This is a genomic window from Cellvibrio sp. 25HG11W-0 (genome assembly GCF_057815475.1).
In genome coordinates this window covers 4,729,062-4,844,404 of record NZ_CM174230.1, presented here as the reverse complement: position 1 = coordinate 4,844,404, position 115,343 = coordinate 4,729,062, and the positions used below count along the sequence as shown (strand labels likewise).

Here is a 115,343-nt window from a genome sequence, read left to right as displayed (position 1 = left end):
CTTAGATGTCATCAGCGAACTGCTAACCCGCAATCCTAACTTGTTGCTCTATGTTGTGGGTCACACCGACGACACGGGAGATGGCGCCGCCAATGTCAGCCTCTCCAAGCAGCGCGCCGATGCCGTAGTCGCCGCCTTAATAAATACGTACAACATAGCGCCCAATCGCTTGGCCGCTCAAGGTGTTGGCCCCTATGCTCCCGCTGCCAATAACACCAGCGATGCAGGCAAACAAAAAAATCGTCGAGTGGAATTGGTGAGTCGTTTACGTTAAAGCTTAGATTAAATGCGGCCTATTCCATGGTGGTATAGGCCGCATGTAGTTTGGTTGCTGCGGAATTCGTTTTAGTATTAAGGGGGAAATTTTTAACGGTGTCTATCCCAATCGTTATTAGGTCTATTTGCGTTTTCGTTAAGCTGCTCATTGCGTCTATCGAGTGCGCGATTTTGCTCATCGTAAAAACGATTCATACGGTCGCGCTCGCGGTTAACATCGTCGCGCTTACGGTTTAAGGCAGCGCGGGCATCATTAGCGCGTCGCGCCAGTTCTTGTTGCTCTCGTGCGCGGCCATTGTGATCATATTGCTGCTGGCGTTGTTGCTCCTGCTGTTGCCAGCGATCAATACCGCGCCCCTCCTCATCTAAATCCCGCATCATCTGATCAAAAGCGCGGTGGCTATCTTCGCGTTCGCGGTTAAGCCTATCGCGCTCTTGCGCTATGTGGTTGCGGCCATAGTCATGCCCGCCAACACTAGCGCCTACAGAGTGTGGGTAATAAAAGTGGGTTTCTTGTTCATTCGCATTCGCAGGCAATGCAATCACCGACAATATCAATAACAAACCCAAGATCACGATAAAACCACTGATTAAAGCCAAGGTATTTTTCATTGCACCGCTCTCTTAATTTTTAAGCAGGCTAGGCGGCGGGGGCTGAATAGCGCCTGAAAAATTAATCGAGAGTAAAAGGGAAGGTTTAAAGTGTGAACTACTGTTGCTCAGTAGCTACCTGAAGGATGAATAACGCAGCTGGATAGTGGTTGCAATACTATTGTGTTATTGATGGGCCGCGATAAATTATCACGACCGAAAGCGATTAAAGCCGTGCACGCGCTGGCTGAACAGTTAAATGTATAAAATGGCAGAATTAAAACTTCGCAAATGGGACTCTGCAGAGCATCTTAAATCAGAAGAAGATATAGCACTCTACCTAGAAGCTTGTTTTGAAGAAGCGGGTGACGATGCAGCGTTTATTGCTAAGGCGATAGGCAATGTCGCCAAGGCGCGCGGTATGACACAGCTAGCTAAAGATTGTGGCATGGGGCGCGAGAGTCGATAAAGGGCACTATCTGGCGAGGGCAGCCCAAGTTTTGCCATAATCTTTGAGGCCATAGCTTCGCTGGTGAACTTAAAGAAATCGGTGCCGTAACCTAATTGAATGCTGAGCAATCAAATGTAATGCTCTGTATTTCCAAAATTAGGCTCAATAGTGCAGAATCCAGCCAAAGGATAAAAGGACGCTCAGCGCATGAAAAACTGGCAAGAGGATGAGCTACTGCTCACGCTGCATCTATATTGCCGCACAGCCTTTGGCAAATTACATAAAACCAACCCCGAAGTAGTAAAGCTCGCGGCGGTCATTGGCCGCACACCTTCAGCGGTAGCCATGAAAGCCTGCAACTTTGCCAGCCTAGACCCAGCACTTGCACAAAAAGGCCTGCAGGGCGCAAGCAAAGCCGACCGCGCTTTATGGAGCGCTTTCATGCTCAACTCCAGTGCAATAGCCGATAGCGCCGAAGCACTTTATGACGCGCGCCTAGCGCCAGACTCCCCAAACAGCGCGGATGTTGAAATACCCCTGCTATTCCCCATCGGCCCCACCGAAACGACAGCTCTAGTGAAAATTCGCCGTGTACAGCGCTTCTTTCGTCGAACCGTTTTAGAAAGCTACAACAACCGCTGCGCCATATCTGGCTTGGCAATTCCTGAGTTGTTAGTTGCCAGCCATATAATTCCTTGGGCCGAAGACGAAACCCGCCGCGCCGACCCCACTAATGGCATCGCACTAAATGCGCTTTATGATAAAGCCTTTGATCGTCACTTGATTTCGTTTGATGAAGATTTTCGGTTGGTGTTGTCGGAAAAAATTAAAGCCAACGCGCAGGACGAAATGGTGGATAAGTATTTTTTACGGTATGAAGGTAAGGAGTTAGAGATGCCTTATAGATTTTGTCCGAGTGTTGAGGCTATGAGTTGTCATAGGGGGTTTATGGGTGGGGGGAGTGGTTGAATTATATGTGGATTTATTGGCGGGGGCTTTGCCCAGGGCGGACTTTGAAGCAATGCTTTACCTATTCTTGGCCGTTATGCGATGTAATTGACTTGTTCCGATTTTCGATGTATCCAGACCGAATTAGTTGTGGCCAAAGAAAAAATTTACTCTGATACTGATTCCTATATCCCTAAGCGGGTCGCAGGAATGAAAAATGTTAGTTTACAAAAGTTACAAGGCACCTGGATCTTAATACCACAGATTTAATTAGAATTTATTTTCTGTAAATTTGTGGAATTTCATTTACTTATAGTGGTAAATATTTATGTCGATTAATAGTGCCGTAATCCACAGGGAAACAATCCAATGTCTTCTCGATAAGGCTTTTCCACATCAACGCCGCGCTGCAACCATCACCTTTGCTGCGTTAAACCAAGATTGTCGAACGGTCATTATGGCTGCCGAAATGCAGTCTGGAAAATCAGGTGTCGCTTTAGCCTTGGCTTGCCTGCAACGAAATAGCTTAGCCGATGACGAAATAATTAATCAGTCAATGTTAAGAGATACCATATATTTGTTAACTATGCCCAATACTGATTTGTTGGCGCAAGCGAAAGAAGATTTGCGCCCTTGCATGAATGCAGTAGTTTCAAACCTTACCCACTTTGAACGTGATTTGGATAAATACTTTCAGCGTCAAAAGCCGAAGTTGATCATTATCGATGAGTGCCATTACGGTTCAAACGAAGAGGCTGTTCGTTATGAGCGTTTGTTTAAATATATTGAAAACAAAAATCAAGAATGTACTGTTGTCTTTATCTCGGCAACACCACTAAGTGCTTTGTTAGCCGCTGAAACCGAAGCGGTCTTGCGCAGAAGCCTCAAAACAAAATTGGTATTTCATAAGGCTAGTGATGATTATCGTGGCATCACGAAAATGTGGTCAGAAGGTCAAGTAATAAGCCTAAATGGTCGCTCGCGTAATATCATGAATAAAACTAAAGAGCGTGAGCAATTTATCGCACATGTACTTGATAGTAAAAATCCTGGCTGGGCCTTAGTTCGCGTTCCTGGCGGCACGCCTATGGATGCAAAGAAGATGTTTATTAAGGAAGGTTTTGAGGCGGAAAATATATTCATTCTTGGTACAAGTTTAAGTGGTGTTCCGGCTAATGAACTGATTGATGTGGACCAATTTAAAATTGAGTATGAACAAGGTTTACTGTTTGGTAAGAAAATGATTGCTATTACAGTTGCAGGAGTAAGAGCAGGAATTAATTTTGGGCAAGGAATGAAAGAGAATTTGCTGGCTTCATGGGATAGTACAGTGTCAAGCGTAGCCGCGATTGTTCAAGCCAATATAGGGCGTGCATGTGGTTATCATGCAAATGCAAGCGCACTTCATTTTACCAATACTTCTGGCGTTAAAGCGTATGCGGATATTGTTGCTTACCTTGAGAAAAATTGCGCAACAAATGCTACTGACGATATGACCGGGTTGCGTGAAGAATTTGAGCGTATCTGTGGCACCTATGATATTAAAGGATTGGATGCCGGGGCTCGCGTTAACAAAGGTCCAAAAGCAAAAGCCAATGCAACCGTTTACGAATATAAAGCATTTCATACTGATAGCTATTTAGTAGTTCCTGCAAATTTGAAAAATGAATTCGATTTCTCTGAGTATACCGATGACCCTGAATATCTAAAATCCATTGATTTGGTCAGAGAAACCTTGCTTAAGGATGGCTTGAGCGTAAAAAGCTCAAGAGCCTTACCACCACATTCGAATAGTATTGCAAACTGGGTAAATGGAGATACATTTAGCAACCCTGAAAAAGCCAATGCGGGTGGCCCCATTTCTGAGCGAGTTGCACGATTTACAAATCTACTAGATCTTGACGGTGATATTCTATTTAACGAAGTAATCCCTGCGGGTGGTGGGATCGAGATAGCAGAAAAATCTATTGGCGTATATGTGTTCAGTATTTTTAACGAGTCACGTCGCGATGTTGAAAAAAAGGTAATGACGCAGGTCGAAGTTAATGAAGTGGCTCAAATGTACGGCGTCCCCCAAGATAACACTATTTTGTTGTTGTTTAAAAAGGGGGAGTTTAGTCAGGAGCATACGGATAGGTTTATTGATAAGAAGATTAAAGATGCTTCACGTAGTCGTATTGTGGAGGTTAGTAAATTTCAACGGGACTATTCGTAAATACTCATGGAAGATTTAGAAATATATTCGAGGGCTATTGCTATTCATGTTCAAGATCATGGTGTTTGCTATTACTGTGGCTGTGAAGCTGAACATGAATTTGATGACTACGCTCCACCAAAGGATGATGCATCTTTCTATATTAGGACTGGTGAACGGTGTTCGCTGGCCATTCTTCCTTGCTGTAAGGAATGCCACAGTTTTTTACTCCGGTGTCGTGATGCCCTTATTGAAGAGCGTAAGCTTTTTGTAAATAAAGCGATAGATCGAAAGTATGTAAAAGCTTTGAGGATATACGAGCGTTGGAACGAACAGGAACTGGATGAACTTTCACATTCACTTGCTATGAGTGTTAGGGCAGGCATTAAATTAGGTCAAGAAGCCAGTCAGCGACAACGCTACCCTGGGTTTGAATATGAAATTGAAGGGACTGTTTTTCACTCCCGTCGTAAGAACATAAGGATTTATACTGTTTTTAGTGAGGAGTTTGATAATTTTAGGAATGCACTTCAGTATGCATCAAGGGCTTACAAAATTAATATCAATAAACTAAAAGAATTGTTGATGGATCACGATGCAAACTTTGACGAAACTATTCATGCATATTTTGCACAAATCGAATTTGAAAAAATAGAGAAAATCAAAAAAACACTTTGCGAAATTTTTTCAAAGAAATATAAGCAGAATGTTAATTTTGTAAAGGGAGCGCTTAATGCCTATATGGAGGTAAATCCATTGCTTACTATGGAGGAGTGCTTGATTTTGATTTATAACGATCGTGTTAAAAAGCCAGAGGTAAAATTTCTTCATGAGGCGATTCAGCAATCAGGCGAAAAGAAGGATTAGCAGGCTAATATATGGTCCGCCCCGTATTGTAAGTTGAAATGCTCGTATCTCGCGTTTAACTGGTAGTGTGGATATTATTGGGTGTATTAGTGGTTTTGTGGCCCTTCGTAATCCACCAGGCGGGTGTTGCCAACAAGTTGGGCTTCGTGCCTCAGCGCTAACCTACACATCAATAAAGCGCGCACTGTGATTTACAGTTTTGATTCTTAGGAGTTTGAGTTATCGCCAAATTCAGTTTTTGGGCGTCAGAAAACAACTTGTAGACACCCGCCTCTTTTGCCCTCGCTCCTGCTGTTGAATGCCACCGAGCTAAGTTTTAATCACCCTGCCAGCGGCGCGCGCATTGACGCAGTTTGCTCCTGCCCGTTTTAGCACGTAGGTTGGGCAGTTATGCCCAACGATTCCATTCAATCACAAAAATGTTGGGCATGACTGCCCAACCTACATAGCAATAAAACGACTGTGATTTTTGAATGAATCGAAATGTAAGTAAAAGGCAGCTATGGCACATCCATGTGCTTGTAGATACTGCGGCTTAAGGTGCGGGGTTTAAATCAAGGTTGTCGATAATGTAGAGCATATTGCCATCAACTTTGGCGTTGTAGGTGTCGAGATATTTTTGTTCTAGTTTGTTGTTTACTCCCCAGGTGGCGAAGTCGTCGTCGTTTATTACACCTAGGCGTTTGTTGTTAATTACCCAGAGGCCTTCCATTTTGTCGTGCGGATAATTGACTTGCGCGACCATATCTACCACAAGGCTTTTTGTTGCGGGCACTATGCCTTGGCTTGCAAGTGCCTGCCAGCTGTTGGCGAGCACGTATTGCTCTAGTGTTTGGCCGCCAATGGTTAAACCTAAGTTTACATCTTGGGCAATATCGCCTACAGCGTTCACTGTTTCCACGTTAGTTGCATTACGCAAATCAATTTTATACACATGTTTCATTACGCCGGGGGCTTTTTCTTGAAAGCCACCATCGCGCTCCAACACTAAAAAGCTGGTGTTGCTGAGTGCAACTATTGCAGAGTTGGAGTTTTGTTTTATTTCTTGTTGGTAAAGATATTGGCCGATTGCTCCCGTTGCTAAATTCACGGTGACAATGCGCGTTAGGTCGCTGTTATTGACTGCCGATGTTGGGTTAGAAATAGTGGATTGCATAATGCCGACCAGTGTTTTTTGATCTGGCGTAACAGTTAAACCTTCCATGCCGCGATTGGCGCGACGTTTACCGAATTCTGCTGGCAGCACCCAGGTAGTGCGCGTGTCGGCGGTAAACGGATTAATTCGGCCTAGTTCAACACCCTCAGCACTGTAGTGCACTATGTGCGGGCCGTATTCATCGCTGACCCAAAAAGTGCCGTCTTTTAATGCGACTAAACCTTCCGAATCTAAACCATAATCATCGAGCTTGATGGGGTTGGTAGTAGCGTCATAGGGTTTCGTCATATCCATGCGAATAATCTCGCCGGCACTGTTGTAGGGAATCTCTTTGGTGCCGCCGAGCCCAGTGGCATTAGGTAAACCGGTAATGAGTGTGCCATCGGGGCGTTTTAGCGGAATGGTTTTTACCAGCGCGATGTTGCCCGCAGCTTGAATTTCAAAAAGCCCAATTTTAGGTGTGTAGTTTTCTACTGGGAACATTTTACCTGCGCCTTGTGCGCCGGTGAAATCTGCATTGGGGCCGCGATCTGTTACGGCATAAAATTGCATGGGGTTAGTCGGGTGGCCAGTCATATCCGAACCGTAACCGCCGTTGCGAATTTCAAAGGTTGAGCCTGGGTAGGCGGTATTTTCTAGATCGTTGCGCAGCACTGTATAGGGCAGCGCCACGCCCCGACCAGAAAAATTATCGGGCGTGCAGGTGTAACTTGTTTGAGTGATTTCGCTGTTATCAAGCTGGCTGTTGTTATTGGTATCTACGCCGCTGTCGATTCTAGTCCCGCCCAACCAACATTGGCTGCTACCCATGGTTTCGGGGGTTTGTTTAACCAAACTTACAAGGCCATTGGTTCCGTTAGTGCCGTTGGCTCCATTTGTTCCGTTAGCGCCATTTTTCCCGTCATCGCCGGAGCCGCAGGCCGTGAGTAGTAATAGGGTTGCGCCGCACAAGCTCGCATGTGTCAGTAGATTTTTCATTGTCATTATCCATGAAGGGTGGGTAGGCACGAAAAACTAGAAGCTTTAGGTGACAGTTGCCTGACGGGATAATGACAATTGGATGAAATTTTTAGGTAATTGCTAGACGGGAGCTGATGGCAGTCGATGTGTTGGAGATATAGCACAGGCTAATTATTGGTCATGAAACGGTAGTATTTCCTTTCGAGAGTTGTAATGGCTGACCCCTAAACTGGAGCGTCCATCCATATGTAATAAGGAATTGTTTATGCAGATAAAATATCCTAAGGCCGCAATGTTTGCGGCTGTTTCAGTGAGTTTTTTGGTGTCTCCCAGTGTATTTGCCAATCCTGATGTGACTAGCCGTGAATATAAGCTATTGCTAAATCCAACCTTGTTTACCTACACAACAGAGTCTGCGCAAGTAAATAGTTATTTTTCAGCTTTCGTGAGTGCAGTTGAAGCAAAAATTGGGCGCGATGTTTCTGGTAGCCTATCACTCGATAAAGTCCGTACGGTAAAATTTTACGATACCGCTGGTACTTGCCAGCTTAGTAAGCTTGGTTATATTTTTCGTGATCGTATTGAGAACGGACAATCAGAAGTCACGTTGAAATTTCGCAGTGCAGATCCTTATATCGCCGACTTTGAAGATCTATCCGCATCAAGCAATCAAGCTGAAACAAAATTAGAATCCGATATAGGCGCAAAAGTGGATAACAATTTTGTGATCACCTATGGTCATTCGACTACGTCGCCTAACACTCGTACCCTCAATAACTTTCAAGATATTAATACGCATTTTCCTGGCTTTGATAATGACTATGGAATAGCCGACTCAACTGCTTTATCACTGGTGAGTAATCTCTCAATTCATGAGCGTGTATATGATGGTGGCCTTATTGATTTAGGTTCAATCGATGCGGATGTCAGTATTACTTTTTGGTATTCCAGTGTTCCTACTTCAGCGCAAAAACCGGTAGTTGTTGAAGTTTCATTCAAATATAAGGATTCTAGTGCAGATTACACCAAGGCTGTCGTTAATAGAGCGAAGCTTTCTTTTGATGCTATGCAAACGTTGAGTAGTTGGAATTCGACAAGTTCGATCAGCAAAACGCAGTATGCTTACACGTACAATCCAACTTTTTGCAATTAAATTTTACAATGAAAAGTGGGGGGTAACTTTATTTGTGTTGAAGTTGTTGCGGCATGTTGCTGTTTTCCCCTGCTCTTTTTAGTTAGTTATATATACGTTAATACATACTCCGCATAATAGAGCGGCATAACTACATGGGTATGTTCAAGCGGCCCAGAGCCTTGGGTGCCGGTGAGCTTTATGGTTTTGTGGGGCGCGCATTTAGCCATGTAAGACTGCAGAGATTTTGCGCGGGTGCGCTTGCCGCTTTTAACTTCTACCGGTACTACCTGACCTTGGTTATTGGTGATAATAAATTCAATTTCGGCGCGCGCATCGGCCCAGGAATAGCTAGGTTCAATACCCATTACGGCAAATTCTTGCTGGACAAAATTTTCGGCTATATAGCCTTTATATTGGTAGTTTTGCTGTTTTATGGTGGCGTAGCTGGTATTTAGCATTTGATTCAGTAGCCCCACATCAAACAGAAACAACTTTACTAAATTATCCTTTTGGTAAGCGGGTAGTGGCGCTTTGGGTTGCCCCTCAATGGGATAATTTTTTAGCGCCAAGTGGCACTGGTGCAACCAAGTGATTGGGCTTTCGAACTCTGCGTAGCGCGACTTGCGTTCGGCGATGCCTTTAAATTTAAAGCGTTTTACCGATTCGTCCTGCACCAGTGCGAGCTGTGCGGGAATATTATTAAACACGGCTTCAATGAGCTGGGCATCTACCTTGCCCGCGTATTTGCCAAAGTCGCGCTTATAGCCGCTAATTAAATCTTCCTGTATTTTTTTAACGCTATTTACGCGCTCGATAATGCTTTTATCTTTTTGATCAAACCAACTGGCTACGGCTTCGGGCATGCCGCCGGTGAAGTAGTAATCTGTTAATTGATCGAATAGTTTGCTGTGGGCGCTAGCGGAGTTGGTTTTTGTTTCAAAGGCCTTGAGCAGTGCTGGTTCATCGGCAGCCCATAAAAATTCGCGAAAATTAAGGGGGCGCAATTTATGCTGTTCAACCTTTCCTACAGGAAACGAATTGAGCAATCCGATGTTAGAGCCACTGGCGGCTACAAACCAAGTGGGCGCTTTTTCGGCAAAATACTTGAGGGCAGTGATGGCTCTGGGGCACTCACCTATTTCATCTAAAATCAGTAGGTCGGTAGTTGCGTCAAAGATTTGCCCCGTAAGTAGCTCTAGGCTGGACACTATGTCTTCGGGTGCGAGTGAACCCGCAAAGGCATCCGCAATTTGTGGGTTTTCAAGAAAATCCACACGTAAAATCTTGGCAAATTTGCTGCCTAAAAGCTCCATTAGCAGGTAAGTTTTACCGGTTTGGCGCGCGCCATCAATTAGTAACGGCTTACGTTCGGGCCGCTCCTTCCATGCGATGAGTGTTTTGAGCAGTAATCTTTTCACGTATATAAGTCCTAATTACCAAGGATTTCGGCCGTTAATTGTAAAGTGTTGCGTGATATTACACTTTTATGCGCATAAAAATGTAAATAATCACACTTTTATGCGCATAAAAGTGTGATTCACTCCTAAGGTGATGGCTCTAGAGCTTTGATGCCCTTAGTATTGGACCGAGTTAATTGGAATTATAAAGCGCTGTTGAGCGCAACCCACACACCCAAAGGATGACTATGAATAAACTCACCAAAACTCAAGCTCAGGCGCGCGCCGATCAGGTGCAGGCGTTTCGGGCAGAGCAGCAGTTGTTAACGGAGCGGGGTTTGTTACGCCTGCCAGATTTTGTAGCGGCGAATATCCGTCAGTATCACGAGGAGCTGCTGCGCAATTTACAGCAGACACAGGATGTAGATTTGAGCGAGGGCGCGCGGCATTTATCTCTCGGTATGCAGATAGTATCTTTTTTAGGCGCGGCGGCGCTGGCGGCAAGTTTGTTCTTTTTGTTTTACCAATATTGGGGTTATTTTGCGACTACTGCGCAGGTCGCCATTTTGGTTGCGGCACCGCTGTTAAGTTTGGGCATGGCGATGTGGGTGCATCGTTTTGATGCGGCGGGCTACTACGCTAAGTTGGCTGCTTTGTTATCTTTTGTATGTTTGTTATTAAATATTGTGATGCTGGGCAGTATTTTTAATATGACGCCCTCGCCTAATGCTTTTGCGGTGTTTGCAGCCTACGGATTTTTATTGGCCTATATGCTGCAAGTGCGTTTGTTATTGGTGGCGGGTATGTTGTGCAGCTTTATCTTTATAGGCGCACAATTTGGCACTTGGATGGGCGGCTACTGGATTTATTTAGGCGAATACCCTGAACATTTTTTACTGACGGCAGTGTTTTTCTTTTTCCTACCCAAATTCGTGTCACAAGATGACTACCACGGTTTTACCAGCCTCTATCAAATTTGGGCTTCCATTGTATTTTTTGTGGCGGTGTTGATCTTGGCCAATTGGGGCTCAATCAGCTATTTACCTTGGTCATCAACTGTTATTGAGGGCTGTTACCAAGTTGTTGGTTTTGTGGCGAGTGGCTTACTGGTGGTCTATGGGTTGCGCACTGGCACTGCTAAGTTGATGCTGACGGGTAACGTGTTTTTTGCACTTTTTTTATATACCAAGTTCTTTGATTGGTGGTGGGACTGGTTGCCGAAATATTTATTCTTTTTAGTGGTTGGGCTTACGGCGATTTTAGCCATGGTGGTGTTTAATCGCCTGCGCAAACAGCAGCAGTTAGCTTTAGCTGATCCCCGATTTGTTGAGATGCCTAAACCCCAGGGAGTGGTTGATCATGAGTAAATTAACAGCTATGGCGTGGGTATTTATTTTGTTGGTAAACGGCTTTATTTTGGGTAAGGTCTATTACAACCGCACGGAAGTGGTTACACAGGTTGCGCTAAGTGAGCGTGAATTACAATTGCCCTACAACTACGGTTTTGCAAAGGAAGATAGTAGTCTTCGTTTTAGTTTGCGTTGGTCTACACCACCACAAAAAAACGAATTAATTTGGAGTTGGCGTTTTAATAACTACAGAGATTTAGATTTGAGTAAAGCGCACTTTGCGAGTTTTAAGTTTCCTGCTTGCACTGAAGGAGATCAAAGGAACAACAAACAACTGGGGTGGGTACTGTTAGAGCTTAATGGGTCTGCATATAAACTTGCACTCAGCAGTGCACAACAAAGCCTCGATGAATTATTAGCTAAAGCAGATACCCCAGCCTCCAAAGAACAAAAGGATGAGCTCGACAAGGCTCGAGAAAACCTTGCTGAGGTATCACAGAAGGTGACACGACTTTTTATAGTAGATGCAGCAGCAGAGCGTGAGTTAGTAGAGTCTGCGCTACAAAAGCGTGCAGTCGCCGATAAGGTAGATTCGTCAAGAGTTTTATTTATATTGCCTGCTGAAATCAACAGCAGTTATGCTCGCTGTAATGCATCAGCTAAGTCAACGAGGGGAATAATCGTCAACAAATTATTGGTGGATTCGCTCCACGCACCTAAAGCTATGGCTGCGGGTTTCCCTACGCGCACAACCTCCGATAATCAGGTGCCCTTTAGTGTAACACTGAGTTACGGTCGCTTATATGAACCTTGGTTGAGCGATAAAAAATATTGAAGGCTGAGGTATAAAAATTGTGAGCCTGAATAGCAACCTCTCCTGCATATGTCGTAAGTCTGGTTAAGAATTCTCGCTACCGGATGATTGTTAGTGCGTAATCTGCTAGAAGCTGCTTATAGAGAAGTGGAATGGCTATTTCACTTCTCTACTTCCCACCTATTGTCCCTAGATTGTTTTACCCCCTAGAGCACCTAAGATATTTTTAGATGCGGCTTAAGTTCGCTAACGCACAGAGATATGCGAATACAGATTGTTAAACTTAACAAAGGAGATAGCTCACACATACATACGAGATAACCCAATGGAGTTTATTGATTATTATGCTGTGCTCGGTGTAGCACCAGCAGACGATGATAAGGCGATTAAAACAGCTTATCGCAAGCTGGCGCGCAAGTATCACCCTGATCTCAGCAAATTGCCGCACACGGAAGAAAAATTTAAAGAAGTCGCCCAGGCCTACGAGGTATTACACAGCACTGAAAAGCGTGCCGAATATGATGCTTTATGTGCAGCGCGTAAGCGCGGGTTTGATCCCTATGCCGCGCAATCAAACTCAGGTTATTCTGCACAACCTGATAATGCGACCAATCAAAATTTCGCTGACTTTTTCAATTCCATTTTTGGCTCAGATACTGCTAATCATCAACAATATCGCCCCGAAGCTCGCCAGCAAGATGTTAATCAAGGAAGAGGTGATGATGTCGAAATAGAATGGCCGATTATGCTAGAAGACACCTTGCTAGACACCACAAAACAAATCGAATTTGTTATCCCCATTTATGACCAGCAGGGTCAGCTACAAAGACTAAAAAAATCGCTTAAGGTAAAAATTCCTGCAGGCATTAGCGATGGCGAGCGCATTCGCCTTAAGGGCCAAGGAGCACCGGGCATTGGCAAGCTCTCCAATGGCGACGTGTATTTAGCCATTCGTTTAATTCCCCATCCTCTTTTTGATATTGATGCGAACAACCTATTACTTACCTTACCGCTAGCGCCTTGGGAGGCCGCCTTGGGCACAAAAATAATATTGCCCACGCTCAATGGTAAAGTTCAATTGGTTATCCCCGCTAACAGTCAGGCTGGCCAGCGACTGCGTGTGAAGGGAAAAGGCTTGCAGGGTAAACAAGGGGTCGGGGATTTGATAGCCGTATTAAAAATCGTTATGCCGCCTACAGCCGATGAAACTAGTAAGGCGCTTTGGGTGCAACTTGCGGAAAACGCTAGTTTTGATCCGCGCCGTGAATGGAGTAATTAAGATGCATTTAGTAGAAGTTCACTCGCCTAGTTTTCATTTGAATTTTGAAGAGCTGAGTTTATCGACCAATCTTAGTCAGCAATCTTTGTTGGAGCTAATTGAACACAATATTGTAGTGCCATTGACTGGCTCTGAGCCGCAGCATTGGCAGTTCAATGTGGCTTGTGTGATACAAGCAAAAAAAGCTGTACGTCTTTATCGAGATTTGGAAATAGATTTTTCTGATATTGCGCTGGTTTTGCGTCTGCTAGATGAGATTGAAAGCTTAAAAAGTGAAAACATCCAATTGAAGAATCAGTTGGATAGATTCCTTTTTAGGGTTTAAGTCTTGATGTGAACTTGAGCTGGAAGGCTAGGCGGCATTACTTTATAGCGTTTCTAAAATCTGTTTATTTCGCAAAATGAGAAGCAGAAAAAATAGAGTGGGATAAGCATTACTGTTTATTTTAATGCAAGGCACATTATCGACGTTGTGCGTTTTGATTTTTCTAGGAGAGATATAGATATGCTACATAATTTGAAAGAGCTAGAAGGTTTTGCAATTCATGCTTCTGATGGCAATGTTGGTGAAACAACAGAATTTTATTTCGATGATGAACAGTGGGCAGTGCGTTATTTGGTGGTTGAAACGGGGGCTTGGCTGTCGAGTAAAAAAGTGTTGCTCTCGCCTATGGCTATAGAAAATATTGATTGGACAAAGCGTGAGCTGAGGGTTGCGATTTCCAAGTCTCAGGTTAAAGACAGCCCAAATATAGATACCCATAAACCTGTTTCGCGCCAACATGAGCTGGATTATTTAGGCTACTACGGTTATCCGCTTTACTGGGGTAATACCGGCCTATGGGGTGGTTATCCCAGCCCTTATTTGATGTCGCCAGAACATCAGTCTATCGTGGAATCCACAATTGTTGCCGATGCAGAAGTGCCCTATGTTGCGCCGCACAATAGTTCCAGTGATCATCATCTGCGTAGTAATATCGCTGTGATGAATTACCATATCGAAGCAACCGATGGTGAGATAGGACATTTGCAGGGAATGTTAATAGACCCAGAAACTTGGGCGATTCGCTATTTAATTATTAATACCAGTAATTGGTGGTTAGGCCACTCAGTGTTGGTGGCACCTGAGTGGATTAAAGAGGTTAGTTGGCCCTCATCAAAAGTTCATGTCGATATGACGCAGGCACAAATCCAAAATGCACCTCATTACGATGCATCTAAGGTGCTTGAACGAGAAGAGGAAAAAGCCTTGCACCTCCATTATGGTCGCCATGGTTATTGGGAAAACGCATTGTTAAAATCTGCTAAATGATCATCATTAAAACTGATTAAAGATTCTTTCGAAAAATGGCAGCTTCGGTATTACACCGCTTGCTGCTTAGTCTTACCTTTAATTTTTTGGCTACTCCCTCTCGACTCGTTTCAAAAAGCGTTCAATAAAGAATCAATAATTCCACATAAAATACTGCGCAAATCGCTATAAGTCGCGTTTTCTTGCGTGTAGACTGCTTTCGCCAGTAGTTTTACTGCGCTCTATGTTATTGGAATTAATTATTGAAGGAAGTTTGGAATGAAAACAATGAATAAGATAAGGCTACTGGGTTTATGCTGTGCTTTTGGCGTTAGCTCGGCGGCCTTTGCGGCGGATACCCATATTCAAATTTTGAGCGCCACCGTAAAAGACCAAAAAATAGCTGATGCTACGCTTATTTTGCAAAAAAATGGCGAGCAGTCGGTAACCACCAAGACCAATGCGCAAGGCCAAGCTACATTGAGTGCGAGCTTTGCCGATTCAGCCGATGCGCTGCTTATCGTTAAAAAAGAAGGCTATTCAAATTTGGTTGTTAAGTGCCCCTGTGCGGGCATGACCTATGCTGTCAGTTCAGTGATGACGAATCTTGATGGTATGCGCATCGTTCTTAACTGGGGCGAAAAACCCGCTGATTTGGATTCGCATCTGAGCTTTCCCAGCAATCATATCTATTTTTCAAACATGAAAGGTACTGACGCTTTATTGGATGTGGATGACACAACCAGTTATGGGCCAGAAACTATTACGGTGCAGCGCAAACACGATGGCGAGCGCTATGTGTATGCGGTACACGATTATTCGAATCGCAGCAGCATGAATTCAACCAAGTTGTCTAACAGTGGTGCAAAAGTGTTTGTCTATGTCGGCCAAACATTGATTAAGACTTATTATGTACCTGCGAATAAAGTGGGCAATTTGTGGACAATATTTGCCGTGACGGAGGCGGGCGAGTTTGAAGATTTTAATACCCTTAAAAATGTCACCTCCCACGATAGATTAGAAATGGCAGAGTTCCAAGGTGTTATAGATACAAGTTCTGCACTCACGGTTACCTCGGGTGCAGAGAGTCAAGTGCGTGCCAAAGCGTTAAACACCCAAGGTGAAACTGCATTTCGTAATAAAAATTACGATGAGGCGATTCGTTTGTTTCAAGCGGCTATTGAGTTGAATGGTAATTATGGACAGGCTTATAGCAATTTAGGTTTGACCTTTCAGCGTGCGGGCCGTGTGGCTGAGGCGCTGTGGGCAAATCGTAAGGCAATTGCGTTAGCAAGCGGCACAAGTGCACCGACAGTTCGCGCGAGTTCGCACTATAACAATGGTCGCATTTATGAAGCGGGTAGTCAGTGGAGTGATGCGCTGCGCGAATATAAATACGCAAAGCAAGAAAAGCAAAATACTGTTTACGACAATGCGATTCAGCGCATGCTCGATAAGGGCGCGCAATAAGGTGTATGTTTTAAAATTGTAGTTTTTTGACCGATAATCTGTAGTGGCCGCTGCTCTTGGCCGCTACAGATGCTACTTAAATAATGTTACTTAATAAATGTTACTTAATAAATGTTACTTAAATAAATGCTACGCTAATAGATGCAATATTTAGCCACGCACAAAAATTTCCGCCTCTGCATTGCGCAAGCGCAAGCCACGCTTTTTACCCGCTGTTAAGCCCGCGCTCACCAACAAATACGAATTGTCGATCATGCGCGTTAACTCTTTATTCGGCAGGGTGCCATCGAGTAAAACGGTATTCCAATGTTTTTTGTTCATATGGTAGCCGGGGATAATGGCGGGAAATAAGTCGCGCAGCATAAGAGCTTCGTTGGGATCGCATTTGAGGTTGAGTGAGCCGCAGCCCGCGCGGTTGGTACCAAAAAGAGCAAACATCTTTTCGCATACTTTATAGGCTTCTACTTCTGGACCGAAAGGAAAGTCGAGTACAACCTCTGGCAGGCTTGCGCAGTAGCTGCGGGCAAAGGTATTTTGAGCTGGTTGATCATTCATCGTAAGCGTTCCTTGTTAAAAATGTTGAATCGATTTTATATTGCAGCATAGCGACTAAACAAGCTAACGAGCAGACAACAGCTTAGTGTTGCAGAGAAGTATGAATTACACTTGGCCACTCTTGTTGTACTCTGAGCCTTGAACGCCTATGTCTGGCATTATAGATACTTTTATCGCCCCACCGTGTCATGCTGAGATAGAAATTCTATTTCAAGACGAGCATCTGCTGTTAATCAATAAACCCAGTGGGCTGCTCAGCCTTTCGGGTAAAAACCCATTGAATAAAGATTCCGTACATTTTCGCTTGGTGCAGAATTTCCCTACGGCGACCCTAGTGCATAGGCTTGATTTTGGCACGTCGGGAATTATGCTGGTGGCGTTAAATAAGGCCGTAAACGGCCATTTAACCAAACAATTTCAAGCGGCTACTATTCGTAAAACCTATCATGCGCTTTTGCATGGTTTGGTGCATCAGGATAGCGGCACGATTGATTTACCTATCGCCAAAGACCCAGAAAACTTTCCACGGCAAAAAATTTGTTTTACCACGGGCAAGTCATCCCAGAGCCATTATCAGGTTATTGAACGCACTCGCGCGCTGGAAATAACGCGAGTCATTTTTACGCCCTTGACGGGGCGCACCCATCAATTGCGCATTCACAGCCGCGAATTGGGCCACGCTATTTTGGGGTGTGATATCTATGCCACTGACGAAATTTGCGCTCTAGCGCCGCGCTTAATGTTGCATGCAGCGACCCTTGAATTTGTGCATCCTCATTCGAGCGAAAGTGTTATGGCGACTTGCCCTTGCCCGTTTTGAGTTATGTAAATAGAGTGCGCTATTTAAAATGAGACCTTAGCTAAGGCTGATGGTTGTTTGCGGCTGTGTGTATCTGACGGGGCATAAATTTTTGTTAATGTCTAAGGGGCCTTATTCTTATGCGTTATTAGCCCTTAAAACAGGATAAAAATACGGTTAAATTGGGTAAAAGTACCGATTAAACAGGCTCTGAACGGGTGTACTGGTCGCTGAGTGCTATAGTCATTCTATTACCTTGAGCGTTAAACCTAAGTACTTGGAATTTTAAGTACGCGCGTTTTTTTATTCACCTGCTGACTGCGGAAACCCTGAAATGCCGAAAGACTTTCTTCTGCTCCTGCGGCGGCCGCCTCTTATGGCGTTTGGCGTGTTTGCGGCAGCAGCTTTGGTGGCATTTGCAATCATTTGGAAAATGGATAGAGCGGAGCAGCAGGCTTTGCGTGCAGATGCAGAGAATCTTGCACAAAATCATGTGTTTTTAGTGCGCGATAGCTTGGATCAAGCCTTGGCACTCAATTTTGGCATGGCCTCCATGTTGCGAATTGAAAAGGGTAATACCGACCACTTTGAGTCCTATGCCCGTGAAATCCTGCCGTTTTATACCAGTGTGTCCCATTTAAGCCTGTCCCCGGGCGGCATTATTACCCATGTATATCCGCTTGAAGGTAACGAGCGCTCGCTCGGTTTTAATCAACTGCAGAATAGTGCGCAAACGTTGGAGGCGACGCGCGCGCTTGAATCAGGCAAGTTGAGCCTTGCTGGGCCTTTAGAACTTATTCAGGGGGGCTTGGGAGTTGTGGGTCGCCTGCCTGTATTTCTTGACGATGATATGGATGCTCCGCGCTTTTGGGGTTTTACCAATGTCACTATTCGCATTTCTCAACTGCTTAAAACCGCGAACTTAACGCAGCTGGATAGCCAAGGTTTCGCCTATAAATTATGGCGCATTGATCCGAGTACGCAGACCGAACAAATTATTGCCAGCCATGCGTTAGAGTTTTTGCAGAATCCCGTCGAAAAAAGTATGAAGGTGCCCAATGGTGTTTGGACACTCAGCCTGGCACCCGTGAATGGTTGGCAGAGCATTACGGGCTTAGCGTGGAAAGTTGCCCTCGGCGCTTTGATATGTTTTTTATTGGCCTATCAAAGTGCACTGATGATCTATTTACTGCGCCGCAAAATTCGCCTTGAAGCAGCCGTGACGCTGCAAACTCATGAGGTGAATAGCGCAAAAGCGGAGTTGCAGGCCACCTTGGATGCTATGCCTGATTTGTTGTTTGATGTGGATGGTGAGGGATGTATTCACAGTTATCACACCAACCAACCCGACTTATTGAGTGTTTTACCTGAGGCTTTTTTAGGGCGTAAGTTCTACGAGTTTTTACCGGCTGCTGCAACTGACTCGGTGTTTGCCGCTCTGCGTGAGGCAGAAAAAAAAGGCACCGCTCACGGTTTTACTTATGAGGTAAGCGTAAAAGGCAAACGCAAAGTGTTTGAGTTGTCGGTATCGCGCAAGCGTACTGAGGATGTCGGAGTGAGCCGCTTCGTGGTGTTGAGCCGCGATATAACCGAGCGCCGCCAAGCTGAAGAGGATTTGCGTATAGCCGCCACTGCCTTTGAAGCGAGCGAGGGCATGTTAATTACCGATCCGGCGGGTATTATTTTGCGGGTCAACAAAGCATTTGTGGAGATTACCGGTTTTACGGCAGAAGACGTGGTTGGAAAAAGCCCCAGCATTTTAAAGTCGGGCCGTCACGATGCGAAATTTTATCGCGATATGTGGGATTTGATTACGAAAACGGGCAGTTGGCAGGGTGAGGTTTGGAATCGTCGCCGCTGCGGAGAAGTTTTCCCAGAGTGGTTGACTATTACCGCGGTGAAAAACGACAGCAAAAAAATTACCCACTATGTTTCTACCTTGACGGATATCACCGATCGCAAGGCTGATGAGGAACGCATAAATCGCTTGGCATTTTTTGACCCACTGACGCAATTACCCAACCGCAGTTTACTGCGCGATAGGCTGACGCAATCCATTACCAGTTGCCAGCGGCAGAATACTAAGGGCGCTCTGCTGTTTATTGATCTCGATGACTTTAAAACCCTCAACGATAGTCGCGGTCATCATATTGGTGACTTGTTACTGATTGCTGTTGCGGGTCGTTTGCGTGAATCGGTGCGCAGTGAAGACACAGTGGCCCGCCTTGGCGGCGATGAGTTTTTGGTGGTGTTGGATGGTTTGAGTGAAAGCAGCGAGGAGGCGGCCAATCAAGCGCAGCAGGTGGGCGAAAAAATTCTGCAGGAATTAAATGTCGCCTATCACTTAGAGGGACAGGATTATTTTAATACCCCCAGTATCGGTATTTGTTTATTCAGTGACGAGCAGCGCAATATCGATGAGCTGTTAAAGCAGGCAGACCAAGCCATGTATCATGCTAAAGCCTCGGGGCGTAATACGCTGCGCTTTTTTGACCCTGCCATGCAGGCGCTTACGGCCCAGCGTTTTGCGCTGCAAAGTGAAATGCGCGATGCACTGCACGGCCAACAATTCCAACTTTTTTACCAGCCGCAGGTGAATCATAAGGGTAAGGTGTTGGGGGCCGAGGCGCTTATTCGCTGGCATCACCCCGAGCGCGGTGTTGTCTCGCCCATAGAATTTATTCCTCTAGCAGAAGAGTCGGGGCTTATTTTGCTCTTAGGCGAGTGGATTCTGATGACTGCATGTGAGCAATTGTTAGCCTGGGCTAAGAATCCTATCTCGGCGAGTTGGTTGTTGTCGGTGAATGTGAGTGCGCGTCAATTTAAGCATCCAGATTTTGTTGCACAGGTCTTGCAGGTGATAGAGCGCACAGGTATTAATCCCCAGCGATTAATATTGGAGCTAACTGAATCCATGTTGGTGGATGATCAACAAGAAATTATTACCAAGATGAGCGCGCTTAAAATGCACGGTATTCAATTTTCGCTCGATGATTTTGGGACTGGTTACTCGTCGCTCTCCTATCTTAAACGCTTGCCTATCAACGAACTTAAAATTGATAAGTCGTTTGTGGATGAGGTGCTCACCGATGCCAATGACGCGGCTATTGCGGTGATGATTATTCGCCTCGCACAAAGTATGGATCTGACCGTCGTTGCAGAAGGGGTAGAAACTCTAGAGCAGCGCGACTGGCTCGCTGAGCAGGGCTGCTACCATTATCAGGGCTATTATTTTAGTCGTCCCATACCCATTGACAGTTTTAACGCGCAATTCTTAGCGGAGCCTATAGCCTAGCTTTTTTACCGAGCGGCTATTAAGCCAGCGCGTTAAAAGAAGCGGATTCTCCTCGCCATTACACCTTCGCAAATCTATAGAATAGCCCGCCTGATTGGCATAGTTTCGTTGCGAAGGTTTATGGATACATATTGGTTAGCGCTGTTTTTAATCCTCGGTGTGGGCATTGGTTTTTTTGCTGGGCTGTTGGGCATAGGGGGTGGTGGCCTTATGGTGCCAGCGCTACTCGCACTCTTCTCCGCTATGGGTTTCCCCGATACACACTTGATGCATTTAGCTCTTGGCACCTCTATGGCGGCCATAGTCCCTACGGCCTATGCGAGTTTGCGCGGCCATCATAAGCGCGCTGCGGTACTCTGGCCGGTGGTGCGACAATTTAGCCCGGGTGTACTTGTTGGGACGCTCGCGGGAACATTTTTGGCGGCCTATCTAAATGCGTTGCCACTGGCGATCTTCTTTTTGTGCTTTATGACCTTTGTTGCGCTGCAAATGTTATTTGCGGTTAAGCCGAAAGCCGCGCGCCCTTTGCCCCAGCCTTTAGTGCTGGCGGGCGTGGGTGCGGCTATTGGCGGTGTTTCTGCGCTGGTTGCCATAGGTGGTGGAACCCTAACGGTGCCGTTTTTACTTTGGTGTAATAGGCCCATGGCAAAGGCGATTGGCACCTCGGCTGCAGTGGGCCTGCCCATCGCCTTTGCAGGTGCTTTAGGCTACGCATTGAATGGTTGGCAGCTAGAGGGTTTACCCGCACATTGCGTAGGTTTTATTTATTGGCCTGCAGTTGTAGCTATTGCCGCGGGTAGTTTAATCAGCGTGCCTTGGGGTGTGGCCTGTGCTCACCGGTTGCCGGTGAAGTTACTGCAGCGTTGTTTTGCATTCCTGTTGTTAGTCTTAGCGGCGCAGATGTTGGTTAAAGTGCTCTCCATTTAAGCCTAGGCTATTTAACCTTTTCAGCTTTCATACTCATCATGTCTTCCTAGAAATTAAGCCCTAGTAACCGAAGTATCACCTATATCGGTTTGTGCTGTGATTAATGTTGGTGCGTCATTGACGCTTGAATTTGAGTGTAATTTTCCTGTTACAAAACCGCGCTGAAAGCCGCATAAGTACGGCTTTGTGATATAGTGCGCGCCTCTTTTTTAGCCCGTCGCTGCGCGCATAATGCCGCTTATTGGCGACCTCCGGTCTTCCTGCCTACGCCAGATCCCAGACCGCGCTGCACCCGTTTCCCCACTTTAGGAGTTGTTCCCATGAGCAAGACCTCGTTAGACAAAAGCAAAATCAAGTTTCTGTTGTTGGAAGGCGTGCACCAATCGGCGGTAGATAGCCTTCATGAGCAGGGCTATAGCAATATTGAATATCTTAAAACGGCACTGGATGAAGACGCGCTGATTGAGAAGATTCAAGATGCCCATTTTGTTGGCTTGCGCTCGCGCACCCAGCTGACTCGCCGCGTATTTGAAAACGCGCCTAAGTTGATTGCCGCGGGTTGTTTTTGTATAGGCACCAATCAGGTTGATTTGAAAGCTGCGCAAGAATTCGGTGTGGCGGTGTTTAATGCACCCTACTCCAATACTCGCTCAGTTGCTGAACTGGTCATCGCTGAGGCGATTCTGCTGTTGCGCAATATTCCGCAAAAGAACTTTGTTTGCCATCGCGGCGGTTGGGACAAGTCAGCCAACGGTTCGTTTGAAATTCGCGGCAAAACACTTGGTTTGATCGGTTACGGTTCGATTGGTAGCCAAACCAGTGTATTGGCTGAATCTCTCGGTATGAAAGTGCAGTTTTTTGATGTGATCACCAAATTGCCGTTGGGCAACGCCAACCAAGTGCGCGCACTGGACGATCTATTGGCTAGCTCGGACATCATCAGCTTGCATGTGCCGGAAAACCAATCTACCCAAATGATGATTGGCGCCCGTGAAATTGGCCTGATGAAACCCGGTGCTATTTTAATTAATGCCTCGCGCGGTACCGTGGTGGAGATTGATGCCTTGGCCGATGCGATTAAATCGGGCGCCTTGGCTGGTGCAGCGATTGACGTATTCCCCGAAGAGCCAAAAGCCAACGGCGAAGAGTTTATCAGCCCGCTGCGCGGCTTGGATAACGTCATACTCACACCGCATATCGGTGGTTCTACGATGGAAGCGCAAGCCAACATAGGTTTGGAAGTAGCCGAGAAGTTAATTAAGTATTCTGACAACGGCACTACCACCAGCTCGGTTAACTTCCCTGAGGTGGCTTTACCTGGTCACCCAGATGCACACCGTTTACTGCACGTTCACGCTAATGTTCCCGGTGTATTGTCGAAGATCAACAAAATCTTCTCCGACAACCATATAAACATCGCCTCGCAATACCTGCAAACCAATGAGAAAGTGGGTTATGTGGTAGTGGATATCAACTCCCCTTACGACGAAGTCGCTTTAGAGCAACTGAAGAATATTGAAGGGACAATTCGTTGTAGGGTTTTGTTTTAGTCGCTGTAGGGCTTTGTTTTAGTCGCAGTAGAGTTTTGTTTTAGTATTTATAAAACAGCTGTCCTTCGAGCCCCCAAAAAAAATCCCCCAGAGCCTAGGCACTGGGGGATTTTTTTATGCCCCACATTACCTTGGGGTAATGTGGGGTGCAGATCAGAGTAGTTAGTTACAAGTTGCGCCTGCACCTGCGCCCTTCACAATACGAACATCTGCAAAGGTCAGGTTGAGGGTGCCATCGGTGATGATGGAGAAAGGCTGCAATACTTGCGTGAAGAACTCAGAAGCGGGTTGTTGCACACCAAAGTTAGCGCCCGACGTGGGGAAGCACGATAGGGGGATGGTGAGAGTTTGCCAGCCTTGATCTGCCAAGCTAGTGAGTTTTGCGGTTAGGTCAATATCAGAGGCACAGTAGGAGCCACAGCCTAAGCGTAAAAAGCTTGTCTTGCTGGGTGCGGCATTGACCTTAATATCAAAGACCAAGGCTGAATCAGCTTTCAGGTAGTTGATAAAGTCTTGGCGCTCACCGGTTGCCAGCGCCACTTGGCCGCTGCCTGCACCATTCCAGGTAACCTGACGCGCATCTTCTTGCACGGCGCGATCCACGGCTTGCATGGTGATGGATGATGCTTTAACAGTGTTGCCGGTCATAGGCAGGCGGTCATTTTCGTAGCCAATAACTTCCAGCTCCCAAGGGGACATAGGGCGACGGTTGAAGAGTTCGAGTAAATCCTGTGCTTCTGCCAGCTTCACGCCCTCTTCTGACAAGTCATCACCGAGGGTGTCTTTATCGCTGTAGCTTAAGCCAAAGCCATAGGCGAAGAGCGGATCATAGTTTTTGTCGCCACGGTTGAGCGGCGTTTGGTCGGGTGTTTTCGGCCATGAAAAGCTCAGGCGGCCTTTCATGTCGTAGTTGATACCACCTTCTGCCTTTTGGAAAATAACGTCGGCCACGCCGCCGCCCTCAGTACCTGGCTGCCAAATGGTGACGAAAGCGTCAGAGGCGTTTAGCTCTTTATTGATCCATAAGGGGCGACCGGTAATGAACAGGGATACCACGGGGATGCCTTGCGCGCGGAGTTTTTTGAGCAGTTCGAGATCGCTGTTATCCCGTGGCTTATAAGCGAGATTGCCCACATCGCCCTGCATTTCTGCATAGGGATCTTCACCGAAGACCACAATGGCGACATCGGGTTTGCCCGCGACGTTGCCATCAACACTTAAAATGGTCTTGCCACCCGCGCGATTTACCACTTGGTTTATGCCGTCATACACAGAGGTGGCGCCGGGGAAGTCGGAATTGACATTGCCAGTACCCTGCCAAGTCACAGACCATCCGCCTGCTTGTTTGCCGATATTGTCAGCGCCATCGCCTGTGACCAAGACAGTTTGGTTGGGGTTAAGGGGTAGTAGGCCATTTTTGTTTTTCAGCATTACCAGTGATTCACGCACGGCTTGACGGGCTACCGCGCGATGCTCTGGCGCGCCCAATACACCGGCTTTAGCGGCGAGCAGGCGGGTAGAGGGAGCGCCTTTTTCAAATAGGCCGGCGCGAATTTTCACGCGCAATATACGGCTCACCGCATCGTCTAAACGGCTCATAGGGATCACGCCGGACTTGGTTTGCTCTAACAGGTTTTGCCAGAGTTCTTTCCAGTCGGGTTCGGGCACCATATAGATATCCAAGCCTGCGAGTAGTGCATCGGGGCAATTGAGTGCGGTGCAACCGGGGATAAAGCCGTGGCCGCTCCAGTCGCCAACAACGAGGCCATCAAAACCCATTTGGCCTTTGAGCACATCGGTAAGCAAGTGTTTGTGGCCGTGCATACGGGTGCCGTCAAAACTGGTGAAAGACGCCATCACTGCCTGTACGCCCGCGCCAATACCACTGAAGTAGCCAGCGCCATGAATGTCGCGTAGAAAGGCTTCATCGCCTTGCGTCGGCCCGCGATCAACACCGTTTAAGGTTCCGCCATCGCCGATAAAGTGTTTAGTGGTGGCGATAACATGTTCTTGGGAAAACACATCATCGCTGCCACCTACACCCTGCAGGCCTTCAATCATCTTGCCTGCATAGGCACCAACAATTTCGGGGTCTTCCGACCAAGCTTCATAGGCGCGACCCCAGCGGTCATCGCGCGCGACAGCAACGGTCGGCGAGAAGTCCCAATCTAAACCGGTGGCGGCAATTTCACGCGCGGTAACCCAGCCAATTTGCTTAAGTAATTCGGGGTTGTTGGCGGCGCCCAAGGCGATGTTATGAGGGAACAGCGTTGCACCTACGACATTGCCTAAACCGTGTACCGCATCCGTACCCCACATAATAGGAATGCCGATACGGCCATTGGAGGTGTCGACTGATGCCTTATAAAAGCTATCCGCCAGCTTTACCCAGTCTTCTAGGCTTGCATACTTGTTGTTGTCAGGCGTGCTGCCACCGCCGTTTAACACCGAGCCTATGTGGTATTCCTTAATGTCTGCAGGTGTAACACTTTTGATTTCCGGCTGAATTAGCTGACCGATTTTTTCTTCTAGGGTCATGCGCCCGAGCAAATCTGCAATACGTGCTTCTACTGCAGGGTCTTTGGCTATGGCGCTTTTAATCGCCGGCCATTGTACCTTTGTCGCCTCAACAGTGGGGGTTTGGGGGGTGGCTGCCACAGGTGCTTCCTTTTTTGCAGAGTCGCACGCGGAGAGACTAGCCAGTGCCACAAGGGCACTGCCTAAGATCAGCTTGGAGGTCATGTAATTCATATTGTTAACCTGTAAAAAGTGTTCGCGTTACTGCGGCGCTCGCTCAGCGGCTTGCTAAGTGCGAGCGCAACAAGAAAAGTGTCGATCATAAAGAATATAAGAAGTTGATAACAGCAAAGGGCCCTGTATTTGCACTTATTAATAGGGTTCGATGCAGTGATAGCCGTCGGTATCATAAATTTGCTGATTTTTTGCATTAGCTGCAGCGACTCATATTTTCTTCACAGCTGTGGCTTTAACCATAGCAGCCAAGTGGGATTTTTGTAGATTTTGCAGCGCAATTGGCAGGTATTTAAGCGTTTTACCGTAAAGTTTGGCTTAGGTGGTGGCAGCGCGAATATTGTTGAGTCGTAGTGCGGGCGCCGTAATGGGGATTGGCGCTCCATAAAAAAACCGAGCAATGCTCGGTTTTTTTAGCGCAACTAGTTCAACTTAGCGACGACGTAGGCGGCCTAAACTCAGCAGACCTAAACCGGTCAGCAACAAAATTAACAGCGAAGGCTCAGGTACTTTTGTTGGTGGCGTTGGTGGTGTAGGCGGCGTGTAAGTCCAGTGATAGCTGGGGTTACCCAAGTGGAATTCACCACTGCCAACATAGCGCTGAGCTGCAACGGAACCGTTGAAGTTGTTGCGCGTATCTATCTCTGCATCCACCGCTAATACCGAACCATTCCATTGATTGAGGAAGTTGATATTGGTAGCTTGATTGAAGTTCCACAAAATATTGTCAAACAGTGACTGATTAATATTCATATTCATACTTTTGCCAGCCTGATTAACGAGGCTACCGGTAACGTTGATTACCGCATTTTGGGCATTACCCAACGCAATATTCCAGCCGCCAACCGCAAACAAATCGGCAGCACTGATGCTGAATACCGCTAAATCAGTTGCTGCACCGGTGTAAACAAACGATTTGTTGTTATTGTCGCCCGACAGGCCGCTGCCCAAAGAATCGACCAAGCCTGCATAGTAATCAGACTCGCTTTTCAGTTGAGTGTAAAGATCAGCTGCCTTGGCATCTAAACCTGTTGCGGTGCGCACACAGGCGCCGCCGCTTAGGCCCGCACCGTTGCAATTTACATTGCCGGTAATGGTGCCGCCGTGTGCAAGGTAGCCCTTGCTAACACTTAGGTTGGTAATATTAATGTTGCCGCCCACTTCTAAGGTGTCTTGGGTGTTGTAAGAGGCGTCAAGGTGATTGGCAAAATCAGTACCATTGGTGAAGTTGCCGCCAATGAAAGCGCGACCATCAACGTGTACATTACCTACAGCAGCCAAATCGCCGAAGAGTATTAGATTGTAGTCACTCAGCGGCGTGGCGCTGGCAACAGCAGACACCATGCTCAGGGTGAGAGCAGCGAGGGTCTTGGACGTGAAGTTCATAAAAATGCCTTTTATAGGATGATAGAAATATTAGTAGCTGGGTTTAAGCACGAATCAGGCCATCGATAAGTTAATCAATGGAATCAAGGACAAGCAAAACCTAATGAGACTTGCGTCACAAGAAAGTGTCAATTTAGCCGACACTTATTCGTAATGAAGCTAACAGCATTCGGTTTAGCTTCAAAAATTACTATGATCATTCTGGGGTCTAGCCTTCAGTTATTTTGTGCGATACCCCCAAAAGGTAGATTGAGCGAGAAAAAAAAGCCTCAGGCTGCTAGCCTTGCGCCTTCGTAATTAATGAGCCATTCCCATGGATTTTCGCTTCCCTGCCATAGGCATAGTGCACTCCTGTTTTAAAGAAAAATTTGGCATTCCGCGCCAGCCGGGTTTGGCCCCCTTGGCTTGTGCCGAAATAGAAATGCTGCCGCCCTACGATGATCCCGCTGCTTTTGATGGCTTAGAGGGTTGTAGCCATCTGTGGGTGCAGTTCGTATTTCATGCCAATCGCCGAGTTGAATGGAAACCCAAAGTAAAGCCGCCGCGTTTGGGTGGCAACAAAAGCCTTGGCGTATTCGCTACCCGATCGCCTACCCGTCCCGCGCCTATAGGCTTATCAGTGGTGCAATTCACTGGTATCCAGCAGCGTGAAGGAAAGCTCTGGGTGGGTTTGAGTGGAGTAGATTTATTGGATGGCACGCCGATCTTAGATATCAAACCCTATGTACCCTACGTGGATGCGCTGCCTCACGCGCGCAATGACTTTGCGCCCCAAGCGCCCGTGCTCATGGGGGTGCAGCTCGTACCTGAGTGGCAGGCGTTTTGCGCCGACTATAAGCTGCGTACAGGCACCCCGTTGGCGCAGTTAATCGTGCAAGTGTTACAGCAGGACCCGCGCCCGCAATACCAGCAGCCCGACCCCGAGCGTGTCTATGGCATGAAGCTTTTAGACCTAGAATTGCGCTGGCGTTATGGTCGACTTGATGGTGAATGGCAAATTTTCGTCTGTGAAATCGTCTTGGATGAGATGTAAACGATGCCATAGAAAACATAGGTAAAGCTGCTGGTAGAAACTGGTTTTTGACTTATAGTCAACAGAACCTTTTGGCGCAATCTACCATCACTTTAGCTAGGTACCTAAGCCCTATGAAAACCTCTTTTGTAAGCCGATCGCTGGTCCCCGTTTTGTTTCTGTTATTTTTGTGCACGGCTTTTGGTTGTACCTCAACCAAAACAGAGCCGCCTTTATTGGGCATGTTTAATCCCGCACGCGATATGCTCCTCGCTAATTTTGACAGTAAACCCGACCCAGACGATGTATTGGCTGTGGCGGCATTGGGCACCATGCTCGCCGACCCGCGTTTTGCTCAGGTTAATTACCTCGCCATCGCCGGCGCCTATGGCAATCAGGAAGGTGTGTTTATAGATGCACCTAAGTTGTTTGAGCTGGCATTTAACACCCGCTGGAAAAATGCTCATGCCGATTGGGATGGCAGCTTAGCAGCGGCGCGCATCCAGGCAATTAAGACCCTCAATGCAGGTGGCGACCTGTGGATTCAGGAGGCTGGGCAATCTGATTTCAGCGCTGATCTGCTCGCGCAAATTCGTACGCAGCTGCCTTCAATCGACACCAAAAGTCGCGTTCATTTGGTTCAGCACAGTCAATGGAATGAACAGTACGCGACGCCTGCCAAATTGCTTTATGTGCGCGAGTACGCTGACTACAGCAAAATACCCGATGGCAATGCTCAAGGTAATGGCACCCCTGGCTTCAAAACAGATGACAATGCTGAATGGCACGCGCTGCTTGCGCACCCACAACTAGGTGACCTCTGGTTAGAGGCGCAGCGCCTAGCCTTAGCAACCAATGGCAAAGGTGGTTACGACAATCGCAGCATTGCGGTGGGTGGCTTTGATTTTTCCGATACTGTTGAGGCAACGTGGATTTTTGGTTTTAATCAGCTAGATACTGTTGCGCAATTCTTTGCCGAATTTATTCTGCCGCAAAAACAGTAACCAGCTGTAAGTAAAAGCGCATTCAAATACAAAAAGGGAAGTGCACAATGTTGCGCTTCTTCTTTTTGGGATTGGAATCTTGCAATTCGCGATATCTCTGTAGCGATAAAATTAAAGTTGCTGATGCAACATCTATCGAAAAACGCTGAACCAAGGCGGCATAGCATGCTCATAGTGTTGTGAGCACCCTACCTATTTACTCAATCGTCTCGGCCTAATACCAAGGCTATTGGAAGAAATTGAGTTTTCTCGGGCAGTTTCCTCTAAAATCCCACTACATTATTCGCAATGGATATTTCTCCCTATGAAAACCTTGAAGATTTGCCTTTTAGCCTTGCCCTTGAGCCTCGCAGCTTGTAATGCAACCATTCCTGAAATTATGCAAACCAGTGCCGATGTGGCCGGTGCTGCAGGTTATAACAATCAGGCGACACTGGTACGCGCATTAAAAGAGGCATTGGAGTTGAGCAGTGGGCGCGCGGCCACCTCGCTATCGGCTGCGGGTGGTTACAGTAATAATCCACTCTATCGCATCGCATTACCCGAAAATTTTCAACCTATCGCCAGTAAGTTACGTCAGGTCGGTATGGGTAGTCAGATAGATAAAGTTGAAGCCTTGATGAACCAAGGCGCAGAGAAGGCAGCGGTAGAAGCAAAAGATGTATTCATCACCGCCGTACGCAATATGAGTGTGACCGATGCGCTTGGCATAGTGCGCGGTGGCAACACCGCCGCAACTGATTATTTCCGCGCACAAACGGAAGCGAATCTACGTCAACGCTATTTGCCGATAATTCAAGATAATCTGCAAAAAATTGGTTTTTACACCCAATACAAATCGCTGCTCAATACCTACAACCAATTACCGCTTGCCAATAAACCTAATTTAGATTTAGAGCAACAAGTGCTCGATCAAAGTTTGAATGGTTTGTTTAAAGAAGTGGGTTTGCAGGAACAACTGATTCGCAAAGACCCTATAGGTCGCGGCAGTCAGTTAATTGGCAGTGTGTTTAATCATAAATAAAAATGTCTAGAAACATTTTTGCACTCAGTAGTTAATAGTTTTTTACCGATTCCTCTTTTGCTAAGGGATTAGCGCCGACCTTTTACGTACGAGAATGTTTAACATGACTAATACCCAGAGTATAGGCGCCCACATACTCGCCGCATTGCGCCAAAACCTCTGGCCCGGATTAATTTTGCAGGTGTTTGCCTGCGCAATTTTGTTAATCTATTTTTTTGTCCCCAGCGTTCAACCATTTTACGGATGGTTTAGCGCGCAAAAAAATCATTATGGCTTTGGCTATTCGTTTCTCGCTACGGCCTTATTTGGTGGCTGCATTCCTTTTATTTATTTATGGCGCAGCAAACGCTTAGCGCACGCACGCAATCCCCTCGGACTATTAATTTTTTACAGTGTGTTTTGGGGATTAAAAGGTATGGAAGTCGATTATTTTTATCGTTGGCAATCCGTTTGGTTTGGCACCGGGCATGATGTGTCGACCTTAGCGGCAAAGGTGGCCGTGGATCAATTTATTTACAGCGCACTTTGGGCTGCTCCCAGCATCACCCTTAGTTACTTATGGATGGAGCATGGCTATAGTTTTTCTGCGACCTGGCGTGCGCTCAATCGTCATTTTTTATTCACTACCCTGCCTACAGTTGTGCTATCCAATTGGTTGGTATGGATACCCGCAGTATCTATTGTTTATTCCATGCCGGAGGATTTGCAAATACCCTTGTTTAATTTGGTGTTGTGTTTTTGGGTATTAATTTTGGCGGTACTAAATAAGTCGGAGCGAGGGGCTTAGAAAGCGCTAGCACCTAGATTCAGTGATAATGAAGGCGTGTGTTAATCAAGTTGGGCTGTTTGATATATATCAGGCAGCCAATGTTCCATATAACCCTCAGGGCTGGCGAGCGCGCTAAAACCAAAGCGTGTATACAATTCATGCGCGTCTTTCGTCACTAAGCTAAAACGACGAAAGCCCTGTAGCTGCGGGTGCGAAAACAATTCCCTCATCAACCATTTGCTTAGTCCTTGGCCGCGATGTTCCTCAAGAATAAACACATCTGACAGATAGCCGAAAGTCGCAAAATCAGAAATAACACGGGCAAAGCCAACCTGCGCACCCGCTTGGGTGAAAACACCAAAGCACAGCGAGTTTTCAATAGCGTTTGTGAGAGTAGCGAGTGGAATGTCTTTAGCCCAATAGGACGATGCAAGGTAACGGTGAATAACGGTTATATCCATATCCGTTTTTTGCGAACTTATTTTATAGCCTTCAATCACCCTACTGCTCCCTCCTTAACCTCGGCCGTTAATTCAAACCAATTGCGCGCGTCGACGAATCAACTCACTCAACGCATGTATGTGATCGGGGCGATCATTCAGCGCAGCAATATAGTCGTAGCGCTCTCCGCCCGCTTCCATAAAGGTATGGCGATTTTCTACCGCCAATTCTTCCAAGGTTTCTAAACAGTCGGCACTAAAGGCGGGGGAAAGAATGGCGATATTTTTTACGCCCTGTGTTGGCAATTCGGTCAAGATCGCATCGGTGTAAGGTTTTAACCACTCTGCATAACCAAAGCGTGATTGAAAGCTGGTGAGATAGTCGTCTTTATCGAGCCCGAGCTTTTCTGCAACCAGACGCGTGGTTTTGATACAGAGGCAGTAATAGGGATCGCCTAACTCTAGATTGCGCTTAGGTGTTCCGTGATAAGAAAAAACAATTTTCTGTGGTTTGCCGTTGCTTGCAATATGCTCGCGCACTGAATTTGCAAGCGCGTCAATATAGAGCGCATCATCGCAATAATTATTGATGAAATGTAATTCTGGCACCCAGCGCCATTGGCTGAGCTCTTTGGCAACTGCATCAAAACTCGAACCGGTAGTAGGCGCGGCGTACTGTGGATAGAGTGGCAGTACAATAATTTTGCGCACCCCGGCAGCTTGAAATTCGCGCAGGGCGTTAGCGATGCTGGGATTGCCATAGCGCATGCCTAACTTTACGCTGAAGGCATCGCCCAGTTGTGTTTGTATTGCCGCTTCTTGCTGGCGACCAATCGCCAGTAGCGGCGAACCTTCGCTGGTCCACACACTTTGATAGAGTTTGGCGGATTTTGCTGGGCGGCGGCGCAAAATAATACCGTGCAAAATACATTTCCATACCAGCATGGGAATTTCGATTACGCGGGTATCGGATAAAAACTCGCCGAGGTAGCGCCGCAATGCTTTAGGGGTGGGTGCATCAGGTGTGCCTAAGTTAATCAGCAGCACACCAATTTTCGGCTGGGGCTTATTGGCGGCGTGAAATACCGGATCTATATCGTAATTGAGTGCGCGAAACTGAGACATGGCTAAATACCCTTACAAGAATCGCCACAACATACCTGCTCATGCAGTATAAATCCAGTCGCCGCGTGCGAGTCTGTAAATTCAAGTGATCGGGAGCTACAACGTCAGCGTAATTAAGGTAGGCACCTTTTTAATATATTCTCGCCCACCCAGATGAACAGCACTTATGGCGCCAAAAAATCCTACGCAAGCCATGCCCGCAAAGCTGTTTTACGATGGCAGTTGCCCGTTGTGTCGTCGGGAAATGCGGCTCCTCGCAAAGCTCAAATCTGCAGCCTTGCACTTGGTCGATATTCATAGCCTAGATTCACTGAACTCACTTGAGCGCGCTCAGCGTTTGCGACGCCTACATCTGCAACTTGCTGATGGGTCCTGGTGTTACGGCATAGAGGCCAATGTGCTCGCGTGGTCTTACACTCCGATTGGCTTTTTATGGCGCCCTTTGCGCTGGCGACTCTGGTCTGGATTGGTCGATTATCTCTATGAGCGTTGGGCAGAAAAACGCTACGCTAATCGCTACAGCTGTGGCCCTTGTAGTCTAAGCCGATAATATATTTGCATCCGAGCTATAGCCAATTTTAAATATTTTTAATCTGGATTTCTGAGGAGTTTGTAATGGCTGAACGCGCACTTATTTTCAGTTATAGCGATTGTGCTAATTATTTTGCGGGTACTACGGAAGAGCCCTTAGGGCAGAGTTCAGCAGCGCAATTACTTAAAAACAGCCTTGGAAAACCGCAAAAATTTCCTAGCCTCTACGCTGCCCAAAAAGCATTAGCGGCTTTGGGCTATGAACAAGGCTGGCTTGTGATGCACTCGCCCTACGATGAAATGCTGGGGAATGAAACGGCATCTCTGACGGAAATGCCGCTCAATTTAACACATACAGCCTGACTTATTTCCAGCGGAAAAATAGGATTTGAAAGCGGTACCGATTAGCTTGCTATATCCGCTAAAAAATCGCCGCTCGCAATCAAAGGTAAAGCGGCTGTACTTCGTTGATAAACATAAGTCCAAACCCATTCTCGCTCGCCATCGGTATGTTCCACTTGGACACGCTCGCGCTTGTATTCATCATCCGGTGAAGTTGGCGCGCTGCACTCCTCATAGTCATCCAGAATTGCTAAGGCTTCTGCAGAAGGTAATTCATAGACTTCGCCCTGTACCCAGCTATGGGTACAGGTGAGGCTCACCGCGGGGTAATAGCCCACGCGATATAGCTCAGCTTGAAGTCGCGCTGGTGCGATGAATTGTGCGGCGCTTAAAAAACGTTGATGGGCCCCTGTACTACAGGCGCGACGCAGCGTGCCGTAAACAAAAATACGCAGAGCTGAATTAGACATGGGCGTTACTCCTTTGTGAACTTTATTTCCTCGGTGACAATTGATAAATTTTCCCGTCTTGTTCGTCACTTAACAAATACACTAAACCATCTGGCCCCTGCACAACTGAACGAAAACGCTGTTTTAGCTCGCTCGCTAAGAGGCGTTCTTCGTGGGTAATTTTTTCACCGTCGACAACGAGACGCACTAAAGTTTTTGCTTTCAAGCTAGCGAGTAAAATATTATTTTTCCATTGGGGGAATTTGTCGCCCGTGTAAAAAATAAAACCAGCTGTCGCGAGCGAGGGCACCCATTTGTAGAGCGGTTGTTCCATACCTTTTTTATGGGTGCCTTCGCCAATTTTTCCTCCACCATAGTTTTCACCATAGGTAATCACCGGCCAGCCATAGTTTTTACCCGCGCGGTCGAGATTAATTTCATCGCCACCCTGCGGGCCATGCTCACCTGTCCACAGCTCTTGCGTGAGCGGGTTTAACGCGGCGCCTTGCATATTGCGGTGGCCGTAAGACCAAATTTCGGGCAGGGCGCCAGGGGTTTTTACGAAAGGGTTATCGGCGGGTACAGTGCCATCGGCATTAATGCGCACCACTTTACCGTGGTGATTGTTGAGTGTTTGAGCATCATCTTTTTCACTGTAGCGCTCGCCAAGTGTAATAAACAGGGTGCCATCAGCGGCCCATACCAAGCGCGAGCCAAAGTGGCCGCTGCTATCAATTTTTGGTTGTTGACTAAAAATACGTTTCACGTCGGTTAATGAGTTTTTACCTAAAACTGCACTGCTCACCGCTGTGCTATTGCCTTTACCCGTGGCTGCGGGCTCTGCATAGCTAAAATAAATTTTATGGCTGGTGGCAAAATCTTGCGCTAAGAGCACATCCAATAAGCCGCCTTGGCCTACGTGATCAATCACAGGTAGCCCGCTAATGGGCTCGCCCAGTTTGCCGTCCATATCAATAATACGGAGGCGTCCGGCGCGCTCCGTGACTAACATCTTGCCATTCGGAAGGAACACCATGCTCCAGGGATTATTCAGGCCCTGAGCGATAGTTTTCACCTGCAGTTTGCCGGTTTCTGTGGACACTTGCAGTGCATCTGATGTTTTTGCTGCGCTGTTTGGGCTGATGTCAGCGGCTACCTGTGTAGCTACTAACAGGGGCACTACAAGGGCGACGTAAAGGCTGAATGGACGCAGTGTCATGCTGAATTCCTTGGTGGTGAATGAGTAGTAAAAAATTTAACCCCTATGGAGCCTAGTGTATATTGGGTCTTTTAGGCGAAACTCTGCTGCAGAATTTCCATCAATACATTAAAAGGATCGCTCACGGCTATGGTTAAGCCCTGTATTTTAATCATTGAAGACAACCGCGAAATCCGCCTCACTGCGCGCTTTGTGCTAGAAGATTTTGGCTTTGTCATAGCGGAGGCCGAATCGCCCCAAGCCGCCATGGCGTGGCTAAAACACCAGAGTGCCGATGTGCTGTTGCTGGATATGAATTTTGGACTGGATACCACCTCGGGCGAAGAAGGATTACAGTTTTTAACTTGGCTCCAGCAACAGAGCCTCGATTTACCCGTTATCGCCATGACCGCTTGGTCCAATACGGCACTGGTGGTTAAGGCGATGCAATTAGGCGCGGGCGATTTTGTCGAGAAGCCTTGGCACAACCAGCGGTTACTTCAGGTTATTCAACAGCAATTAGAGCTACAGCGTTTAAGCCGCAATAATCGTGCCTTAAACCAGCGTTTGGCAGAAGTTCAGCCAGAATTGATTTGGCGCAGCGACCTTATGCAGCAGTTAATGGAGCAGCTGCGCGCGGTGGCCGCGACCGATGCCAATATTCTGTTAACCGGCGAAAATGGTACGGGTAAAAGTCAGCTAGCCCAATGGTTGCACCATCACTCAGCACGCGCGCAGCAACCTTTTATTGCGGTCAACATGGGCGCTATCCCGGAAACATTATTCGAAAGCGAAATGTTTGGTCATAAAAAAGGTGCCTTCACCGATGCGAAAGAGCAGCGCATAGGGCGATTTGAATTGGCTCAAAGCGGGAGTTTATTTTTAGATGAAATTGCCGCTATACCTATAACGCAGCAAGCCAAACTGCTGCGGGTATTGGAATCGGACGAATATGAAATGCTCGGTTCTAGCCACACCCAGCGCACAGATCTGCGCATTATCAGCGCCAGCAATGGCGATTTTGCGCAGCTCATGGCAGCAGGTGAATTTCGCCAAGATTTGTATTATCGCCTTAACACTTTAGAGTTTCGCTTACCTGCGCTGCGCGAGCGGCCCGCAGACATAGTGCCCTTGGCGCAATTTTTTATGCGCAAACACGGCCAGCGCTATCGCAAACCAGAATTAAGCCTCAGCCATTGCGCCTGCAAAGCACTGGAGGGCTACGCCTGGCCCGGCAATATTCGCGAGTTGAGTCACATGATGGAGCGCGCTGTGTTGTTAAGCACCCACACTATTCACTGTGGGGATCTGCAGAGCTCGGAGTTAAAAGCTGTGGAATTAAAAGGCATTGAATTAAACGCTAGGCAGCTCAACTTACCGCGTCAAATCGATATCGCAACAGTGGAAAAAAATACCGAGCAATTACCGGTGATGACTCTTGAGGCTGCGGAGCTTCAGCTTATCCAACGCGCGCTTGTTGAATGCGAAGGCAATAAACAAAAAACAGCAGATCGTTTAGGTATCACCAAGTCATCTCTCTATCGTCGTTTGGAAAAATATGATCTGGCGCAGTAAGTCCTTTGAAACCCAATTAACCCTTAGCTTTGGTCTTTGTTGGCTGCTGCAATTGTGTTGTTGTGGTTTTTTATTTTTAGTGCTGCCGTTTTGGCAAGCACTAGCAATTACTCTTTTTCTATCGAGTTTATTGTTGCTGTTGTTTAACGGCCTTTATCAACAATTTTTTACTGCCTTGCGCCGCGCTAGCGTGCAATTAGATGCCCTGCAGCAGCGGGACTACAGTCTTTTCGCCAAGGCGGATTATAGCGCGGGAAAGCTGGCAGAATTTCATCAACAGCTCAATGCGCTGGGCGCGGAGTTACAGCAACACAAAAGCAATTACGATCAACAGCAGTTTGTCCTCTATCGCTTAATTGATCAGTTAAATTCGCCTATTTTGGTGTTCGATGCACGCATGCAGCTGAGTTATGCCAATGGCGCCTTTGCGGATTTATTTGGCCGCCCTTGGCAAGCGTTGCGCCATGCGTCACCGCAGTTGCTGGGCTTAGTCTCGGCACCCGAGTGGCATTTTGTGGAGCCGCACAAAGCCCAGCAGTGGCAAATTCGCACTAGTCGTTTTCTTGATCAAGGGGTGAATCATCAGCTTCTGGTTTTTATTAATATTCAAGCGGCCTTGCGCGAAAGTCAGCTCGCGGCTTGGCAGCAACTCATTCGCGTATTGAGCCATGAAATTCGCAATTCGCTCACGCCCGTTGCTGCACTCACGGAGAATTTACTCAATAAAATAAGCGGTGAACGCGAGCAGCAAGCATTGCATTTAATTGGCGAGCGCTGCCAACATTTACAAGATTTTGTCAGCCGTTATGCTCAGCTGCACAAACCTTTGCAGGTGCAATTACAATGGGTAGAAAGCGCAATACTCTTACCGCGCTTGCAAGGCTTGTTTCCAAACCTCAGCCTAAGTACTAAGGCTATGCCGGAAAAACTTTGGTGTGACCCGATACTTTTGCAGCAGGTATTTATTAACCTTATTAAAAATGCAGCGGAAGCAGGTAGCGCAACTATTGAAATAAATTTTACTCAGCGCGAGCAGCAGCAAGAAATTCGCCTAGTGGACCGTGGCCAAGGTATAGCCAATCAAGAGAATTTATTTGTGCCCTTCTACAGCACCAAACAACAGGGACAGGGTATAGGGTTAAGTTTGAGTCGCCATATTATCGAGCAAATGGGCGGGCAACTAAGCCTCAACAATAACGCCAAGGGTGGTGGAGCTTGCGCGCTACTCTGTCTAGCGCGACCTATCTAATTAAGGGAGAAAGCGCTGTGGGGTTTTCAGGTGTTTAAAAAATACGCACGACTGTGGCTTACCTTGGCTTTTTTAATCAGCCTCTATTTGCTCGCCAATATTTTCGGTTTGCGCGAGCACTTATCGCTGGCCTATATTCAAACGAGTTTTAACAATCACTTTTGGTTAGGGGTTGTGATTTTTAGTGCGCTTTTTGCGCTCGGCAATCTTATTCAAATTCCCGGTTGGATATTTTTAGCCGCAGCAGTGCTGGCTCTTGGTAAGCTTTGGGGTGGTCTGGTCACTTATATAGCGGCGGTTTTCGCTTGCTGCGTTACCTATGGCGTTATTCGAGTGATGGGCGGTGCTGCACTGCGCGAATTAAAAACTCCCTTGGCGCAGCGCTTACTCGCGCGTTTAGATGCGCACCCACTGCAAACCTTGGTGCTCTTGCGCTGTATTTTTCAAACTGCCCCGCCGCTCAATTACACCCTCGCTTTAGCAGGGGTTGCGTTTAGACCCTATCTCCTCGGCACCTTGCTGGGCTTGCCCCTGCCCATCGCCGCTTACTGTGTTTTGTTTGATTTTTTAAAGACCTCTCTGCTGTAGCTTGTCCGATCTAGTTGAACGTCCGATTTCGAAATCGCGCGTCCGTTAGCGGACGGTTTTGCCTACACATTCATCTTAGAAAATAATAAGGCCATATAAATCAATGAGTTAATAGTTGGCATAAGGCTTGTAATGAGCTTTTATAAATGAAGTGTGTAAATGATGTTTGTCGCCGGTAATGCTAAGCAGAGACTGGGATAGCCTCGCTATAAACTTCAATTCATTGTTGAAAGCAACTCACGATCAAACCGAGGCGTAAACGCATTCCACTCTATGGATATTCTTAAACCCAAAGCGGCCTTCAGCCTCAAACGCAGATTCTTAATAGTTATGGCGTTATTGCTCTGTGTGGCGCTGTTCGGCAGCTGGTTATTGGTACCCCAGGGAGAGTACAAAATTGCACGCAGCCAGGTGCTCATAGGAACTGTTATGCGCGGTGATCTCGATTTGGTGGTGGACGGCTATGGTTTGTTACGCTCCTACAAACAACGTCTATTAACCGCGCTCACAGCCGCTACTGTGGCAGAAGTGTTATTGCGACCCGGTGCGCGGGTGGAGGCAGACACACTCATACTGCGCCTGAGCAATCCTGAACTCTTACAAGATGTTGAGCGCGCAGCTATGGCGCTCTCGCAGGAGCAAGCAAATTTGCGCCGCTTAAAATTGGATAACCAGCGTGCGCTCCTAGCTGAACAATCTAGCCTCGCGCAACTTAATGGCGATTTGCAAACCATTAAGCTGCGCGTTAATGCAGAGGAAAAATTAGCCGGTGGTGCGGTGTCGCAGCTCACCTACCAAACGTCGCGCTTGCAAGAACAGCAAACTCAAGCGCGGATGAAATTACAATTGCAGCGCATAGAACAATTGAAGGCGGTGATGGCGGAAGCGATCATTATTCAGCAGGAGCAAATTAATCAAGTCAATGCGCAACTGCACAGTATGCAAGAGCGAGCCGACCGCCTGCTGGTTAAGGCGGGCATGAGCGGTGTGCTGCAGCGTATGCCGGTAGCACTGGGCCAGAGTGTTATTGCAGGGCAAGAGCTAGCGCTTATCGGCAGCGATACAGATTTGATTGCACTGATTCGCGTGTCGCAATCCAAAGCCGAACAATTACACCTTGGGCAGCGCGCACAAGTTAATACGCGGCGCGAAACGGTCGCCGCTGAAGTAAAACGTATAGCGCCAGAGGTGAGCGATGGCACCATTGAGGTAGAGTTAGCATTTACGGCAGGCGTACCCACATCAGCGCGCCCAGAACTCAATGTAGATGCAAAAATCTTTACCGCGCAATTAAAAGATACGCTCTATCTAGAGCGGCCCATGAATGTACAACGCAACAGCCGCGCAACACTGTTTCGATTAAGTGCTGATGGTAAGCACGCCCACGCACAAGCTGTGTATTTTGGTGAAGATGCAGAGCGCTATATTCAAATTACCCGCGGCGCGCAAGCTGGCGAGCAGTTTCTCTTGTCCGACATGATGCGCTTTAAGGATGCGGAAGCGTTGCGCTTAATCGATTAATAAAAAAACCATATTCATTAAAAAGAGTAAAGGATTTAACATGAGTCAACTCACTTTAAAAATGTCCCAGATTACCAAAGTCTATAGCACCGAGGATATGGATACCCATGCGTTACGCGGAATCGACCTCGAAATTTATCAAGGCGATTTTGTCTCTATTTGCGGGCCCTCGGGTTGCGGAAAATCCACACTCCTATCACTGTTGGGGTTGCTCGATATGCCCACCAGTGGCAGCTATGCCATGGAAAGCATGGATGTAAGCCAGCTAAACCTGAGCGAGGCGGCCTATATTCGCAATGAAAAAGTGGGTTTTATTTTTCAATCGTTCAATTTAATCGATGAATTGTCGGTATTTGAAAATGTTGCGCTGCCTTTGCGTTACAGACGTAAAAAAATCAGTGAAAAAGCTATAGCTACCCGCGTCACTGACTGCTTAAAAATTGTCGACATGACCCATCGTGCTCAACACAAACCCAACCAGTTATCCGGTGGGCAGCAACAGCGTATCGCTATAGCCCGCGCCTTGGTTGGCCAGCCCTCACTCCTACTCGTCGACGAACCCACGGGTAACCTAGATTCACGCAACGGCGATGCGGTAATGGACATGCTGCAACAACTCAACGCCAGCGGCACCACCATTTGTATGGTAACCCACGACCCGCGCTACGCGGATATGGCAACGCGCAAGTTGCACTTGCTCGATGGAAAAATTATCGACACGCAAGAAAAAGTGGATGCAGCCTGATGATTAACAGGAGAGATTTTGCAGCTGCACTTTATTCGCTAGGTAAAGCAAAAGGCTACAGCCTCAGTATTGTACTTAGCCTTGGCATTACGCTAGGTGCTTTGGTCGCTATGTTTAATTTGAATTATCAAATTATTGCAGCGCCGCTGCCTTATCCGGATGCGGATCGCTTATTTATCGCCAAGCCCAATATTTATGTGGATGATCACTTGATGTATTCAGGCATTGTGTCCTATGCCGGTTTGGTGGAGGCCTATAAAACGGCAGAGGATTTTACCGAGCAGAAGGCGTTAATAAAATTTGATCGCAATATTATCCGCAGTTTGGCAGCGCGGCCAATGGTAGAGCTTGGCTATATGACGCCGGAATACCTCAGTATTTTGCAAGCACCTATGGCGTTAGGGCGCTATTTTACTGCAGCAGAAGGGCTTTACACAGATCAAGCGGTTGCGATTATAAGTTACCAAACCTGGCAGGATGAATTTAATCAAAACCCTAAAATTCTTACCGAGACGCTGCAGATAGGTGCGGTGAGTTTTAAGGTTGTCGGTGTGTTGGCGCCAGAGTTTATCGAACCTCAGCTAAATGGCATAGTTGCACCCACCGCTGTGTGGCTGCCGTGGGAATTTGGCAAGCCTAAAGGTGATGCGGGGTTACTGTGGCAGCAGTTTAAAAGTAACCAGCACATTATTGGCAAGCTGAAGCCACAGCAGTCAACTACTGCCGTTGAGCAAGCCATATCCCAATTAATAACCCAGCGTTATGTCGATGCATCACCAGCAGAATACGCTAGGGGTTTGCGTATTGAATTTAACCTGCAGAATTTTAAGCAAGCTATAGTAGGCGACGTGAAAGGGAGCCTACTCTTGCTGTTTGTTGGCGCCTTAGCGCTGCTGCTATTAGCACTGGTAAATATTACCAATTTGATTCTGGCGAGAATTGCCAATCAACAAAAAAACCTCGCAATACAAGCCGCTCTTGGCGCACAAAAATTTCATCTATTTAACGGCTTGTTGGCAGAAATACTCATCTTAGTTGCTATGTCTATGGCGGTAGCATTAATCGTCGCACACACTGGCTTGGCGCTACTGAAACAGTTTTTTGCCTACCAATTTCCACGTCTTGCTGAATTGCATCTGAGTGTTCCAAGTCTGGTTTTTAGTCTTTGTTGCAGTTTATTGCTTGCCTTTATTTTTGCACTGGCGGTGAGTAGGCATATTAACTACCGTGCCCTAAGTCAGTTATTGCAATCTGGTGGCAAGGGCACAGGTGTGCAAATCGCCGCCAAGGTGCGTGGTTTTTTAATACTGAGCCAGGTGATGTTTTCACTGCTGTTATTAATATTTAGCTTATATATATTTTCGCAGTCGCTCGCACACATATATCAACCGCTTGGATTTTCCACGGATGATGTTTACCAACTAAGTCTTAACAATGGCGAACAGGCGACCTATCCCATAAGCGCAAGAGAAAAGGCGGTAACGAAAGAGTTTAGCGAAAAATTGGCGCAAAGCCCTAAGGTAATCAGTACCAGTATTACCAATCAGGGGCCTATAGGTTCTAGTCAGGTGATTGATTTTCTATCTAACTCACCCGAATACCGGCTGACCGAGCAGGCAATATCGGTATTTACCGATAGAAATTATTTTGACTTGCTTGGCGTTGAATTGTTAAAGGGGCGGGCTTTCACCGCCAATGAATTCAATGATGGTGCTGCGGTAATGGTAATCAGTGAGGCCTATGCTCATAAATTACTGCACCTTATTCCTCAGCTGCACACTGAGTCTTCAACAGATGAAAGCGCCCCTATTGATATTGAAAAAGATAAAAAGCTATCCATAGATGCTGTATTGAACCAGCGCTTTTATTACCGCAATGGCGGTGAGGGGCGAGAGCTGCAAGAGGTAATCGGCATAGTTAAGGACTTCAATATTCCCAATTATCCTTATGCAGCGCAAATGTTTTTACCTGCGATAGCAAACTTCAACGAATCAGAGATTTTGGTGAAAGTAAAACCAGGTCAAACCCTCACTAAAGCCGAACTGAATAGTCTTTTGGAAACGATAGATGGCCAATATAGTCTTGCAGCGTTTAGTAGCATGGCGGACTTGCAGCGCGAGTTGCTTACACGGGATAGGCTTGCCGCTTACCTAACCTTGGTGTTAACGCTTTTAACTTTGGGGCTCGCTGCTATAGGCATTTATGGTGTGTTGAGTTATAGCGTTCGACTACGCCAATTTGAGTTGGGTATTCGCATGGCCATAGGCGCACAGCCCTATGGTATTTTTTCACAAGTAATGAAAGATAACCTTATACCTTTAGCTTCGGGAATAGGTTTGGGGCTGCTCAGTCTTATGGGTATGTGGTTGTGGTTGCAACAAACCACTTACACTTTTGAACCTAAGATAGCGCAGGTTCTAGTACCAATTGGATTAATAGCGCTGTTAATGACGCTTACCGCGTTGGTATCTGTGTGGTCGATTATTCGCAAGCCTGCCAGCTATGCGCTTAAAGGGAATTAACATGATTAACCGCAAGGATTTTTCGACTGCACTCTATTCCCTTTGCAAAGCAAAAGGCTACAGCTTCACTATCATTTTTACGTTCGGCATTACGCTGGGCGCATTAGTCGCCATGTTTAATTTGAATTATCAAATTCTAGCCGCGCCCTTGCCCTACCCCCATGAGGGTCGGTTGGTAAAAATTTATAGCGAGCGCTTACATAATAATCAAGTCGAAGAAAACAAAACGGCTCCCTTTCCTTTTTGGTATGAATTATATAATCGGCAGGATGCGTTCTTTGAACAAAAGGCCCTAATAAATTTCACCGTATCGGTAGAACGGCGCCTACCCGACAGCCCCACGCTCACTACCGCCAATAGCACACCCGAATTTTTAAATATGCTTAATGCGCCCATGGCGATGGGGCGTAGATTTAATGCTGACGAGGGTCTGTATAGCATGAGCCCTGTAGCCATTATTAGCTATCACACATGGCAGACAACGTTTGCAGCGGACCCAGACATACTCAATAAAACCATCAATATCATGGAGGTAGATTTTAAAATTATCGGGGTGCTGGCGCAGAATTTTATAGAGCCCAATATCTATCGGGCCGGCTGGAAAACTGATCTATGGCTCCCGTTTGATTACGACGACTATCCGCCGCCCTATCGCAAGCGCTGGGATACCAATTTCACCAGTACTATAGTGGTTGGCTTGCGAAACGAGAATTACCTTAATACCAAGGTGGAGCATCTACTCTCGACTTGGGCTGCCACTCGCTATAAAGAAGAAATCTATAGCTTTCCCGATTTTAAAAATAATGATATTCGTGTAGTTGTAAAACCCCTTAAGCAAGCCATAGTCGGCGAAGCGAGTAAACAAAGTATTTTAATGTTGGCTGCAGCCTGGGTCTTAGTGTTGATAGCGGCTGCAACTATCACCAATTTAATTCTCGCGCGCGCTGCAACACAGCAGCGCACGCAGAGTATTCAGGTGGCCTTAGGTGCGCAGCCCCGGCATATTTTTAGCGGGGTTTTTCATGAACTACTAAGTTTGATGTTGGCGGCCGCGCTTATGGCGCTTGCAGTGGCGGTTGGTATTTTGGCGCTCGTACAGCAGCTTGCAGTTGGGTTGCTGCCGCGTTTGCAAGAACTGCAGCTCAACACAATCACTGTGATCTTCACCTTGCTATTTTCACTGAGTATGGCTGTCATTTTCGCGGCTATTGTTAGCCATCAAATAAATTATCGAAAGTTAAATAGCCTATTGCAAAGCAGCGGCAAAGGGGTTGGCTTACAAATATCTGCCCGAGTGCGCAAATTGCTTATAGTGTCTCAGGTGACCTTAACCGGTATTTTATTGGCGGGGAGTTTAGGCGTTCTACAACAAGCGCTACAGCAATTGCGTCAACCTACGGGCTTTAATAGTGCTGATCAATATCAGGTGCGTATCAGTGTGGCTACGCTTTGGGCCAGCACTAGCCGTGAAGAACGCAGTAATTATTTTCACCAAATCGCACAAGAGCTTACTAAGAGCCCAAGGGTAATAGCCGTGGGTATTACATCTAACTCCCCCGTGGATTTTTTTACACCAGGTTATGAGTTTATTAGAACTGAATTTGGCCCCGCTGAAAAAATAAGCGCATTGCGTAGCTTGAGCAACGAATCATTTTTTAAGATTGTACAAATTCCGCTAAAGGCAGGCCGCTATTTTACCGATGAGGAAGCGCGTGCAAATATGCCATTCATGTTAATAAATGAAACCCTCGCCCAGCAGTTGCTCTCTTCAGCAGAGGCTGAGGAAAAAAGTTATGCCAGCCTGCTGGGTAAGGTTCTCTATAGAAGCCAAGATGATGCTACAGGCTATACAATTGTGGGTGTATTGCAGGATTTACGGCTTCCGGGTGTCGTGGAAATGCCTCGTTTTTATAAAGCGGAAATTGGCGATGGTGTGGAACTTGTGGTGCAGGTAAAACCCGGACAAATATTGGCGCCGCGCGATATCAATAAAATTTCTACTGCGATTAATCCGCAATTGAAAGTATTTGATATGCGCACCGCGGAATATTCCCTGAGCTTGTTAACCGCGCCCTATGAAACCGCCGCATGGCTAACGGCGGCCTTAGCGCTGCTCGCGTTATTACTTGCAGCCATAGGTATTTATGGTTTGTTAAGTTACAGCGTACAGCTGCGAAAATTTGAATTGGGTATTCGCATGGCGCTAGGCGCGCGTCCGGTCAATGTATTGACCCAAATTTTAAAAGATAACTTAGTGCCTGTGTGCGTTGGTCTATTACTCGCACTGATGACGGTCAGTATCCTCAGCCTGTGGTTGGAAAAAAGTGCTTATAGTTTCAGCGCTACCTTAAATTTAAGCCCCAGTTTAATGGGCTATATGCTGCCAGCTCTATTTATTCTCATGCTGACTAGCGCCACGTCTCTGCTTGCAGTCTGTAATATCATTCGCAAACCTGCCCAGTTTATGTTGAGTGGAAAGTGAGATTAAACGTGAAATGTAAAGTGGGAGACTTAGCCTCAGCGCTGGTGTTTAAGGTAAGCCAATGTTGTATAAGAGCGCTGAGCTATCGCAGCGAGTGAAAGGGATGTAAAGACATGCTAACAGGTGAGGGTGGAACCTTTTAGTTGAAAGCTAAGTATAGCTGCTAGTACAATCCGCCTGTTTTTGTGGATCTCATATCTTAATTAAAGGATGCAATATGAAAAATCTGGCAGTGGCAGCAGTATTATCTTTAGTCGCAGCTTCAGCAGTTGCGGATAATCGTGCTAATAGCGGTTATTACGTGGGTGGTGGTGTATCTGATGTAAGAATGCGTTTTGATGAGGGCTCTTCGCTCGATTGGACCGCATTTGAAGCTATAGGCGGCTATAAGCACAGCCCTTATGTGGGCGGTGAAGTGCGCCTCGGTTATGGTTCTGATGATATGGACCTGCTGTATAGTTCTTTCTACTATCGCACTGAAAGTACTAACGAAACAGCCAAAACCTATCTTTTGTTTGGCTATAGTTTTGGCGTACTCAATATAGATGCAGATCCCGGTGAAGATGACACCGTAAGTTTAAGTGGTTTTTCTTTTGGTGCGGGTGTGGGCTTTCCTGTTTCATCACGTTTAAATGTAAATTTAGAATATCGCATGATTATGAATGGCAAAGCTAAATATGAAGGCGATAGTATCAATATGGAATTAGGTGGTCTTGCACTTAATGTGGATTATCGCTTTTAATCCCATCCAATATTGAAACCGGTAATTCCCCTAGTAGGAGAATTACCGGTTTAATTTCCCCGCAGTGGCTTACTTAATACAGCCCGTAGTTTTTCAACCTAATCCGTTTCTGTTAATTTCCTCTCCCAACACCTTGCAATGTTGATAGCTTACACAATCGACTAGGTGGTCATTAACCATTCCCGCTGCTTGCATGAACGCATAGCAGATTGTGGAGCCGACAAAGTTGAAACCTTTTTTCTTGAGGGCTTTGCTCATGGCGTCGGAAATCTCAGTGCTGGATTTGGCATCGGCGAGTGAGCGGAGTTTGTTTTGAATGGGTTTGCCATCGACAAAGCTCCATAAGAATTCACTGAAAATTTCACCGTCTTTGTGCATGGCTAAATATGCCTTGGCATTTTTGATGGTGCTTTCTATTTTTAAACGATTGCGAATAATGCCTTCGTTGAGCATCAGTTTTTCAATTTTTGCGGGGGTATAGCGCGCAATTTTTTCGGGATTGAAGTTGTCGAAGGCAGCGCGGTAGTTTTCGCGTTTGCGCAGTACAGTAATCCAAGATAGACCTGCTTGAGCGCCTTCTAAAATTAATAGCTCGAATAATTTTTGCGAATCATAGAGGGGTATACCCCATTCATGGTCGTGATAGTCGCAGTAGAGTGGGTCTGTGCCGCACCAGTTGCAGCGTTTTGGTTCTTGCGTGTTCATAGCAGCTCCTTGTCAATTTATGTGAACCCGAGTGTTTTAAATTTGCTATCTGTACATCTATTGGTTATTCGCTGAAGTTGCTGCAATCGCAGCGGTTTCTTGCGCGCATCTTTCCTTCACTAATTGCAGATAGTGTTTAAGGCTTTTTGCATCCTGAGTAGAAAAGTTATCGGTGCTGATAATAATGCTTTGAATACGGTCGAGGCGAAAGGTGCGGTAGTCGTTGCGTAACTGACACCAAGCGACAAGCGTCCATACTTTGCCCCAAAAAATCATGCCGAGGGGCTCTATGTTGCGCGCGGAGGCTTGGCCATCGGCACGTATATAGTTGATTTCCACACACTGATGTAGGCGAATAGCTTCGCGTAGGGGTTGGCTGTGGGCAGTGTAGTATTTTTGCACTTCTTCCATGTTGGGCACGAGCAGCGGCAGGTTTTCATCACTGTGGCGCAGGTGGTCGGGTAAGACTGCGAGAATTTTTTGAATAGCTTGGTTGGCGTGAATGGCCATATCGCTGTCGCCCCAGCTGCTTACCATGCGCGCACCCAGCAACAGCGCTTCTACCTCTTCGCGATCAAACATCAGCGGTGGCAATTGATAGCGGTGCGAGAGCCGATAGCCCACCCCTGCTTCACCTTCAACAGGAACACCGGACAGACTTAAGGACTGGATATCGCGGTAAATGGTGCGCTCAGATACACGCAGATGCTCGCTCAGCTGTTTGGCGGTGAGCACCGTGCGGCGATTGCGCAGTAGCGTTGTGAGTTGAAACAGGCGTTCGGCGCGGTGCATGGGCGACTCGCTGCAGTTGAGTAGAATAATGAGTGCCCAGTTTAGCGGGAATTGTTGACAGTTTATGTCAGTAGGGGGATTAAATCCTCTTTGCTTGGCGCCTAATAGCGACAAATTCCAACACTAAAAGCCGCCGGAATCGGGTCGCCTGTGCTACCTTATTGGTGTTCCCTGCGTGTTTGACAATAACAAGGCGAGTTTATGCAGACTTTTTATCCCGAAATAAAACCCTATCAACGTCACCAAATTGCCGTGGAAGCCCCTCACGAACTCTATGTAGATGAATCAGGCAACCCTGACGGCATTCCCGTGCTCTTTGTTCACGGTGGCCCTGGTGCTGGCTGTGGTAAATACGATCGTCGCTTTTTTGATCCAGAGCTCTATCGCATCATTCTGTTTGATCAACGCGGTGCGGGTCGCTCGCGCCCCCACGCGGAACTGAGCAACAACACCACGCCAAAGCTCGTTGAAGACATGGAAGCCATTCGCACCAGCCTCGGCATTGATAAGTGGGTATTGTTTGGCGGGTCCTGGGGTTCGACGCTCAGCTTGGTCTATGCCGAAACCCACCCTGAGCACGTTTTGGGTATGGTGTTGCGCGGCATCTTCTTATGTCGCGATGAGGATCTAAATTGGTTCTATCAAGAGGGTGGCGCTAGCCGTCTTTTCCCCGATTACTGGGAAGACTTTGTGCAGCAAATTCCCCCGCCGGAACGTCGCGATGTGATGGGTGCCTATTACCGCCACCTCACCAGCGAAAATCAGATTATGCAAATGTCTGCCGCTAAGGCTTGGGCATTGTGGGAAGGCCGCACAGCCACCCTCAAGCCTTGCCAAGATGTGGTGGATTCTTTTACCGAGCCACATCGCGCCCTGTCGCTGGCGCGTATCGAAGCCCACTACTTTATCAATCACACCTTTATGGAAGAGGATCAGATTCTACGCAACGCCGACAAACTTGCCGGTATACCGGGGGTGATAGTTCACGGTCGCTACGATGTCATCTGCCCACTCGATAACGCCTATGCCCTACACAATGCTTGGCCGGGTTCTGAACTTATTATTATCCGCGAAGCTGGGCACGCTTCGCGCGAGCCGGGCATAGTCGATGCGTTAGTGCGCGCGACTGACGAAATGGCGCGCGACATTTTAAAAACAGAAGATCGCTCGGCTTAAAAAAGCACTGCAATCTCATCGACAATAGGCGCTTAGGCGCCTATTTTTTTGCATAAAAAAACCAGCCCGAAGGCTGGTAAATAGTGAGTTAAACCTAGGGCATCCCTGTCCTTGTATTGATTTTCAAACTTCTGCTTTTTACGCAAACTTCTGTATTAAGCGCAAAGTGGTAGGTCGTTAAAAAGAAGGTAAGCGACCAAAGCTACAGCTCAATTCAGGTTCTTTGTTTCCGGGAAGATAGAAGTTCCCGGTGCCGCTTATATTGAAGCTATAAGACGCTGCCGTTGCATTGGGTGCACGTCCGGCAATTTCACCTACACGGTCGGGTGCGGCAAAAAAGTAGGTGTACCAATCGTTGTTGTTGCCATCTTTAGAAAGGCTTTCATTTACTAGCGCTTTGCCATCGGTGCTCGCAAGGTTGCGCGGTATGGCTCGCGCCCCAGTACCTGGATAAGCTTCGGTCCAAGTAATTAATGCGCTCCAATTTTTTCCTTTATACACAGTGTCTGCAGCCCACGCCTTTTCAGCGTTATAAGCGCCAATAGTCCCAGGGTGATAGCCCGTGTTAGTCACTTTAATGGTGGCTTTCCAGGTGTTTGCTGCTTGCTCTATGCCGATAAATTCACATTTAGCGAGTGCATTAGTGAACAGAATGTCAATGGTGTCGGTCTCTTGCGGGTCGCTTGAGCCGGTGGTTAGGGTCATGGTGTTCGGCCCAAATTTGATATTGTGAATATTATTATCTCGGGTGCTAAGTTGCTCCAAAAACAGGCTACCGCGACAGCAGTTTTGGTTGCCAATATATCCGGGCACGACAACATCGTTTATCTTAAATAACAGCGCATCATCCGGCGTGGTGGTGTTATTAAAGTAATTAATAGTAGTGGCACCCATGCTTCCCATGGCATCAGTGCCGTAGAAGAAGGCATTGCGCAGATCGCTGTGAAAGCGCACTAGCTTAGGTTTAGGGTCGCCACAGGTTGCACCTGAAATGAGTGGGATAGCCGCAGGTGTATTAGTGGTCCCATTAGGTGCGGCACCGGCATTACCGTGCAACCCAATTACCAGCGTGACGCCAGCGGCTATATTTTTATTCCAGTCTTTACCCGTGAGGCGATACTTGCCATTACCGAGGTTGGCGACTTCGGCATCCCAAGAGCCAGTGGTGCTCCAAGAGCCTGTGCTGTCCGAAAAGCCAAGCTTCGTACCTGTGGCGTAGTCCAGATCAACACTCCAGCCATTTAAGGCTGAATTTTTGGTGTTTTGAATAGCGATTTGGCCCTGCCAAGTATTGTTCCAAATATTGGTTTCCAAGGTCTTTTTGTAGGCGCAAGACGCTGTGCTTACAACGGTTTTGGTGACAGTAATAGTGGCGGGTGCCGAGCTTACGCCTGCGCGAGTCATGGTGTAGGTGAAACTGTCACTGGTGGTAAAGGTGCCGCCGCCGGTGTAAACCGCTACGCCATTGGTAATGGTGACGCTGCCTTTAGTGGGGGCGCTGAGAATGGTGAAACTATCACCCGTTACTGCACTATTAAGTGCTTTTAGATCGAGGCTGCCGCCGTTGCCACTGGTGATATTAATACTTCCAGCTTGAGCATTGATGCCGCCACAGGACTGAGGCTTACGACCCGAACCCATTTCATCCATATAGGCACTTGCCCATGCCAAGGGTGAGTTCCAATTAATGGTGACCTCGTTGGTAGAAAAGGCTTTGGCATTATCCATATAGCAGCGCAGTGAAATGCAGCCCGCTAAATTGGCCTTGGCTTCATCGTCTTCCTTCCCTGCATTGGGGCCGCCAACTACAACACCGGCTGGAACCTTGTTAATGGCGCTCCAAAAGCGATGATGCGGGCGCGATACTGGGTCGGCGCCGTAGCCGGTCACATAGGAATAATCCATCGGGTTGCGCCCCAACAGATAGCCCATGGCATTGTGAATACCATTGCTTAAGTCTGCGTCGGGTGTGCCGCCAGTACAGCTAAAGTCACGCGCTAAGCCCATCACAATAATATTGTTAAGCACATTGGCATTAGAGCCCCAGTAGGCAGCGGCAGCGCTGCTGGAGTTAAACGGCACCCCAAAGCTGCTTTGAGTGATGCTGGCGTAGGTCGTTGCTTGGATCTTGATCGCGGTACGAGCACTGCTAATCCAGGTTGGGTCTGCGCCTACACTCGCGCCGACTGTTGCCAGTGACATCACACCTAACGCACTGGTTTTTTGCCAGCTCATGCTGGTTTGGCCGTTAAAGGGAATTTGTAGGTGATAGCTGCCGGCCGTGCTCATCTCAGTCGCGTAACTACTATGGTTGTAGGCAGTTTCGCTCGGGTCGATGGTCGCAAGGTAAAGCTCGCTCGCCGCCCAGTAGCGTTCATCACTAGTATCAGCGTCAGGATACTCACCGCCGCCCTGATTATTGCTGCTTGGTGAGGCAATAAAACCATTGTTTTTAGCCGCGTTAAAGGCTGTTACCGCCGCGTTCAAACATTTTTGCGCAAAAACCGCATCATAGGCTTTAAAGGTGCGGTAGCACTGGGCACCCACGGCCGCTAAGTTGTAAGTCGCCGCGGTAGAAACAGCCTTAATGTGACGAGGGTTGGCTGCAGCTGTTGCATTGACGGGGTTGAAGGCGCCATCGGTCCAGGCGTCATCGTGCATTTTGTCGTAGACCATGCCTGCATTAGCAAAGCCGGTAGGAACTTGCATTTTCAACATCCACTCAATTTCCCAGCGCGCTTCATCGAGCAAATCTGGCAGGTTATTGGTTTTTTCGCTGGTGGGTAACTTCATGCTTCCTAGGCCGAAGTCGCTGCTATTCGCCCCTAAGTGACGCGCGCGCTCAAATTGGTTGAGCAGCGTCCATACCGAAATACCGGCATTGACCACATACTTGCCGTGATCGCCCGCATCGTACCAACCGCCAGACACGTCTACATTTGCGCGGAGACCGTCGGCTGTACTCAGTTTATTGTCATAGACATGTGCGGCTGCACGCGCAAAGTCTGCACCCACAATACTCGCCTCTATCGGGGTCCCCACGCGGTTGTGATAGAAGTAGCTCAGTGCATCATATTTTAGGTTGGCGTAGAGATTAGCCCCAATACTGAACTTATGGCTGCTCAGCACTTGGGTGCCTTCAGTAACGTCTAATACATAATCAGTGCCGCTGGCTGTTACGCTAGAGAAGTTAATGCGATGCACATAGAGACCAGAGGCTGCATCCACTGCACCGCCCGCAATGGTCTGCCCGCTAGCCACTTGCACGCCGCCTTTCTTCAATACCCAAGCGCGTGCGCTATTGGTATTGGTTGCAGCGGTGGGCAATATATAGGTGGCAGATTTATCCAAGTTGGGTAAATAACCCACTTGATTGACCACCACTTTATGCGGAACACGTGCTGCCGGTTTGTTGTAGGCGGGGTCGTTTACTTCTAAATCGTCGAAGCACACCTGAGCATTTAGCGGTAAATCACCTAGTTGAAAGCCAAAATGTATTCCGCTTTGTGCCGCAGAATTGGCCGGATGAATGTAAGTAAAGCTTAAATTATTGTTGGTAATCGCATTGGCTGAAACACTAGGGAGAATATTGGTGGTGTTGCCGCTGGTAGTAAAAACATAGGGTGGCGCAGTTAAATCTAGGCCTACATAAATAGCGGGTACAGCTGTTGGCGACCAAACTTTGCCCTTAAGTGTGTAGGTATGGCCCGGCTGCAAGGTTAAGCCTTCCTGCCGCACCGCAAATTCATATTTTTCTTTATTATTTTTTTTGGCAATTGTTATGCAATAGGCGCCATCGGTTGTTGAAATGTCCATTACATTGTTCAGATTCCAGCCATTACTGGTAACCCAGTTAGCCGTGCCACTGGCAAAGTCGCCATTGTAAATAAGGCTGTGCTGTTCATCGGCTGGGGTTATAGCTGCTTGGGTTGTCATGCTACTCAGCAAAAGTCCGCTAAGCAGCGTTCGCCACGAATTTCGATTAAAAGGATTCATACAAGGCTCCTTGGTTTGTGCCATTGAGGTAAGGTGATTGTTATTAGGATTCCGTGCTCAGTTGGATTTTCGAATTGAAATTTATGTTTTTGAAAACACCTTGAGCACAGCGCAGCGATAGTGGCGATTAATCCATTTGGCGTCGTCAAAGTTTCTGCGCGTGCTGAATGTGAACGTTCAACTATCCGTCTGTAGAAAGTTGAATCATGGCTAAGTGATTGATTTGTGGTGTGGAGGGATGATCTATGTGCCGTATTATGCTGAATCGATTCTTTTAAAAAAAATGTAAATAAGCGTAAGCGTCCCTGAAAGTAATTTTTTAGGAAGTTTACCTTTAGCCACAATGAAGTCTGAACTATAGTAGAGCGTATAAAATTTCAGTTGTGCTTAATAACGCCTCCCTCATATAGGGCGGCGAACAAAAACAATAATAACGATTTTTACTGCAGCCGTTAGTTCAATAGCCTAGTTAGTTCACTAGCCGCGTTCAAACCTCACTGCAGTCATACACTCCAGGTAAATTATGTATCAAGTAATTTTTAATACGCACGACGTTGTTCTATTGATGACGGCCTACCAATGTATCTTATTCGCACTTTTACTCTTAACCGTAAAGCGCGAAAAACACTTAAGTAATTGGTTTTTAGCCTTCTTCCTCTTGCAGCAAGCCGCAATACCCTTGGATATTCTCATCAGTTTTGGTGCTGAATTTCGTCATATCGCCTTGGAGTGGTCGCCCAACCTGTTTTATATTTTTGGATTCGGGTATTGGCTGGAAGGCCCTTTTCTACTTTGGTATACCCGTTCATTAATTTATAAAAATTATCAATTAAAGCGACAAGACCTACTCTATCTGGCGCCTTTTTTTGCTTATCTTCTTTATCAAATATTGTTCTATTACAGTTTGGATGTGGGTGACAAGAAAAACCTGCAAGAGGGTTATGACCTCTTCGTTGCACCGCAGTATATGAACTACGTCACACTTTTCCGCGAGCTATTTCGCGTCGCATTAGGTGTTATCTGTCTATTGGAAATAAAACGCTACAGCCTCCATATCCACACGAACTTTTCCGATATCGAAAAACTGGATCTCACCTGGCTCAATATCCTAGTGATAGGTTTTACCGCAATTCGCGCTTGGTCGGTATTGGTAATGCTCCTGATCATGCTCTCGGTCATCTTCGGCATTCAAACCAATTTTGAAATCATGGGCTTGCTGGGCAACTACATCACCTTTTTTATGGTGAGTGTATTGATATTTTTTGGTTTGGGTCACTCCAGCGTTTTTGAAGGGCTTGATTCCAATGCAGACAATAATGAAGAAAGCTGTAACGACGCGGCCAAAGAAAAAATAAAAGCAGATGCACTCGAACAACTCAACAACTATATGCGCCAACACAAACCCTACTTAACGCCCGCACTCACACTCGACAAGTTAGCAGCTCAATTGCATATGCCGCCGCGCCAACTGTCGCACATTATTAATCGCTATTTAGAATGTAACTTTTTTGAATTCATCAACTGCTACCGTGTGGAAGAAGCAAAGCTCTTGCTCAGTGATCCTAGCGCGCAAAAAAATATGCTGGATGTCATGTATGACGTTGGCTTTAACAGCAAAGCAACGTTTAATACCCTCTTCAAAAAGAAAGTGGGTATGACGCCCAGTGAATATCGTAAACAGCTACTGCAAAAAACAGTGGTCAGTCTTTAAGGGTTGCTAGGATAGTTATGAAAGGTTTAATTCAGCGCGTAAAAAATGCAGCGGTCAGTGTGGATGGTCAAACTACGGGTGCAATAGATCAAGGTATCTTGCTGTTACTGGGCATAGAAAAAAACGACACCGAGTTGCAAGCCGATAAGCTGCTCGACAAGTTGCTGGCCTATCGGATATTTGCCGATGCCGACAATAAAATGAACTGCAACCTGCAACACATAAACGGCGGCCTTTTAATCGTATCGCAATTCACCCTCGCCGCCGACACCAACAAAGGCCTGCGCCCTAGTTTCTCCAGCGCCGCCACTCCCGCCCGTGCGCTGGAACTCTACAACTACTTTGTCGCCCAAGCGCAGCTAAAACACCCAACAGTCGCCACCGGAATTTTCGCCGCCGACATGCAGGTGAGTTTGTTGAACGACGGCCCAGTGACTTTTATGTTGGAAGTTAACTAGGTGTTACTTGAAGAAATATTGCGCGCTGACCTAGCATCGGGCTGGGAAAACCAGCGCAATTTCGCCATAACTTAACTGGGTTATGGTCCAAGCGTATCTCCCAAATGGATCGCTTAATGTATAAATTTGACGCGCACTATATTTATATTCTCACCATAGGCGAGCACGACTAGCAGTTTTGAATTTTCCAATCTCCAACAATAATTTGCTGTATAAGGCAATACTATTTTTATTGAGAATCTCCCCATGCAAATACTCTTGAGCGCTACTAACGCTCTTATCAAATGGCTAAAACCTGAAATTGAATGGCCTAGGATACCGAGTGCAGATGGCAAACGCATTGGTACGCAACCGCTTATTACCCATGAGTCGCAAATAAGTTGGCAATGTCATGTAATTCAAAATGGATATAGGCGCGGGCAATATACCGTTATAGCGACAGAAGCCCATAGTCGTTACACCCTGTTAATGCCCTTTGTTGCTGCGCCAACGCTGGCCGAATTTGAAAATGAACTATTGCGCTGCTGGATCAATGATCTGATGTGTTTGACGGTAGAGGCAGGCGCATTAACACCAGAAACAGTGGCTTCATTGGCAGAACACTTTGTAATAGAGGAGAAAACACTGGTCTGGTATCGTAATACCGATTTGAGTGTGAATGGTCATGTGGGTGATGCAGAGCAGTGGACCTTACAATTCTTGCGCGACCAAGGCGTAAAGCGCCTTTCAGAACAGCAAGCATTGGATTTGGCAGACCATATTAATAAACAGCGTAAAAAAGCGAAGAACGATCAGGCTGGTGCAAACGGATTTGTTCCCGTCGCGCGCTTAGTGGACGATGGTTTATTTCGTTTTGCGCAGGGCTTGTCCCCTTGGGCTTACCCGGATACTAAACCCGGAGATTTTCCGAATCCCTATGGGAGTGTGATTAAATCGCTGCTTGGGAAGACTTCAGTGCCGGCGCAATTACCTGATAACGTAGTCTGTTTAAATCAATTCAGAAATAAAAAAGCGCTAATCGATTAAGGCTACTAAACGTTTTTTAGTGCGCGGTTATAGAGTAAGTACATCATATTATTAATGCTCGTTAAGCGATCTATTAGCGCGTAAGCGTTCAACTATTAAATCTACAAAGCTGCGTATTTTTACTGATGCGTAGCGCCCTTCCCTATGTAAAATATGAATAGGTAAGGGCGGTAATTCATCATTCTCTAATAGTATTTGAAGTTGTCCCGTCGCTAACTGCGCGGCTATTTGATAGGACAGTTGGCGCGCAATGCCAAAGCCAGATACCGCAGCCTCAATAGCTGCGTCATTGTTGGTGAGACTTAGTCGCGGTTTAATACGAACGCTTTTGTCTTTATTAAACTTCCATTCAATGGTGGGATTTACGCTACTGGCAGACACAATAGTGTGCTCCAGTAAATCATTAGGGTGGTGCGGTAAACCCATGCGCGCGATATAGTCCGGTGACGCGCAAACTATGGGCCGCACGCTACCTACACGTGCGGCGCGCATACTGGAGTCGGGCAGTTCACCAATTCGCACACCCACATCTAAACCTTCCTCTACTAAATTCACCAAGCGGTCTAAGTAAAGTGCGCTTACATCCATTTTGGGGTGGCGGTTTAGGTACTCGATAACGCAGGGCTGAACAAATAGGCGCCCAAAAATTACCGGCGCGGTTATGGCAAGGTGTCCGCTGGGTTCACCATTAATACCGGCCACGGCATCATCGGCCTCGATCAGCTCCGCTAAAATACGTTTGCTGTCATCCAAATAGCGTTTGCCGGCTTCAGTTGCGCGCACATAGCGGGTGGTTCGAGTGAGTAATTTAACCCCTAATCTCGCCTCTAAATCTGCAATGGCCCGGGTTGCTACGGGTGGTGACACGCCAAGTTTACGCGCCCCAGCGGCAAAACCTTCGGTTTCTGCGACGGCGACAAACATCTTCATTTCTACAAATCTATCCATAGTGCCTCGATAATTTCTATTTCAGTAATAATAAATTGCTTTTGGTGAGTATTCTTCATTTTAGTGGTAGTTGGCAATATGTCATCAGTCGCAGAGCAAGCACAGCTTTTGATGAAGACCTGAAGGCAATGCGACAACCCCTAATCAACGATTGTAATGAGGAAATATCATGAGCCGTTTACATATACCTAGCATCGAAACTTCACCTGTTGCATCTATACCCTTGTTGGATGCGGTAAAAAAACAATTGGGTGTAGTCCCAAATTTAATGCGTTTAGTCGGCAACAGTCCTGCCGCTTTAGAGGGTTACCTGAGTTTGAATGGCGCCTTAGCAAAAGGCAGCGTAGGAGCAAAAACCGGTGAACGTATTGCATTGGCGATTGCAGAATTCAATCGCTGCAACTATTGTTTGTCTGCGCACACGTACCTTGCCACACATGTCGCGAAATTAGATGAGACAGAAATTAATGCTAACCGTAACGGTGGTTCAAATGACGCTAAAGCAAGTGCAGCTGTGAATTTTGCCGTGAGTGTTGCTGAGCAACGTGGTCATGTGAGTTCAGGCGATGTGCAAAAAATTCAAGCGGCAGGTTACAGCGATGCAGAGGTGCTTGAAATAGTGCTTCATGTTGCATTAAATACATTAACTAACTACGTAAACTCTGTTGCCCAAACTGATATTGATTTTCCGGTAGTTAAGGCTTTTACAGAATAAAACCTAGTTATTATTCTGTGAAAAATACAACAATAGTTACGCAGCTTAATGATGCGACTAGAGCGTACACTCTTGCGTGCGCGCTAGTCACTTATGTAGTAAGTTGGCTAGCTGAATATCATGGCACGCAAGGTTACATCAAGCCCCGTTTTTAATTACGTACTCAATAATTGTGGAGAAGACTATGACCGCACAAGAATCACGTCCACCCTTTCCTCCATTTACCCGCGAAACAGCTATTCAAAAAGTTCGCGCAGCAGAAGATGGTTGGAATAATCGCAATCCACAAAAAGTTGCACTTGCTTACACGCTCGACAGTCAGTGGCGCAATCGCAATGTGTTTATCAACGGCCGTGATGAGATAGAGCAATTTCTTACGCAAAAATGGGCCCGCGAACATGAGTATCGTTTAATTAAAGAGTTGTGGGCGTTTGAAGGCAACCGTATTGCGGTGCGCTTTGCCTATGAGTGGCATAACGACGAGGGCCAGTGGTATCGCTCCTATGGCAATGAAAATTGGGAATTCAATCAGCAGGGGTTAATGCAAAAACGCTATGCGAGCATTAATGATTTGGCGATCACCGAAGGTGATCGAAAGTTTCGCTGGCCGCAAGGGCGGCGGCCAGATGATTATGCCGGCTTGAGTGAATTACATTTATAAAAAGCGTTGGGTATTACTTTCGCCACCACAACACCGTTAAACCAACTGCACCGAGTAGTAGCGGGCCGGAGGAGATGTCGGTGGCGATGAGTTGGCGCAGTAGGTTGGAGGCTTGTAGGTCGCGGTAGAGTAAGTAGCCAGCGGCACCGAGTGCGAGTAGAGCGATGAGTTTGCGGCGCGCTTGTTGTTGCTTGGCGACTTTACGGGTTTGCAAACTTTGGGCGAGGCTGTCTAGTTGTTGGGTGATTTGCGGCAGTTGTTGCAGGCCGTTGAAAATTAAATCTGGCACCTTGGGGAATTTTTCCATCCACTCGGGCGCATGGCGTTTGAGCTCGCCCCACAGTGATTTGGGGTGGAAGCGATTTTTCAGCCACTTTTCTAAAAAAGGATGGGCGGTGGCCCATAGATCCAAATCTGGGTACAGCTGACGCCCGAGGCCTTCAATATTCAACAGGGTTTTTTGCAGCAATACCAACTGCGGTTGCACTTCCATGTCAAAGCGGCGCGCGGTGCGGAACAAACTCAGCAGTACATTAGCGAAAGAAATGTCTTTTAGGGGTTTGGCAAAAATAGGTTCGCACACGGTGCGTACCGCCGCTTCTAATTCTTCTACCCGCACGCTGCTGGGCACCCAGCCACTCTGTACATGCAGCTCGGCCACTTGGCGATAGTCGCGGCGAAACATGGCGAGCAGATTGCGCGCTAAATAGTACTGATCGGCGCGGGTTAGTGAACCCACTATCGCCATGTCCACGGCGATATATTGCGGCAGAGCGGGATTCTTCTCAGAGACAAAAATATTGCCTGGGTGCATGTCCGCGTGAAAAAAATTGTGGTCGAACACTTGCGTAAAAAATATCTCCACACCGCGTTCTGCCAGTTTTTTCATATTGGTTTGCTGTGCCGCGAGCGCGGCAACATCGGTTACCGGAATGCCGTAAATTCGCTCCATCACCAAAAGGTTGTGGCGGCAATAATCCCAATAGATTTCAGGCACATAGAGCAAGCTGGAATTTAAAAAATTGCGGCGCAGTTGCGATGCGTTGGCCGCTTCGCGCTGCAAATCCAGTTCATCGAAAATGGTGGTGCGATAATCTTCTACTATCTCGATAGGGTGCAAGCGCTTGCCATCTAAGGTGTATTTTTCTACGAGGCGTGCGACCAATAACAACAACTGTACATCCTGTGCGATTACACGCTCTATACCTGGGCGAATAACCTTAATCACCACTTCACGCCCGTCTTTTAATTGCGCCGTATGCACCTGCGCAACAGAGGCTGACGCGAGCGGTGCGTGGTCATAGCTGGCAAATATATCTTCAACCTTAGCGCCGAGCGCGGTTTCAACAATGCGCAAAAATTCTTCATTGGCGAAGGGCGCAACATTGTCTTGCAGGTGATTTAATTCCAGCACTATGTCTTGCGGCACCAAGTCTGGGCGCGTGGATAATAGCTGGCCAAATTTTACAAAGATGGGGCCAAGGTCTTCGCAGGCGCGGCGCAGGCATTCACCGCGGCTCATGCTCGGTTTGGGATAGAGTTTGAAAAACAGCAACCCGCAGCGCAGCGCTAAGGGCAGTCGTGTGGGGAGCAGTAGATCTAAACGGTAGCGGGCAAATACACGCAATATTTTTAGCAGACGGAAAAAAACAATCACAGACTCAATTCTCTTTTATTGTGTGGGTCGGGGTGAGGACGAACTCCAACATGACTGATTTGCGCACCGAGTAAACTGTTTTCGTGCGGGCGAATTGGGTAGGTTTTAAGCGATAAATCGAGGTGAGACGTTGGGGTTCGTTCCTCACCGCCAACCTACATTTTTTGTTTCGCAATAATTCTTTCCACTCGCGCTGCTGCACGCTCTACTGCCATACCTATGTCATCGACCTGGCGGTAAAAATCTTCTAGTTCAGGTTTGCTCGGCAGGCTGCGTAATTCTTCAGTCAGAAATTCACCGGTTAAGCGCTGCGCGGTTTGGGCGCGGCTTTTGGCCCAGCCAAATTTTGCACGAATAATCTGCGCCGCTTGATGGCCGATAATATCGCCGGTGAATTGGCTGAGCAGGTCTTCCCAATCGATGTCGAGATTTTTTAACAATCGTTGCAGGTCCGCGAGCAAACTGAGTTGCCCCATAACCTCTACACCGCTGTCTTTCAAATTGTGGGTGTTGCCGCGACTGAGCTGTAAAAGCGCGAGGAGCGAGCCGCTGAGTTGCGTATCAACCTCGCCTTCCCAGTGGTTCATTAAGCGCAGGCCGTCGGCAGTGGGCATTACAAACAATTTGAGAGACGGCGCGCTTATTTGCACCGCGAGCACTTGCCCGCTTAATTTGGCTAAGCCTAAACGCGTTGCGGGATCGTAGTTGAGCGCGCCATTGATAGCAGCTTCGGCGCTGGCGAGCGCGGCGGTAATTAGCATTAGGGTTTGATTCCCTTGTGCAGCGCTACTATGCCGCCGGTCATGTTGTGGAATTCGGTATTCACAAATCCCGCCGCGTTCATCATCTCTTTTAAGGTTTGTTGATCGGGGTGCATGCGAATTGATTCGGCGAGGTAGCGATAGCTCTCGGCGTCATTGGTAATTAATTTGCCCATCAACGGCAGCAACTTAAACGAATAGGTGTCGTACACCTTGCCGAGCAGATTGCTCTGGGGTTTGGAAAACTCCAACACTAACAGGCGGCCACCGGGCTTAAGCACGCGTAGCATGGCGCGCAGTGCGAGGTCTTTATCGGTGACATTGCGCAAACCAAAGGCGATGGTGATGCAATCGAAGGTGTTGTCGGGAAAGGGCAAATACTGTGCATCGCACTGCGCGAAACCTATATTGCCCGCAATACCGCGGTCGATTAAACGGTCGCGGCCAACGCCGAGCATAGAGGCATTAATGTCGGCGAGAATCACCTGTCCATCGGTGCCGACTAATTTGGCAAACTGATAGCTTAAGTCGCCGGTGCCGCCCGCGATGTCCAGCACCTTGTGGCCAGCGCGCACACCGGAAGCTTCAATGGTAAAACGCTTCCACAGGCGGTGAATACCGCCCGACATCAGATCGTTCATCAGGTCGTATTTGGCGGCGACCGAGTGAAATACCTCGGCAACGCGCTCCGCTTTTTGCTCGACAGGAACTTCTTGAAAGCCAAAGTGAGTGGTTTTTTTATCGTTCATAGCTGCTATCCGGCTGTGCGCTCAGGTTGGCGCGGGTTTTTGCACTCAAAGTTGGGTGTCATTGTACAATGCCCGCATGATTGACACACCCTCTGCAACAGGGGCAATGCGTTAATCGCAGCAAAGTCTATAACTCTGGGGAATTACACGGATGCCATTCAATAGATCTATTGGCTTTATTGGCAAGGTTCGGGGCAGTTTGCTCTGCTCTTTGGTTATATTTTGTTTCAGCCTAGGGGTGCTCGCTGAAGATGCCGATACGCAAGCCGAGGGTACTGAAGCCCCACAAAATCCGCCGCCGGAATCAAGCCCGTTAAAGCCCTTCAGCACTGATGGCTGTTCCATGTGGATTGACGGAACCCCAGAGCAGCCCGACCTGTGGCGCCACTGTTGCGTCGCCCACGACCTCGCCTATTGGATGGGCGGCAGTGAGGTTCAGCGCCAAGAGGCGGATGAGGCGATTAAAATCTGTGTCGCAGCGGCACAGGGTAAAGGCATGGCGAACTACATGTATACCAATGTGCGCTGGGGCGGCAGCCCCTATTGGATGGCGCCCTATCGCTGGGGATTTGGTTGGAATTATTTAGATGGTTATTTACCGCGCGGCTACAAAACGCCTTCGCCCCAAGAGCAGCGCCAAATCGATGCGCTTATGCCTGCTGCCTTGGCAACGCTAGCGACGGATGCTCTTGCTCATATCGCGCTGTCATTAGATTCTGGCGTTTCACCCTCTAGCTCAGCTAGCTCCTTGGCTTCTGTATTGTCCTCATACGCATCCTCTGCTGCTGCGTCCGAGGCCTCTTCGCTTACACCTTAGGAGCATCGCTACTTGCGCATCAATCCGCCCTCTACTGAGGCTTTCACCCGCGCCTTAATTGGCAATGGTGACGGTAAAATCCTCGTACTAATATAAGCAGTGATCTTTGGTATTGATTCATCTTGGGCCATGATGCAAAACAATTGCACCAAAATATGTTTCAATGGGGCCAACTAGACTACAATCGCACCCGCTCTGAGCGCAGCCTTCTGCATCTTGACTCTGCATATTGTCATAGATGCGCGCTATGCTCAGCGAGCTATTCAGTGCGGTTTAGGTTAGCACTGCTCACAACATTCACCACCCAGAGGCGGTCACGTCGGCAAGTGTAACTCCAGTCATTTTACCCTATGGAGCTTCCATGAAATTTCGCTTCCCCATTGTCATCATCGATGAAGATTTCCGTTCTGAAAACACCTCGGGCCTTGGTATTCGCGCACTCGCCGCTGCCATGGAAGAAGAGGGAATGGAGGTACTCGGCGTCACTAGCTACGGCGACCTATCGCAATTTGCGCAACAGCAATCGCGCGCCTCAGCGTTTATTTTGTCCATTGATGATGAAGAGTTTGGCGCAGGCTCGCTCGAAGAAACCGATCACGCGCTTAAGTCTCTGCGCGCCTTTGTGGAAGAAATTCGCCACAAGAACGCCGACATTCCGATTTATTTGTACGGTGAAACCCGCACCTCGCGCCATATCCCCAACGATATTCTGCGCGAGCTGCACGGCTTTATTCACATGTTTGAAGACACGCCTGAATTCGTGGCGCGCCATATTATTCGCGAAGCCAAATCCTATTTGGACGGCCTGTCGCCACCGTTTTTCCGCGCGCTGGTGCACTACGCGCAGGACGGCTCCTACTCGTGGCACTGCCCCGGTCACTCCGGCGGCGTGGCTTTTTTAAAATCGCCGATCGGCCAAATGTTTCACCAATTCTTTGGCGAAAACATGTTGCGCGCCGACGTGTGTAATGCCGTAGAAGAACTCGGCCAATTGCTCGATCACACCGGCCCAATTGCTGCATCTGAGCGCAATGCCGCGCGCATTTTCAACGCCGATCACTGCTACTTCGTGACTAACGGCACCTCTACCTCCAACAAAATGGTGTGGCACTCCACCGTAGCGCCGGGCGATATTGTGGTCGTTGACCGCAACTGCCATAAATCGATTTTGCACTCCATTATTATGACTGGTGCAATTCCCGTGTTCCTCATGCCGACGCGCAACAACCTCGGCATCATCGGCCCGATTCCGCTGGAAGAGTTCACCCCAGAAAGCATCGCGCGCAAAATTGAAGCGAACCCTTTCGCGCGCGAAGCCAAAAATAAAAAGCCGCGTATTTTGACCATCACTCAGTCCACTTATGACGGTGTGATATACAACGTAGAAACCTTAAAAGAAATGCTCGATGGCAAAATCGACACGCTCCATTTCGATGAAGCTTGGCTGCCTCACGCTACCTTCCACGATTTCTACAAAGACATGCACGCCATTGGCAAAGATCGCCCGCGCGCCAAACAGTCGATGATTTTCTCCACCCAATCAACGCACAAACTGCTGGCGGGTCTATCTCAAGCCTCGCAAGTCCTGGTGCGCGAATCAGAAACGGTGAAGTTGGATCAAGATGCGTTTAATGAAGCCTACTTGATGCACACCTCCACCTCGCCGCAATACTCCATTATTGCCTCCTGCGATATTGCCGCGGCCATGATGGAAGCGCCCGGTGGCCACGCCTTGGTAGAGGAATCGATTTTCGAAGCCCTCGACTTCCGTCGCGCCATGAAAAAAGTCGATGCCGAATGGGGCCAAGATTGGTGGTTCCAAGTGTGGGGTCCCGATGAATTTTGCGATGACGGCATAGGCGAGCGCGACGACTGGGTGTTGCGCAGCGATGACAACTGGCACGGCTTTGGTAAGCTCGCGCCTAACTTCAATATGCTCGATCCGATCAAAGCCACTATTATCAACCCCGGCTTGTCGGTGAACGGCGAGTTCAGTGACACAGGTATTCCCGCGTCGATTGTGACCAAATACCTCGCGGAAAACGGCGTCATTATCGAGAAGTGCGGTCTCTACTCCTTCTTTATTATGTTCACCATCGGTATCACCAAAGGCCGTTGGAATACGCTGCTTACCGCGCTGCAGCAGTTCAAAGACGACTACGATAAAAACCAACCTATGTGGCGCATCATGCCGGAGTTCGCGCAGGCAAACCCGCGCTATGAACGTATGGGTTTGAAGGATTTGTGTCAGCAAATTCACGACTTCTATCGTCTTTACGATGTAGCGCGTTTGACCACAGAAATGTATCTGTCCGACATGCAACCGGCCATGAAACCTTCCGACGCTTTCGCCAAAATGGCGCACCGTGAAATTGAGCGCGTGCCCATTAACGAACTCGAAGGACGCATCACTTCCATTTTGTTAACGCCCTATCCTCCCGGTATTCCGCTGTTAATTCCCGGTGAACGCTTCAACAAAATCATCGTGGATTACCTGAAGTTCGCACGTGATTTCAACGAGAAGTTCCCCGGCTTCGAAACCGACGTACACGGTTTAGTAAAACGCGAAGTGGATGGCAAGAAAGACTATTTTGTGGACTGCGTACAGCAATAACCCGCAAGAGGTTACACACCCAAAAGCCACCCCATGCAAATGCGGTGGCTTTTTTGTCGGTGTTTAAGTGCTTCCATATCTTTTAGGTTAAAAACAATAAAATCCAATACTCTTAAATAGATGGCATTTGTCACCAAGTTTTCCTTAAGGGTTGTTTTTAGCTCTTTGTTCCCCCAGTTTGAGTAGGTTCGCTGTAATGCACACCCTTGTGTAACCTTTATCAATCTAGGAATTGTCATGCCCTCCTCCCATCACACTGCTCCGCAGAGTTTATCGCGTAAAACCATCTTAATTGATCTGCTTTACCCCTATCGCCTGCGCATGTTTTTCGCATTGGTGGCATTGGTGGTCGCGGCGGGTTCAGTGCTGTTGATTGGGCAGGGTTTGCGACAGGTAATTGATCGCGGCTTTAGCGGGGCCAATGCTCAGTTGCTCGATTACGCACTTTTAGGATTATTAGGTGTAATTTTGGTGATGTCGGTTGCTACCTATTGTCGCTTTTATTTGGTGTCCTGGCTGGGCGAGCGCATCACCGCCGATTTGCGCCGTAAAGTGTTCAGTCATCTATTAGGTTTATCGCCAGAATTTTTTGAGCAGAATCGTACTGGCGACGTGTTGTCGCGCCTGACCAATGACACCACGCAATTGGAAACCGTTATAGGCTCGAGCGTGTCCATGGCGCTGCGCAATATTCTGTTATTAATTGGCGGCATGGTGATGCTGGCGATTACCAGTTTGAAACTTACTGCGCTGGTCATGGCAGCGATTCCCTTGGTGCTGGTGCCCATTATTGTTTTTGGTCGCCGGCTTAAAAAATTAGCGCGCGCGAGCCAGGACTCAATTGCAGAAGTGGGCGCGTTTACCGATGAGGTAATTCATGAAATTCGCACGGTGCAGGCCTATGGGCATGAGCAGGACAGCAGCAGCGACTTTGGCGATCGCGTAGAGTCAACCTTTGCCAAGGGCGTTGCGCGGGTGAAGCAGCGCGCGCTCTTAATCGCGGCAGTTATTACGCTGGTATTCAGCGCCATCGCCTTAGTGCTATGGGTCGGCGGCCATGATGTGTTGGCGGGTACTTTAAGTGGCGGCGAGTTATCCGCGTTTATTTTTTACGCGGTAGTGGTCGCGGGTGCCATGGGCACCATTTCAGAAGTGATTGGCGAACTGCAGCGAGCAGCGGGTGCAACAGGGCGCTTAGTCGAGCTTTTAGCCACACCTTCAGCCATTGTATTGGCAGCACAACCGCAGCCCTTGCCGGTGCCCGCACGCGGCGCTCTGGTGCTGGAAGATGTGCGCTTTGCTTATCCCACGCGCTTAGATGCACCGATTTTTACAGGCTTTAATTTACAGGTCGCGCCGGGTGAAAAGGTAGCCTTGGTCGGCCCTTCGGGCGCGGGTAAAACAACACTCTTTCAATTGTTGCAGCGTTTTTATGATCCCCTTGCGGGACGCATTTTACTCGATGGTGTAGCCCTAACTCAGGCAGATTTAGCTGAAGTGCGCGCGCGCATCGCCTTAGTCCCGCAAGACCCTGTGATCTTCGCGGCGAGCCTGCGCGACAATGTGCGCTATGGTCGCCCCGACGCCAGCGATACCGAGGTGCTCGCCGCGTGCGAAGCCGCCTATGCCAGTGAATTTATAGAACAGTTGCCCGGCGGTTTGGACGCCTACCTCGGTGAACGCGGCGTGCGGTTATCCGGCGGGCAAAAACAACGTATCGCCATAGCGCGCGCAATCTTAGCGGATCGCCCAATCCTTTTATTAGACGAAGCCACCAGCGCCCTCGACTCCAACAGCGAACAAGTCGTGCAACGCGCGCTCGAACGACTCATGCAAAACCGCACCACCATCATGATCGCCCACCGCCTCTCAACGGTAATCAACGCCGATCGTATTTTGGTGCTGCAGCAAGGAAAAATCGTAGACCAAGGCACCCACAGCGAATTGCTGAACAACAGCGAACTTTACCAACAGCTAGCGCGCGTGCAATTTAATGTGCATGAGGGGTAAGACGGAATGCAACTTACAGGGTGTTTAGCGTGGGTTGTTAAGCATCTTGTAGAAACCAACCATATGGAAAACCGTAGCGCCAAACATTTAACAGCTCATTTGAATCTTGTATGTTCAAAATTTCCAGCTGTTTTTCCAGATAATACAATGCTCTGTCTTTTTCTTCGGAATCAAAACTGTCTAAGCAAGGCAGCGTGTTTTTAATAGCAATGAGAACGGCGGATTTTTTTGGGTTTGTTTTCACTGTTCTGACTATCATAGATAGTAATAAATTCGTTTTTTCTTGAGCTTCAATTCTTATTTGTTCGCTAGGAGCGCCAAAATATAACTCAAATGGTGCGGGTGTGAATTTCTTCTCATGCAGCAGTTTAGTCAATTCAAATGTCGTTGCATCTGAGATTGATAATGTTTGGTCATTTAAAGATGTTGGCCAAATGTAAAAGTATACGCCCGTCACGCCAAGTCCAATCAAGGTTGCTAGCAGCAAGATAGTGCTTAGAAAAATTTTAATAATAAGCTTTAACAATATATTTCCCTCATTAGCAAAAAATTTCTTGAGTTATTCTTCTCTTATTGAAATGTGAATGTTAATTGCCAATTTTTTCAGGTATATATTCTACGAATGTTGCCTTCACTCTTTCAGATAGCAACATATATGGCACCCAAATAGCGGCGCCAACTATTGCGCGAACTAAGTTTTTAATCGTATCAGAATCAAACATGTCTTCATCTGGCAATACAAAGGAACCAAGCCATGCATCTAGCGGTATAAAGACGAGCGAGATAGTTAAAATAAAAATATATAACTTAGGAAAAAGATAGTGCTTTATGAAATACAAAAATATTAAATAAACAGATGTCAGTACTATAAGTGAGTTATAGAGTAATTCACCTATTAAAAGCGGGCCCCACAGTGGGTGGTATGCCTCTCCGCCCGCTGTGGTTAATATTTCGAATGTTCCATCGGTGAAGATAGAGTAGTACATAGGTAAAAAATCATATGTTAACCGGAATGGAGAGACAACAACTCCAATGCCTACAAGTATTAGCCAGCCCTTTAAGCCTTTCAAATCATTTGTATCGCTCATTTTATTTCCTTTTTTATATGTGTTATGTTCCAAATATACGCGTTAGCGATGTAAGTATATGATCTAATCTAACCTTTAAATATTGAAAAAGTTATTGAGTATATGCGCGAGCTGATATTCATAACTATCTTCGTGAGAATACTGACAAAGGTATTACCAAAAAATTAGGAATTTTTAGTTTGCCCAGTTTTTTACATATTTAGGCGTTGGGATGCTGCCATTTTCGAATGGCAATGGCTCTCCGTGTTTAAGTGTTAATGGTAAAACGCCGGCCCAAACAGGCAAATTAAGATCTTCTTCTTTGTCGGCTGGAGTTGTGTTGCTAATTTTTGTTGCCGCCTCATCTAGTAAAATACGCAGTACACTCGTAGCCGCCAGTTCTTTTTTGTTGCCTGACCTGGCTTCGTCTTTACGACCTACAGCAATTTTCTCCATAAATTCATCAAGGGCATGCATCTTTTTTGAGTTTTCCTTTATTTCTTCAAATATGCCATATATTACAGCTGACCGATAGTTCATTGTATGGCTGAATGCTGACCGAGCAAGTACAAGACCATCAACATGTGTTATTGCAATTGATGTTTGAATTCCACTTAAAAGTTTCTTGGTTAAACGCCCACCATTTGAGCCATGAATATATAGATAGTTCTCAATACGCCAGCAAGCGGTTGGTATACAGTGAGTGCTCTCTCCATCATTAAAGGCAATATGACAAACATATGCCTCATCAATAATATCGTATAGCGATTTTTTCTCGTAATTTGCTAGTTCAGCAATGCGGCGAATTTTTGTACGAGAGGAAGATGCTGATGAATCCTTTGCGCTCATTTGGTTTCCTTAAATATGAAAGTTATGATGTTTTTTTATGTTGTGTCCCAGTGACCATTTTGCCCAGAATCAATGTGGCATCGTGAATTTTCAGCACCATAGGCCTAAACCCTATTTCAGTCAATAATTTGGCATTTCAAACACAAAAGACCGTCAGCAGGAAACTGGCCTTGATTCGTATTATTTTTTCCGCTATGTGAGTAAAGCGTTGACATATGTCAGGTCAAAACCATGCGTTTTGTGATGCTGCTGGGTTTGTGGCTTGGCTTATGATGGTATCTCGTTAATCTACTGAAGGAGTATTAATAGAATGAAACTTAATCTTATAGGGTCTGTTGCGGTGTTGAGTGCGCTTATGGTGAGTCAATTGACTATGGCTCACGATTTGCGCTTGCACATCGATAAAATAAAATCTAATAAGGGCGTGATGCTGGTTGCTTTGCATAATCAGCAAGAAAGTTATGATGCTAATACCCCCACCGTGGCGGCGAAAAAATTGGCGTTGAGTGGCGGGGAGTTGATCGTAGAGTTTGGCGACCTACCCGCAGGTACCTACGCGATTAAGCTGTATCAGGATGAAAACGAGAACGGCGTGATCGATAAGAGTTTTATGGGGATTCCCACAGAGGGTTACGGTTTTTCGAATAACGGCGGCGAGTATGGGCAGCCTAGTTTTAAAGAGGCGAGTTTTACCCTTGATAAAGATTTGCAGGTGGATATTCACCTGCGCTAAGCATCTTAGCGCTGGGGTTGTTGCAGTGGGAATACGCACATAAATACACTGCCGCGCCCCAGTTCACTGGTAATTTTTAATTCTGCTTCATGGCGCATGAGTACATGCTTCACAATTGCTAAGCCTAAGCCGGTGCCGCCGGTGCTGCTGTTACGGCTGGCATCCACGCGATAAAAACGCTCGGTTAAGCGCGGAATATGTTTGCTGTCTATACCTGGGCCGTTGTCACTGACTGAAATATAAAAGTGTTTTTGATCCTGCCAGAGCAGGATGTTGATCTTGCCTTCGTTCGGCGTGTATTTAATAGCGTTGATGACTAAATTAGAAAAAGCACTGTGCAATTCTTTTTCATTGCCGGGGTATAGCAGTGGCCGCGTGGTGTTGTTGCATACGAGGTTGAGAGTTTGATTTTTTTCTGCGCTGAGCACTTCTGCTTCACTTTTTACAACGGTGAGCAGTTGTTCGATGGTAATGGGTTTTTGGTTGTGCCCTGCTTCCGTTGTCTCTAGTTTTGAGAGCACTAATAAATCATTGATGAGCAGTGACATACGCTTGGCTTGCTGCAACATTTGTTGCAGCGGTTTGTTCCAGCTGGGCGTGGTGTTGTTGTCGGAGAGTGTTTCGACATAGCCATTGATGACGGTAAGCGGCGTGCGCAATTCGTGGGATACATTGGCCACGAAGTCTTGGCGCATCATTTCTAGGTTGTGCAATTGGGTGACATCGCGCACGACGATGAGCCGTTCATTTTTACCGAAGGTGGTAATTTGTAATTGCAAATAGCGCGAGGGAAAGCGCGGTGATGGCATTTCTAGCGGGTCTTCATATTTGCCGTCTTCAAAATAGCTGACAAATTTGGGGTGGCGAATAAAGTTAATAATCGATTGCCCCTGATCTTTTACATTGAGGGCGAACATACGGTGCGCAGCGGGGTTCCAAAAATCCAAATGGCCGCGCCAGTCGAGAATAATGATGCCGTCTTTTAAGGCGGAGCTGATTTCCTGCACGCGGTTGATCACGGCTTGCAGGTTTTCTTTCTCAAGCTGTTGATGGCGTTGCAGTTGGTAGATATTGTCAAAAATCGTACCCCAAATGCCGCTGGCCTCTGGGGGGTTTTCTTTGTTTTGAGTGAGCAGCCACTGATTAAGGCGGCGCATCTGCCAGAGCATGCCGCCAATGTAAATGGCGCAACCGAGCAAGAGTGTGAGCGCCAATTGGCCTATGACGAGGCCGAGCAGAGTGCAGGTGCCTATAACAATGAGAATGCGCTTGAGCTCAGCGCTGAAACCTTTTAACAGCAAAATTGCACGCCTCTGAAAATCTTACGACAGCAATCAGGCTTCGATGCGAGTGGAAAATCTATAGCCTGTGCCGCGTACGGTTTGCACCAAGTCTTCGTGGCCGTCAATGGTAAGCGCTTTGCGCAAGCGGCGGATATGAACATCCACGGTGCGCTCTTCGACATATACATTGCCGCCCCAGACATGGTCCAACAGTTGGCTGCGAGTATAAGCTCTTTCCTGATGGGTGAGAAAGAATTCAAGTAGGCGATATTCGGTGGGGCCCATATCGACAGACTGGTCATGGATGGTGACGCGGTGGCTTGAAGGATCGAGACACAGGCCTTGTACTATGATTGGCGCGGAGTTGATTTGCGGATCAGCGCGACGCAGCACGGCTTTAAGGCGTGCGACGAGTTCGCGCGGAGAGAAGGGCTTGGTGATGTAGTCGTCGGCACCTACTTCTAAACCTTGGATTTTGTTGTCTTCTTCGCCTTTGGCGGTGAGCATGATGATCGGGATATCAGCAGTCACTTCATCGCGCTTTAAGCGGCGCGCTAGTTCTATACCGCTGGTGCCGGGCATCATCCAGTCGAGCAAGATCAAATCGGGTTTGTTGTCGACGATGATGCTATGGGCATCCTGTGCATTGCTGGCTTCGGTGACCTGATATTCGGCCATCTCCAAGGCGACACGCAACATATCGCGAATTGCGGATTCATCATCAACTATCAGAATTTTACGGCCTGTCATATCGTTTCTGCCTGAAATAACCACGGGCGCGTACACGGTATGTGACGCTATTGTTGCAGCTTATTAAATAAGCTAAGTGTTACACATTTATGACAGAAAGATAATTTGTCTTGGTCGCGTGTTTAGCAATAAGCCCTATCGCAGCGCATAGTCAGTGACAATTCCTACAAAAACAATAAAGCCTACCCAGTTATTGTGCAGAAATGCCTTAAAACAGGCGGCTCGTACTCGAAAGCGAATTAGCCATTGTTGGTAGCCAAAAAGGCCTGCGACAGCAACCAAACTCCAGTAGTAATAAGCGCCTAGCTCAAAGCGATCACCTACTAACACTAAGGTGTAAAGGGTCATGAGTTGGAGTACGCCAGTGATGAAACGATCCTGTTCGCCAAAGAGAATCGCGGTGGATTTAACGCCAATTTTGAGGTCGTCGTCGCGGTCTACCATGGCGTAAAAGGTGTCGTATACCACTGTCCAGAGCACTACGGCTAAGTACACCAGCCAAACCCGTTGATCGAGCATGCCTGCTTCCGCAGCGTAGGCCATGGGGATGCCCCAGGCAAACGCGGCGCCGAGCACCATTTGCGGCAGGTGCGTGTGGCGTTTCATAAAGGGATAGCAGAAGGCGAGTATTAGGCCGCCGACGGAGAGCTTGATCGTAAAGGGGTCGGTAAAGAGCACTAAGCCAAATGCTAAGAGGCACAGGCCCGCAAATAAACCGAGGGCTTCGCGGCTGCTTACCGCGCCTGTCGCCAGTGGGCGATGTTGGGTGCGCTGCACGTGACCGTCGATCTTGCGATCGGCAAAGTCGTTGATGACACAGCCCGCGGAGCGCATCACCACTACCCCAAGGGTGAAGATGATCAAGTTTTTTAGGCTAGGCATGCCCTTGGCGGCGAGCCACAGGCTCCAGAGTGTTGGCCATAGCAGGAGCAAAATGCCTATAGGGCGGTCTAAGCGCATCAGCTGTGCGTAAATAGCTAACTTTTGTTGTAATACGGCCATTTTTGTAGAGGATGTCGGCGTTTTACGGATTTTTAAACGCTTAGTTTTTGAGGTGCTGAGTTGCGCTTTAGTTTGAGTGGGACTGGTTGTGGACAGTGTAGATAGCGAGTCTTCAGCACTCGTCGCGGCTGCTATTTTGGCGGCTTCGATAGTGGCTGGTACACTTGGTGTCGTTAGTTGCACAGCAGGTTTGGTCGCAACAGCTTGGTGCGCGACTGACGTGGCGGCAGCGGATTTAGTGGTGGCTGTAGATGCAGCTGTTTTAGACTTAGCTGCAGCAGGTGTGGAGGTTTTAGGCGCTGAGGCAACTGGCTTAGCATCGGCTGCTTTCGTCGTTTTTGCGGGCGCAGGCTTCTTGGGATTTGCCGCAGCAGGCTTTTTAGCGGTGCTTGCGGGCTGTTTTACTGGAGCCGCAGTTGTAGGTGCTGCTTTTTTGCGTACCACAGGTTTTTTGGCATTGGGTTTATCTCCAGCAGATGCGTCGACACTCGCGCCTTGAGGTGTTGGTTGGTCGTCGGCAGTTGTCATGATCCCTCTCAGGCCATTGGTCGTTGTTATTATGAATGGGCGATACGCGCGCAGAGCGCAGGCAAAAACACTTCACTCACCAGCAATGGTTTGGCAGCGAGATAGAAAATGGAGCGGCGCCCCCACAGTGGCTTAGTTAGCGCCAGCTCACTGGGAAAGTACTGATCCTGTGCGTTTATAGGTGCAACTGCAATAGGGCTGCGCGCTAATTGTGGCTGACTAAACAGAAATGCTCCCAGCGGGCTTTGATCTTGTTTGCGCAAATGGCGCAACTTGCCGGTAAGGCTGCGCAAGGGAAGCAGGCTGCGCGCAAAAATCCAAGCTTCGCCTTTGCCCCATAGAATGACTTCGCGGATTAAGCAGAGTTCTTGGCGCCCGATCCCCAGTGCGCCTTGTTCGTTGCGGCTGGCTTTACCCAAATACTGGCGTAATATTTCAACCTTGAATTGGCCCTGGCTTAAATCGACTAAGCGCGCTGTGAGTGAGCCCTTATCGGCCAACCAAGGGTAGAGCGCAGTGGGTGGACGCTGGCTGCGCGGCAGGCGCAGCAAGGGTTTCCAGCGAATAGCGGCGCGTGTGAGCGAGGAGTGCAACTGCGGCAAAAAACGATTCTCCAGAGAATTTTACTGGCTTTATAGGGCGGGCAGTTTACCAGCTTGGTTGTGGGTTGCTGTTAAAAATAGCGCCAAAGCTGCCCTTAGTGCTGCGACTAGAGGTAAACTCTGCGTTCAAACCGCTTATATAAGGTAATTATCATGCATAAAACTGACATTGTTGTCGCACTGGCCAACAGTACTGGGCTTGCTCCCGCTAAGGCTGATTTAGTTGTATCTGAATTTATTGAGCAAATTACCAGCGCCTTAGGTCGCGGTGAATCTGTCGCGCTCTTAGGTTTTGGATCATTCAACGTCAGCGAACGTGCCGCGCGCACGGGTCGTAATCCACAGACGGGTGCAGAAATCCAAATTGCTGCCTCTAAAAATGTAAGCTTTAAGGCCGGTAAAGCCTTGAAAGATGCGGTTAAGGGCAGCTAATACCCCTACGCTAGTGCTAGTACTCTAGAAAGTGCCCGCTTTGCGGCACTTTCTAGACCCTCTCAAAACGCATAATAATCAAAACACTGAGCGCTTACCTATGTCCTTAACCAGCAAAATTTTACTTGGCATGATTCTAGGCGTCTTCGTCGGTGTCGGTTTTAATATGGTTTTAGGGGGCGAGTCGCCAAGTCAGATTGGGCAATGGCTCAATATATTTGTCATTAACGGCTTGTTAGATGCGCTGGGCCAGATTTTCGTAGCTTCGCTTAAATTGCTGGTGGTGCCCCTCGTATTTGTGTCGCTGGTCTGTGGCGCAGCCTCTTTAGGTTCTAATAGCCGCATGGGTGCGCTCGCCTCTAAAACCCTCATTCTATATCTCATCACTACTGCTTTGGCGATTGCCTTGGCGATGTTTATGGCGGTGTTAATTCAACCCGGCGCTGGCGTTCACATGACGGCCGATGCGAGCTTTACGAGCCCTGCAGCCCCCTCGATTAAAGATACCTTTGTAAATATTTTCCCCAGCAATCCACTCAAGGCGATGGTGGAAGGCAATATGCTGCAGGTGATTGTTTTCGCCATTCTTTTTGGTGTTGCCATTTCTCATACAGGCGGCGAAACCGGGCGAAATATGCTGAACCTGTTTGAACACTTGAATTCCGTAGTGCTTAAAATGGTCATGCTGCTAATGCATTTTGCTCCCTATGGTGTGTTTTGTTTGTTAGCAAAACTGTTTGCCAGTTTGGGGGTGGGCGCTATTCTCGATTTGGCTAAGTATTTCTTTACGGTGTTGTTCGTGCTGCTTCTGCATGGTTTGGGTACCTACAGCCTGTTACTCAAACTTTTGAGCGGGTTAAGTCCGGTGATTTTCCTACGCAAAATGTGGAAGGTTATGGTGTTTGGGTTTAGTACCGCCTCCAGCAGTGCGACTTTGCCCATCAATATGCGCACCGTAGAGCAGGATTTGGGGGTGGATAAAAAGGTCGCCTCGTTCTCGATCCCCTTAGGCGCCACTATTAATATGGATGGCACTGCCATTATGCAGGGTGTGGCGACGGTATTTATCTCCCAAGCGTTTGGTATTGAGATTGGTTTAAGCGGCTATTTGCTGGTTATTCTCACCGCGACGCTCGCCTCTATAGGCACCGCTGGTGTACCCGGTGTGGGCTTGATTACCTTGGCCATGGTGTTGCAGCAGGTAGGCCTGCCGGTTGAGGGTATCGCCTTGATTATAGGCGTGGACCGACTGCTCGATATGGTGCGCACGGCGGTCAATTTAACCGGTGATGCCATGGTATCGGTAGTGGTGGCCAAGAGTGAGAAGCTGATCGATTTAGTGCGCTTTGCCGACACTACCCGCAATGCTGAAGTAGACCCTATAGCCCCTTAAGTGGGCGGGTCGAAAGCGCTACTTTTGAGGGGGGTGCTTGAGGGAGTTTAAAGCGGTGATTTGTGTGGGCCAAGGTGAAAGACAAAAGGCGTTGCTGATGGCGCCTGTTGTTGTGATGTTAATGTCGAGTGGGTTTTTCCCCTTTAAACTCGACCGGAATAGCTAAATTTTCCATTAGGCAGGGCCAGCGTTTAAGCTCCTTCTCCCAACCCCGACATTTGTGCAGGTTGATGTACTGCTGCACATTTTCTCCTTGGAAGCGGTGCTCATTGAGCAGTAACTCCGCCGAAAACAAGACTGCTTGATCCAGTTCGTTCGCAAAAGGCTCGCCGATTAATTCATGGGCGACTATGTTGGCCATGGTCATATCCATGGGGGCAAGGGGAATACCGCACTGGGCCATAAAGCGATCATTAACCTCTTCTAGCAGGCGATGGGCGAGATAGGCTTCGTCCAGCAGTGCTTCTAGTTGGCTGTGACCTTCAATAATACTGGGCGGGCTCATAAAATAATCGCTCGCTATTTTTAATAGCGGCTCCACATCAGCATAAATCCCCGCTTCTTTTGCCATGGCCCTAATCGCTTCAATAAAATCAGGCACATGCTTGATATAGCGCACCACAAAATCGGCCAAAAGCTTGGCCGCTTCAGCGTCGGGCAGTTTAATCGCTTGATGCAGGTACTTTTTCCGCAGCTCTAAAAACTGCAATAAATTACCTGAGGCGCCATCTTGCGCCTGCGCTTGCTCAATTAAGCTGCGAATCGGGTGGTCTTGGTCGCTCATTCGCGCTCTCATTAGGTCGAAATACATAGGCACCTTATTTGAGTCCTTGGTTAGGGGTAATCTTTCGGGTGCTTTAAAAGTAAACCATGAGGCTACAAATGCAAGTGAGTCTTAATACCAACTTTTTATAAGAAAAATGTAAAGTGCAGTTTCAGGCCTGAGGGATAATCAAATCTCAGGCCTGATATCCTTCAATGGGAGGGGTTTTAAAAGGCGCCAGATATTTTCAAGCGAATCGCATTGTCGAGATCGCCACTGAAATACTGTTGGAATTGCAGGCCCCAGTCGAGGCTGCCGAACGTCTGGCCTATACCCAACAGCCCATACACGCCGCCGTCAATATCAATCTTCTCGCTGTAGCAGTTGCTGCAGTTACTGATGCTGCGCTCTGATCCCAGTATGGCGCTGGCACCGCCGCGCACAGTGAAGAAGCTTAGGTTATCAGCGCCAAAGCGGTATTTGGGGCCGTATTCTGCAAAAAGCATCAAGCCACTGGCATCAGATTCTGAGTAACTTTCATTGCCCCAATAGCTTCTCACGTACTGAGCAAATTCGTCATTGTCGTTATAAAGCAAAATGCTGGCACCCAGTGAGAGGGTCATTTCGCTCTCGTTGGTATAACGTTCAGCGGCAAAGCCTATAGCGGTGGCGCCCTCGTCTATGCCTTGCAGCCATGCGGCTTCAGCGTCGATATTCACATGATCTATATGGCCGGACCAGCTCCATGCGCTCGTTGGAGCATTGGCGGCAGGGCGATTGGTGGGAGTGGCCGCCTGTGTTAGGGCGCTGCAGAGTGAAAGCGCCAAAAGGCTACTGGTGATGAGTTTATGCATGATGACATTTCCTTTTTAAGTAAGAGCTGAGTGTGTAGACATGTGTAAGTTAGATGCTCAAGCGTGCTGCGCGGCTTCAAACTGGATGCGTGGAGCTGATAAATACCGCTGTCGCTGTTCGACAAGGCGCGCAGTGTAACTGCTCCTCGGAAGAACTCGTTAATGAAGCATCGCGCCCTGAGTGAAATTCTGCGGGCTTGTCTCTGTACCAAAACTTAACAATTGCGCCTATAGCGCTCTGCTCAGTGAATTAGTCGCGCTATATCTATATAATTCCCGCTCATTTGTCGCCGCGCCGCGCGCTTGGCTTGTTGGAGCCCCTTGTATGTCTGAGCAAATTTCCGGGTCTGATCGTATCGCTCAGGTCACCCGCAACACTCTCGAAACCAAAATCAGTGTCAGCCTCAATTTGGATGGTACCGGCAAAGGTGTGTTTAACACGGGTGTTCCTTTCTTGGAGCACATGATGGATCAGATCGCCCGCCACGGGATGATCGATCTAGATGTGACCTGTGATGGCGATACCTATATCGATGATCACCACTCGGTGGAAGACATCGGTATCACCATCGGCCAAGCCATCGCGAAAGCTATTGGCGACAAAAAAGGTATTCGCCGCTACGGCCACGCTTATGTGCCATTGGATGAAGCTTTGTCGCGAGTAGTGATTGATTTTTCCGGTCGCCCTGGCTTGGTTATGCATATTCCCTTTACCCAAAAGCGCGTTGGCCAGTTCGATGTAGAGCTTTTTTGGGAGTTTTTCCAGGGCTTCGTTAACCACGCCGGTGTGACCCTGCATGTGGATAATTTGCGTGGCCACAATGCCCATCACCAGATTGAAACTGTGTTCAAAGCCTTCGGCCGCGCTTTGCGCATGGCGCTGGAAAAAGATCCGCGTATGGAAGGCATAATGCCCTCCACTAAGGGAAGCTTGTAATTCATGAGTGAAGCAGTAAACAAGCAGCAAACAGTCGCCGTAATAGACTACGGCATGGGCAATTTGCACTCGGTGGCGAGTGCCCTAAGTCATGTCGCCCCTGAACAACATGTGGTGGTAACTGCCGACCCCGCGGTAGTTGCGGCGGCGGATAGAGTGATATTCCCCGGTGTAGGCGCGATTCGAGACTGCATGGCTGAGATCAAACGATTGGGTTTTGATAAGTTGCTGCGGGAGCAAATCGCCACTGGCAAGCCAATATTGGGCATTTGCGTAGGCATGCAAGCGCTAATGACTCATAGCGAAGAAAACGGCGGCGTCGATTGCATTAATATCTTGCGCGGAAACGTACGCTTCTTCGGCGAAAACCACCGCGATGCTACAGGTGCGCACCTAAAAGTACCGCACATGGGCTGGAATCAGGTGCATCACAACGATCACCCACTCTGGGCGAATATCGAACAGGATGAGCGCTTTTATTTCGTGCACAGTTACTGCGTAATCGCCGAAGATACCAGCTTAGTCGCTGCGACTTGTGACTATGGTGTTGAGTTTCACGCAGCCTTGGCGCGCGATAATTTGTTCGCAGCGCAATTCCACCCCGAAAAGAGCCACACCGCAGGCTTGCAGTTGTTGAAGAATTTTTTGCACTGGGATGGCAAGGCCTGATCCCAGTTATTTGATATTAAAGAGATGATGTAATGCTAATTATTCCCGCGATTGATTTAAAAGACGGCCAATGTGTACGCCTTCGTCAAGGTTTGATGGATGATTCCACCGTTTTCTCCGACGATCCCGTCGCTATGGCGGCACAGTGGGTTGAGCAAGGCTGTCGTCGCTTGCACTTGGTGGATTTGAACGGTGCCTTTGAGGGCAAACCTATGAATGGCGGCGTAGTGACTGCTATCGCCAAGGCCTACCCTAATTTACCGATTCAAATTGGCGGCGGTATTCGCAGCGCGGAAACGATTGAGTACTACCTCAACGCCGGTGTGCAATATTTAATTATTGGTACCAAAGCGGTAAAAGAGCCGCAATTTGTCACCGATATGTGCAAGCAATTCCCTGGTCACATCATCGTTGGTCTCGACGCCAAAGATGGCTGGGTGGCGACCGATGGTTGGGCGGAAGTCTCGAATATTCAAGCGAGCGAACTGGCTAAGCGTTTCGAGCAAGACGGTGTAAGCAGTATTGTTTACACCGACATCGCCCGCGACGGCATGATGCAGGGCGTGAATGTACAGGCCACTGTCGCTATGGCGCAGGCGTCTAGTATCCCCATTATTGCCTCCGGTGGTGTCACCAATATGGACGATATCATCGCCCTAAAAGCGGAGGCCCATAAAGGTATTTGCGGTGCTATTACGGGCCGTGCTATTTACGAAGGCACACTCACCATGGCAGAGGCGCAAGCTTACTGTGATGCTAACTAAGCCATCACAATTTATGTGTTGATAGTCGGCAATATGGCCAACATGGTTGTGTTGGGGTTCGTACCTCACCGCCAACCTACGAAACCACCTGATTTAAGTTTGGATACGAGACTTTAAGCTTATGGCTCTCGCAAAACGTATTATTCCCTGCCTCGATGTCGACAATGGTCGCGTGGTTAAAGGCGTACAGTTTTTGGATATCCGCGATGCGGGTGATCCGGTGGAGATCGCCAAGCGCTATAACATGGAAGGGGCGGATGAGATTACCTTTCTCGATATCACTGCTACCCATGAAGGCCGCGATACCACCGTGCATACGGTCGAAAAGATTGCGAGCGAGGTATTTATACCGCTTACCGTCGGTGGCGGCATTCGTACTGTGGAAGATATTCGCACCATGTTGAATGCTGGCGCCGATAAAGTAGGTATCAACTCGGCGGCTATCTTTAATCCGGATTTCGTAAAAGCCGCCTCTGATCGCTTCGGCGCTCAGTGCATAGTCGTGGCGATTGACGCTAAAAAAGTAAGCCAGCCGGGTGAAGTGCCGCGCTGGGAGATATTCACCCACGGCGGACGTAAACCTACCGGCATCAATGCCGTTGAATGGGCGATTCGCATGGCGGAATACGGGGCAGGGGAAATTTTGCTCACCAGTATGGATGGCGATGGCACTAAAAAGGGCTATGACTTAGAGGTAACCCGTGCAATCAGCGATGCCGTACCTATCCCGGTAATAGCCTCAGGTGGCGTGGGCAACCTTCAGCATTTGTGTGACGGTGTAACCCAGGGGCGCGCTGATGCGGTATTGGCGGCGAGTATTTTTCACTTTCGCGAATACACAGTACCGCAGGCTAAAGCCTTTATGCGTGAGCAAGGTATTGAAGTGCGCTTGTAGCAGCACTGTATCGAGTTAAAAAAAGGGCGCTCTTAGAGCGCCCTTTTTCGTTTTACTGACATCAACGTTTTTAATTAAAGTGTTAGCTATTACTGAGTGTTTTACAGGCCCCATTTTGTTTACATTCGCACTATGCCGAGTAAAGTAAAAACCGGCAAGCTTACTTTATGAGAGCTGCGCGAAAGATCCTGCACGGTCTAATGTCTTAATTCAGGCCGCGCGATACTGCTTTAGCAGGTCGGATACTCTTGGCTCTGAGGCGGAAATAAATTCAACAAAATCACAGACACCCACCTCGGCTTCTGCAAGGCTATCAAATGGGCCTATGTCTACACCTTCGCGAGTCGTGTAGTACCAGTAGCCTTCCTTTTGTAGATAACGGCCGTGACGTTGAGGGACAGAACCTTGTTCGCCGTTTCTGTTTGCTGAAATCATAATGAGCTCCTCTATTACTGCTTAAATAAGCTTTCCTTAAAAAGTATTGGGTAGATTAAAAATCGTCCACAGCAATTATAGGCACTTAAAGACAAGTATCGCTAGATTTAGTTGGACTAGTTTGGCTCATTTTTTATAACCGATTGTTTAAATATGGGTGTTTTGGCTATAAATTGAAAGGATGTGTAATAGCCTGTAATGAAAAAGGATCAATCGGCAGCTTGATGCTAAGCCACAGCCAAGGTGGCGGGGCGGGACAGCTGGCTGTTTTTTCCGCCGCAGCCAAGTGGGGGAAGGTGTTATGCATCAGCGCTGATGCGCTCACAAGTTCAACCTTGTACATCAGTAATAGCTCAGGTAAGTCTTGGAGTACCGCTAAGGTTTCTGGGTAAGGGTGGCCAATGGCTATGGTGGCACCATTTTTACGGGCTAGCTGCATGGCTTTAATCAGTTGGGCGCGAATGACTTGTTGATTGCGTTCATCGTCGAGAAAAATATCGCGTTTACGGCTTGGTAGTTGGATGCGCTCTGCCATGTGCAGCGCTTGGGTTCCTGCGCTGGTGCGACTGTCGACAAAATAGAGCCGCTGCGCTTTCAGTTCTTCCATCAACCAGCTCATGGGCTCAGCCTGCTCTGTTAGTTGGCTGCCCATATGATTATTAAGCCCGCGCACATAGGGAATATTGGCGAGATCACGGCGTAAGATCGCGAGAAATTCAGTTTTTTGCATGCCGTCTAGCAGTGCGCCAGGGCCGAGCGCGAGCTTGCGCTTGTTGCTCATGGGGGCGTGGAGCATGATTTCTTTACCGTGCTGGTGGGCGTATTCCGCAAGGCTTTGGGCGTGAGGGGTGAAGGGTAAAATGGCGACAGTGATGGCGCCAGGCAGCTGGAGGCTGCGGCGCCCTAATTCAAGGTTGTAACCTAAGTCATCGATAATAATGGCTAGCTTAGCCTGGGCGAAACTGCTGCTGGCGAGCGACCAGAGGACAACAATAAGCAGCAGGCGCAGCAACTGAAGGTTGCCTATTGATCACTTGGAAGATTGGGTCGCAGCTGAATATCGGGTGCGACTTGAGGTGGGCTCAGGGTAGCTGAGGCCGCATCTGTTTTGATGGGCGAGCTGGCGATAAATATCGCCAAGCCTTTGAGCAAATTCAATGCTTCGTGCAGTTGGTTGTCTTCTTTTAACAGTTCGGCACTGGTGATGCGATTTTGCTTACGGGTGTTGCTATTGCTCTCTTTGCCACCTTTTTTATTGTTCAGATGCCCCGCTAAATCAGCTTCAGTCGTGCGAATACTGCTCGGTAACTCAGTGACCTGTGCATGCTCGACCTCTACATCTGGCTCAATACCTTGGGCCTGAATCGAGCGGCCATTAGGCGTGTAGTAGAGCGCGGTGGTGAGCTTAATGGCGCGATCATTGGTAATAGGAATGACTGATTGCACGGAACCCTTGCCGAAACTACGTGTGCCCATGATGACGCCGCGCTTATGATCTTGCAGTGCGCCAGCGACGATTTCAGACGCAGAAGCAGAGCCGTCATTAATCAAAACCACGAGAGGTAGCCCCTGTGTTAAGTCGCCTGCCTCGGCGTTGTAGTTAACATTGCTATTGTCGAGACGTCCTTGGGTGTAAACCACGAGGCCGCCATCGAGAAAGACATCGGCCACTTCGACTGAAGCTTGCAATACACCGCCAGGGTTATTGCGCAAATCGAGAATCACACCTTTGGTATCGGGGTTTTTACTGAGTTGATCACGTAATTTTTTACGCAGGTCAGTGCCGCTATCTATTTGAAATTGTGCGATGCGAATGTAGAAATAATCGCTGTCGAGTACGCGTGTGCGCACGCTCTGCAATTTGATAATGTCGCGCTCCAATTCAAACTCTATGGGCTGATCTACATTGGGGCGCATGACCGTAATTTTAATTTTGCTGCCTTTAGGACCGCGCATCATATTGACGGCTTTGGTTAGGTCCATGCCTTTTAGGGCGAGGTCATCAATACGAATAATGATGTCGCCTGATTTAATGCCGGCACGTGCAGATGGGGTGTCATCTATGGGGGTGACAATCTTAACGTAGCCTTCATCGAGGCTTACTTCCAAACCAACACCGCCAAACTCGCCTGAGGTATTAGCTTGTAAGTCTGCAAAGTCGTCTTTATCTAAATAAGCGGAGTGCGGGTCCAATTCCGAAATCATGCCTTTAATCGCATACTCCAACAACTGTGCATCGCTCACTTCTTCCACATAGCCATTGCGCACATGATCATAGACGCGGGTAAAGGTGCGCAGATCTTCCAGTGGCAGTAAGCCTGGGTCTTTCGCGGCTTTCTTCTCAAGTGCGAAACTGGTGTGTGCGCCGCTCGCAAGTGCCAGCGTTAGCACAGTGGCTAGGGCGAAAAAAGGTTTTGGCGAAGCGAAAAGCATGTTGTCTCCGATAGACAAAAAAGCAAAATTAAAACTGCAGTGCAGTGCGCACAGAGTGCACGATTATTTTTAGGCTTACCAGTGAGATGTGCAGATTTCTTGCGATCTGATTCACTCTGGGCATTTTTTGGTAGTGTGGTGCTGGGCCAATCGGTTTTTAGGCTGTTTTTTCAATGGTCAACTGCGTGCGAGCCAGAGGCTTGGATCAATCGGTTTACCTTGGTAGCGAATTTCAAAATAGAGCCCCGCATCAGTTTGGCCGCCCGAATTGCCAACGCGCGCTATGGCTTCACCTGCTTGTACTGGGTCACCGGCTTTTTTCAGTAAATTTTGATTGTGGGCGTAAAGGCTTAAATAGCCTTCACCGTGATCGACAATGACCAAGAGGCCGTGACCGCCAAAATAATCGGCAAATACAACGCGCCCGTGATGCACCGCGACAACTTCATTGCCCATGGCGGCGGCTATAACGACACCGCTCCAATTCATTTGGCCCGCGATCCGTGCGCTGCCGTAGCGATGAATCAAGCTGCCCCGTGTTGGCCAAGGCAAGCGCCCTTTGCGCACCGAAAATTTCTCGCCGCCCTTGGGGAGCGGGACATAGGCGGGAGAGTTAATGGCGTTGGTATTGGCGACTGAGCGAGTAACGCGATCGAGCAGGGCTTGTAGGCGGCGGTGGTCTTCGGTGAGTTGTTGTAGTTCCTGATGTTTGCTTTTGACGACTTGATTAACTTTGGCGAGGGCTTGTTGGCGGGTGTTGTGCTGCTGTTTCAAGCTCTGTCGCTGTTGATCCAGCTGGCTTTGCATCTGCGCTAACTCAAGCGTTTTTTTTTCTATTGCAGGTGTCAGAGCATCGATACGGGTAATGGTATCGAGGAAGGTTTGCATTTTGGCGCTGTGTGCCTGCATAAAATAACTGTGGTATTTCATCATGCGCGCCATCTGATCGGGCGCTTGTTGGTTGAGTAATACTTTGGCTTCGCTTTGCTCGCCAAGTTTGTAGGCTGCGACAATTTGCGTGGCAATTTCAGCTTGTTGTTGTTTTTGCTGCTGCTCAAGGGAGCTGCGTTCGTTATTGAGTTTTTTTAATTCTTGATTTTGGTTTTGCAGCTCTTTTTGGATTTTATTGGCTTTCTTTTGCAGGTCGCCAATAGCTGTTTCGGATTTTTGTAAGTCTTTCTGCAAGGTCGAGCGGGTGCCTTGCACTTTTTGTAATTCTTTTTGAAGTGCGGCGATTTCCTTTTGCAGCTGTTCCATATCCGCTTTTTCGTCAGCCCAAACGCTACCAACAGTACAGCACAACAGCAGTGCTGCGCACGCGAGGGAGTAAATGCCACGAGGGCGGACAAGTAAGCAAGAACGCATCATGGTATAGGGCTGCATAGCAAAAATCGGTTAAATAAATGTACGAAGCTGTTGAGTACCTACGCGGGTACAGCTACCCGCGTAGGTTGAGCCTCAAGTTTAGCTGAGGGTGATCAGATTTCTACCGGTCATTTCAGCAGGCTGGGGAATGTTCATCAAATGCAGCATAGTGGGTGCTACATCTGCCAGAGAACCACCTGCCGCAATAGTACCCTTGCGGCTACTGCAGAAAATAAACGGCACCGGTAAGGTTGAGTGCTGGGTATTTGCCTGCCCTGATTCCTCGTCAAACATTTCTTCCACATTGCCGTGATCGGCCGTGATCAGCGCTTCGCCGCCCACTTTTTCAACGGCGGCTAATACGCGACCCAAGCAAATATCGATGGCTTCTACCGCTTTGGTGGCGGCTTCCATAATGCCGGAGTGGCCGACCATATCGCAGTTGGCGTAGTTGCAGATGATGGCATCGTATTTACCCGACTCAATCGCTTCAACAAGTTTATCCGTCACAATTGGCGCATTCATTTCGGGCTGTAAATCATAGGTAGCCACTTGAGGTGAAGGCACCAAAATACGATCTTCGCCTTCATAAACTGTCTCATTACCGCTGTTGAAGAAGAAGGTAACGTGAGCGTATTTCTCGGTTTCAGCAATGCGCAACTGAGTTTTACCGAGTTGCGAAATGTAATCGCCAAAGGAGTTGGTGAGGCTGGCGGGCGGAAATGCGATAGGCGCATGTATCGACGACGCGTATTCAGTCGTTTGCACAAAGTGCGCAATATGAGGGTGCAGTTCGCGCTCAAAACCATCAAAGTCGGCGCTGATTAAGGCGTTGGTGATTTCGCGCGCGCGGTCAGGGCGGAAGTTCATGAAAATCACTGAGTCACCATCGTTAATGGTGGCCACTTCTTCGTCTTCGCCGCAGATGACCGTGGCTTTTACGAACTCATCGTTTTCATCGCGTGCATAGGCGGCTGCCAAGCCCTCAACGGCGGTGAGCGCATCAAAATCGGCATCGCCGGTAACCATTACATCGTAGCAAGCCTTAACGCGATCCCAGCGGTTATCGCGATCGAGCGCAAAGTAGCGGCCAATAATAGAGGCTACGCGGCCAGCGCCTAACTCTTTGAACAGGTCTTGCGCTTTTTGCAGGGACTTTTCTGCACTTCGTGGTGCGGTATCGCGGCCATCTAAAAAGGCGTGTAGATAAACTTCTTTTGCGCCGCGTTCTACCGCCATCTTCATCATGGCGTAGATGTGTTCTTCATGACTGTGAACACCACCTTCAGACAGCAAGCCCAAAATGTGGACTGCTTTGCCGCTGGCAATAGCGCTATCTATAGCAGTCACATAAACAGGGTTGGTAAAGAAATCGCCATCGCTAATCGCTTTGTTAATACGGGTGAAATTTTGGTATACCACTCGGCCAGCACCAAGGGTCATGTGACCTACTTCAGAGTTGCCCATTTGCCCTTCAGGCAAGCCTACGGCCATACCCGAGGTCTCGATTAAACTTTTAGGGTTGTTGGCCCAAAGCTTATCAAACACGGGTTTATGAGCAGCGGCAATAGCGTTGTATTTGGTTTTTTCAGAGTAGCCATAGCCATCCAAAATCAGCAGAACTACGGGTTTTTTCATTGCGGTCATAGAGCTTCGCTTCTGGTTAGGTGAATGGAGATGCGGGCTTGGCTATTGCGCCTACCCAGCGCTTAAAGCGGGTTGCGCTTAGCCTAAAGGCTGCGCGCGAATGGAGGCCATTCTAACGGGTTACAAGACACAACTCTATGCGCAGGCGTGAATATAGCGCTGCAGAGCGGTAGTTTGGCGTCATTGGTGTATACTGCGCGCGCCTTTTTAACAGTATTACCGCTGTATTAGGCCGCTGTTACAGTGCGCTGGGGGACGTTGAGTGAATGCAATGCATGAGCAACGAGTAATACGAGTAAATAGACGCGAGATAAAATTAGCGTGACTATTGAAAAAATAGCGACAGCCCCCACGTCTGTAGCAGTCTACGCAACGGCCTTGGCAAGTTGCCCCCTAGAGGTAAGTCAATCTATCGATTTACCGCAAACCAAGAGTTTTGAATTTTTAAAAGGCTAATGCTGTGGATTTTTCTAACCTGTTTAATTTTATTGCCCATGAGTGGGTGCTAGTCGCCACACTGGTTGTGCTGATTTACGTCTACATGTGGCGCGAGCGCATTAAAAGTGGCCGTCTATTATCGCCGCACGAAGTGACCCAATTGGTCAATCAGGGCGAGTCTTTGGTGATTGATCTACGCGATGCGGCAGATTACAAAGCGGGCCACATAGTAAACTCTATTAATATTGCCTACACCAAGCTTACTACTGACTCAACGCCGGTCGCGGAACACAAAGCTAAAACGCTGATTTTGGTTGATAAAATGGGGCAGCACGCGGGCACCGTTGGCCGCAAGTTAGGCAAAGAAGGCTTTACGGTTTGCCGTTTAAATGGTGGTATCGCCGAGTGGAAAGCGCAGACGCTACCGCTCATTAAAGGTAAGTAATACCCAACGCATTGGAGTTTTTATGGCGCGCGTTCTAATGTACACCACGGCAATTTGCCCCTACTGTAACAATGCAAAAAAATTGTTGGCGCAGAAGGGCGTGACTGTGGAGGAATTGCGCATAGATCGCGAGCCGCAGTTGCGTCAAGAGATGATGGATAAAAGCGGGCAGCGCACTGTGCCACAAATTTGGATAGGCGCAACCCATGTGGGTGGTTTTACCGATTTGTGGGATTTGGATCGCGCTGGCAAGTTGGACCCGCTCCTCGCTCAGGCTGAATAGGTTAACAAGGCAGAATGCTGCTACTAGCGGAAGCAAGCGCACTTGCTTCCGAACACATTTTTTAACTGAAAAATAAACGAGAGAACTATGTCTGAAGAAACTCAACCACAAGCTGCCGAGCAGGCTGCTGGCCCTGTATTCGCCATTCAACGCATTTTTTTGAAGGATATCTCCTTTGAAACCCCTATGGGTGTTGAAGCGTTTACCAAGCAATTTCAACCCGCTATTCAACAAGACCTCAATGTTCAGGTGACGCCAGTTGAGCCAGGTATGTTTGAAGTGGTGCTGTTGCTCACTATCACCGCACGCATGGAAAACCGTGTCGTGTTCTTGATTGAAGTAAAACAAGCGGGCTTGTTCCAAATTACCGGTATTGAAGGCCCTGCGGTAACGCAGCTGATCAACACCGCATGCCCACAAATATTGTTTCCTTATGCGCGTGAAGCGGTAGACAGTATTCTCGGTCGCGGCAGCTTCCCTCCCCTGATGTTGGCGCCGATTAACTTCGACGCAGTATTTGCACAGGCGATGGAATCCGCGAGCCAGCAAGCCGCCGCAGAGCCAGCGACTGAAACCTTGAACTAAGTCGCGTCTCAATATTGCCGATGTCGTTATTGAATCGCGCACGAAAAAAAGCAGCCCTTTTGGGCTGCTTTTTTTTGCCTATTTTTTGTGTAAATTTTCAGGTGTACCTATAACAGGCGTACCCATTGACAGCTGATCTGCGTAATATCGCCGTCAGAGATGGTTTGTAATATGGTGAAAGTCTTGCATAATCAAGACCTACCCTCAGACAGTGAGCTTTTATGTTTAATCTTTCCGCCCGCATTAATCCCAAAGCCACTCACATAGCCGCTATAGATCTCGGCTCCAACAGTTTCCACATGATAATTGCGCGCTGGGACAAGGGCCAGATCACCTTGTTGGATCGTCTGCGCGAACCCGTGCGCTTAGGATTTGGATTGCAGGAAGATGGAAGCTTAACGGAAGAGGCGCGCGAGCGAGCACTCAGCTGTTTAGAGCGCTTCGGCGAATGTTTGCGCGGATATCCTGCGCGCAGTGTGCGTATAGTCGGCACCAAAACATTGCGCAGCGTGAGCGATTCACGCCAGTTTTTGGCTGATGCTGAAGCGCGTTTAGGGAGCCCCGTAGAGATCATCTCGGGCGATGAAGAGGCGCGTCTTATTTATCTCGGCGTCGCACAATGCATTGCACCCACTAAGGGCAAACGCATATTAATGGACATAGGCGGCGGCAGCACGGAAGTCATCGTCGGCGAAGGCATGAAGCCCATTGTTAAAGAAAGCCTCAGCATGGGCTGCATCGCTATTACCAAACGTTTTTTTGGTGAGGGCAAGGTTACTGAAAAGCTCGTTACTAAAGCGCTCATTGCCTGCTTGCAAGAATTAGAGCCAGTGCGCGACGAATTTATTGCGCTCGGTTGGCAGGAAGTTTTAGGTGCCTCGGGCACTATTAAAGCCGTCGCGAAGGTTTGTGCAGCGCAAGGTTGGAGCGATGGCACCATCACCCTGAAATTGCTTGAAAAAATTATTGCTCTTTATCTCAAAGAGGGTGAAGTTGGTATAAAGCTCGATGGTTTGTCTGAAGATCGCCAGCCAGTATTTCTCGGTGGCGTTATCGTTTTGAGCGCTTTGTTCGATGGGCTCGGCTTAGAAAAAATGATTGCCGCCGATTGGGCGCTGCGTGAAGGTTTGTTATTTGATTTAAAAGGGCGAATGGAGAATCTCGATATTCGCCAAGCCAGTGTTGATGCACTCGCGGAGCGCTTTCACGTTAATATGGAAAAAGCAGTCGCGGTAGAAAAAACGGCGCTCTATCTCTTGGCGCAAACCGCCGAACGCTGGGATTTACAAGTAGACGATGCCAGTAAACTACTCGGCTGGGCTGCGCGTCTTTATCCTGTAGGGCTCGACATAGCGCACAACGATTATCACAAGCACAGTGCTTATGTAGTCGAACACGTCAACCTCGCTGGCTGTTCACGTGCGGAGCAAACGCAACTCGCGGCTTTGGTACTCGCGCATCGCAAACGTTTCCCCACAAAATATTTCCCCATGGACAGTACTGACTTAGTGCGCCTTGCCTTACTGCTCCGCTTAGCGATTATTTTCCATCGCGGTCGTATTCAAGCACAGCTGCCTGAAATCAACCTAAGCGTAAAAGGTGCCGACATAAAACTTAAACTTCCTGCGTCTTGGCTCGAAGCTCACCCGCTTACGCAAGCTGATCTTGATACGGAGCAGCGTTACATGAACGACATAGGTTATGTGTTAGAACTAGGGAATCTCTGAAATAAGGCGGCTTCTGGTTTGCAGATGCCATGTAGTAAATTGAAAATAATCATGAGGAAAACCAATGAAATTAGAATCAATTGCGTTACATGAAGGTTATAAGTCTGAACAAACCACGAAAGCTGCTGCTGTCCCTATTTATCAAACAACCTCTTATACCTTTGATGACACGCAACACGGCGCAGATTTATTTGACCTTAAAGTACAGGGCAATATCTACACGCGCATTATGAATCCCACGACCGACGTATTGGAAAAACGTATAGCCGCAATGGAAGGTGGTATTGCGGCGCTGTGTGTTTCTTCCGGTATGGCCGCAATCACTTACGCACTGCAATGCATCTGTGAGGCAGGCGATAATATTGTCAGCACCAGCCAGCTCTATGGCGGCACCTACAATTTATTTGCCCATGCATTGCCGAGACAAGGTATTGAAACACGCATGGTGTCTTACGACGATTTTGAGGGATTCGAAACAGCGATTGATGCAAAAACAAAAGCGCTATTTTGCGAGTCGATTGGTAATCCTGCTGGCAATGTAGTGGATATTGTTCGCTTGGCAGAAATTGCTCATAAGCATGGTGTTCCCCTGATTGTTGATAATACTGTTGCGACACCCTATTTGTGCCGCCCCTTTGAGCTGGGCGCCGATATAGTTGTGCACTCGCTCACTAAGTACATTGGTGGTCACGGCACCTCCATTGGCGGTGCTATTGTTGATTCAGGAAAGTTTGATTGGGTTGCAAATAAAGCGCGCTTCCCCGTGCTGAATGAGCCAGACCCTGCCTATCACGGCGTGGTATACACAGAAGCTTTGGGTGCGGCGGCTTATATAGGTCGCTGCCGTGTTGGCCCCTTAAGAAATACGGGCGCGGCAATATCGCCCATGAATTCCTTTCAGATTTTACAGGGGCTCGAAACGCTTGGTTTGCGCATGGATCGCCACTGCGAAAATGCTGAAAAGCTTGCCGCGTATTTGCAGCAGCATACTAAGGTCGCGTGGGTAAAATATGCAGCACTACCGAATAGTCCTTATCATGAAAACTGCAAAAAAATTACCTCTGGTAAGGCGTCTGGTATTTTGAGTTTTGGAATTGTAGGGGGGATAGAATCTGCAACTCGGTTTATTGATTCCCTCGAGATGATTTTACGTTTGGTCAATATCGGTGATGCAAAATCTCTAGCCTGTCATCCTGCCTCGACCACGCATCGCCAATTAAACGATAAAGAACTCGCTGCTGCAGGTGTAAGTTCTGATCTCATAAGAATATCGGTGGGTATTGAACATATCGACGATATTATCGCCGATGTGAGCCAAGCTCTCGATAAAGCTTAGCGACAACGCGCGAATTTGCAGCCTTGCAATATCAATGTTCGAGCGGGCGTTCTGTCCGTTTTCCCTATCGATTTTTTGTTACAACACGAGCGAGCCCTGATAGTGTCAGGGCTCAGATCCTTGCATTTTCTTCAATGGCTATTTCGCTGCCGACTAATTAAGGTTTGACCTTAATGGCTAATCATCCACGGGCGCATAGAGGGAAACATTTTATTGCCCTCAGCCGTGAACATCAGTGCTGATTTACGAATTGGTTTATCACCACAGCCGCAGCCTTTGCCGTGCTTGTGTTCGCGTCGCGCCTTTTGCTCTGCACGATAATCAGGGGTAGAAAATATAGGCGCATTCATGGCTTTTTCATTGTGTGCATGGGCCGCGCGATTTTCTTTTTTCATATCCAAAAATTCCGGCGCGATCATAATCACGCGGGCACATAATTTTGCGCATTCGGGGCAAGCTTTAGGTTCGCTAGAATCATCCATCGCCGCCAAGTCAAAAAACAAGCCATGGTCTGCGCATTTGTAGTCATATACAGGCATGGAAATCTCCACAATAAATTATCAAATTGGTAGAGCGGGTGCATTACAACCCGCCACCTATGGGTGAATGTAAAGTGGCCTGTTCAACCAAGCCACCCTACAAGCAAGCACTGCTATTTTCTCAGCGTTTACTTATCCTTGGACAAGGGCACATCAAACCCTGGGGTGACTTTTTTAGTGGGCCCTTCAGCAGAGGGGTTAATGTCGAAGTCGAAGATACCTGTCGGCAGCCATAGAGTTGCACAGGCGTTGGGAATATCTACCACGCCGGAGATATGCCCCTGCACCGGCGCGCACCCAAGAATGGAGTAAGCCTGCGCTTTGGTGTAACCGAATTTGGTGAGGTAATTAATCGCGTTCAAACAAGCTTGGCGGTAGGCAACATGCACATCCAAGTAATGTTGTTGACCATATTCATCTACCGAGATGCCTTCAAAGATTAAATAGTCATCGTATTTAGGCGCTATAGGGCTAGGTTTAAAGATAGGGTTCTTAATGGCGTATTTGCTCATGCCGCCTTTTATCAAATTCACCCGCAGGTGAATCCAGCCGGCCATTTCGATAGCGCCACAAAAGGTAATTTCACCATCGCCTTGACTAAAGTGCAAATCGCCTACCGACAGGCCGCCGCCTTTAACATATACGGGGAAATAAATTTTAGAGCCGCGCGATAAATCTTTAATGTCGCAGTTGCCGCCGTGTTCGCGCGGGGGAACAGTGCGCGCACCTTCTGCTGCAGCCTCTTTAGCCGCATCGGGCTTCATCTTGCCCATGTGGGCGGTTTCAGCGTAGGGTAAGGTAGCAAGTGCGGGCACGCGCTCAGGTTCGGTGTCGTAGAGTTCTTTCTCGCGCTTATTCCACTCTTCCAACATTTCTTTTGAGGGCAAGCAACCAATAAGCCCTGGGTGAATCAAGCCCGCAAATTCCACATTGGGAATATGACGCGACTTGGTAAACATCCCCTTAAAATCCCAAATAGATTTTTGCGCTTCAGGAAAATGCTCGGTTAAAAACCCACCGCCATTTTGTTTGGAAAAGAAACCATTAAAACCCCACTGGCTCTCTTCAAAGGCGCCAATGTCGAGAATATCAACCACGAGTAAATCACCCGGTTCTGCGCCTTCAATGCCGACAGGGCCAGACAGAAAGTGAACCTGCGACAAATCTACATCGCGCACATCGTCGGCGCAGTCATTGTTGGCAATCTGCCCGCCCGTCCAGTCGTAACATTCAATAATAAAATCGTCGCCGGGCTTAACCGTCGCCGCCATAGGAATATCAGGGTGCCAGCGGTTATGAATATTTTCATTATCGTAGGGCGATGTTTTTAGATCTACTTTGATAATTGTTTCAGTCATGGGGTTGGCTCCTGAGGCTAAGATCAATAAGTGTGTATTTACTTGACCATCTCAGTATCCCGCGCACCCTTTTAACCAACAATACGACAAATGGCCCGCGCACCTACGCTATTTGACGTATAGACAGGGGAAGAATACCAAACATTAGGATTTGTTTATTAAGGTGAGAAAAATTAAGGCGCCACAGTATTTAACTTTTGAGTTGATTGGGGCCTTCAACTTTCTTGCTATAAATGTGTGTAGGTCGTGCCTTAGCCCGAAAGTGTGTAGGGGGTCCAGCGCAGCTTATGTGTTTGTTAGGTAATTATTTTGTAAGCTGCAACGGCATCCAATAACTGCCGTCAAAAACTAATTCACCTTCAACCGGAACAGATGGACAGCAAAGAGCATCTTTTTCAAAATCAAATTCGCGTGCCGAATAGTAAATTTTCCCATTTTTGATTGAGATACCCGTTATTGTTTGTGGAAAGTCTTGTGAGGTTTGAGTCGGTGTGGAATATTTAGGGTTAACAAATATACGTCTAGGGTGTGATTGATCGAAGTTAGTAAGAACTAAAAAATAAGGTCGGCTCATTGCGGAACCATCAGAACAACCTAAATCTAATGAATATACAGCAAGGTAAGAGCTTTCTTCCCAGTCTTTTAATTCAACCACACTCTCCTTTCCCATGTGGAACGCGCAACCAAAAGTTAGTGCAAATTGTTCTACAATACTAGGTATGTTTTCTTCGCCAATATACTTTTCTTTTTGGTATTGAAGCGCAAACTGTTTATCCTCTTCTTCAGGCGTAGCAATAACATTCAGGCTGAAAAGCATAAAAATAATTAATATACTAATATGTGCTTTCATGTGTTTACCTCACGGTTTATTCAACAGCCTAAACCGTATTCCTCCAAAAGCTAAAAAACAAAGGCAATAAAATATTTAAAAACAAGGGGTTATCCTATCACTAAAGATATAAATATAGATGTCCAGTTTGATACGTCTGGATGTATATAGCCAAAATGGCTATTGCAGAGCTGCACGGAGAATGTGGTGTGGGGAAAGCAACTATAACATTTCCTACCCGATTTACTCTTTGAGAGCGCTAAACTCACTGGCGCCTCGCTTCCAAAAATATATTGCCACACAACACGCTACTAGCGCAGTAATTGCGCCAAACTCATCGATATACCAACTTGACGCTGCATTTTTCACTGTAATAGGTGTGAATACTTTCTGTATCAAAAAACAGAATTTTAGTTGCCATATTTACCTCCTTACTCGCCTAACAGGTTATCTAAAGTCCTAAGCTGTATATTTTCCAGATCTAAAACAAGATCAAGGCAATATAGCCCTTTCAAAATAAAGGTTTATCTTATCACTAAAATATAGATGAAGAGTTACGGCTGCATTAGCTATGTGCCGTCTTTTTCATCATTGCTTGAGGGGTTATAAAAATTAAGGCCGCTCTTTAACCTTCTCCCTTTAGTATTAAAAAGCCATGCCGAATTGAGAAATCATTCGTTCGATACCCCCAAATAATCTCTAGCTATCACCACAAGCCTCATTAGTAATTGTGCAAAAACTATGGTACTTGCAGGGAGGGGCGAACTCCTTGTGGGCATTTGCGTCTTAATATCCGTGTTAATTAATTTCGATATTGAGGAAACCTATGAATAGATTCGTTAAAACATTTAAATGCGTGGGTATAGTTGCTGTTTTTGCGCACAGTTTTGCTATGCCCGTTTATGCTGCAGAAGATCAGCGCCCTGCGCGCGAGGAGCAGCATAGCGGTCCACCGGAGCAGGCGTTTATAGCCTGTAAGGGTTTAAGCGAGAGTGATGTGTGTAGTTTTGTGGGGCGCGATGAATCTATGATTGAGGGGATTTGTGTTACGCCTAAGCGAAAATCGGATGAGGCTACTCTTGCGTGTCGCCCCAACAATATGCCAGAGCGACCACCGAGGAATTCTGCTGATCGTAATGAGTAATAAATTTAAAACTGATTTTTTTTTGGAAAAATCTGGAGGTGCATGACAAAAAGAGGTGGCTTCTTTTTCTAAACGGTTGAATACACTGCGCAATGCAAGTATTCAGCTTACCTTCAAAAAAAGCCAGGCTTCGCCCGAGATGAATGCGAAGACTGGCTAAACTTTTTACCACAGGTACATCACAAAAGCTGTTGATAGCGGTAGCCTTTAAATATTGGCTGCCTGTTGCTGGATTCCAGATAATCGGCCGAAACACATTTTACTTTTTCGTAAACGTTTTCTGGTTCAGATTATCTGCACAACTTGTTACGGGTATTAAACCGATAAATAACTTGCGATCTTTGCTTCATCTACCGATGAACGCAGTTCTTCATGCACAATTTCCCCTTTTTCGATGACGAGAATCCGGTCGGCAATATCCAGGGCAAAACTCAGTACTTGCTCCGAAACTACAATCGAAAGACCGCGTTGATCGCGAATCATTTTTAGCGTGCGGCCCATTTCGCGAATGATTGATGGCTGAATGCCTTCGGTGGGTTCGTCGAGAAAAAGCATTTTAGGGTCGCTGGCCAGTGCGCGCGCTATAGCAAGCTGTTGCTGTTGGCCGCCGGAGAGATTACCGCCGCGGCGATTGCGCATTTCTAAGAGTACCGGAAACATATCGTAGAGTTCGCGCGGTACACTGCGGCGTTTGGTAGTGGTTAAGCCCGTTTCAATATTTTCTTTCACCGTCATGCTGGAGAAAATCATGCGCCCCTGGGGCACAAAACCGAAACCGCTGGCGACCCGTTGAAAGCTTTTTAAATGACTGACTTCTTTATCGTCTAACTTAACGCTACCCGAGGCGCTGGGGATAACGCCCATGAGTGATTTCATCAGCGTGGTTTTACCCATGCCATTGCGCCCCATGATGGCGACAATTTCATTGGGTTTTACGGTGAAATTTAAACCGTGTAGTACTTCGCTTTGGCCGTAACTCACTCGATAGTCTGCAACTGCTAGCATGATGGACTCCTAAAAATATTTTACCCAGTGCTATTTAATGGCCGAGATAGACTTCTATCACTTTGGGGTCTGCTTTTACTTTGTCGATTGAACCTTCAGCAAGAATTTTACCTTGGTGTAACACCGTCACCTTGTCGGCTATTTGTGCGACGAATTGCATATCGTGCTCAATGACTATCACCGAGCGATCTTTGGTGATACGGCGCAAGAGTTCTGCGGTTTGTTGACGCTCGCCCACGGACATGCCCGCAACGGGTTCATCCAGCATTAAAAGATCTGGGTCTTGAATCAGCAGCATGCCAATTTCTAACCATTGTTTTTGGCCGTGGCTGAGAAGTTCTGCTTGGCGATCTAACTGATCGTCGAGAAAAATCATCTGCGCCACTTCGTGCACCTTGTTGATGACTTCTGCATCGCGTTTAAAAGTAAGTGCGCCAAACACTGAGCGCCCGCGCGGGAAAGAAATTTCCAAATTTTCAAACACGCTTAGGTCACCGTAAATCGAGGGGGTTTGAAATTTACGCCCCACCCCGGCTTTGACGATGTCGTGCTCTTTCATTTTGGTAAGTTCTTTATTGCGAAATTTAATCGAGCCCTCTGTAGCTTTGGTGCGCCCACAAATTAAATCCAACACTGTGGTTTTACCTGCGCCATTAGGGCCGATGATGACGCGAATTTCGTTTTCATCGACATAAAAACTCAAATCGTTCACGGCCTTAAAACCATCAAATGAGACGGTGAGATTTTCCACCGCCAAGACAAAGTCTGTATTACTGGGGCTCATGGATAACTCCTTGGTTCAATGACGGCGTGCTATCAACTGATTTGGTCGCAGTGTTCGAATCTGTTTTTAGGCTGGTATTGGCTGTTGTGGGGGCGAGTGTGTGAGTGTGAGTGCGGCCTGTTACTTTTGCTATAAAGGCATCTACTTTGGGTGCGGCGTAGCGGTTATAGAGGCCTGCCAAACCATCGGGAAAGGCCATGACTACACCGATAAACAACGCGCCCATGGCGAACAACCAGAGTTCGGGAAAGCTTTCGGAGAAAGATGTTTTTGCCGCGTTCACAATCAAGGCACCGTAGACCGCACCTATAATGGAAAGCCGTCCGCCCACTGCACAGAAGATCACCATTTCAATCGAGGGGACAATGCCAACCAGTGTGGGTGACATAAAGCCGACTTGTAGAGTAAACATGGCGCCACCAACTGCGGCAAAAATAGCGCCTATGCAGAACACAAATATTTTAAAGTTAGCTACGTCATAACCTGAAAAGCGCACGCGGTCTTCTTTGTCGCGCATGGCCACTAGTAAACGGCCTAATTTACTTTTACGAATGTATTGCGCGATAAACAAACACACAAACAACAGTAGTACGCAGACAAAATACAAATAGTATTTTGCGCTGTCGGTGCGAATGTCCCAGCCGTGTAGTGTGCGTAAATCCGTCATGCCGTTTACGCCACCGGTATAACCCTGCTGACCAATAATTAAAATGGTTAGAATTGCCGCAATCGCTTGGGTGATGATGGCAAAGTAAACACCGCCAACACGGCGTTTGAACATGGCGACACCGACTATGTAAGCGATAATAGTGGGCACTATGATTAAGGCAGCGAGGGTAAAACTAAAGCTGTAAAACGGCTGCCAGAAAAAAGGCAATTCAGTAATCTGATTCCAATCCATAAAATCGGGTATACCCGGTGTTGATTGGATTTTAGTGCTGATGGGGTCTGATGCTTCTAATTTTAAAAACATCGCCATGATGTAACCGCCGAGACCAAAAAATACACCCTGCCCTAAACTTAAAATGCCACCGTAGCCCCAGCAGAGCACTAGGCCCACAGCAACAAATGAATAGGTGAGATATTTGCCAATTAAATTTAAACGGAAAATATCAAACGAAAGCGGCAAGACTACAATTAAAATAACGGCGAGTACGACAAACCCCAATAGATCTTTTTTAGGTAAGAGTGACGCTAAACCTTGATACGACATAATAGCTACTCCTCTTAACGACGCACTTTAAGGGTGAATAAACCTTGTGGGCGGAGCATGAGCACCAGTACCACAAATAACAGCGTAAGCACCTTGGCCATAGATCCACTGAGGAAAAATTCCATCGTAGATTGCGCCTGTGAAATGGTGAAGGCCGAAGCCATAGTGCCAAGCAGGCTTGAGGCACCGCCAAATACCACGACTAAAAATGTATCGACTATATAAAGCTGGCCGGAGGTGGGGCCGGTTGAACCAATCATGGTAAATGCGCTACCCGCGACACCGGCAATACCGCAACCCAGAGCGAAGGTGATGCGATCAACTTTGGCAGTATTAATACCGACGGCACCAGCCATAGCGCGATTTTGCACCACCGCGCGCACTTGCGTACCCCAGCGTGAGCGATACATTAAAATTGCGACGGAGAGGGAAATTCCCAGCGCAAGTAGCATCACAAACAAACCATTAATGGGTAGTTCAATTGTTTCGGAAAGGTGCACCGAACCCATAAGCCAGTCGGGTAAGGTGACGCCCACTTCGCGCGCGCCGAATACGGTGCGGTAAAGTTGTTGCAGAATTAAACTTAAGCCCCAGGTCGCCAATAGCGTATCCAGCGGGCGGTGGTAGAGATGCCTAATCATCGCCCACTCCACGAAAGCGCCAAGTGCGCCAGCGGCAATAAAGGCGAGGATCATCGCGAGAATAAAATAGACACTAAAAAAGTCCGGTAGGTAAGTAGAAAAAACATGGGATGTTAAGTAAGTGACATAAGCACCGAGAATCATAAATTCCCCATGCGCCATATTGATCACACCCATTTGTCCAAAAATGATCGCCAAACCAAGGGCCATTAGGACAAAGACTGCAAACAGAATTAGACCTGCAACGCCTTGCATTGCAAAAATAGACAGTAATTCTGAGGTGCTATATTCAGCAAACATTGCCTAGTCCTCTTGTGAAATTAAATAAATATCGTGTGAAGAATTCGTGTGGATTTTTACATTCTAAGAAATACGTTTTGCTTGTAGGAAAACAGGCGTTACTAAGGGCCGCAGCCTAAATGCCTTGAGGGGGAAGGCATTTAGGCCGCAGGTAAAACCTATTGGTAACCTTCTGGGAAGGGGTTAGGTTCGATCAATTCTTTGGTTTCATACACCACATCATATTGGCCATCAGGACGAGCGTGACCTATGCGGGTTTTAGACCAGAGGTGATGATTGGGGTGAACTTTTACATAGCCTTCTGGTGCAGTGGTTAGCTCTATACCGGGCGATGCAGCGCGCACCTTGTCGATATCAAACGAACCGGCTTTTTCTACCGCCGCTTTCCACAACCATGGGCCGAGGTAAGCGGCTTGAGTTACATCACCAATTACGATGTCTTTACCGTATTTTGCTTTGAAGTCGGCAACAAACTTTTTGTTGTTGTCGTTAGGCAAGCTTTGGAAGTATTTCATCGAGGCGTAAGCGCCCTGCATATTTTCACCGCCAATGCCAAGGATCTCATCCTCAGTCACTGAAATGGTCAGTACCAGTGGCTTCTCTTTAGTCATATCGATACCCGCTGCTTTTAATTGCTTGTAGAAGGCAACGTTAGAGCCGCCTACAACAATTGCGTAAATCACATCAGGTTTTTTCAGTTTGATTTTGTTGATCACTGAGTTGAATTGGGTGTGGCCCAATGGGTAGTACTCTTCGCCGACCACTTTCAAGCCTAACTTTTCAATGTGCTTGCGCGCAATTTTGTTGGAGGTGCGTGGCCAAATATAGTCGGAACCCAACAGGTAAAAAGATTTAGCACCTTTGGTTTTGGTAACCCAGTCGATACCCGCAATAATTTGTTGGGTAGCTTCTTGGCCGGTGTAAATAACATTGGGTGATTGTTCAAGGCCTTCGTAAAAAGTGGGGTAGTAGAGCATGCCGTTGTATTGTTCAAATACCGGCAGTACGGCTTTGCGCGAAGCGGAAGTCCAGCAGCCGAATACCGCAGCGACTTTGTCATTTACTAAAAGCTTTTTGGATTTTTCGGCGAAGGTTGGCCAGTCACTGGCACCATCTTCTTGAATGTATTCAATTTTGCGGCCGAGAATGCCGCCCATGGCATTGATTTGGTCAATCGCCATTTTTTCAGCTTGGACCGATCCAGTTTCGCTGATGGCCATGGTGCCTGTCACTGAGTGCAAAATACCTACCTTCACGGTAGTGTCAGTGACTGCAAGGCCTGTGGAGTTCACCTCATCTGCCTGCGCAAAACTAAATGCGCAGCTCGCCGCGAGCGTTAATAAACATTTTTTCCAGTTGGATTTAAATACCTCGGCAAACTGAGTTTGGCGGGGGTTAAACGCTGATGTCTTCATGGTCTATCCTCATGCAGTTAATGTAAGTTGCTCAAACCACGTAATGGCCAGGTTGTTATTGCGCTGCGCGCCTTGTGGTGGGTGAGACTGTTGCCAACACAAATCCCGCAGGGCGCTTCTCTTGCCGCAGAAGCGCTAAAGCACTATCCACGTTTGCCAATCTAGGCTTATGCCCCCTCGCAAACCATTCGATAAATACCCCATGGGGCTACGTTATTTGACGCATAGCGCTGCAGCGGTGTACTCGGTATTTTTTCAAAAGAATTAATGAAGGAGGATTGGTGGGTGTTTAGATTGGGTGGTAAATGCGCAGCCTGTAGCAGGATGGACAGTGAATTTTTGGCGCTTAAAAGTTGGTACGGCAATTGAGAGGGATTAGGTAGTTACATCGCTCAAGAGCATTTTTTTACTCTCACCGCACTTAACGCGCGTTTTCTCGTCGCGTTAGAAGCTAGATATGCACCAGGATATTCCATATTTTCTTGGTTGCACCAAAAGTTGGCATTCTTGTGCTGTAAGGCCAATAGACGCGTGTGTTCCCGGATGAACAAACCGCAATCTCATTCGGGTACCCCATGGCTGCAAAACAACATATTTTTCGTGTGCGACGCAATTACAATCAATGGGTTGCGAATCAAACCCTAGAGGACTACGCGCTGCGTTTTACCGCGAAAAGCGCGCGGCGCTGGTCCAATTCGCGCGTCGCGACTACGGCACTCGGCGCCATTTCATTCCTCGCGCTGGAGGCCATAGGCGGCGCCATTACCTTGCACTATGGTTTTAACAATGCCGTTGCCGCAATTTGCGCCGTGAGTTTGATTATTTTTTTAACGGCAATTCCCATCAGCTATTACGCGGCAAAATATGGTGTGGATATTGATTTACTGACGCGCGGTGCAGGCTTTGGTTATATCGGCTCCACTATCACCTCGCTAATTTACGCCTCCTTTACTTTCATATTTTTTGCTCTCGAAGCTGCCATTATGTCCATGGCGCTAGATTTGCTGTTTGGCATTCCACTGGTCTATGGCTATCTCATCAGTTCACTCGCGATTATTCCGCTGGTTACCCACGGCATTACCTTTATCAGTCGCTTTCAACTTTGGAGTCAGCCTCTGTGGATTGTGCTACAGCTATTGCCCTTTGTTTTTATCATTTACGCCGACGCCAGTGCGGTTGAAAGTTGGACGCAGTATTCCGGCAGCTTGCAAACTGGCGATGAAGCGCCAGCGGGCATTAATATTTTATTTTTTGGCGCAGCGTCTGCCGTTATTTTTTCGCTGATCGCGCAAATTGGCGAGCAGGTGGATTTTTTACGTTTTTTACCAGAGCCAAAACCCGATAAAAAATGGCAGTGGTGGGCGGCGCTCATTGCAGGTGGCCCGGGTTGGATTGTGATTGGCAGCATCAAAATTCTGGCGGGTTCTTTTCTTGCGGTGCTCGCCATGAACCACGGTATTGGCTTGCAGGAATCCGCTGACCCCACGCGTATGTACATGGTGGCATTTAGCTATATCGCTAATTCGCCAGAAGTCGCGCTTTCGGTTGCCGGTATTTTTGTCATTCTCAGTCAGTTAAAAATTAATGTGACCAATGCTTATGCGGGCTCTATTGCCTGGTCAAACTTTTTTTCGCGCTTAACTCACAGTCATCCAGGGCGCGTGGTTTGGTTGGTCTTCAATGTGGCCATTGCACTGTTGCTGATGGAGCTGGGCGTTTATCGCGCACTGGAACAAACTCTCGGCTTTTACGGCATAGTTGCCGTTGCTTGGCTCGGCGCGCTCGTGGCCGATTTGGTAATTAATAAACCGCTCGGTTTAAGCCCTAAGCATATTGAATTTAAACGCGCGCATCTCTACGACATTAACCCTGTTGGGTTTGGCGCTATGCTCATAGCCTCACTGCTAGGTATTGTGTGCCACAGCGGTTGGTTTGGCGATTTAGCACAGGCGCTCTCACATTTTATTGCGCTTGGCGCTGCACTTATCTGCGCACCGCTCATCGCCTATGGCACAGGTGGCCGTTATTATTTGGCGCGCCCTGTGGAGCCAAATACGGCGCCGGATGATGCGCGCCATGCAACGCAAAGCTGTTGTATTTGTGAGCACAAATTTGAGCATGAGGATATGACCTTTTGTCCCGCTTACGCTGGCCCTATATGTTCACTCTGCTGCTCACTGGATGCTCGTTGCCAAGATTTTTGCAAACCCGGCGCCGCCTATTCCGAACAACTCAGCCAATTTTTTAAAGCGTTTCTACCGCGTTTTGTTACCTCGCGGATTAGCTCCCAAGTGGGGCACTTTTTAAGCTTGGTGATTGTGATCAATGGTTTATCGGCAATTTTACTTTCGCTGATTTATTTTCAAACACGTTTTAATACGCCTGATACCGCCGCGCTCTTGGAAGCGACTTTGTGGAAAGTATTTTTCTTGCTGGTGATTGTCACCGGCGTTATCAGCTGGCTGTTTGTGTTGGCCCATGACAGTCGCTTTGTGGCGCAAGAAGAATCGCAAAAACAAACCCGCTTGTTGATGGAAGAGATTGAGGCCCATGAACGCACTGATCGCGCCCTGCAGCTGGCTAAAGAACAAGCGGATGCGGCTAACCTTGCGAAGAGTCGCTACCTAACCGGTATTAGTCATGAATTGCGTTCACCACTGAATGCGGTGTTGGGTTATGCGCAGTTGCTGGAAAAAGATTCGGCAATACCGCTGCATCGACGCGATGCAATCAGCGTAATTCGCCGCAGTGGTGAGCATCTTGCGGATTTAATTGAAGGCCTATTGGATATTTCTAAAATTGAAGCGGGGCGCTTGGACTTGCACCAAGATCAGGTGCCCCTCGCGCAATTGGTGGAACAGCTGGTGCAAATGTTTCGGGTGCAGGCCGAAGCTAAAGGGCTGGAATTTATATTTGAATGTCAGGACCGGCTGCCAGAACTGGTGCGCACTGATGAAAAACGATTGCGCCAAATTTTAATTAATTTGTTATCGAATGCAATTAAGTATACCGAACAAGGCAGCGTGCAATTCAAACTGCGCTATCGCAATCAAGTAGCGGAATTTACCGTGCGGGACAGCGGTGAAGGCATAGCCCCCGATAATATTGACCGCATCTTTCGCCCCTTTGAGCGTGTTCGTCGCCCGGGTTCTACCGCAACAGGTACGGGCTTGGGGCTGACCATTACGCGGCTCTTGTGTGAAATTATGGGCGGTGATATCGCGGTGAAAAGTACGCTGGGTGAAGGCAGTACATTTAAAGCCAGCCTCATGCTGTCGAGCATCAGCAAACCGCGCTCCGAAAGTGTCAGTATTCCCAGTCAAACTATATACGGCTACCAAGGGCGCGTGCGTACACTGATGTTGGTGGATGATGAAGCATCGCACCGCCAACTTATGCGCGCCATGTTGGCGCCTTTAGGGTTTACCATTATTGAGGTGGATAATCCGCTGCTAGCATTGGCGCGCTTAGCGCAGGAGACCGCGCAGGATAATCGCCCCGATTTAATTATGCTCGATGTATCCATGCCCGGTTTAAATGGTTGGCAATTAGCACAGCAACTGCGCACAGAAAATTTTATGGGGCCGATTATTATGGTGTCGGCCGATGCCAGCGAGGGCAAGAATCAATCCTTCACGGACAATGTGGAATCGACGCAGCCGCACAACGCCTATGTAATTAAACCTGTGCGCATGCAATTGTTGTTGGATCATCTAGGTGACCTGCTGAATTTAACCTGGTGCTATGAAAAGTCTGCAGTAACACAGACGCCGCATGCCGATACTATTCCCAGTTTGACGCTGCCTGCAGAGGAGCATTTACATGAGCTTGCTCATCTCGCGCTTATAGGGCACAAAAAAGGTTTGCAAGTAAAAATTCAATGGCTCCAGGCGAACGCTGCAGCCAGTCCTGAATTTATTCGGCAGCTAGAGCAGCTCATCGCCAATTTTCAATTTGAAAAAATTCTGGATCTAGTCGATAGCCCGGACCTTGATTCACTGGAGCAAGAGTAAAATGAACAGCAAGCTTAAAAAAGACACGCAAGTAGTCTTGGTGGTTGATGACAGCATCGACACGATTCACATGCTGAATGATGTGTTGGAGGAATCGCAGTTCACCGTTTTAGTCGCCCTTGAAGGTGCGCAGGCCTTAACGATTACCAAAAATATTTGCCCCGATATTATTCTGCTCGATGCGCTTATGCCCAACATGGATGGCTTTGAAACCTGTAAACGCCTAAAACAAAATCCGCAGTTGGCGGATGTGCCCATTATTTTCATGACGGGTTTATCGGATACCGAGCATGTAGTGATGGGACTCACCGCTGGCGGTGTGGACTATGTGACTAAGCCGATCAACCCGGAAGAATTAATTGCGCGCATGCGCGTGCATCTCGCTACCGCGCGTATTACGCAAAGTGCTCGCGCCGCTTTGGATACCGCAGGGCAATATTTATTGACGGTAGATTTAAGTGGTCAATTGCTCTGGGCTACGCCGCAGGTTTATCAGCTACTGGCGCAAGCTGGTGCCAGTGATGATGCCATAGGTTTAACCGCTGATATTCACCAGCAATTGCGCACTTGGCTCAGCCATGAACCTGACACAGGGCATCAACTCCCGCTGCAAGATTGCAGCACCGACTTAAGTTTGGAAATGCTCAATTTAATTGACGGCAAAGAATATTTGTTGCGCCTTACCAACCCCCATAAACCCGCTGAAAATACTCAAGCACTCAAACAACAATTTGCGGTGACGGTGCGCGAAGCGGATGTGCTTATTTGGATTGCCAATGGAAAAACCAATCGCGAAATTGGCCAAATTCTGGACATGAGCCCGCGCACGGTGAATAAACATCTCGAACAGATTTTCAAAAAACTCGGCGTAGAAAATAGAACCTCTGCTGCCGCTGTTGCGCTTAAATGTTTAGCGCGGAACAGTTAGATTGATTTTTCAACTTCTTAGCAAAAAATACTACTTTATACTGGGTGTTTCTAAGCCTGACTGCCAGTGGAGGTAAATAATAGATCAGTCCGTAAAACGTATTTTACGCCGTTATGAACTGGCATTCCTGCATGCCAAAGCTCGTGTTGGAATAACAATATAGTTCCCGCTTTAGGCTGCACCTCGATATTGTCTTTTCTGAACCGTGTAGCTCCAGATCGATCAAGGCTATTTAAGTAGATCAGCATGGTAAAGCGACTATGATTGCCATCATGTTCTTTGCTGCCATCCTTGTGCATATTAAATTTTTGATCACTGTCATAGCGATAAAAACGAAAGAAGGGGTTGAGACCGCTAGGTTGTGTTACGTCAATTGGAGTTAAGTCAACGTCCTTTAATTTTCTCCAAAATTTCTCAGCCAGCTCCGGAGACTTCATATCTACCCGCTCATTGGTGCGAACCATAGAGAGCATTTGACGTTGGCCATTCACATCGACATCAGCAGGTGTGTATCTCAATGATTCACTAAGTGCTATTAGGTAGCTACAGTCGCTTTCATCTAGAAAGTATTCGATAGTAAATATACCATCTGTTAGCTGTTGAAGTTGCAATGCACTATCTCCATTAATGTGTAACTAGCTGGCCCTGTATTGAAGCAATTCCAATAGTAGCAATAGTGCCAGAATTAAATTCAATTGCGTCTTCGACGATGCCATCTGAAAAAATAATACCACCTTCGGCCATTTGAGATGAAAGCTTGAATGTTTCCGATTCCTCAATCTTTCCATAAACCAAACTTGTGCCTGTGGCATGTGAAGGAAATGGTTCACGTACACAAAAACATAAACTACGGGAATTCCAAGGCATGTTGATAGGCGACTGTTCTATTCCTGTTATAGCGCTGGCACCTGTAAGTAAACTACTTAACCATCCTGTAGAGCCCATCCCGGTTGAAATAATAATGCCGGAAGAGGATTGCACTTCGGTTTGGTCGCGATAGGACAGCTCATAGCGCGCAGACACTGGCATTTTGGGGCCGATATATAAATCGTTGACGGCGAGTAGAGTTTGTCCATCGTTCAAGGTGGCTTGAGCCATGGTCACTGCTTTTGCTAAAAATCGATTATGTAGAACCTCAGTGGTGATGGTGGCGAGGTTGTGTAATTGAAATGGTAGTAGTTGCCCATCAAATCGCTGGGGTGCAGGGTTGACGGCAATTAACGGTTGTCCATTTAAATATTTGAGCGTGTTAGCAACCAAACCGTCCTGGCCGGCGACTACAACAACATCTTCCGGTCCAAAGATAAAATTGGTTAGAAAGTTTCGTTCAAGTCGCTGTACGCGACCATATTGCCGCAAGATTTTTTCAGCGGCCTCTAAGGCCATTTTTAATTCGCGGTCTTCATCTTGATAGTCCGCTACATTGTCACCGCGACTTTGTAAGTAAAATGCGGCTTGGGCCCGGGTATTGTGGCGGCGAATCAAACCGTCCAACCGCGTTTCGCGGTGGACGAGGATGATATTGCGATCACTTAAACGCTCCATGATCATTTCCTGTGTAATAAGCTGCCGAGCAAATCGGGTGTGATATTCAACTGGCCAATTTTTCCAGAGTTAGTCGCGAGGCTTTTGAACGCTTGGGCGATAACTAATTCTGGGTCGGTGCCACTGGTAGCAATGGCCTCAAACAACTTTGGATCGATTTTATTTAAGGCCTCCATCATTTTTTCGATGCCGTAGGCTTTGGCTTCGCCCTGCTTGCGTTCATTGGCGGTTGCCAGATCAACAAGCTCCTGGCGCTTCGCTTCCAACGCTACCTGTGCTTCCATATCTTCTTTGTGAATTAGGCGTTCTTTTTCTTTTACCGCGCGATCTGCTTCTACTTGGTTTTCGCGCAACTCACGTTTCTTTGCTTCTACCGCCAGCTCGGTACGCAGTTCGTTTTCTTTGATAGCGCGTTCCTGTTCAATGGCGGCGTTGCGACGAGCATAGGTTGCTTCGTCAGCTTCTTTTAGCAACGCCTCGCGGACTGAAGCTTCCAGTGCGCGTGAGGTTTCTGGTGCAGGACGAATTGCTTGAATGGCTAAGTCGACCACCTCAATACCCAAATTCATTAAAACATCTGATGTTTTAAGTTGCTCGCGTACACTTGTTACCAGCGCGCGTGAAGCTGTGAGTGCTTTACGCAAAGGTAATTGTTGTATTTCGGCGCGCATTAATACCTGTACCAAATTTAATATCCGATTAGGTAGTTTTTCTGGGTCATTCGCACTGTAATCTTTGGCATTGTCGGCCAATGCAAAGTTCATCATACCCGCAAGTTTTGGCGCGGCTGCAATTCGAAAAACTAACTGTCCTTGAATTGTCATTTCCTGAAAGTCTGCGGTTGTTTCTTTTAGCATGAAAGGCACATCCTGGCTCGCCATAGGAATGGCAACCAAAGAAGTAGATGGTGCAAAGTAAAAAAATGATAATCCGAGACCTTGACGCTTAATTTTCCCCTTGTGGTACTGCACCACAAAAGTGGTGGGGCTTGCTTTAAAATATCCGATATTGAACATGGTAAAACTCCTTGGTTAAGCAACATTTTTTTGGGGTTGACCAAGTGCTTGGTTGCGTACTTGGTCAAGTGTGTACTCAGTAATCAATTTGCCATTTCTGAATACGGTCACTAATTCATTGGCGGCCGGGTTAGCACTATCGCGCGTAACCGTTTGGAATTGACCATTCACTTTAGTTAAAGCCAAGCGGCCTTTTTTAGAACGCTTGGCCTGATCGGTAATTGGATCCTTGTACACATCTTTCCATGCACCATTGATGCAAATGGCAGACGCTTTCATCGCAAATTTTTGCGTATCGCGATTTACTTTTTGCAATAACTCACCGCCCATCCCGAACGCAACATTGTCAGCGCTCAAACCGCGTTTTTTCATCTCAGCCAATATGGCTTCGATAGAGGTGGCACAAACACCATCGCCTTGAATCAAACGCACACAAGTGGGCAACACTTTGTAGCCTTTAGCGTTAATTGTGTAACCGAACTTTGCCATTAAATGTTCAATCGCTTCGGGTACAACTTCTACGGGTTCGCCAGAATCCGGACGAACCACCAAGGTGCCCCCCATGGCTTCCACTTGCGCTTTCAACTCGCCGCCCCAGAGGTTATCAATCGCATTCCAGATGTCGTAAGAATCACTGACTACGGCCACCAATTTATTCTTGCCGCCAAATTGCTTGAGCATATTGGCGTAAGCAGCGGTTTCTCCTTCACGGCCCCAGCTGGTGATAGTGCTGTGTTCGGCTGCAGGGATAGAGAAGCCAGCCATATCTGCACCGTAAAAACGACGCGCTGCCACCAAGGCAGAAAAGTTATCGGTACCCATGAAGCTGACTAAGTGTGCCAAGCCGCCAATCGCAGTGGTTTCTTCTGAACTTGCTCCACGTGCACCAAAGTCGTGGAGCTTGAATGGCAAGCCGTTGAGGTTATCGGCGGTTTCGTCCAGGTAACGGGCAATGATGTTTTGGCAAGCTTTAGAAACGGTCGCCACGGTGGTTGGATACCAAACAGCGCGCAACAGCGCGGTTTCGATATAGCTGGTCAACCAGGCACACGCTGGGTCGGTATTGATTACTTGTACCAAGACATTACCCGTTGGAACCTCAGTACCTTCTGGTACCGCTTCGATTTCCAACGGCAGGTAGCCATTGTGAACAGTCAGGATGTGCATCCAACCTTCACGGTTAAAAGGTACGCCGTGAGCAGCGCAGATCATTTCTGCCTCATCGATATCCGCCAGGATTATAGGCTTGGTCAAGTATTGCTTGATAAACATCTGCAAACCAAAAAACACAGTAGAAGCGTGTACGCCGCCGCGAGATTCGATATAGCTAGAGACAAATTCAGCCCCTTGTGGGTACTGAACAAAGTGAGAGGTTTTGTAAGAGTCGGTATTCAGAATTAGGTTTTGCATGATGGAAATCCTCCAGTCATCGGGGTTAAGCGCAGGTCTATCCAGCGCTGTTAGGGTATTCATTTAGATTATCTGGACGCAGTTCCTGCGCCCATGGATATATAGTGGCAAATAGACACTATTGTGTCAACATATTTATAGGCTATTTGCCACCATAAGGATTTTTAGGTCTTTTCTTTAACAAATGCTATGAAATCTCTCATCATTGCATTTTTATAGTTGTTAGTTAGGTACTTTTGTACGCTCTCTCGAAAATCAGGCGCAATTTTATAAAATGTTGCCACAACTTTTTCCGACTTTACGATCACATAATTTCCTGCAATTAATCGATTAAAGTTTTTTCTTTCAAGACCTGGGCAGCAATTGCTGAATTTAATATGGTCCTCTTTTACATCAATAAAAACTTGATTTCTAACAAAGCAGTGAAGAAACTTCTTTATATTATCTTCAATATAACTCTCATCTTCTTTACCTTTGAATTTGATAAAATTAAAGAAACCTCTCAAATCTCCCACTTCGCAAGTGTGGTCTAAATTTTCTGGCTTTAAATCAGCCGATTTAATTCCTTGATCGTTACATACGTCAAATTTACAATAGATGAATTTTGAGTTTCCAAATTTACACTTTAGAAAATTTTTGTAATCGGTAAATGTTGAATCTGATATTTGTAAAAATCTAGACAAATCAATTGCAGGAATTTCACCTCGAATATGAATGTCGCTAATAGATTTTAAGCTTTCATCATATGATGGATATATCTCACAAAGTAATTCAGCTCTTGATTCTAAAGAGGTGGGAATTAAAGAATCGAAGCAAATAGCTGTTATACCTGATATTGACTTTTTAAAGACATCCGGCTTTTTATTTTTTAACCTACTTTTATCTTTAATTATTTTTGAAATTAATTCTCTAGAATGCTTCTTTAAAGTTTGTTTATCTTTTCCATAGAATCTTAAAATCTCTCGGTACTCATTTGACCCACTATTTAGCTTAGAAATAGATCGAAGAAATACCTCTTCTATACTTGCATTCTGCAAACTATTTATTATGTATAAAACATTAAAATACGAGGAAAGGAACCCATACCTTAATTCAATCTGATCCCCAGCAACAACAAACAGAGGGTTCGACGAAAATTTTTCACTCAACGACAATCCTCTTTCATCATAGAGGAGCTCAAGTCGTGTCTTCATTTCTAATTTTGGCCACCGCTTATTATAAGCTGCAACAAGCTCAGCTATAAATTCGATTATTTCTTTTACACTAATATCCAAATTTTGCCGTGTTTGCTCTCGCTTTAGTACAGAGTGAATTATGTGATCAGTGAAATCATTATTCGATGGATATGGCGTCGCATCCTCAAGGATAATAAGCTCTTCTTTTTTTCCTTTTTTTATACCATCCTCAACCACTGTAGCCGTAATATCAATAAAGAATGGGACGATCCTTTCTTCAGAGTCATGAAAGTCAATAGATTCAATATGATTTAAAACATCTTCTATAGTTTTTTGATTATCGGGGTATTTTTTAAACCTGCGATTTAAATAAGACTTACATGTACCCTTATCAAAACCCAAAAGCTCATATTTTTCTATCGAAAGACTATGCAATAAATCATCCGAAATAAACTGGCTGTTTCTCGTAGTTAGTAAAACCGCACTACTACCGAGCTCTTTATGAAAATTGTAAAGTGAGTGCATAAAGTTTTCTAAATTAAATCCGTCAGGAAAGATAGAAGAAAACTCATCCAACCCATCAATTATAACTATGAGATTTCCACTTAAAAACGCAATATCAAATGTGTTTTTATCGAAAAGATCAGAAAAATTGTTACTTCTAGCATACAGCTCATAGAGTTGGTAGATGGACTCGATTTTTACGCCATAACCTCCACTTTCCGAAACATATCTTTGGACAGATTCAGCTTGTATTAAAATAACACTTGATTGAAAATCGGTAGCCTTTTGGAGTTTAGAGGCTATAGATAGGCATAATGATGACTTCCCCATTCCCCCTTGCGCCACAACAAGATGTGCAGTAGAGCGAGATGGCTGGGTTCTAATTTTTTTTGCAAGAAACTCGGCGCCTGAATTTTTCTTATGCTCTGCATGACCCTCATCAAAAAAAAGAATTGTTTGATCCGTGTAGTTGGCAATCTCCTCAATTTTTAAATTATTTTTAAATCCATCATCAATGCAAAATTGCCAAATATACTCTTTATAGGTGTATGTCTTAATATTTATACTAAGATTGTTTAGCTTGAGAACACTTTCAATTAGTGCATCATCTCCAGATTTTGGCCTAAGAATTGTAATGAATGTTATTTTCTGTAATGACAGATCTTTTATTTTGTTTGCAACATGAGTTATCGTTTGACTTATATTGATATTATCAGCCAATACCAAAAAATAATTTGGCAATGGAGATAATGTTTCCCACACCTCATACTTAATTCTGTTTTTATCTGAAAAGTCAGTAGAGTCTTTTCCAGATATCAGAGCCTTCCGCTTTACATAATTTATCTTTAAAAGCTCATCTATTTTTGTAAATTCAAATACAGTATTCCTTGGAGCTAAATTTTTCTCTGGGCGCTTATATAAGGATTTTTCCTTAAGCTGACCAATTAGCGTCTGTAATGAGGACTGATATTGATCATCACTAGTAAAGTCTATATAAAAATTACCCAACAGATAATTTGGTGTTGAGTCCTTTTCTCGTATTACCGTTATTATTTTTGTTTTACCGCTCTCTTGTAGCTGTTTCCAGTGCATGGCAGTTGTCATAAAAGTTTCAATACCAACGCCACCATTTCTATCATCTGCTTTTTCTTTATATTTATTTGTAGCGATAACAATTACATAATCAGTTTTAAATACGCCATCTTCCATGTATTTATTTTTATCAATAAGAGAGTCCAAATCATAGCCATCCCATTTGACGTGAAATCCTGGAATCACCTCCAAATCATCAGCCACTTTTTTTACCCATAACCTATGATTTTCATCATCCCAGCTATATGAGATGAATATATTTTTAATGTTACTCATAGCTTCCTATTTATCCATAATTAAAATATGACACGAATATTTTTTTAGATTTATTAAACTGCACCTAACAAATCTTGAATAATAAAATAGTGATCTTCAAACATTTGCTGCGGATCCAACTCACTCAACGGAACCCATTTTGCGGTTTTTGCATCATCACCGCCTTTGACTTTAGGCAATTCCACATTCGGTTCCAGCTCAATGTAAAACGCATGGGTGATAGTGCGGCCGCGCGCTGATCTGTGGGGATCGTCGTAGACCTGGCTACGTTTTATTGAGCCTTTCAATACCGGTGCAGGCACTTTCAATTTGGTTTCTTCACGCAGCTCACGCAAACAGGCATCTTGCAATCGCTCGCCTTGATCCACAAATCCGCCCGGTAACGCCCACAAACCTTTGCCCGGATTAGCGCGGCGCTCAATCAATAACACGTGACCTGATTGCACTACGACAGAATCAACAGTGACAAACGTTGGAGCATAAGGCGCCGCTTTCCAGGCTTCCTGATATTTTTTGATAAACAGAATTTCATCGCGCACTTGTTGATAGCCGTCATTCTTGGCGGCAAATTCAATCAAATATTTAGCTGCGACAGCTGGCAATACTTCTGTGTTTACCATGCTATTAATAACTTGCAGGGCATCACCAATAAAATATCCCTCGCGCACAGGCGTTGCGCTGATTGCGCGATGATTTTCAATACTGATACTGTGCCATTGAGGAAACAAATTCAGGTAAAACCCAGTTTGATCCTTCTTATGGCCGATCAATGCAATTTTCGCTAAGCGATGGGGAGTTACGTGATGCGCAGTTACCAATCCATTCACTGTCGATTGTACGTTTCGAACCCATATTTCATCGTTGTAGGGCACATCCATTAACGGCAAACATAAAAGCCTGTTATTTTCTTCTGCACTCAAACAAGCACGCACCATTTCTTCGCGCTCTTGATGAGTCCAGGGATTGCGCGTGTTGCGCGGCTGCCATGCAGAACCAATTAACAAAATTAATTTATCGGCTTGCTTTAAGCCCTCCTGAACTACTTTCAGGTGACCTGTGTGAAATGGTTGGAAGCGACCAATAAATACGGTGAAATCAAATGGACGTGTCATATCGCAAGACCCTTGCTGATGTGGATGACCAAAAGTCTTTCTTCTGGTCTTTAATTTATTCATGCTCCAATCATAGTTTTCTTGCTATGACCAAGCGGCAGGCTTATTATTGGCCTATTGCCACTTAATAGGCAACCCCTTTTCCTGTTTTTTTATTCGGACATCTAAAACGGCTATGTTTACTACCGAAAAAGAATACCTGAAGCATTACAACGTCCATGACTATGACGTACCTCTAGTGTCAGTGGATATCGCCATATTCACCTTGCTGGATGGAAAACTTCATATTTTGCTGGTAGAACGTGGCGATTTCCCCCAAAAAGGCCGATGGTCACTGCCCGGTGGGTTTATTAATCAGCAGCAGGACAAAGACTTGCATGCAACGGCGTTACGTAAGCTCACGGAGAAAACTGGCGTAAAAACACCGCACCTTGAACAGGTGGCCACCATTGGGAATGCGAAGCGCGATCCACGAGGATGGGCGGTGACTGCTTTATTTATGGGTTTAATTCCCTATGCACCTACAGCAGATTTTATTGAAACTGTCGCCGACGCACGTTGGTGGCCCTACGAAGTCGCGGCTAAACAGCACCTTGCTTTTGACCATGTTGAGCTAATCACTCAGGCCCGAGAAAGGCTGCGGGTAAAAAGTGGATACACAGTTTTGCCAGTGTATGTATTGAATGCTCCTTTTACGCTAACTCAGCTTCAGCAGGCATTTGAGGAGTTGTTGGGCACTGATATTGAAAAAAAATCTTTTCGTCGTCGTATGCAAGCTGCTGATTTATTAGAGGAAGTGGGTGAAGGTTTGCCAGAGGGAGGGCGCGGTCGTATTGCGGTACTTTATCGCCCTAAAAAAGGCAGTGAAGAGCATGCGTTTCTACGTGCTTTTGGTGGCGGAGAGGAGAGCTAATTATAGCTTGCGCCCAGCGCACAATTTGTCGAGACATTACAGATGAGTCCGAGCAGGGAAAAGTTAAAAAAATTATTATTTGGCTTAGAGCGAAAGTAGTACTTAAAAAAAGAAGCCGATGGTGTATACCATCGGCTTCTTCCTCGATTGAATTGCTGTTGTATTTCCGCCTTTATTTACGATAGTTGTCTAGCCGCATTCCTGTCTCGCCAATGCCGTCCGCCACAAAACGCGCAAGATTGCGTGCGCCGTTTTCCTGGAAATGTGTTCCATCGACCGAACCATCCGCGCGCAACAAAAAGAAATTTTCCGGCGTGGGAGCAGGGCAAATTCCCGTTAAGTACTGCACCGTTTTCTGATT

The 115,343-nt window shown here is 47.2% G+C and carries 103 protein-coding genes (2 of these 103 cut by a window edge); 57 read left to right on the top strand and 46 right to left on the bottom strand.

Features of this window, described 5'->3' with window-relative positions:
- Positions 1-274: the 3' end of an OmpA family protein gene (locus AC0KUT_RS20325; RefSeq protein ID WP_488832426.1), read on the top strand. Its footprint begins 1,202 nt before the window's first position; the window shows 274 of its 1,476 coding nt (coding positions 1,203-1,476); its start codon lies beyond the left edge, outside the window; the stop codon is at positions 272-274.
- A 92-nt stretch (positions 275-366) separates the two neighbouring features.
- Here AC0KUT_RS20325 and AC0KUT_RS20320 read toward each other — a convergent pair whose 3' ends face one another.
- The gene (locus AC0KUT_RS20320) at positions 367-888 is read right to left on the bottom strand and encodes a hypothetical protein (RefSeq protein WP_488832424.1); all 522 of its coding nucleotides are present in this window, start codon (positions 886-888) and stop codon (positions 367-369) included.
- Between the two features lie 238 nt (positions 889-1,126).
- On the opposite strand from AC0KUT_RS20320, the gene AC0KUT_RS20315 reads away from it, so the two are divergent.
- The 4 genes from AC0KUT_RS20315 to AC0KUT_RS20300 all read left to right on the top strand — a co-directional run bounded on the left by AC0KUT_RS20315 (position 1,127) and on the right by AC0KUT_RS20300 (position 5,327).
- Complete coding sequence (locus tag AC0KUT_RS20315) at positions 1,127-1,336, top strand: addiction module antidote protein (RefSeq protein WP_488832422.1); 210 nt, start codon at positions 1,127-1,129, stop codon at positions 1,334-1,336.
- 189 nt (positions 1,337-1,525) lie between these two features.
- Positions 1,526-2,287: an HNH endonuclease gene (locus AC0KUT_RS20310; protein ID WP_488832420.1), complete on the top strand. Its 762-nt coding sequence runs from the start codon at positions 1,526-1,528 to the stop codon at positions 2,285-2,287.
- Between the two features lie 307 nt (positions 2,288-2,594).
- Positions 2,595-4,481, top strand: a complete 1,887-nt coding sequence (locus AC0KUT_RS20305; RefSeq protein WP_488832418.1) for a DEAD/DEAH box helicase family protein — start codon at positions 2,595-2,597, stop codon at positions 4,479-4,481.
- Between the two features lie 6 nt (positions 4,482-4,487).
- Complete coding sequence (locus AC0KUT_RS20300; protein WP_488832416.1) at positions 4,488-5,327, top strand: hypothetical protein; 840 nt, start codon at positions 4,488-4,490, stop codon at positions 5,325-5,327.
- Positions 5,328-5,862: 535 nt separating this feature from the next.
- Here AC0KUT_RS20300 and AC0KUT_RS20295 read toward each other — a convergent pair.
- Positions 5,863-7,461, bottom strand: a complete 1,599-nt coding sequence (locus AC0KUT_RS20295) for an esterase-like activity of phytase family protein (protein ID WP_488832414.1) — start codon at positions 7,459-7,461, stop codon at positions 5,863-5,865.
- Positions 7,462-7,708: 247 nt separating this feature from the next.
- Here AC0KUT_RS20295 and AC0KUT_RS20290 point away from each other — a divergent pair, with 247 nt between their 5' ends.
- Positions 7,709-8,596, top strand: a complete 888-nt coding sequence (locus tag AC0KUT_RS20290; RefSeq protein WP_488832412.1) for a hypothetical protein — start codon at positions 7,709-7,711, stop codon at positions 8,594-8,596.
- An 86-nt stretch (positions 8,597-8,682) separates the two neighbouring features.
- Here the strand turns inward: AC0KUT_RS20290 and AC0KUT_RS20285 are convergent, their stop codons facing one another.
- A complete protein-coding gene (locus AC0KUT_RS20285; protein WP_488832410.1) occupies positions 8,683-9,996 on the bottom strand; it encodes an ATP-binding protein in 1,314 nt (437 codons plus the stop codon).
- Between the two features lie 227 nt (positions 9,997-10,223).
- Between AC0KUT_RS20285 and AC0KUT_RS20280 the strand changes: the two genes are divergently transcribed.
- From AC0KUT_RS20280 to AC0KUT_RS20255, 6 genes are all read left to right on the top strand, one after another.
- Positions 10,224-11,342 (top strand): DUF2157 domain-containing protein, encoded by a 1,119-nt coding sequence (locus tag AC0KUT_RS20280; protein ID WP_488832408.1) that lies wholly within the window; start codon positions 10,224-10,226, stop codon positions 11,340-11,342.
- The gene (locus tag AC0KUT_RS20275) at positions 11,335-12,159 is read left to right on the top strand and encodes a DUF4824 family protein (RefSeq protein ID WP_488832407.1); all 825 of its coding nucleotides are present in this window, start codon (positions 11,335-11,337) and stop codon (positions 12,157-12,159) included. The genes AC0KUT_RS20280 and AC0KUT_RS20275 overlap by 8 nt, the downstream gene beginning before the upstream one ends.
- Positions 12,160-12,463: 304 nt before the next feature.
- A complete protein-coding gene (locus tag AC0KUT_RS20270) occupies positions 12,464-13,417 on the top strand; it encodes a DnaJ C-terminal domain-containing protein (RefSeq protein ID WP_488832405.1) in 954 nt (317 codons plus the stop codon).
- Position 13,418: 1 nt separating this feature from the next.
- Positions 13,419-13,742, top strand: a complete 324-nt coding sequence (locus AC0KUT_RS20265; protein ID WP_488832403.1) for a chaperone modulator CbpM — start codon at positions 13,419-13,421, stop codon at positions 13,740-13,742.
- A gap of 180 nt (positions 13,743-13,922) precedes the next feature.
- The gene (locus AC0KUT_RS20260) at positions 13,923-14,729 is read left to right on the top strand and encodes a PRC-barrel domain-containing protein (RefSeq protein WP_488832401.1); all 807 of its coding nucleotides are present in this window, start codon (positions 13,923-13,925) and stop codon (positions 14,727-14,729) included.
- Positions 14,730-14,987: 258 nt separating this feature from the next.
- Positions 14,988-16,178: a tetratricopeptide repeat protein gene (locus AC0KUT_RS20255; RefSeq protein ID WP_488832399.1), complete on the top strand. Its 1,191-nt coding sequence runs from the start codon at positions 14,988-14,990 to the stop codon at positions 16,176-16,178.
- 150 nt (positions 16,179-16,328) lie between these two features.
- Here AC0KUT_RS20255 and AC0KUT_RS20250 read toward each other — a convergent pair whose 3' ends face one another.
- Positions 16,329-16,733, bottom strand: a complete 405-nt coding sequence (locus tag AC0KUT_RS20250; protein ID WP_488832397.1) for an MmcQ/YjbR family DNA-binding protein — start codon at positions 16,731-16,733, stop codon at positions 16,329-16,331.
- 148 nt (positions 16,734-16,881) lie between these two features.
- Here AC0KUT_RS20250 and AC0KUT_RS20245 point away from each other — a divergent pair, with 148 nt between their 5' ends.
- From AC0KUT_RS20245 to serA, 4 genes are all read left to right on the top strand, one after another.
- The gene (locus AC0KUT_RS20245) at positions 16,882-17,553 is read left to right on the top strand and encodes a pseudouridine synthase (RefSeq protein WP_488832396.1); all 672 of its coding nucleotides are present in this window, start codon (positions 16,882-16,884) and stop codon (positions 17,551-17,553) included.
- 313 nt (positions 17,554-17,866) lie between these two features.
- A complete protein-coding gene (locus AC0KUT_RS20240) occupies positions 17,867-20,827 on the top strand; it encodes a bifunctional diguanylate cyclase/phosphodiesterase (protein WP_488832394.1) in 2,961 nt (986 codons plus the stop codon).
- Between the two features lie 120 nt (positions 20,828-20,947).
- Positions 20,948-21,754 (top strand): sulfite exporter TauE/SafE family protein, encoded by an 807-nt coding sequence (locus AC0KUT_RS20235; protein ID WP_488832392.1) that lies wholly within the window; start codon positions 20,948-20,950, stop codon positions 21,752-21,754.
- 320 nt (positions 21,755-22,074) lie between these two features.
- Positions 22,075-23,304, top strand: coding sequence for a phosphoglycerate dehydrogenase (gene serA / locus AC0KUT_RS20230; RefSeq protein ID WP_488832390.1), 1,230 nt, complete (start codon positions 22,075-22,077; stop codon positions 23,302-23,304).
- A gap of 162 nt (positions 23,305-23,466) precedes the next feature.
- Here the strand turns inward: serA and AC0KUT_RS20225 are convergent, their stop codons facing one another.
- Together AC0KUT_RS20225 and AC0KUT_RS20220 are read right to left on the bottom strand one after the other, a co-directional pair.
- The gene (locus AC0KUT_RS20225; protein WP_488835797.1) at positions 23,467-26,046 is read right to left on the bottom strand and encodes a glycoside hydrolase family 3 protein; all 2,580 of its coding nucleotides are present in this window, start codon (positions 26,044-26,046) and stop codon (positions 23,467-23,469) included.
- Between the two features lie 441 nt (positions 26,047-26,487).
- On the bottom strand, positions 26,488-27,441 hold the full coding sequence (locus tag AC0KUT_RS20220; RefSeq protein ID WP_488832389.1) for a choice-of-anchor A family protein: 954 nt from the start codon (positions 27,439-27,441) through the stop codon (positions 26,488-26,490).
- A gap of 313 nt (positions 27,442-27,754) precedes the next feature.
- On the opposite strand from AC0KUT_RS20220, the gene tsaA reads away from it, so the two are divergent.
- From tsaA to AC0KUT_RS20200, 4 genes are all read left to right on the top strand, one after another.
- A complete protein-coding gene (gene tsaA, locus AC0KUT_RS20215) occupies positions 27,755-28,474 on the top strand; it encodes a tRNA (N6-threonylcarbamoyladenosine(37)-N6)-methyltransferase TrmO (RefSeq protein WP_488832387.1) in 720 nt (239 codons plus the stop codon).
- A gap of 113 nt (positions 28,475-28,587) precedes the next feature.
- Positions 28,588-29,457 carry a hypothetical protein gene (locus AC0KUT_RS20210; RefSeq protein ID WP_488832386.1) on the top strand — a complete coding sequence of 290 codons (870 nt, stop codon included), beginning with the start codon at positions 28,588-28,590 and terminating at the stop codon, positions 29,455-29,457.
- Positions 29,458-29,761: 304 nt separating this feature from the next.
- Positions 29,762-30,481, top strand: coding sequence for a DUF4197 domain-containing protein (locus AC0KUT_RS20205; RefSeq protein ID WP_488832383.1), 720 nt, complete (start codon positions 29,762-29,764; stop codon positions 30,479-30,481).
- Between the two features lie 103 nt (positions 30,482-30,584).
- Positions 30,585-31,268 carry a hypothetical protein gene (locus AC0KUT_RS20200; protein ID WP_488832381.1) on the top strand — a complete coding sequence of 228 codons (684 nt, stop codon included), beginning with the start codon at positions 30,585-30,587 and terminating at the stop codon, positions 31,266-31,268.
- A gap of 41 nt (positions 31,269-31,309) precedes the next feature.
- On the opposite strand, the gene AC0KUT_RS20195 is transcribed toward AC0KUT_RS20200, so the two are convergent.
- A complete protein-coding gene (locus tag AC0KUT_RS20195) occupies positions 31,310-31,750 on the bottom strand; it encodes a GNAT family N-acetyltransferase (protein ID WP_488832379.1) in 441 nt (146 codons plus the stop codon).
- Positions 31,751-31,783: 33 nt separating this feature from the next.
- Positions 31,784-32,815: a ferrochelatase gene (hemH, locus tag AC0KUT_RS20190; RefSeq protein WP_488832377.1), complete on the bottom strand. Its 1,032-nt coding sequence runs from the start codon at positions 32,813-32,815 to the stop codon at positions 31,784-31,786.
- 166 nt (positions 32,816-32,981) lie between these two features.
- Between hemH and AC0KUT_RS20185 the strand changes: the two genes are divergently transcribed.
- On the top strand, positions 32,982-33,365 hold the full coding sequence (locus AC0KUT_RS20185; RefSeq protein ID WP_488832376.1) for a thiol-disulfide oxidoreductase DCC family protein: 384 nt from the start codon (positions 32,982-32,984) through the stop codon (positions 33,363-33,365).
- Positions 33,366-33,430: 65 nt separating this feature from the next.
- Positions 33,431-33,709 carry a DUF6482 family protein gene (locus AC0KUT_RS20180; RefSeq protein WP_488832375.1) on the top strand — a complete coding sequence of 93 codons (279 nt, stop codon included), beginning with the start codon at positions 33,431-33,433 and terminating at the stop codon, positions 33,707-33,709.
- 41 nt (positions 33,710-33,750) lie between these two features.
- On the opposite strand, the gene AC0KUT_RS20175 is transcribed toward AC0KUT_RS20180, so the two are convergent.
- Positions 33,751-34,158 carry a gamma-glutamylcyclotransferase family protein gene (locus AC0KUT_RS20175; RefSeq protein WP_488832373.1) on the bottom strand — a complete coding sequence of 136 codons (408 nt, stop codon included), beginning with the start codon at positions 34,156-34,158 and terminating at the stop codon, positions 33,751-33,753.
- A gap of 22 nt (positions 34,159-34,180) precedes the next feature.
- Positions 34,181-35,356 carry a PQQ-dependent sugar dehydrogenase gene (locus AC0KUT_RS20170; RefSeq protein ID WP_488832371.1) on the bottom strand — a complete coding sequence of 392 codons (1,176 nt, stop codon included), beginning with the start codon at positions 35,354-35,356 and terminating at the stop codon, positions 34,181-34,183.
- Positions 35,357-35,485: 129 nt separating this feature from the next.
- Between AC0KUT_RS20170 and AC0KUT_RS20165 the strand changes: the two genes are divergently transcribed.
- The 8 genes from AC0KUT_RS20165 to AC0KUT_RS20130 all read left to right on the top strand — a co-directional run bounded on the left by AC0KUT_RS20165 (position 35,486) and on the right by AC0KUT_RS20130 (position 46,759).
- Complete coding sequence (locus AC0KUT_RS20165) at positions 35,486-36,910, top strand: sigma-54-dependent transcriptional regulator (protein WP_488832369.1); 1,425 nt, start codon at positions 35,486-35,488, stop codon at positions 36,908-36,910.
- A complete protein-coding gene (locus AC0KUT_RS20160) occupies positions 36,894-38,159 on the top strand; it encodes a sensor histidine kinase (RefSeq protein WP_488832368.1) in 1,266 nt (421 codons plus the stop codon). The genes AC0KUT_RS20165 and AC0KUT_RS20160 overlap by 17 nt, the downstream gene beginning before the upstream one ends.
- A 30-nt stretch (positions 38,160-38,189) precedes the next feature.
- Positions 38,190-38,747, top strand: coding sequence for a VTT domain-containing protein (locus AC0KUT_RS20155; protein ID WP_488832366.1), 558 nt, complete (start codon positions 38,190-38,192; stop codon positions 38,745-38,747).
- A 273-nt stretch (positions 38,748-39,020) separates the two neighbouring features.
- A complete protein-coding gene (locus tag AC0KUT_RS20150; RefSeq protein ID WP_488832364.1) occupies positions 39,021-40,268 on the top strand; it encodes an efflux RND transporter periplasmic adaptor subunit in 1,248 nt (415 codons plus the stop codon).
- 40 nt (positions 40,269-40,308) lie between these two features.
- Entirely contained in the window at positions 40,309-41,013 is a 705-nt protein-coding gene (locus AC0KUT_RS20145; protein WP_488832362.1) for an ABC transporter ATP-binding protein, read from the top strand.
- Positions 41,013-43,535, top strand: coding sequence for an ABC transporter permease (locus AC0KUT_RS20140; protein WP_488832360.1), 2,523 nt, complete (start codon positions 41,013-41,015; stop codon positions 43,533-43,535). The genes AC0KUT_RS20145 and AC0KUT_RS20140 overlap by 1 nt, the downstream gene beginning before the upstream one ends.
- Before the next feature lies 1 nt (position 43,536).
- The gene (locus AC0KUT_RS20135) at positions 43,537-46,017 is read left to right on the top strand and encodes an ABC transporter permease (RefSeq protein WP_488832359.1); all 2,481 of its coding nucleotides are present in this window, start codon (positions 43,537-43,539) and stop codon (positions 46,015-46,017) included.
- A 217-nt stretch (positions 46,018-46,234) separates the two neighbouring features.
- Positions 46,235-46,759 carry a porin family protein gene (locus tag AC0KUT_RS20130; RefSeq protein ID WP_488832357.1) on the top strand — a complete coding sequence of 175 codons (525 nt, stop codon included), beginning with the start codon at positions 46,235-46,237 and terminating at the stop codon, positions 46,757-46,759.
- Between the two features lie 93 nt (positions 46,760-46,852).
- On the opposite strand, the gene AC0KUT_RS20125 is transcribed toward AC0KUT_RS20130, so the two are convergent.
- Together AC0KUT_RS20125 and AC0KUT_RS20120 are read right to left on the bottom strand one after the other, a co-directional pair.
- Complete coding sequence (locus AC0KUT_RS20125) at positions 46,853-47,464, bottom strand: DNA-3-methyladenine glycosylase I (RefSeq protein ID WP_488832355.1); 612 nt, start codon at positions 47,462-47,464, stop codon at positions 46,853-46,855.
- A 57-nt stretch (positions 47,465-47,521) separates the two neighbouring features.
- Entirely contained in the window at positions 47,522-48,256 is a 735-nt protein-coding gene (locus AC0KUT_RS20120) for a helix-turn-helix transcriptional regulator (RefSeq protein ID WP_488832353.1), read from the bottom strand.
- A 201-nt stretch (positions 48,257-48,457) separates the two neighbouring features.
- On the opposite strand from AC0KUT_RS20120, the gene pip reads away from it, so the two are divergent.
- Complete coding sequence (pip, locus tag AC0KUT_RS20115) at positions 48,458-49,432, top strand: prolyl aminopeptidase (RefSeq protein ID WP_488832351.1); 975 nt, start codon at positions 48,458-48,460, stop codon at positions 49,430-49,432.
- A gap of 177 nt (positions 49,433-49,609) precedes the next feature.
- Here pip and AC0KUT_RS20110 read toward each other — a convergent pair whose 3' ends face one another.
- On the bottom strand, positions 49,610-53,428 hold the full coding sequence (locus AC0KUT_RS20110; protein WP_488832349.1) for a glycoside hydrolase family 9 protein: 3,819 nt from the start codon (positions 53,426-53,428) through the stop codon (positions 49,610-49,612).
- Positions 53,429-53,951: 523 nt separating this feature from the next.
- Between AC0KUT_RS20110 and AC0KUT_RS20105 the strand changes: the two genes are divergently transcribed.
- The 4 genes from AC0KUT_RS20105 (at position 53,952) to AC0KUT_RS20090 (ending at position 56,623) form a co-directional block, all read left to right on the top strand.
- Positions 53,952-55,139 (top strand): helix-turn-helix domain-containing protein, encoded by a 1,188-nt coding sequence (locus AC0KUT_RS20105; RefSeq protein WP_488832347.1) that lies wholly within the window; start codon positions 53,952-53,954, stop codon positions 55,137-55,139.
- Positions 55,140-55,156: 17 nt separating this feature from the next.
- A complete protein-coding gene (gene dtd, locus AC0KUT_RS20100) occupies positions 55,157-55,597 on the top strand; it encodes a D-aminoacyl-tRNA deacylase (protein WP_488832345.1) in 441 nt (146 codons plus the stop codon).
- A gap of 35 nt (positions 55,598-55,632) precedes the next feature.
- Entirely contained in the window at positions 55,633-55,770 is a 138-nt protein-coding gene (locus AC0KUT_RS20095; RefSeq protein ID WP_488835796.1) for a type II toxin-antitoxin system YoeB family toxin, read from the top strand.
- Positions 55,771-55,843: 73 nt separating this feature from the next.
- On the top strand, positions 55,844-56,623 hold the full coding sequence (locus AC0KUT_RS20090; protein WP_488832343.1) for a hypothetical protein: 780 nt from the start codon (positions 55,844-55,846) through the stop codon (positions 56,621-56,623).
- A gap of 51 nt (positions 56,624-56,674) precedes the next feature.
- Here AC0KUT_RS20090 and AC0KUT_RS20085 read toward each other — a convergent pair whose 3' ends face one another.
- Positions 56,675-57,571, bottom strand: a complete 897-nt coding sequence (locus tag AC0KUT_RS20085) for a LysR family transcriptional regulator (protein WP_488832341.1) — start codon at positions 57,569-57,571, stop codon at positions 56,675-56,677.
- A 169-nt stretch (positions 57,572-57,740) separates the two neighbouring features.
- On the opposite strand from AC0KUT_RS20085, the gene AC0KUT_RS20080 reads away from it, so the two are divergent.
- Positions 57,741-58,286 (top strand): carboxymuconolactone decarboxylase family protein, encoded by a 546-nt coding sequence (locus AC0KUT_RS20080; protein WP_488832339.1) that lies wholly within the window; start codon positions 57,741-57,743, stop codon positions 58,284-58,286.
- A 184-nt stretch (positions 58,287-58,470) separates the two neighbouring features.
- Positions 58,471-58,947, top strand: a complete 477-nt coding sequence (locus AC0KUT_RS20075; protein WP_488832337.1) for a nuclear transport factor 2 family protein — start codon at positions 58,471-58,473, stop codon at positions 58,945-58,947.
- A 13-nt stretch (positions 58,948-58,960) separates the two neighbouring features.
- Here the strand turns inward: AC0KUT_RS20075 and ubiB are convergent, their stop codons facing one another.
- The 3 genes from ubiB to ubiE all read right to left on the bottom strand — a co-directional run bounded on the left by ubiB (position 58,961) and on the right by ubiE (position 62,114).
- The gene (gene ubiB / locus AC0KUT_RS20070; RefSeq protein ID WP_488832335.1) at positions 58,961-60,604 is read right to left on the bottom strand and encodes a ubiquinone biosynthesis regulatory protein kinase UbiB; all 1,644 of its coding nucleotides are present in this window, start codon (positions 60,602-60,604) and stop codon (positions 58,961-58,963) included.
- Between the two features lie 155 nt (positions 60,605-60,759).
- A complete protein-coding gene (locus AC0KUT_RS20065) occupies positions 60,760-61,365 on the bottom strand; it encodes a ubiquinone biosynthesis accessory factor UbiJ (RefSeq protein ID WP_488832334.1) in 606 nt (201 codons plus the stop codon).
- The gene (gene ubiE, locus AC0KUT_RS20060; protein ID WP_488832333.1) at positions 61,365-62,114 is read right to left on the bottom strand and encodes a bifunctional demethylmenaquinone methyltransferase/2-methoxy-6-polyprenyl-1,4-benzoquinol methylase UbiE; all 750 of its coding nucleotides are present in this window, start codon (positions 62,112-62,114) and stop codon (positions 61,365-61,367) included. Before ubiE ends, AC0KUT_RS20065 begins: the two co-directional genes overlap by 1 nt.
- 151 nt (positions 62,115-62,265) lie before the next feature.
- On the opposite strand from ubiE, the gene AC0KUT_RS20055 reads away from it, so the two are divergent.
- The 3 genes from AC0KUT_RS20055 to AC0KUT_RS20045 all read left to right on the top strand — a co-directional run bounded on the left by AC0KUT_RS20055 (position 62,266) and on the right by AC0KUT_RS20045 (position 67,555).
- A complete protein-coding gene (locus AC0KUT_RS20055; RefSeq protein WP_488832331.1) occupies positions 62,266-62,931 on the top strand; it encodes a hypothetical protein in 666 nt (221 codons plus the stop codon).
- Positions 62,932-63,292: 361 nt separating this feature from the next.
- Positions 63,293-65,545: an Orn/Lys/Arg family decarboxylase gene (locus tag AC0KUT_RS20050; RefSeq protein ID WP_488832330.1), complete on the top strand. Its 2,253-nt coding sequence runs from the start codon at positions 63,293-63,295 to the stop codon at positions 65,543-65,545.
- A gap of 237 nt (positions 65,546-65,782) precedes the next feature.
- Positions 65,783-67,555 carry an ABC transporter transmembrane domain-containing protein gene (locus AC0KUT_RS20045; protein ID WP_488832328.1) on the top strand — a complete coding sequence of 591 codons (1,773 nt, stop codon included), beginning with the start codon at positions 65,783-65,785 and terminating at the stop codon, positions 67,553-67,555.
- A 37-nt stretch (positions 67,556-67,592) separates the two neighbouring features.
- Here AC0KUT_RS20045 and AC0KUT_RS20040 read toward each other — a convergent pair whose 3' ends face one another.
- The 3 genes from AC0KUT_RS20040 to AC0KUT_RS20030 form a co-directional block, all read right to left on the bottom strand.
- Positions 67,593-68,081, bottom strand: a complete 489-nt coding sequence (locus AC0KUT_RS20040; RefSeq protein ID WP_488832327.1) for a DUF4844 domain-containing protein — start codon at positions 68,079-68,081, stop codon at positions 67,593-67,595.
- Between the two features lie 61 nt (positions 68,082-68,142).
- Positions 68,143-68,643 carry a DUF2569 domain-containing protein gene (locus AC0KUT_RS20035; protein WP_488832325.1) on the bottom strand — a complete coding sequence of 167 codons (501 nt, stop codon included), beginning with the start codon at positions 68,641-68,643 and terminating at the stop codon, positions 68,143-68,145.
- A gap of 174 nt (positions 68,644-68,817) precedes the next feature.
- Entirely contained in the window at positions 68,818-69,471 is a 654-nt protein-coding gene (locus AC0KUT_RS20030; protein WP_488832322.1) for a pyridoxamine 5'-phosphate oxidase family protein, read from the bottom strand.
- A 310-nt stretch (positions 69,472-69,781) separates the two neighbouring features.
- Here AC0KUT_RS20030 and AC0KUT_RS20025 point away from each other — a divergent pair, with 310 nt between their 5' ends.
- The gene (locus AC0KUT_RS20025) at positions 69,782-70,204 is read left to right on the top strand and encodes a DUF2141 domain-containing protein (RefSeq protein ID WP_488832321.1); all 423 of its coding nucleotides are present in this window, start codon (positions 69,782-69,784) and stop codon (positions 70,202-70,204) included.
- Between the two features lie 5 nt (positions 70,205-70,209).
- Here AC0KUT_RS20025 and phoR read toward each other — a convergent pair whose 3' ends face one another.
- The 4 genes from phoR to AC0KUT_RS20005 form a co-directional block, all read right to left on the bottom strand.
- Positions 70,210-71,505: a phosphate regulon sensor histidine kinase PhoR gene (gene phoR, locus AC0KUT_RS20020; RefSeq protein WP_488832320.1), complete on the bottom strand. Its 1,296-nt coding sequence runs from the start codon at positions 71,503-71,505 to the stop codon at positions 70,210-70,212.
- A gap of 33 nt (positions 71,506-71,538) precedes the next feature.
- Positions 71,539-72,237 (bottom strand): phosphate regulon transcriptional regulator PhoB, encoded by a 699-nt coding sequence (gene phoB, locus AC0KUT_RS20015; RefSeq protein WP_488832319.1) that lies wholly within the window; start codon positions 72,235-72,237, stop codon positions 71,539-71,541.
- A 135-nt stretch (positions 72,238-72,372) separates the two neighbouring features.
- Positions 72,373-73,239 (bottom strand): 4-hydroxybenzoate octaprenyltransferase, encoded by an 867-nt coding sequence (ubiA, locus tag AC0KUT_RS20010; RefSeq protein WP_488835794.1) that lies wholly within the window; start codon positions 73,237-73,239, stop codon positions 72,373-72,375.
- Positions 73,240-73,796: 557 nt separating this feature from the next.
- Complete coding sequence (locus AC0KUT_RS20005) at positions 73,797-74,369, bottom strand: chorismate--pyruvate lyase family protein (protein ID WP_488832318.1); 573 nt, start codon at positions 74,367-74,369, stop codon at positions 73,797-73,799.
- A 153-nt stretch (positions 74,370-74,522) separates the two neighbouring features.
- Between AC0KUT_RS20005 and AC0KUT_RS20000 the strand changes: the two genes are divergently transcribed.
- The gene (locus tag AC0KUT_RS20000; RefSeq protein WP_488832317.1) at positions 74,523-74,801 is read left to right on the top strand and encodes an HU family DNA-binding protein; all 279 of its coding nucleotides are present in this window, start codon (positions 74,523-74,525) and stop codon (positions 74,799-74,801) included.
- 100 nt (positions 74,802-74,901) lie between these two features.
- On the top strand, positions 74,902-76,194 hold the full coding sequence (locus AC0KUT_RS19995) for a dicarboxylate/amino acid:cation symporter (protein WP_488832316.1): 1,293 nt from the start codon (positions 74,902-74,904) through the stop codon (positions 76,192-76,194).
- Between the two features lie 118 nt (positions 76,195-76,312).
- Here the strand turns inward: AC0KUT_RS19995 and AC0KUT_RS19990 are convergent, their stop codons facing one another.
- Together AC0KUT_RS19990 and AC0KUT_RS19985 are read right to left on the bottom strand one after the other, a co-directional pair.
- On the bottom strand, positions 76,313-76,978 hold the full coding sequence (locus tag AC0KUT_RS19990; protein WP_488832314.1) for a hypothetical protein: 666 nt from the start codon (positions 76,976-76,978) through the stop codon (positions 76,313-76,315).
- Between the two features lie 206 nt (positions 76,979-77,184).
- Positions 77,185-77,811 carry a hypothetical protein gene (locus AC0KUT_RS19985; RefSeq protein WP_488832313.1) on the bottom strand — a complete coding sequence of 209 codons (627 nt, stop codon included), beginning with the start codon at positions 77,809-77,811 and terminating at the stop codon, positions 77,185-77,187.
- Between the two features lie 325 nt (positions 77,812-78,136).
- Here AC0KUT_RS19985 and hisB point away from each other — a divergent pair, with 325 nt between their 5' ends.
- The 4 genes from hisB to hisF all read left to right on the top strand — a co-directional run bounded on the left by hisB (position 78,137) and on the right by hisF (position 81,076).
- On the top strand, positions 78,137-78,748 hold the full coding sequence (gene hisB / locus AC0KUT_RS19980; protein WP_488832312.1) for an imidazoleglycerol-phosphate dehydratase HisB: 612 nt from the start codon (positions 78,137-78,139) through the stop codon (positions 78,746-78,748).
- A 3-nt stretch (positions 78,749-78,751) separates the two neighbouring features.
- Entirely contained in the window at positions 78,752-79,417 is a 666-nt protein-coding gene (gene hisH, locus AC0KUT_RS19975; protein ID WP_488832311.1) for an imidazole glycerol phosphate synthase subunit HisH, read from the top strand.
- Between the two features lie 32 nt (positions 79,418-79,449).
- Positions 79,450-80,181 carry a 1-(5-phosphoribosyl)-5-[(5-phosphoribosylamino)methylideneamino]imidazole-4-carboxamide isomerase gene (hisA, locus tag AC0KUT_RS19970; RefSeq protein ID WP_488832309.1) on the top strand — a complete coding sequence of 244 codons (732 nt, stop codon included), beginning with the start codon at positions 79,450-79,452 and terminating at the stop codon, positions 80,179-80,181.
- 121 nt (positions 80,182-80,302) lie between these two features.
- The gene (hisF, locus tag AC0KUT_RS19965; RefSeq protein ID WP_488832307.1) at positions 80,303-81,076 is read left to right on the top strand and encodes an imidazole glycerol phosphate synthase subunit HisF; all 774 of its coding nucleotides are present in this window, start codon (positions 80,303-80,305) and stop codon (positions 81,074-81,076) included.
- Between the two features lie 210 nt (positions 81,077-81,286).
- Here hisF and AC0KUT_RS19960 read toward each other — a convergent pair whose 3' ends face one another.
- From AC0KUT_RS19960 to gpmI, 5 genes are all read right to left on the bottom strand, one after another.
- Complete coding sequence (locus AC0KUT_RS19960) at positions 81,287-81,511, bottom strand: DUF6316 family protein (RefSeq protein ID WP_488832305.1); 225 nt, start codon at positions 81,509-81,511, stop codon at positions 81,287-81,289.
- Positions 81,512-81,677: 166 nt separating this feature from the next.
- Positions 81,678-82,523, bottom strand: a complete 846-nt coding sequence (locus AC0KUT_RS19955) for a divergent polysaccharide deacetylase family protein (protein ID WP_488832303.1) — start codon at positions 82,521-82,523, stop codon at positions 81,678-81,680.
- Positions 82,524-82,534: 11 nt separating this feature from the next.
- Positions 82,535-83,944: a S41 family peptidase gene (locus tag AC0KUT_RS19950; RefSeq protein ID WP_488832302.1), complete on the bottom strand. Its 1,410-nt coding sequence runs from the start codon at positions 83,942-83,944 to the stop codon at positions 82,535-82,537.
- Between the two features lie 177 nt (positions 83,945-84,121).
- A complete protein-coding gene (locus AC0KUT_RS19945) occupies positions 84,122-85,312 on the bottom strand; it encodes a murein hydrolase activator EnvC family protein (protein ID WP_488832300.1) in 1,191 nt (396 codons plus the stop codon).
- 96 nt (positions 85,313-85,408) lie between these two features.
- Positions 85,409-86,956, bottom strand: a complete 1,548-nt coding sequence (gene gpmI, locus AC0KUT_RS19940) for a 2,3-bisphosphoglycerate-independent phosphoglycerate mutase (RefSeq protein WP_488832299.1) — start codon at positions 86,954-86,956, stop codon at positions 85,409-85,411.
- Between the two features lie 321 nt (positions 86,957-87,277).
- Here gpmI and AC0KUT_RS19935 point away from each other — a divergent pair, with 321 nt between their 5' ends.
- The 6 genes from AC0KUT_RS19935 (at position 87,278) to AC0KUT_RS19910 (ending at position 91,770) form a co-directional block, all read left to right on the top strand.
- Positions 87,278-87,412 (top strand): hypothetical protein, encoded by a 135-nt coding sequence (locus tag AC0KUT_RS19935; protein WP_488832298.1) that lies wholly within the window; start codon positions 87,278-87,280, stop codon positions 87,410-87,412.
- A gap of 4 nt (positions 87,413-87,416) precedes the next feature.
- A complete protein-coding gene (locus AC0KUT_RS19930) occupies positions 87,417-87,839 on the top strand; it encodes a rhodanese-like domain-containing protein (RefSeq protein ID WP_488832297.1) in 423 nt (140 codons plus the stop codon).
- 22 nt (positions 87,840-87,861) lie between these two features.
- On the top strand, positions 87,862-88,122 hold the full coding sequence (gene grxC / locus AC0KUT_RS19925) for a glutaredoxin 3 (protein WP_488832295.1): 261 nt from the start codon (positions 87,862-87,864) through the stop codon (positions 88,120-88,122).
- An 87-nt stretch (positions 88,123-88,209) separates the two neighbouring features.
- The gene (gene secB / locus AC0KUT_RS19920; protein ID WP_488832293.1) at positions 88,210-88,707 is read left to right on the top strand and encodes a protein-export chaperone SecB; all 498 of its coding nucleotides are present in this window, start codon (positions 88,210-88,212) and stop codon (positions 88,705-88,707) included.
- Between the two features lie 221 nt (positions 88,708-88,928).
- Positions 88,929-90,434, top strand: coding sequence for a Ppx/GppA phosphatase family protein (locus AC0KUT_RS19915; protein WP_488832291.1), 1,506 nt, complete (start codon positions 88,929-88,931; stop codon positions 90,432-90,434).
- A 64-nt stretch (positions 90,435-90,498) separates the two neighbouring features.
- Positions 90,499-91,770 (top strand): O-acetylhomoserine aminocarboxypropyltransferase/cysteine synthase family protein, encoded by a 1,272-nt coding sequence (locus AC0KUT_RS19910; protein WP_488832290.1) that lies wholly within the window; start codon positions 90,499-90,501, stop codon positions 91,768-91,770.
- Positions 91,771-91,940: 170 nt separating this feature from the next.
- Here AC0KUT_RS19910 and AC0KUT_RS19905 read toward each other — a convergent pair whose 3' ends face one another.
- The 3 genes from AC0KUT_RS19905 to AC0KUT_RS19895 all read right to left on the bottom strand — a co-directional run bounded on the left by AC0KUT_RS19905 (position 91,941) and on the right by AC0KUT_RS19895 (position 94,517).
- Positions 91,941-92,309 carry an FmdB family zinc ribbon protein gene (locus AC0KUT_RS19905; RefSeq protein WP_488832289.1) on the bottom strand — a complete coding sequence of 123 codons (369 nt, stop codon included), beginning with the start codon at positions 92,307-92,309 and terminating at the stop codon, positions 91,941-91,943.
- A 128-nt stretch (positions 92,310-92,437) separates the two neighbouring features.
- A complete protein-coding gene (fmdA, locus tag AC0KUT_RS19900) occupies positions 92,438-93,667 on the bottom strand; it encodes a formamidase (protein WP_488832287.1) in 1,230 nt (409 codons plus the stop codon).
- 304 nt (positions 93,668-93,971) lie between these two features.
- Positions 93,972-94,517 carry a hypothetical protein gene (locus tag AC0KUT_RS19895; protein ID WP_488832285.1) on the bottom strand — a complete coding sequence of 182 codons (546 nt, stop codon included), beginning with the start codon at positions 94,515-94,517 and terminating at the stop codon, positions 93,972-93,974.
- An 805-nt stretch (positions 94,518-95,322) separates the two neighbouring features.
- On the opposite strand from AC0KUT_RS19895, the gene AC0KUT_RS19890 reads away from it, so the two are divergent.
- Positions 95,323-95,640: a hypothetical protein gene (locus tag AC0KUT_RS19890; RefSeq protein ID WP_488832283.1), complete on the top strand. Its 318-nt coding sequence runs from the start codon at positions 95,323-95,325 to the stop codon at positions 95,638-95,640.
- A 315-nt stretch (positions 95,641-95,955) separates the two neighbouring features.
- Here AC0KUT_RS19890 and urtE read toward each other — a convergent pair whose 3' ends face one another.
- The 5 genes from urtE to urtA form a co-directional block, all read right to left on the bottom strand.
- Positions 95,956-96,645, bottom strand: coding sequence for an urea ABC transporter ATP-binding subunit UrtE (urtE, locus tag AC0KUT_RS19885; RefSeq protein ID WP_488832282.1), 690 nt, complete (start codon positions 96,643-96,645; stop codon positions 95,956-95,958).
- A 34-nt stretch (positions 96,646-96,679) separates the two neighbouring features.
- Positions 96,680-97,429, bottom strand: coding sequence for an urea ABC transporter ATP-binding protein UrtD (gene urtD, locus AC0KUT_RS19880; protein WP_488832280.1), 750 nt, complete (start codon positions 97,427-97,429; stop codon positions 96,680-96,682).
- Positions 97,416-98,642 carry an urea ABC transporter permease subunit UrtC gene (gene urtC / locus AC0KUT_RS19875; protein ID WP_488832279.1) on the bottom strand — a complete coding sequence of 409 codons (1,227 nt, stop codon included), beginning with the start codon at positions 98,640-98,642 and terminating at the stop codon, positions 97,416-97,418. Before urtC ends, urtD begins: the two co-directional genes overlap by 14 nt.
- Positions 98,643-98,656: 14 nt before the next feature.
- The gene (gene urtB / locus AC0KUT_RS19870; protein ID WP_488832278.1) at positions 98,657-99,583 is read right to left on the bottom strand and encodes an urea ABC transporter permease subunit UrtB; all 927 of its coding nucleotides are present in this window, start codon (positions 99,581-99,583) and stop codon (positions 98,657-98,659) included.
- Positions 99,584-99,741: 158 nt separating this feature from the next.
- A complete protein-coding gene (gene urtA / locus AC0KUT_RS19865; protein ID WP_488832276.1) occupies positions 99,742-100,998 on the bottom strand; it encodes an urea ABC transporter substrate-binding protein in 1,257 nt (418 codons plus the stop codon).
- A 575-nt stretch (positions 100,999-101,573) separates the two neighbouring features.
- Here urtA and AC0KUT_RS19860 point away from each other — a divergent pair.
- Together AC0KUT_RS19860 and AC0KUT_RS19855 are read left to right on the top strand one after the other, a co-directional pair.
- Positions 101,574-105,011: a hybrid sensor histidine kinase/response regulator gene (locus tag AC0KUT_RS19860; protein WP_488832275.1), complete on the top strand. Its 3,438-nt coding sequence runs from the start codon at positions 101,574-101,576 to the stop codon at positions 105,009-105,011.
- A gap of 1 nt (position 105,012) precedes the next feature.
- Positions 105,013-105,939, top strand: a complete 927-nt coding sequence (locus AC0KUT_RS19855; RefSeq protein ID WP_488832273.1) for a response regulator — start codon at positions 105,013-105,015, stop codon at positions 105,937-105,939.
- Between the two features lie 50 nt (positions 105,940-105,989).
- Here AC0KUT_RS19855 and AC0KUT_RS19850 read toward each other — a convergent pair whose 3' ends face one another.
- From AC0KUT_RS19850 to AC0KUT_RS19825, 6 genes are all read right to left on the bottom strand, one after another.
- Positions 105,990-106,457 (bottom strand): 2OG-Fe(II) oxygenase, encoded by a 468-nt coding sequence (locus AC0KUT_RS19850; RefSeq protein ID WP_488832271.1) that lies wholly within the window; start codon positions 106,455-106,457, stop codon positions 105,990-105,992.
- Between the two features lie 106 nt (positions 106,458-106,563).
- Complete coding sequence (locus AC0KUT_RS19845; RefSeq protein WP_488832269.1) at positions 106,564-107,484, bottom strand: diacylglycerol kinase catalytic domain-containing protein; 921 nt, start codon at positions 107,482-107,484, stop codon at positions 106,564-106,566.
- Between the two features lie 2 nt (positions 107,485-107,486).
- Positions 107,487-108,500 carry an SPFH domain-containing protein gene (locus AC0KUT_RS19840; protein WP_488832267.1) on the bottom strand — a complete coding sequence of 338 codons (1,014 nt, stop codon included), beginning with the start codon at positions 108,498-108,500 and terminating at the stop codon, positions 107,487-107,489.
- A 15-nt stretch (positions 108,501-108,515) separates the two neighbouring features.
- Entirely contained in the window at positions 108,516-109,973 is a 1,458-nt protein-coding gene (locus AC0KUT_RS19835; protein ID WP_488832266.1) for a nicotinate phosphoribosyltransferase, read from the bottom strand.
- A gap of 101 nt (positions 109,974-110,074) precedes the next feature.
- A complete protein-coding gene (locus tag AC0KUT_RS19830; protein ID WP_488832264.1) occupies positions 110,075-112,957 on the bottom strand; it encodes a TIR domain-containing protein in 2,883 nt (960 codons plus the stop codon).
- Positions 112,958-113,010: 53 nt separating this feature from the next.
- On the bottom strand, positions 113,011-114,069 hold the full coding sequence (locus AC0KUT_RS19825; RefSeq protein ID WP_488832263.1) for a bifunctional nicotinamide-nucleotide adenylyltransferase/Nudix hydroxylase: 1,059 nt from the start codon (positions 114,067-114,069) through the stop codon (positions 113,011-113,013).
- Positions 114,070-114,244: 175 nt separating this feature from the next.
- Here AC0KUT_RS19825 and AC0KUT_RS19820 point away from each other — a divergent pair, with 175 nt between their 5' ends.
- Positions 114,245-114,982, top strand: a complete 738-nt coding sequence (locus AC0KUT_RS19820; RefSeq protein ID WP_488832261.1) for an NUDIX hydrolase — start codon at positions 114,245-114,247, stop codon at positions 114,980-114,982.
- Between the two features lie 172 nt (positions 114,983-115,154).
- Here AC0KUT_RS19820 and AC0KUT_RS19815 read toward each other — a convergent pair whose 3' ends face one another.
- Positions 115,155-115,343 carry the 3' portion of a cellulose binding domain-containing protein gene (locus tag AC0KUT_RS19815; RefSeq protein WP_488832259.1) on the bottom strand. 2,265 nt of this gene lie beyond the right edge of the window, so 189 of the gene's 2,454 nt are visible here — the last part of the coding sequence; the start codon falls outside the window, past its right edge — the gene reads right to left on this strand; its stop codon occupies positions 115,155-115,157.

Excerpts from the sequence above, each read along its gene's own strand:
- AC0KUT_RS20180 (WP_488832375.1), top strand. The coding sequence starts at position 33,431 with ATGGCTGAACGCGCACTTATTTTCAGTTATAGCGATTGTGCTAATTAT.
- AC0KUT_RS19905 (WP_488832289.1), bottom strand. The coding sequence starts at position 92,309 with ATGCCTGTATATGACTACAAATGCGCAGACCATGGCTTGTTTTTTGAC.
- AC0KUT_RS20055 (WP_488832331.1), top strand. The coding sequence starts at position 62,266 with ATGCCATTCAATAGATCTATTGGCTTTATTGGCAAGGTTCGGGGCAGT.
- AC0KUT_RS20080 (WP_488832339.1), top strand. The coding sequence starts at position 57,741 with ATGAGCCGTTTACATATACCTAGCATCGAAACTTCACCTGTTGCATCT.
- AC0KUT_RS20000 (WP_488832317.1), top strand. The coding sequence starts at position 74,523 with ATGCATAAAACTGACATTGTTGTCGCACTGGCCAACAGTACTGGGCTT.
- AC0KUT_RS20210 (WP_488832386.1), top strand. The coding sequence starts at position 28,588 with ATGAAAACCTCTTTTGTAAGCCGATCGCTGGTCCCCGTTTTGTTTCTG.
- AC0KUT_RS20220 (WP_488832389.1), bottom strand. The coding sequence starts at position 27,441 with ATGAACTTCACGTCCAAGACCCTCGCTGCTCTCACCCTGAGCATGGTG.
- AC0KUT_RS20165 (WP_488832369.1), top strand. The coding sequence starts at position 35,486 with ATGGTTAAGCCCTGTATTTTAATCATTGAAGACAACCGCGAAATCCGC.
- AC0KUT_RS20045 (WP_488832328.1), top strand. The coding sequence starts at position 65,783 with ATGCCCTCCTCCCATCACACTGCTCCGCAGAGTTTATCGCGTAAAACC.
- fmdA (WP_488832287.1), bottom strand. The coding sequence starts at position 93,667 with ATGACTGAAACAATTATCAAAGTAGATCTAAAAACATCGCCCTACGAT.
- AC0KUT_RS20135 (WP_488832359.1), top strand. The coding sequence starts at position 43,537 with ATGATTAACCGCAAGGATTTTTCGACTGCACTCTATTCCCTTTGCAAA.
- AC0KUT_RS20320 (WP_488832424.1), bottom strand. The coding sequence starts at position 888 with ATGAAAAATACCTTGGCTTTAATCAGTGGTTTTATCGTGATCTTGGGT.
- AC0KUT_RS20035 (WP_488832325.1), bottom strand. The coding sequence starts at position 68,643 with ATGAGCGATACAAATGATTTGAAAGGCTTAAAGGGCTGGCTAATACTT.
- ubiA (WP_488835794.1), bottom strand. The coding sequence starts at position 73,239 with ATGGCCGTATTACAACAAAAGTTAGCTATTTACGCACAGCTGATGCGC.
- AC0KUT_RS20160 (WP_488832368.1), top strand. The coding sequence starts at position 36,894 with ATGATCTGGCGCAGTAAGTCCTTTGAAACCCAATTAACCCTTAGCTTT.
- AC0KUT_RS19830 (WP_488832264.1), bottom strand. The coding sequence starts at position 112,957 with ATGAGTAACATTAAAAATATATTCATCTCATATAGCTGGGATGATGAA.
- AC0KUT_RS20255 (WP_488832399.1), top strand. The coding sequence starts at position 14,988 with ATGAAAACAATGAATAAGATAAGGCTACTGGGTTTATGCTGTGCTTTT.
- AC0KUT_RS20050 (WP_488832330.1), top strand. The coding sequence starts at position 63,293 with ATGAAATTTCGCTTCCCCATTGTCATCATCGATGAAGATTTCCGTTCT.
- AC0KUT_RS19960 (WP_488832305.1), bottom strand. The coding sequence starts at position 81,511 with ATGATTTCAGCAAACAGAAACGGCGAACAAGGTTCTGTCCCTCAACGT.
- AC0KUT_RS20260 (WP_488832401.1), top strand. The coding sequence starts at position 13,923 with ATGCTACATAATTTGAAAGAGCTAGAAGGTTTTGCAATTCATGCTTCT.
- urtB (WP_488832278.1), bottom strand. The coding sequence starts at position 99,583 with ATGTTTGCTGAATATAGCACCTCAGAATTACTGTCTATTTTTGCAATG.
- dtd (WP_488832345.1), top strand. The coding sequence starts at position 55,157 with ATGAAAGGTTTAATTCAGCGCGTAAAAAATGCAGCGGTCAGTGTGGAT.
- AC0KUT_RS20240 (WP_488832394.1), top strand. The coding sequence starts at position 17,867 with ATGCCGAAAGACTTTCTTCTGCTCCTGCGGCGGCCGCCTCTTATGGCG.
- ubiE (WP_488832333.1), bottom strand. The coding sequence starts at position 62,114 with ATGAACGATAAAAAAACCACTCACTTTGGCTTTCAAGAAGTTCCTGTC.
- hisF (WP_488832307.1), top strand. The coding sequence starts at position 80,303 with ATGGCTCTCGCAAAACGTATTATTCCCTGCCTCGATGTCGACAATGGT.
- AC0KUT_RS19985 (WP_488832313.1), bottom strand. The coding sequence starts at position 77,811 with ATGCATAAACTCATCACCAGTAGCCTTTTGGCGCTTTCACTCTGCAGC.
- serA (WP_488832390.1), top strand. The coding sequence starts at position 22,075 with ATGAGCAAGACCTCGTTAGACAAAAGCAAAATCAAGTTTCTGTTGTTG.
- AC0KUT_RS20270 (WP_488832405.1), top strand. The coding sequence starts at position 12,464 with ATGGAGTTTATTGATTATTATGCTGTGCTCGGTGTAGCACCAGCAGAC.
- urtD (WP_488832280.1), bottom strand. The coding sequence starts at position 97,429 with ATGAGCCCCAGTAATACAGACTTTGTCTTGGCGGTGGAAAATCTCACC.
- AC0KUT_RS20280 (WP_488832408.1), top strand. The coding sequence starts at position 10,224 with ATGAATAAACTCACCAAAACTCAAGCTCAGGCGCGCGCCGATCAGGTG.
- tsaA (WP_488832387.1), top strand. The coding sequence starts at position 27,755 with ATGGATTTTCGCTTCCCTGCCATAGGCATAGTGCACTCCTGTTTTAAA.
- gpmI (WP_488832299.1), bottom strand. The coding sequence starts at position 86,956 with ATGACCGCAATGAAAAAACCCGTAGTTCTGCTGATTTTGGATGGCTAT.
- AC0KUT_RS20175 (WP_488832373.1), bottom strand. The coding sequence starts at position 34,158 with ATGTCTAATTCAGCTCTGCGTATTTTTGTTTACGGCACGCTGCGTCGC.
- AC0KUT_RS20235 (WP_488832392.1), top strand. The coding sequence starts at position 20,948 with ATGGATACATATTGGTTAGCGCTGTTTTTAATCCTCGGTGTGGGCATT.
- AC0KUT_RS19820 (WP_488832261.1), top strand. The coding sequence starts at position 114,245 with ATGTTTACTACCGAAAAAGAATACCTGAAGCATTACAACGTCCATGAC.
- AC0KUT_RS20265 (WP_488832403.1), top strand. The coding sequence starts at position 13,419 with ATGCATTTAGTAGAAGTTCACTCGCCTAGTTTTCATTTGAATTTTGAA.
- AC0KUT_RS20205 (WP_488832383.1), top strand. The coding sequence starts at position 29,762 with ATGAAAACCTTGAAGATTTGCCTTTTAGCCTTGCCCTTGAGCCTCGCA.
- AC0KUT_RS20250 (WP_488832397.1), bottom strand. The coding sequence starts at position 16,733 with ATGAATGATCAACCAGCTCAAAATACCTTTGCCCGCAGCTACTGCGCA.
- AC0KUT_RS19845 (WP_488832269.1), bottom strand. The coding sequence starts at position 107,484 with ATGGAGCGTTTAAGTGATCGCAATATCATCCTCGTCCACCGCGAAACG.
- hisB (WP_488832312.1), top strand. The coding sequence starts at position 78,137 with ATGTCTGAGCAAATTTCCGGGTCTGATCGTATCGCTCAGGTCACCCGC.
- AC0KUT_RS19915 (WP_488832291.1), top strand. The coding sequence starts at position 88,929 with ATGTTTAATCTTTCCGCCCGCATTAATCCCAAAGCCACTCACATAGCC.
- AC0KUT_RS20310 (WP_488832420.1), top strand. The coding sequence starts at position 1,526 with ATGAAAAACTGGCAAGAGGATGAGCTACTGCTCACGCTGCATCTATAT.
- AC0KUT_RS20315 (WP_488832422.1), top strand. The coding sequence starts at position 1,127 with ATGTATAAAATGGCAGAATTAAAACTTCGCAAATGGGACTCTGCAGAG.
- AC0KUT_RS20120 (WP_488832353.1), bottom strand. The coding sequence starts at position 48,256 with ATGCACCGCGCCGAACGCCTGTTTCAACTCACAACGCTACTGCGCAAT.
- AC0KUT_RS19945 (WP_488832300.1), bottom strand. The coding sequence starts at position 85,312 with ATGATGCGTTCTTGCTTACTTGTCCGCCCTCGTGGCATTTACTCCCTC.
- AC0KUT_RS20090 (WP_488832343.1), top strand. The coding sequence starts at position 55,844 with ATGCAAATACTCTTGAGCGCTACTAACGCTCTTATCAAATGGCTAAAA.
- AC0KUT_RS20275 (WP_488832407.1), top strand. The coding sequence starts at position 11,335 with ATGAGTAAATTAACAGCTATGGCGTGGGTATTTATTTTGTTGGTAAAC.
- AC0KUT_RS20150 (WP_488832364.1), top strand. The coding sequence starts at position 39,021 with ATGGATATTCTTAAACCCAAAGCGGCCTTCAGCCTCAAACGCAGATTC.
- AC0KUT_RS19890 (WP_488832283.1), top strand. The coding sequence starts at position 95,323 with ATGAATAGATTCGTTAAAACATTTAAATGCGTGGGTATAGTTGCTGTT.
- hemH (WP_488832377.1), bottom strand. The coding sequence starts at position 32,815 with ATGTCTCAGTTTCGCGCACTCAATTACGATATAGATCCGGTATTTCAC.
- AC0KUT_RS20185 (WP_488832376.1), top strand. The coding sequence starts at position 32,982 with ATGGCGCCAAAAAATCCTACGCAAGCCATGCCCGCAAAGCTGTTTTAC.
- AC0KUT_RS20295 (WP_488832414.1), bottom strand. The coding sequence starts at position 7,461 with ATGAAAAATCTACTGACACATGCGAGCTTGTGCGGCGCAACCCTATTA.
- AC0KUT_RS20130 (WP_488832357.1), top strand. The coding sequence starts at position 46,235 with ATGAAAAATCTGGCAGTGGCAGCAGTATTATCTTTAGTCGCAGCTTCA.
- AC0KUT_RS20290 (WP_488832412.1), top strand. The coding sequence starts at position 7,709 with ATGCAGATAAAATATCCTAAGGCCGCAATGTTTGCGGCTGTTTCAGTG.
- AC0KUT_RS20105 (WP_488832347.1), top strand. The coding sequence starts at position 53,952 with ATGTATCAAGTAATTTTTAATACGCACGACGTTGTTCTATTGATGACG.
- hisH (WP_488832311.1), top strand. The coding sequence starts at position 78,752 with ATGAGTGAAGCAGTAAACAAGCAGCAAACAGTCGCCGTAATAGACTAC.
- AC0KUT_RS20140 (WP_488832360.1), top strand. The coding sequence starts at position 41,013 with ATGATTAACAGGAGAGATTTTGCAGCTGCACTTTATTCGCTAGGTAAA.
- phoB (WP_488832319.1), bottom strand. The coding sequence starts at position 72,237 with ATGACAGGCCGTAAAATTCTGATAGTTGATGATGAATCCGCAATTCGC.
- AC0KUT_RS20075 (WP_488832337.1), top strand. The coding sequence starts at position 58,471 with ATGACCGCACAAGAATCACGTCCACCCTTTCCTCCATTTACCCGCGAA.
- AC0KUT_RS19950 (WP_488832302.1), bottom strand. The coding sequence starts at position 83,944 with ATGCTTTTCGCTTCGCCAAAACCTTTTTTCGCCCTAGCCACTGTGCTA.
- AC0KUT_RS20030 (WP_488832322.1), bottom strand. The coding sequence starts at position 69,471 with ATGAGCGCAAAGGATTCATCAGCATCTTCCTCTCGTACAAAAATTCGC.
- AC0KUT_RS19840 (WP_488832267.1), bottom strand. The coding sequence starts at position 108,500 with ATGTTCAATATCGGATATTTTAAAGCAAGCCCCACCACTTTTGTGGTG.
- AC0KUT_RS20085 (WP_488832341.1), bottom strand. The coding sequence starts at position 57,571 with ATGGATAGATTTGTAGAAATGAAGATGTTTGTCGCCGTCGCAGAAACC.
- AC0KUT_RS19995 (WP_488832316.1), top strand. The coding sequence starts at position 74,902 with ATGTCCTTAACCAGCAAAATTTTACTTGGCATGATTCTAGGCGTCTTC.
- AC0KUT_RS20245 (WP_488832396.1), top strand. The coding sequence starts at position 16,882 with ATGTCTGGCATTATAGATACTTTTATCGCCCCACCGTGTCATGCTGAG.
- urtA (WP_488832276.1), bottom strand. The coding sequence starts at position 100,998 with ATGAAGACATCAGCGTTTAACCCCCGCCAAACTCAGTTTGCCGAGGTA.
- grxC (WP_488832295.1), top strand. The coding sequence starts at position 87,862 with ATGGCGCGCGTTCTAATGTACACCACGGCAATTTGCCCCTACTGTAAC.
- AC0KUT_RS20145 (WP_488832362.1), top strand. The coding sequence starts at position 40,309 with ATGAGTCAACTCACTTTAAAAATGTCCCAGATTACCAAAGTCTATAGC.
- AC0KUT_RS19990 (WP_488832314.1), bottom strand. The coding sequence starts at position 76,978 with ATGAGCGACCAAGACCACCCGATTCGCAGCTTAATTGAGCAAGCGCAG.
- pip (WP_488832351.1), top strand. The coding sequence starts at position 48,458 with ATGCAGACTTTTTATCCCGAAATAAAACCCTATCAACGTCACCAAATT.
- AC0KUT_RS19855 (WP_488832273.1), top strand. The coding sequence starts at position 105,013 with ATGAACAGCAAGCTTAAAAAAGACACGCAAGTAGTCTTGGTGGTTGAT.
- AC0KUT_RS20225 (WP_488835797.1), bottom strand. The coding sequence starts at position 26,046 with ATGACCTCCAAGCTGATCTTAGGCAGTGCCCTTGTGGCACTGGCTAGT.
- AC0KUT_RS19860 (WP_488832275.1), top strand. The coding sequence starts at position 101,574 with ATGGCTGCAAAACAACATATTTTTCGTGTGCGACGCAATTACAATCAA.
- AC0KUT_RS20170 (WP_488832371.1), bottom strand. The coding sequence starts at position 35,356 with ATGACACTGCGTCCATTCAGCCTTTACGTCGCCCTTGTAGTGCCCCTG.
- AC0KUT_RS20065 (WP_488832334.1), bottom strand. The coding sequence starts at position 61,365 with ATGCTAATTACCGCCGCGCTCGCCAGCGCCGAAGCTGCTATCAATGGC.
- secB (WP_488832293.1), top strand. The coding sequence starts at position 88,210 with ATGTCTGAAGAAACTCAACCACAAGCTGCCGAGCAGGCTGCTGGCCCT.
- urtE (WP_488832282.1), bottom strand. The coding sequence starts at position 96,645 with ATGCTAGCAGTTGCAGACTATCGAGTGAGTTACGGCCAAAGCGAAGTA.
- AC0KUT_RS20110 (WP_488832349.1), bottom strand. The coding sequence starts at position 53,428 with ATGAATCCTTTTAATCGAAATTCGTGGCGAACGCTGCTTAGCGGACTT.
- hisA (WP_488832309.1), top strand. The coding sequence starts at position 79,450 with ATGCTAATTATTCCCGCGATTGATTTAAAAGACGGCCAATGTGTACGC.
- AC0KUT_RS20300 (WP_488832416.1), top strand. The coding sequence starts at position 4,488 with ATGGAAGATTTAGAAATATATTCGAGGGCTATTGCTATTCATGTTCAA.
- AC0KUT_RS19910 (WP_488832290.1), top strand. The coding sequence starts at position 90,499 with ATGAAATTAGAATCAATTGCGTTACATGAAGGTTATAAGTCTGAACAA.
- AC0KUT_RS20305 (WP_488832418.1), top strand. The coding sequence starts at position 2,595 with ATGTCGATTAATAGTGCCGTAATCCACAGGGAAACAATCCAATGTCTT.
- urtC (WP_488832279.1), bottom strand. The coding sequence starts at position 98,642 with ATGTCGTATCAAGGTTTAGCGTCACTCTTACCTAAAAAAGATCTATTG.
- AC0KUT_RS20200 (WP_488832381.1), top strand. The coding sequence starts at position 30,585 with ATGACTAATACCCAGAGTATAGGCGCCCACATACTCGCCGCATTGCGC.
- AC0KUT_RS19835 (WP_488832266.1), bottom strand. The coding sequence starts at position 109,973 with ATGAATACCCTAACAGCGCTGGATAGACCTGCGCTTAACCCCGATGAC.
- AC0KUT_RS20025 (WP_488832321.1), top strand. The coding sequence starts at position 69,782 with ATGAAACTTAATCTTATAGGGTCTGTTGCGGTGTTGAGTGCGCTTATG.
- AC0KUT_RS19825 (WP_488832263.1), bottom strand. The coding sequence starts at position 114,069 with ATGACACGTCCATTTGATTTCACCGTATTTATTGGTCGCTTCCAACCA.
- AC0KUT_RS20125 (WP_488832355.1), bottom strand. The coding sequence starts at position 47,464 with ATGAACACGCAAGAACCAAAACGCTGCAACTGGTGCGGCACAGACCCA.
- AC0KUT_RS19895 (WP_488832285.1), bottom strand. The coding sequence starts at position 94,517 with ATGAAAGCACATATTAGTATATTAATTATTTTTATGCTTTTCAGCCTG.